Below are 112,688 nucleotides of genomic sequence, written 5' to 3' on the forward strand. Positions count from 1 at the left end.
GTGATCCGCTTCGTCACCGGCACCTACCCCGGCACGTGTGGCGACAACCGTGACGACTTCACCATCTCGTCGATCTCGCTGGCTCCCGCGACGGGTACGGCGACGGCGGTCGGCGTACAACCGAAGTACGACCTCGGCGACGGCAACTGCGGCTCGAGCACCAGGCCGCGCGAGGCCGTGCTGAAGTTCCAGATCGAGGGCGCCGCGGCACAGGGCGTCCGTGCCGACCTCGACACCACCACGGTCGACGACGGCACGCACACGGTGCGCGCGACCTCGAGCACGGGCGAGGCGGCCACCCGCACCCTGGTCACCGACAACACCGCCCCCGAGATCACCGGCAGCACCCCCGAGGCAGGGAAGAAGATCACCACCTCGGTGCCGCTGTCCCTCGAGCTGTCCGACGACTCCGGCGTGCTCGGCGACCCGGCGGTCACGCTCGACGGCAAGCCGGTCGCGGCCGGTGACCTGGTCGGCCCCGGCCTCTCCGCGGGCGAGCACACCATCGCGCTGACCGCGACGGACTCGCTGGGCAACAAGGCAGACCGCACGGTCGTGTTCACCTCGGCCGGCATCCCCGACGACGCGAAGGACCTCTCGCCCACCTCGGGCGACAACGACCTCGGCACGACGGTCGACCTCAAGGCCCGCGTCGCCGAGCCCGACGGCGGCGAGGTGAACGCGACGTTCTCCGCCGCCGAGATCCTCACGCCGCGCAGCGGTTGGCAGGGCGAGGCGCCGCAGGTGCCCACGACCCTGAAGGTGCCGGGCGAGAAGAACGTCGGCGACACCCGGGTGCTCGAGCCCGGCAACAACGGCGCGCTCGACTCGGTGGCCAGCGGCGACGTCTCCTACCAGCGCTTCGACGTGCAGGTGACCTCCACCCGTGAGGCACCGGTCCTGCGCTGGGAGGGCGTCACCGACCCGACCCGCGTCGTGACCCTGCGCGCCTGGAACCTGCTCACCCGCACGTGGGACCCGCTCGACTCCGTACGCGGCGCGGTCGACGGCAACACGCTGCTCAACGCCGGTGTCGGCCGTCAGTACGTCGACGGCAAGACCGTGCACGTGATGGTCACCGGCGAGGACCCGTTCGCCGACGACCTCGACGCCACGGACCGGACCGGCTTCGACGACCCGTCGACGTACGACTTCTCGATGGTCCACTACACCGACACGCAGTACCTCTCCGAGGGCGCCGTCGAGCAGGAGACTGCCGAGGAGCGCGCGGTCTGGTCGAAGGCGTACGGCGACGTCGCGCGCTGGATCCGTGACAACGCCGACGCCCGCAAGATCGCGTACGTCGCGCACACCGGCGACATCATCGAGAACAACATCCGCCCGCCGGCGACGGAGGAGATGGAGCAGCAGGTGGTCGGCGAGTTCGAGGTCTCCTCCGAGCACCAGAAGGTGCTCGATGACGCGGGAGTCGCGAACGGTGTCATCGCCGGCAACCACGACAACCAGTCCGGCCGCGAGGACGGGCCGGAGGCGATCTACAACCAGTACTACGGTCCCGACCGCTACGAGGAGTCCGCGACCCGCTGGAAGAACGGGTCGTACGGCGGCCCGTGGAAGGCCGGCGACAACCAGAACCACTTCGACCTGTTCTCCGCCGGTGGCCAGGACTTCGTGGTGGTCGGGCTGTCGTACGGCGTGACGCGCGAGGAGGCCGAGTGGGCCGACGGCGTCTTCAAGCGCTATGCGGACCGCAACGCGATCCTGCTCTCGCACGACTACCTGAAGCCGTCGACCAAGCCGGACGGTCGTGACGGCACGTTCTCCGCGCCCGACGGTTCGCTGCTCTACAACACGCTGGTGCTCGACAACCCCAACGTCTTCCTGATCCTCGCGGGCCACGAGCACGGTGTGGCCACCAACGTGAAGCCCGACGTCGGCGTGGTCGGCAACAACGTGGTCGAGCTGCTGGCCGACTACCAGTTCTACGAGACGCCGGCGTCGATGCTCGGCCTGGACGAGATCGGCGGCTACCAGCCCGACCAGGGCCTGCGGTTCGGGGCGAGCTACTTCCGGATGCTGCAGTTCGACGTCGACCGCGGCGAGATGTCGGTGGACACCTACTCGCCGCTGCTCGACGACTTCGGCGCCACCGAGTTCGATCCGCTCAAGCGCTACGACGGCCGCGAGGACACGATGGTGCTGCCGGTCGAGCTGGGCTCGCGCACGACCAGCTTCTCCACCGAGTCGCTGGGGCTCTACTCGCCGACCAAGGTGGTCGGTGAGGTCACGGTGCCCTCCGGCCAGGTCGCCTCGGTGACGTGGCAGGGCCTGCGCCCCGACACGGCGTACGCCTGGATCGTCACGTCGACCTCGTCCGGTGGCGGTGTGAACACCTCACGGCCGCAGGTGTTCGCCACGGCCGACGCCAAGGGTCGTCCGTCGAAGGCCCTTGCAGGGTTGGAGTTCCTGGCCGGATGAGGCGTCTCCTCCTGCTCCTGCTGCTGGCACCGCTGGCGGGGTGGCTCTTCACCTCGCCGGCGGTGGCGCACGACGCCACCTCCACGGCGTACGCCGACGTCACCGGCTCCGGCTCCGACGTGCGGGTGGTGCTCGATCTCGAGTACGACCTGCTGATGAAGTCGGCCTGGTTGTACGCCGACGCCTACCGCGCGACGGACCGGGCGGAGCAGGAACGCCAGCTGGGCAAGAACTTCGAGGCCGTCTCCACCTATGTGGTCGAGCGGTTCCAGGTCGCCAACGGTGACCAGCGGTGCGTAGGTCGCACCGACGGAACGGGCTCGATCACCTCGCGGAACGACCGCGCCTTCGTGCGGTTGTCGATCGACTACGCGTGCCCGACCTCCAGTGAGGCGCGGCATGCGTTCTACTCCTCGTTGTTTCCCGACGAGGAGAACTTCGTGCACAGCACGAAGACCGTGCTCACCTATGACGTCGACGGTCACACCGGCGCGGTCACGCTCGACCCGGGCAACCCGCAGCTCGACGTGACCGATGCGCCCGAAGGTTCGGTGACCCCGTCATCGTCAAGCAGGGCAGGGCATCTGTGGGAGTTCGGCAAGCTCGGTGCCGAGCACCTGCTGCTCGGACCGGACCACCTGCTTTTCCTCCTCGCGTTGCTGCTGGGGGTGCGCGGCTGGCGGGAGGTCCTGCTGGCCGCGACGGCGTTCACCGTCGCGCACAGCGTGACGTTCGCTCTCGGGTCGTTGGGCCTGGTGACCGTGTCGCCCGCGCTCGTCGAACCCGTCATCGCCCTGTCCATCGTCGTCGTGGCAGTGCTCGGTCTCGTGTCCTCTCGGTGGTCGAGCCAGCCGGGGCGCCAGGCCGAAGTGTCGAGACCACACAGCCGTTGGCAACTGCCTGTGGCGTTCGGCTTCGGCCTGCTCCACGGGCTCGGCTTCGCGTCGGCGCTGGGCATCGACGAGCCCGGCTCGTGGGAGCTGGTGTGGTCGCTGCTCGCCTTCAACGTCGGGATCGAAGTGGCCCAGGTGGGCCTGATCCTGCTTGCGTTCCCGGTGATCCTTGCGCTGCGGCGGACGAAACTCGAGCGGCCGGTGCTCACGGGCGTGGCCGTGGCGGTGATCCTGGTCGGCAGCGTCTGGGTGGTCCAGCGGCTCCCGGTGACGGGCGACCATGTCGCCGGCGCGCTGCCATGGCTCGGGGCATGACGAGCCTGTGGATCGAGTGTGGAGAACCTGGGTCTGGTGTGACGTGAGGGGGTGTTGGGAGTGGGTTCTCCACAGAACCCTGTGGGACGGCCATTGTGGGTCTGACCTGCGGAAATAGTTCTCCACAGATTGAGTTGCACCCCTGTCATTCGGTGGTGATCTCGGGAAGAATTGCTGCCATGACCACCACCTTCGACACCCCGTTCCCGGCCACCGCCGGTCACGGGTCGGGCGCGCTCTCGCAGGCGTTGCCCGGCGACGGAGGTGCGGGTGCGGTGCTGGCCGACGCGGTGCGGGCGCGAGGGCTGGCCGATGACGCGGAGCGGGTGCTGCTGCTCCGTGCGGTGCAGTGGGCCGACACGCACCCCACCGAGGTGGTGGCCGATGCGGCGTTCGGTGAGGAGGCGGCCGAGTGCCTGCCCCTGGTGCACTGGGCGGCGGTCGCGGAGTTCGCTGCGGCCCTCGGGTTGTCGACGTCGGCGGGTGAGCGGTTGATCCATGAGGCGTTGGAGTTGCGGCACCGGTGCGAGCGCACCTGGTCGCGGTTGTTGGCCGGGGAGGTGACCGCGTGGCGGGCCCGTCGGGTTGCTGCCACCACGATCGGGCAGCCCGACGATGTGGCTGTGTTCGTGGACGAGCACGTGCACCCGATCGTGCACAAGGTCGGGTTCATCAAGCTGGAGAAGCTGCTCGACGAGGCGCTGTTGAAGCTCTACCCGTTGGAGCGGGAGAAGCAGCGGGCCGCGGCCCTGGACCAGCGCCAGGTGCGGCTCCTGGAGGGTGTCTCCGCGGGTGGGGTCGCGTCGATCTTGATCTCGGCGGACCTCAAGGACGCCTACGACTTCAACGACACCGTCACCGCCCTCGCCCAAGCCCTCGCCGACGGCGGCTGCGAGGAGCCCCTGGACGTACGCCGCGCGCTGGCGGTCGGCATCCTCGCCGACCCGGCCCGGGCGTTGGCCCTGTTGGAGGGCGAGGAGGCACCGAAGCCGCGGCGCAAGCAGATGACCATCGTGATGCACCTCTCCGCCGATGCCGTGCATGGGATCGCCCCGGTCGGTCGGTTCGAGCGGGGTGACCAGCCGGTGGCGGCGGCGATGGTCGCCGAGTGGGCCGCCCGCGCCGACACCCGCGTGACGGTGCGTCCGGTCATCGACCTGGCTGATCACGAGATGGTGGGTTCCTACGAGGTGCCCGAGCGGCTCAAGGCGCAGGTTGCGGGGGTCAACGGGTGTTGTGTGTTTCCGTTCTGCACTCGCCCGGCCCGGGCGTGCGACTGCGACCACGTCGTGGCGCACGGGGCCGGTGGGCGCACCTGTTCCTGCAATCTGGCGCCGTTGTGTCGGCGTCACCATCGCCTCAAGACTCATACGGGGTGGGGCTATCACGCTGTCGAGGTCGGCACGTGGTTGTGGACCTCACCGCATGGGCACCGCTACCTCCGTGACGCGACCGGCACGAGTGAGGTGACTCGTCCCGGTGACGTCCGTGGTGACTTCGACGGATGCCTGCACACGCGGCCCCCGGACGACGTGGGGCAGCCGGATGATCCCGATCCGCTTGCCGGTCCCGGCGATCCGCCGAGACGGCGGTGGCGAGACCAGATCATGAACCAGATCGACCAACGGATCGCGGTGACCAGCCAGAACAGTGGTTGGCCCTGGCTCGATCCCGACTACGACCCCACCGACCTCGACCCGCGTGACTGGGCCGGAGTCCCCGACCCGCACGCGCCGGCGTGCTCGACGGAGCCTGAGTTCTGACTTCTCGCATTTCGCCACGCGCCGGGCTGATGCGTTCTAGCCTCCTGGAAACGAAGCACCGGGGGTGCGATGGCTGGGGAGTCTGCGCGCGACCAAGCACGCCGGCAGTTCGAGAAGGCCGCACGCCACAAACGCGCGGGAGAGCGCTACCAGCGCGGCGCGCAGGGCGAGCGGGCTACTGCGGAGGCGCTCGAGCCGCTGCATGCGCAGGGCTGGGTGGTGCGCCACGACGTCGCCTGGCCCGCCCGGCCGCGGGCCAACATCGACCATGTCGCGATCGGTCCGGGCGGCGTCCTGGTCATCGACAGCAAGAACTGGTCGGGAGAGGTCGTCGTACGCGACCGGGTGCTCCGGCAGAACGGCAGCTCCCGGGAGAGCGCGTTGGACGGTGTCGCGGAGGCGGCCCGCGCGGTCTCGGCCGCGCTCGGTGGAGTGCCGGTCACGGGCGTGCTCTGCTTCACCGGCGAGACCACGCTCGAGGGCTGGGTGGACGACGTCCTGGTCTGCTCCACCGACAACGTCGCAGAGCTGCTGGCCGCACGACCTCCGACGCTGCATCGCGAGGCAGTGGACCGCTTCGCCAGGAACGCGATCGTCGCGTTGCCGCCGGCGACCGGGCCCCGGGCCACGAAGCTGAAGGCTGCCAACGGTGTCGGCGTGCGTACGCCGAGGCGACGCGTCGCACTCCGCAGCCGGTCGAGGCGCCGGAGGCGCTCCGCCCTGGTCAGGTTCGCGGTCGCTCTCGGGTGCCTGGGGGTGCTGGCCGTCGCGGCGCCCGGGTTGGGCACGGCGGTGGTCGACCTGTTCACCAAGGGGTTGGCGCCCGACGTGACGAAGGTCGGCGAGGCTGTCGAGGTGCCAGGCGCCGGCGCACGACCGGAGTTGTCCGTGACGGTCAGGTCGGTCGACGAGATGGCCAGGACTGGTGGCGTGAAGCCGGCCAAGGGAAGCCGCCTGGTCGTCGTACGCGTGAGGTTCGAGAACACCGGATCGACGCCCTGGGTCGCGAAGCGTGTGCCGGACATCTCGATCGCGACGGTGGACGGCCGGATCTACGAAGCCGATCCCCGACTCTCGGTGACGGCCGGGGGAGCGGTGTTTCCCGGCAGACCACGGGTGAGACCGGGCAAGGCGCTGGCCGGCCGGGTCGTCGTCGCCGTACCCGAGGACGCGAAGGCGAAGTCAGTCACCGTCACGGTCGACGCGACGAGTGGGCAGCTTCGCTGGATGATGTGATCGTCGACGAGCGTGTCGGTCACTGCAGTGCTGTGTGCGTGGTCGCTCAGTGGATGACGGCGTACCAGCGCGAGGCGCAGCCCATGCACACGTCGTCGCCGAACCGGAGCTCCGGTGGTGTGGGTCGATGGCAGAACGTGCAGTACCTGATCGCCCGCTTGCGGCGCAGGCGCTGGGTGTAGACGACCGCCTCTGCCCTGCCGGTCGCGAAGTCCGCGCGGGGCAGGTAGACCTGATGGCTCGGCTGGTATTCGAGCCGGCTCACGGAGGACCAGGATCCGTGCGGCACCGCCAGGAAGACCCCGTGGTGGAACACCCGGATCATCAGCAGCGGCGGCTCGCCGGAGATGTGCCACGGCGTCACCTCCGCGTCGTACCCGCCGGACGGGTCGCTGTCGAAGTCGTGGGACACGGGCCCCGATGCCTGCGACCAGTCGGCGCCGAAGAGCTCTGCGAACTCGAGCTGCGTGAGCCCGACCGTCGGCGCGAGCTCTTCGATGCTGTCGTGCGGCATGGTGAAGTCGGTGTTGCACATGTGAAACCCCCCGGTTTGTCTGTCTGTACGTCGAGGACTCTGCACGGCGCCACCGACAACCGGGCCCACCTGTCTAGACCAGTTGCGGCACCGGGTTCGACGACGGAGGTCTAGACCGAGACCCCAATACCTGTGCGGAATTCGGCGTTCCGGCACACGACGAGGACAGCCGGTCCTAGCCTCGAAGAAGTCATTGGAGGTGGGGGATGACAGGGGAAAGAACGCGCGAGCGCGCGAAAAAGAAGGATGCACCCACGGCGGGAACCGTGATGCAGCCGCTGCTGTCGAAGGGATGGGTCGCACTGCACGACGTCGCGTGGCCGGGCCGCCCGAGGGCGAGCATCGATCACGTCGTCTTCGGTCCGGGCGGGGTCTTCGTGATCCGTCGCGTCGGGTGGTCGGGACGGGTCGACGTGCAGGACGGTCTGCTGCGCCAGAACGGGCGCACCCGCGACAAGGTCATCGGTGATGCTGCCGAGGCCGCGAGGGCGGTCGCCGAGGCGATGGGTGGGGTCGAGGCGACCGCTGTCGTCTGCGTCGAACGTGACGAACCGATCGAGGCCTGGGCCGACGACGTCCTGGTCTGCTCTCCGTCGAAGCTCGTCGCGCTGCTCGCGTCGCTCCCGGAGACCATGGACGAGGCAACGGTGGCGAGGCACGAGCATCGCTCGCCGACCACGCTTCCGCCGTCCGCGGTGCCCCGTTCGATGCGATCGGGTCGGTGGTGGAGCCGGTAGGTCGTGTCGGGTCTGCGCGGAGCGTCCCTACTGGCAGGGGACTCGGCCGATCAGGGCCAGCCCGCGCAGGTCGCCCGGTCCGAATCGGGTGACGCCGACGCTCTCGGCGTACATCAGCTCGGAGGGATCGTCGACGTGCGCCAGGCCGACGAGGTGCCCGAACTCGTGGTCGACGACGGCCTGCAACTGGTCGCGGTCGACGTCCTCGTCGCCGAACACCTCGGTGTCGAGGACGACGTGCCCGGTCACGTAGTAGAGCCGGCCGCCGACCGTCGTGCGTTGGCTCCCGGCAACGCCGGCGACGTCGTCGGCGAGCTCCTCGACCTCGTCCTCCGAGGCCCAGGCGACGAGCACCGGTTCCCGTCGCGGAACGCTGGGCTCGAAGGTCGGCCGGTCGTCGGTGGTACCGACGATGTCGAAGGCCAGACCGGTGGCTGAGGAGGTGTGGCGGGCGGCGTCCTCGATGAGCTCTTCGTATCCGTCGGGTGCGTCTTCGGGATTGATCTCGATCTCGATCTTCTTGCAGGGGTCGTAGCCGACCGGCGTCTTGCCGTCGCGCTGCGTCTCGACGAACTGGTACGACCCGCCGGTGTCCGGGACGTCGGGGGCGGCCAGGATCCGCTGGTCGCCGAAGCCGAGGACCCTGCGCAGCGCGCTGGCCTGAGGTCCGGGATGGAGCGCGACGACGATGCTGAGCACCAACAGCGTGATCGTGCCGGAGAGCAGCAACGTGGTCCGACGGGTGTGCGTCCGCCTGGGTCGAGCAGGCGGAGGCCAGGTGCCGAGGCCGCCCCTGCGGTCGGCCTCGTCGAGCTCCTTCATGAGCCGGGCGAGCTCGCGGGCGCGCGCTCTCCGAGCGCGGTCGTCCGGATCCCTCGTCACGTTGAGCATTCTCGGTCATCGACCCAAGCCTTCTCCACGGAATGCCAAGTCCGGTCCCTTGCTCGTCCACAGGTCAGCGACCTGGGACTTCCAACCGTTGTCCGATTTGCGTACGGTTCTGGGGTCGCGCTGAATCTCGGGAAGGTGAGCCGATGGTCGTACGTCGTTGGGTTGCGGCGGCGCTGTGCCTGCCGTTGTTGGCGTTGTCAGCGTGCTCGGACGACGAGCCGAACGCCAAGGACGAGCCGAGCCCGTCGGTGACGATGCCGTCGTCGAGCACCTCGCCCTCCGAGTCGACCACCCCTGTGCCGATCACTGCGCCGACGATGCCTGCTGCGGCAGAGGGCTCAGGCGACAAGGCTGCCCAGGCCTTCGCGCGCTACTGGGTCGCGATGGTCAACTACGCCCAGGAGACGGGCGACACCGAGCCCCTCAAGGCCCTGCACTCAGAAAAATGCACCCCTTGCTCCAGTGGCGTTGAGGCAGTGGATGAGGGGTACGCGAACGGTAAGTCCATGGTGGGCGGCCAGTACAAGATCACGTCCTTGAAGGCTGTGGATACGGATCAACCAAGCGTTCGGATGATTGGTCTCGTGGTCCACGCGACGCGCCAGAAGAAGCTTGACCGTCAGGGACGAGTTCTTTCCTCGACGCCACCGGGCTATCGAGGGTTTCGCCTGTATTTGCGCAAGTACTCGGGCGAATGGGCAGTGGGTTGGCTGGAGGTCAACGGAGGATGAGGTGGCTGGTGGCGTCGGTGATCGCGGCGGTGATGTCTATGTGCCAGTGCGCGCTCGCAGTCGCTGTTGATGCTCAAGGCTCACCCGCCGGGGATCCGTGCGACAAGAGCGCGATATCCGAGGTCGTTCACGCTGAGGCGACTCTCGATGCGTTCGCTCTTGGAGGGGAGACTTCTGATACTTCCAACTCCTGCCCCACGCGCGCGCCGACACCAGAAGAATTGATGAAGTGGGCCCTTCATGGTGCAGCGTGTGCATCCGTCTCGGTTGCCACGGATGGCGACACGGGCGACGTGTGCCAGGCGCCACCACAGCAGCAGATCACACAGGTGATGGTGCTGCGGGCACTGCAGCGGATCACTCTTCCGAAGCCGGCGATCGTCATCCAGCCGCCGGGCGGCAAGACCCTCGTGAACTTCGAGACGATCTTCCACACCGACGCGAAGCCATTCGTGCGCTCGGTTCGGCTCCTCGGAATCCGGGTCGACCTGGAGATCACGCCCATGTCGTACACCTGGACCCATGGCGACGGCACCACCCAGACGACGAGCGGACCGGGCGTCGCGTTCGACGCGAGCCTGCCGATGACCGCCTACGTCAGCCATGAGTACGTCGACGCGCACGTGACCGTGAAGCCTCAGGTGTCGACGGCGTACTCGGCGCGCTTCCGGGTGCGGGGAGGGCCGTGGCGAGACGTGTCCGGAACGGTCACCTCCGAGGGCTCGTCGGTGCCCTTGCGCGTCGTCGAAGGCAAGCCGACGCTGGTCGACGGTCCGTAGGGACGAGGTATCCATCTCCGTGACGCCCTACTGTTCAGCCATGGAGACCACCGCATGATCGTCCGCCGCAGCATCGCCAGGGCCGCGTTGAAGGTGACCCGCTGGCGCACGGTCGGCGTGGTGCCGCCCGGCGGGATCATGGTCGGAGCCCCCCACACGTCGAACTGGGACTGGGTGGCGATGCTCGTGCTGCTGTGGTCGCAGGAGGTGTCGCCGCGCGTCCTGGTCAAGCAGGAGCTGTTCAAGGGCCCCGTCGGCTGGATCCTGCGTTCGACCGGTGGCATCGCCATCGACCGCTCCAACGCGTCCGAGGTGGTCGCCGAGCTGGAGAAGGAGGCGGCGCAGGACGAGAAGTTCGTCATCGTCATCGCCGCCGAAGGCACCCGGGGCCACGCCGACCACTGGAAGTCGGGGTTCCACCGACTGGCCCGGCAGACCGGACTGCCGGTGTCGTTCGGCTTCATCGACGGACCCAGTCGCACCCTCGGCTTCGGTCCGACGTTGCACATGACCGATGACGTGGCCGGCGACATGGACAAGATCCGTGCGTTCTACGCCGACAAGCGTGGCCTCAACCCGGAGTCACGCGTCGAACCGCGGCTGCGCGACGAACCCGGGCCACCCGAGAGCTGACGTCTGGACTGGCCGTGGCGCGGGCCACTGAACTGTCCTTGCGGGGACTGGGATTTCTTGTCCACAGATGTCGAGAATCCCTTGCCAGGGTTGACGAAACTCGATAGACTCGAACACATGTTCGAAGGATCCGAAGTCACCCCGCCCCAGGAGCCCACCGCGGCCCCTGGAGTGGTGCTGGACGCCTCGACAGTGACCGCCTGGACAGAAGCCTTGCTGAACGTCTCCGANAAGTCACCCCGCCCCAGGAGCCCACCGCGGCCCCTGGAGTGGTGCTGGACGCCTCGACAGTGACCGCCTGGACAGAAGCCTTGCTGAACGTCTCCGAGTCGGTGAGCGACGACGACGCCCGCATCGACGTCATCGGCGCCCTCGAGACCCTCAAGTCAGCCATCGCCGCCGCCCAGGCCGAGCTCTCGGTCGACTTCGACCAGTCGATGCGCGCCAAGGCCGCCGCCTCCGGGGTCGGGAAGCGCCGCCAGGGCCGCGGCATCCCCGAACAACTCGCCCTCGCCCGCAGGGAGTCGCCCTACCGCGGGAAACGACACCTCGGCCTCGCCAAGCTCCTTCGGGCAGAGTTGCCGCACACCCGGGCCGCGTTCCGGGCCGGACAGATCACCGAATGGGCCGCCACCCTCCTCGCCAAGGAGACCGCCTGCCTCGAGGTCGACGACCGCGCGAAGGTCGACAAGGAGATCGCCGGCGACCTNACAGATCACCGAATGGGCCGCCACCCTCCTCGCCAAGGAGACCGCCTGCCTCGAGGTCGACGACCGCGCGAAGGTCGACAAGGAGATCGCCGGCGACCTCGAGAAGGTCGCGAAGCTGTCGGAGAAACAGGTCGGTGACCAGGCCCGCAAAATGGCCGCGAAGCTCGACCCCGCCTCGGTGGCCCACCGGCGGGCGAAGGCGGAGAAGGACCGCCGGGTCACCATCTCGACCCCGCCTCGGTGGCCCACCGGCGGGCGAAGGCGGAGAAGGACCGCCGGGTCACCATCCGTCCGGCACCGGACACGATGACCTACCTCACCGGCCACCTCCCGGTCGGGCAAGGCGTGCAGGTGTATGCGGCGTTGAAGAAGGCCGCCGACACCCTGATCGCCGGTGGTGACGAACGCACCCGGGCGCAGATCATGGCCGACACCCTCGTCGAACGTGTCACCGGCAAGACCCAGGCCCCGGCGGTGCCGGTGATGATCAACCTGGTGGTCTCCGACCAGACGCTCCTCGGCACCAGTCACGACCCCGCGCACCTCGACGGACACGGCACCATCCCCGCCGACCTGGCCCGCCANCCGGCGGTGCCGGTGATGATCAACCTGGTGGTCTCCGACCAGACGCTCCTCGGCACCAGTCACGACCCCGCGCACCTCGACGGACACGGCACCATCCCCGCCGACCTGGCCCGCCCTCTGGTCGCCACCGCACTTGAAGCCGGAGCCAAGACGGGGCTGCAGACCTGGTTGCGGAAGGTGTACGCCTCACCCCACGGCGGCCTCACGGCGATGGACTCGAGGTCCCGGATCGTCCCCCACGGACTGAGCCACCTCATCCGCACCAGAGATGGCGGCATCTGCCGCACCCTGTTCTGCGACGCACCCATCAGACACATCGACCACGCCACCGGCGTCATCAACGGCGGGCAGACGGTCGAGGAAGACCTCCAAGGACTGTGCGAGGGCTGCAACTACGCCAAACAAGCACCCGGCTGGACCGCCACCGGCCACCACCCACCCCACGGGCGACATCAAGTCACCACGACCACCCCGACGGGACACACCTACGTCTCCACCGCACCACCCCTGCCCGGCTGGGCCGACCCGCCACGCCACCTGGCCGTGCTCGAACCACAAGACCCGAGTGACCTCCTCGCCGAGTACGAGTTCATCGACGACGCCGCCTGAGCGCAGTCGCCAGGTCCATCCTCACTGCGTGATGCGGTAGGCGGTCACCCCACGGGCAGTGGCCACCAGCCAGGTGGCGCCCGGCGCCTTCTCCGCCGCGCCCGACGTGAGTGCGGAGACCGACGGAACCCCCGAGACCCGCTTGCCGCGCACGGTGCAGGTCGAGCGCAAGTAGTCCCCGGTGCGTCGGACGCCGGACGCGTCGTCGTCGAGGTGATAGGCGTAGGTCGTCACCTTGCCGGTGCACAGGAACACCTCGCCCGGCTCGGCCGCCCGGGTCCTGCCGTCGGTGAGGAAGACGATTCGCCAACCCTGCTTGAGATGCAGGTTCGTGATGCGTCCCGCGACTCGCCCCTTCTGGGCGTTGGCGTTCTCGGCAGCCTTGCCGCGGACCGACACCGACCAGGTGGTGCGGCCGGTCTTCACGTCGAAGCCCTCCATGCGCAGGCGCCGGACCTTCCCGCTGATCGACTGGCCGGGAACGTACTTCGTGAAGCGCACGAGGTGGAAGCAACGGACCGGCAGGTCGTCGTCCGCCTGGGTGCCGCAGTAGTTGTCGGCTGTCTTCCGACGCCACAGCACCTCTCCGGTGGCCGCGTCGAAGCCGACCACCCCCGTGTCGGAAGGGCTGAGCGGTCGCCGGTTGCGCCACAGGCTGTCGATGTCGTCGGAGGTGTACGTCCTGCCGACGCTGCCCCAGAAGACACCGGCCTTCTCGTCGTACGCCAGGCTCCAACCTTGGTCGCTGGTGTGGGCCGCACCGAAGGTCCCGGCCAGTCTGCGCACCCACTGCACCTTGCCTGCGTGTGCTCGTCCGAAGCTCTCGGGAGTGCCGCCGCTGGAGTAGAGCCCACCGTCGGCAAGCATGCGCGACCCGATCGTGACGCCGTCGTGGGCAGGCCGCAGACCGCCCCTGTCGAGACGGAACCGCACGCGTTCGGAGCCGCCGTCGCGCACGATCGCCACGCACATGTCCTTGCCGTCGAGGCACGTGTCGACCACGTCGGTGACGTCGACGGGCTCCGTCGAGTGGACCACTCTGCCCGAGCGCGGAGCCACCGCCACCAGGGGTTCGGCCCACTGGTCAGACCTCGCGACGTCGTCGGGTCGCTGGAAGACGACGAACCTGTGGCCGGACTTCGAGGTGCCCACGAAGGGCCGCGTGTAGTAGCCCGTGGCGATGTTGCTCGGCTGGAACGGATGCCGCCACAGGCGTCGTCCGTTGTCGGCGTCGAGCCCGACGATGGCCAGCCTGTGGCGGGGAGCCCTGGTGAGTACGACGGCAGTGCGGCCGACCACCACGGGTTGACCGATCGCCCGGAGCCTGGTGGTCCAGGCCCTCTCGACGTGCCCCTCGACGAACAGCCCGGTCACACCGGAGCCCTCAGTTGCGGGCGGTCCGTCGGAGCCATCGGAGCCGTCGTTCGAGCAGGCCGAGAGACAACAGAGAGCGAGCACGATCCCGAGAAGAATTCGCATGCCGGGAGGCTAGGTCGGATCGCTCGAACGGCGCGGAAGTTATCCACAGCCCCGGTCCGAAATGCCAATCCACCCACCGGTGCGTTGCGCCCGTGGCAAGGTGCGGGGCATGGTCCGCCTGATCCCCGAGAGCCCCGTCTTCACCACCACCTCCGAGCAGCAGGTGTGGGAGCTGCTGCGCGACACGCTCGGTGACGACGACGTCCTCGTGGCCAACCGGCGGTTGACCGACGAGACCAAGGACCACGAGATCGACCTGCTGGTGCTGATGCCCGACCTCGGCGCGCTGGTGCTCGAGATCAAGGGCGGCAGCGTCTGGCGCGAGGACGACAAGTGGTGGATCACCCGGCGCGGGCGCACCGCCGAGATTCACCCCGTCGACCAGGCCCGCGGCTCGAAGTACTCCCTGCGAACGTACGTCGAGCGCGACCCGCGTTGGGGAAGCCGGCAGCGGATCGCATGGGCCCATGGTGTGATCACGCCGTACACCGACATCGAGCTCGACGCCGAGGTGCCGGACCTGCCGCACTGGGCGCTGCACGGCAAGGCTGCGATGAAGACGCTCGTCGAGCGGCTGCGCACCAACGCGCGCGACATGCAGCACGGGCAGCGCCCGCCGACGTACGACGACATCGAGGCGATCGTCGACATCCTCAACGGGCGGCTGCCCACGTCGTACGACGTCAACGCGGACGCCGAGGACCGTGCGGCCACCGTCGACCGGCTGACGCAGGAGCAGGCCTCGATCCTCCAGGTGACCCGGCTGCTCAAGCGGGTCGAGGTGCGCGGCGGCGCCGGCAGCGGCAAGACCGTGCTGGCCCTGCAGCAGGCCAAGCAGCTGACCCGGGGACGCGGCGACCGCAAGGCACAACGGGTCGCCGTGCTCTGCTACTCCCTCGGCCTCGCCGAGCACCTCAAGCGCGAGGTGTCGACCTGGAACCGCAAGGAGCGGCCGGCATTCGTGGGCACCTTCCACGACTTCGGCAAGCAGTGGGGTGCCCCTGAAGGCGACCGCACCAACAGCGACTTCTGGGAGGTCGACCTCCCGCAGCTCATGGGCGACCTCGCCGAGGGCCTTGACGACGGTGCGAAGTTCGACGCGATCATCGTCGACGAGGCGCAGGACTTCGCCGACACGTGGTGGCGCCCGGTGCTCAAGGCGCTGCGCGACGAGGAGGAGGGCGGGCTCTACGTCTACTCCGACGAGAACCAGCGCATCTTCGCCAGGTTCGGCCGGCCGCCCGTGCAACTGGTGCCGCTGGTGCTCGACCACAACCTGCGCAACACCCGGCAGATCCACGACTCGTTCGGCCCGCTGGCTCCCTCACGCATGTACGCCAGCGGCGGAGACGGGCCCGACGTGCGCTTCGTGGCCGCCAGTGCCGACGACTCGATCGGCACTGCGGACGACGTGGTCGACCAGATGCTCGACGAGGGCTGGAAGCCGGCGAACATCATGCTGCTGACCACCGGCAAGCGACACCCGATCCAGGTCGAGCGCACCGACTTCCACGACCAGGACGGCTACTGGCGATCCTTCTGGGACCCCGACGAGGTCTTCTACGGCCACGTGCTGGGGTGCAAGGGCCTCGAGCGGAAGGCGGTCGTGCTCTGCGTCAACGAACCCGAGGTGCGCGAGCGCGCCCGCGAGCGGTTGTACGTCGGGATGTCGCGGGCCACCGACGCCCTGGTGGTCGTCGGGGACCCGGCGGTGATCCGCGAGGTCGGCGGTGACGCGGTGGCCCGCCGACTGGGTGTCCAGCTCGTCTAGTCGGCGCTCGGCAGCCGGTAGAAGCGGAACATGTCGTTCTCGATCGGCAGCACCTCGGCCCCCTTGAACCCGGCCTCACGCGCATAGCGCTCGAGTGTCGCCGGACGCATCACGGTGCCGGTCGCCACCGAGTCCGTGTGCGACATGCTGTCGGGCAGGCAGACGAACATCGAGAAGTTGTACATCAGGTGCTCGACCGGGTCGCCCGGCCCGTTGAACGCCTCGGGCACCCGCTCGTCCATGACCAGCACCGTCCCGCCGGGCGCCAGGATCTCGCGGGCCGCAGCCAGGACCGCGACCGGATCAGGCAGGTCGTGGATGCACTCGAACGCGGTCACCACGTCGTAGGTCATGCCCAGGGGCTGGGAGACCAGGTCCCTGTGGTGGAAGGTGACCCGGCCGTCGACGCCGTACGACCGTGCGTGCTCGGTGGCCGCGAGGACCGAGGCCTCGTCGACGTCATAGCCGTGGACGACGGCCTTCGGGTAGGCCAACGCCATCCCGATGGAGGACCACCCCTCGCCGCACCCGATGTCGGCCACGGCGCCACCGCGGCCGAGGGCGGCGTGGATCTCCGGTACGGCCGGCAGCCAGTCGCGGCCCAGCGAGTGGAGGTAGAGCGGCCGGTTTCCCTCGGCCTGCGCGGTGCGCATCTGGGCGCCGAACTCGGCCCACCCGACACCGCCTCCGGTCCGGTAGGCCTCGAGCAGGGCGGGCATCTGGGCCACGGCCGCCGCCGCCAGTCGGGCGAACGCGGTGAAGTAGGCCTCGCTGTCCGGGTCGGCGAAGACCGGCACGTGGCCGGGCGGCAGGCCGTAGCGGCGTACGGCGGGATCCGCGCCCGCATCGTCGACCGCGACGAAGCCGGCCACGCACTGCTGCTCCAGCCACTCCTGCGTGTAGCGGGGATGCATCCCGGACGCGGCCGCGAGCTCGTGGGAGGTCAGCGCGCCGGGCCGCAGCAGGCGGTAGAGCCCGAAGCGGTCGCCGACGTACACGCTCATGATGTCCAGGCAGCCCAGCAAGGACGCGAAGAGGCGGTCGCCCAGTTCTTCGGTGTTCACATGTTCTCCCAGCCGGACGCGCGTGCACCCTCTGTCCACCGGCGCCGGACACCACGACGCTATGTCGGCAGGGACCTGCCGGGAGACCCCAAATCCGGGGAAGTTGTCAATCGTCCTCTTCGGTGCTGGCGACGGCCTGCTCGGCCGTCATGCCGCTCATCACCTGTCCGCGGAACCGGCGGTAGCTGTAGATCAGCAGGCCGAAGGCCAGGATTCCGGAGAGCACCAGGGTGATGCCGGTGCCCAGGCCGCCGAAGAGCCACCAGCGGTCGGGGACCGGCCACCAGTCCGGTGCCGGCGGCGAGACGATCCAGTAGATGCCGATGCCGACGAGCCAGAGCGCGCCCAGTGTCGAGCCGATGATGCGAGGCCAGGTCCGGACGCCCTCGGCAGCAGCCTGCATGGCCCGGCGTTCGACTGGCTCGAGGCGGCGCTCGGCCCATTCGTACTGTTGCGAGAGCACGAGGAGTCCGCAGAACAGGAGGACCAGCCCGGGGCCGGGCAGGACCAGGGCCGCGATGCCGGCAAGCACCAGCGTCCAACCCACGATCTCGAGCAGGATTCGTTTCGTCGCGGCGGCTCCCCAGGTCACGAGGTGCAGCCTGTCAGATGGACCAAGCGGTGTCTGGCAGAACCCGGCGAACGGGTGGGTGGGCTCGGCGACATGCCTGCTGTTGTGACCCGAACGCGTCGCCGCCAAACCTGTCACCTGCACGTCACCCCACGGCCATTCCGTCGCGCTTGGCTGAGGCCATGACTCAACTGGGCAGGCACCTCGACCGTCGTACGCTCCTCCAGGTCGGCGCGGGAGGCGTCGTCGCGCTGGGCGCCGGCCCGGCCCTCGCGTCGCCCGCCCTGGTGCGTGGCCGCATCGATCTCACCTCCGGCGTCCAGACCGGCGACGTGACCACCCGGTCCGCGGTCACGTGGGCGCGGGCCTCCCGACCGGGCCGCCTCGTCGCGCGAGTCGGCAGTGGCCGGAGCACCCGCGTGGTGCGCGGGCCCTGGGCCACCGCGGAGACCGACTTCACCGCCAAGATCGCGCTGGACGGGCTGGCGCCGGGCCGGGAGTACGCCGTGGAGCTGGCCTTCGAGGACGGCGACGGCAACCTCGGGGAGCGACAGACAGCGAGGTTCTCGACCGCGGCAGTGCACCCGGCGCGCACGAGCTTCGTGTGGACCGGCGACACCTGCGGCCAGGGCTGGGGGATCAACGAGGAGCTCGGCGGGCTGCTCGGCTACCGCGCGATGCACGAGACCCGGCCCGACTTCTTCATCCACGCCGGCGACACCATCTACGCCGACGGCCCGATGGTCGCGGAGGTGGTCGAGCCCGATGGTCAGGTCTGGCGCAACCTGGTCACCGAGGAGGTCAGCAAGGTCGCCGAGACGCTCACCGAGTTCCGCGGCCGGCACAACTACAACCTGCTCGACCACAACGTGCGGGCGATGTACGCCGACGTGCCGGTGATCGCGCAGTGGGACGACCACGAGACGACCAACAACTGGTGGCCCGGCGAGGTTCTCGAGGACCCGCGCTACACGCAGGAACGCTCCGTCGACGTACTCGCTGCGCGGGCACGCCAGGCCTGGCAGGAGTACATGCCGATCGCGGATGCCCGGGCGCACCGACGCGACCACGGCTTCGCCCCGGCCCGCATCTACCGCAAGGTCGAACGCGGGCCGCAGCTCGACGTGTTCTGCCTCGACATGCGCACGTTCAAGGACGAGAACACCCCGGCCTCGAGAAGGAGCGCACCCGCATCCTCGGTGAGGAGCAGGTCGACTGGCTGATCAGGGAGGTACGCCGCTCGAAGGCGACCTGGAAGGTGATCTCCGCGGACCTGCCGCTGGGGATCGTCGTCCCCGACGGGCCGGTGAACCAGGAGAGCCTCTCGAACCGCGATCCCGGCGCACCACTCGGCAAGGAGCTCGAGATCGCGGAGGTGCTCTCCGCGTTCAAGCGGCACGGCATCAAGAACGTCGTCTGGATCACCGCCGACGTGCACTACTGCGCGGCCCACCACTACGACCCGTCGCGGGCCGCGTTCACCGACTTCGACCCGTTCTGGGAGTTCGTGGCAGGTCCGATCGCGGCCGGCACCTTCGGGCCCAACGAGATGGACGCGACCTTCGGACCCGAGGTGGTGTTCTCCGCCCACGCCGACACTCCCAACGAGTCGCCGCGGGCCGGTCACCAGTTCTTCGGCCACGCCGAGATCGACCGGGACGGACTCCTCACGATGAGCCTGCGCGACATCACCGGCGCGGTGCTGTGGAGCAAGGACCTCGAGCCGGCCTGAGCGCACCGGCCGCCCACGAGCGCTGAGGCACCGACCGTTCGTCCCGTCGGACCTACCGTCGGGCGCTCCACGGAAATGCGTGTGTGACACCCCACGTCCGATGTGAGTAACGTCGGTCACATGCCACTCGGATCGGATTCCGGGGAGACGCGCGTCGTCCCGCCCGCCAACAAGTTCATGCTCGTCGCCGCAGGAGTGCTCCTCCTCATCCCGGTCGTCGCCCTGATGTGGGTCGGCAGCTACGCGAAGATCGAGCCCCGCCTCTGGGGCATCCCGTTCTTCTTCTGGTACCAGTTCGTCTGGGTCTTCCTCTGCTCCGCGATGACCTACTCCGCGCACCGCCTGGTGCTCGCGGCACGCGGCCAGAGCGGGAAGGTGCTGAAGTGAGCGCGGACGTGACCGTGATGGCGGCCGACACCGGAGTCAACGGCGTCGCCCTCGCCGTGCTGATCATCCTGTTCCTCGTGGTGACCGTGCTCGGCTTCAGTGCCGCCCGGTTCCGCCGCGGTGACAACCTCGACTCGCTCGACGAGTGGGGCCTCGGTGGACGCCGGTTCGGCACCTGGGTCACCTGGTTCCTGCTCGGCGGCGACCTCTACACGGCGTACACGTTCGTGGCGGTGCCGGCGGCGATGTTCGCGACCGGCTCGGTGGCCGGCTTCTTCGCGGTGCCCTACACGATCGTGCTCTACCCGATCATCTTCGTCTTCATGGCCAGGCTGTGGTCGGTCAGCCACCGGCACGGCTACGTCACCAGCGCCGACTTCGTGCGTGGGCGCTACGGCTCACGCGAGCTGTCGCTGGCGATCGCGGTCACCGGCTTCCTGGCCACGATGCCCTACATCGCGCTGCAGCTCGTCGGCATCCAGGCCGTGCTCGAGGTGGCCGGTGTCGGTGGCGGCGACAACTGGCTGGCCGCCGACCTGCCGCTGCTGGTCGCGTTCGTGATCCTGGCCGCCTACACCTACACGTCGGGCCTGCGGGCGCCGGCGATGATCGCGTTCGTCAAGGACGCCCTGATCTACCTCGTGATCATCGTGGCGATCATCTACCTGCCCACGAAGTTCGGCGGTTGGGAGCACATCTTCGGTGCCGCCGAGGACAAGATGGCGGCCACCAGCGAGACCACCGGCAAGCCGACCGGCTCGTTCGTGCCCGGTGACGGCCAGATGTGGGCCTACGCGACGCTCGGGCTCGGGTCTGCGCTCGCCCTGTTCATGTACCCCCACTCGATCACCGCGTCGCTCTCGTCGAGCAGTCGCAACACGATCCGTCGCAACGCGGCCATCCTGCCGGCGTACAGCTTCGTGCTCGGGCTGCTCGCCCTGCTCGGCTGGGTGGCGATCGCGGCCGGCACCAAGCCGGTCGGCCTGGACGGCGAACCCAATGCGCAGCTGGTGATCCCGCAGCTGTTCGAGGACGCGTTCCCGGCCTGGTTCGCGGGGGTCGCGTTCGCGGCGATCGCGATCGGGGCGCTCGTGCCGGCGGCGATCATGTCGATCGCGGCGGCCAACACCTTCACCCGCAACATCTACAAGGAGTGGATCAACCCACGGGCGACCGACAAGCAGGAGGCCAAGGTCTCCAAGCTGATGTCGTTGCTGGTCAAGGCGTTCGCGCTGGTCTTCGTCTTCACGATGGACAAGCAGAACGCGATCAACTTCCAACTGCTGGGCGGCATCTGGATCCTGCAGACCTTCCCGGCGGTGGTGTTCAGCCTCTACACGCGCTGGTTCCACAAGTGGGCGCTGCTGCTCGGCTGGGCGGTCGGCATGGTCTACGGCACGGTCCAGGCCTACCAGGTGGTCAACCCGGCGACCGGCAAGCACTTCGGTGGATCGCTCGACGTGATGCCGGTGATCGGAGACCTGGGCTACATCGCGCTGACCGCGTTCGTGCTCAACCTCCTGGTCACGGTGGCCGCGACGGTCCTGCTGCGGGCCGGCAAGGTCGACAACGGCACCGACGAGACCACGGCGTACGACTACCACGCCGACGCCGACGACCCGCGGGTGCGCAAGGACCTGGCGGAGAACCCGAAGACGCTGGGTGCCGAGGAGCTCTGAGGACCGGTTCCCGCCTGTCTCTGACGGCGACACAGGAGCAGGAGTTCACTTCGACATACAGTTCGTCCCACGCGCGGGCCGCCCAGCGTGGGATCGGTCCCGGTATCGCTGAACTGCATGTCGAAGTGAACATTCCGCCAGCCGCGGTGCCGGCGTGACCCGAGGCCGGTTGACGCGTTGGTCGGGGGGACAGTCACCCCGACGAAAGGCAGTGATGGCTCCCGGTCGACGACAGCGCCGACAGCACCGACTCCGGGCAGGCGCGCTCGTGCTCGCCCTGTTCCTCGGGACCTCGGCCTGCGCGGAGGACCCGCCGCAGACCGGCGCGAAGGTCGACAGTCGGGTCGACGTACCCAAGCCCGGCGGACCGCCGCCCATCCCGAAGAACATGAGCATGACCGAGTCGGGTGCGAAGTACTTCGTCGGCTACTGGATCGACGCCTACAACTACGGCCTGCGGACGGGGAGGACGAAGATCGTCCGCGACCTGAGCACGCCGGACTGCGTTGCCTGCGCGACGCTGGCCGACGCCATGGAGGCCGCGCACGAGGGCAAGGCGAAGGTCACCTCGCTGGGCATCGAGAGTGTGCCGATGGAGGTGCGACTGCACAAGCGCGAGAAGACCGCGAAGGTGAAGTTCTTCGTGATCCGCTACCCGGTGAAGATCAAGCGGGGCAAGGGACAGGTCGAGAAGATCAAGCCGGGGGTGGCGCCGATCAGGTTCACCCTCGTGCGGCACAAGCGCACCTGGCGGGTGCAGTCGCTGGAGCTCGTGCCGGTGAAGGACAAGCGCGACGGCACGAAGGACAAGGTCAAGGAGAGGCGCAGGCGGCGCTGACCTCACACCAGGTGGTGCTCGAAGGCGTACGCCGCCGCGGCGGTGCGTGAACCCACGGCCACCTTGGTGAAGATGTTGCTGAGGTGCCGGGCCACCGTCTTCTCGCTGAGCACGAGCTCGGCGGCGATCTGGGCGTTGCTGCGACCGGCGGCGACCAGGCGCAGCACCTCGACCTCCCGGCCGGTGAGGCCGTCCGGCCGGCCGGCCGGCTCGAGCAGTCGTGCCGTCGTCTCCGCGGCGTCACGCGCACCGAGCTCGACGAACGTACGCCGGGCGTGGGTGAGTGCGCGCGTGGCGCTCTCGACGTCCCCGAGCTGACGCAGCGCGAGGCCGACCTGCACGTCGACCCGCGCCACCTCGTAGGGACAGTTGATCGCGCCCCACAGGGCGGCGGCCTTGCGCAGGTAGGGCAACGCGCCCGACGCGTCGCCGGCCGCCCGCTCGACCCGGCCGAGGCAGTGGGCCGCCATCGCCTGCAGGCCCTCGCACCCGAAGTCGGCGGCGACCTGCTCGAGCTCGACGGCGAGCCCGCGTGCTTCCTCCGGGTCGGTGCCCAGCAGGATCTCGACGGCGGCCTCGAGGAGCCGTGACCGGTGCACCGGGTCCGGCGTCTCGGCCAGCAGCCTGCGGATCGCCGCGGAGGCCGCTTCGTCCCGGCCGCGGGCCGACCACAGCAACGCCAACCCGGGCTGGGGTTCGAACCCGCGGTCGGCGGCGCGGTCATAGCTGGCCTCCGCTGCGTCGAGGTCGCCCATGATCCGCAGGACGTCGCCGCGTTCGGCCAGCGCAAGTCCGGCGGCCTCTGGGGTGTCCGCCGCCAGGTAGCGCTCGACCGCAGCGTCGTACTCCTCGATCGCGCGGGCGAAGTCGCCGTGCAGCCGCATGATCTGGCCACGGTGGACGGCGCACTGGCCGGTGAACGTGACGAGCCCCGGCTGCGCCGCGCACCAGCGGGTGAGGGCGGCGGTCCAGGCCGACGCGCGGCCGAGGTCCGAGATCTCCTGGCAGCCCTCGACCATCACGCAGTAGACGTTGCCGGCGAAGATCGGACCGACCTCGCCGGAGGCCACTCCGACCATCGCCTCGTCGAAGAGGGCCAGCCCCTCGGGAACCCGGCCGGAGTAGATCGACAGGCGGCCGAGGGAGGCGAGCCCGATCGCGGTGAGGTCCGGGTCGCCGTGCCGGCGTCCGTGCTCGACCACCGACTCCGCCAACAGGGCGGCGCCGGCCCAGTCGGCGGTGGCGATCCGTTGGTGCATCTGCAGGTACGCGACGTAGCCCCGCTCGACGGCCTCACCGTCGACCTGCTCGACGAGGCGTTGCGCGCGGGCCGCCCAACCGGCGGCCACCTGGTGCTCCCCACCGGTGTCGAAGGTCATGCAGAGCCGGAACGCCGTGAGCACCGCAGCGCGCGTGTCGTCGGCTGCGACCTGCAGTCCGAACGCCCGTTGCAGCGCTTGTACGGCGACCTCGCGCCGGCCCAGCAGGAACGCTGCCGTGGCGAACTCGGCGAGGTCCTCCGGTGCCAACGCGTCGGGCGCGACCGTGGTCCAGGCCTCGAACGCGGCCGCCCAGTCACCGCGCTCGAAGGTCTCCCGAGCGCGCACCAGATCGTCGACCACGCCCATCGCGCGAACCTCCTCGTGCGAGCATACGGCGGGATCGGGGCCGGGCGCGCCGGTTCGCTCAGGCTGCACGGGCCGGGCGCGGTGCCCTCTGCGGCTGTGCGGCGCGGCGCACGATCTGGCGGGCCAGGAACTCGGCGTCGCGGCCCACCCCGGGGAGCACCATCGAGCTGAACGCGAACTGGAAGGCCAGGCCGCAGAAGAACAGGCCGGGCGCCTTCTCGACGACGCCGCGCATCTCGGTGGGCCAGCCGTCGTCGCCGAGGATCGGCAGGTGGATCCACTCGAGGGTCTGCCGAAAGCCGGTCGCCCACACGACGTTCGCCACGTCCTTCACCTCGTCGCCGACCACCGGCAGTCCGTCGCGAACGCCGGTCACCCGGTCGGTGGCGCGCTCGACCCCGCGGGCGGCCAGGTCGGACCGCTTGACCCGGATCATCGGGCCGCCGTGGAACCGGACCTCGGGCATCAGCTTGCGCCCGATCGGCGTACGCCGGGTGAGCACGTGGCGCCACGCGAAGACGATCAGCGGGAACATCGCACGTCCGACGGGCTTCTCGATGCGGATCGGGATCTGGCCGCAGTCCCTCCCGGCCAGCATTGTGGGGTGGGTCTGCGCGACCTCGTAGGCGATGTCGGTGCCGGAGTGGGAGGCGCCCACGACCAGGACCGGGCCGTCGCGCAGCTGGCCCGGGCGGCGGTACTCACTCGAGTGCAACTGCAGGATCCCCGGGTCGAGCTGGTCGGCGAAGTCGGGAAGTCGCGGCGTACGGCCGAAGGTGCCGGTGGCGACGACGACGTCGTCACAGGTGAAGGTGTCACGTTCCGTGGTGACCGTGTAGCCCCCGCCGGGGTGCGGGTCGAGTCCCGTGACCCGGGTGTCGAAGCGGATCGGCAGGGAGAACTTCGCGGCGTAGGCCTCGAGGTAGTCGGCCACCGCGTCCTTGCCCGGGAACGACCACGGCCTGGCCGGGAAGGGCATTCCCGGCAGGCCGTCGTACTTCGCGGGGGAGTAGAGCCGCAGGGTGTCCCACTGCCGCCGCCACTGGTCCCCGACCCGGCTCGCGGCGTCGAGGATCACGAACTTCCGGCCGGCGCGTTGCAGGTGGTGGCCGGTGGCGAGTCCGGCTTGGCCGGCGCCGATGATGACGGTCTCGATGTGCGTGGTGTGCATGGCTCCTCCAGTGGTTCGGGAGCTCCACGCTAGGAACGAGCGACCTCTTTCCGCGTCGGGCGGATGACCCATCCGCGCAGCTGCCCGATGGGTGCATCCACCCATCGGGCAGCCGGGTCAGGCCAGCGGGTCGACCTCGTCGTAGTCGCCGACCCGGGAGGCCAGCGCGCGGACGTGGTGGTTGCCGTCGCCGAACATGTGGTCGAGCGCGGTGAGATGGCTGGTGTAGCTGCCCACGGAGTACTCCGCGGTCATGCCGATGCCACCGTGCAGCTGGATCGCCTCCTGGCCGACGTGCCGGCCCGCGCGACTGACCTGGAGCGACGCCCGGGCCGCGGCGTCGGTGACCTCCTCGGGTGTGCCCTCGGCCAGCACCATCGTCGCCCACGCCACGATGCTCTTGGTCAGCTCGAGCGAGACGTACATGTCGGCCGCCCGGAAGTTCAGCGCCTGGAACGTGTTCAGCGTGACGCCGAACTGCTTGCGGCTCTTGAGGTACGCCGTCGTGGTCTCGAGCGCCACCTCCATCGCGCCGACGGCCTGGTTGCCGGCCATCACGCGGGTGCCGTCGAGGACCAGTGCGATGACGGTGCTCTGGTCGCCTTCGCCCAGGGCGACTGCGGGCGTGGCGTCGAAGGTGACCCGCGCCGCCCGACCCCCGTCGTACGTCGCATAGCCGGTGCGGGTCGTCGCGGACCCGTCCACCAGGAACAGCCCGGTGCCGCCTTCAGGAAGCGCGGCACTGACCACGAGACGATCGGCGCGGGCGCCGTGCAGCACGGGCTCCTTGACACCGGTCAGGGACCAGCCGTCGCCAGACTCGGTGGCGGTGACCGCCCGCGTCTCGGTGCCGGTTAGCTCGTCGTGGGCGAAGGCGAGCACGATCTCGCCGGCCGACAGTGCGCCGAGCACCTCGGCCCGCTGCTCGTCGGAGCCGGCCATCGCGACCAGTCCGCCGGCCAGCACGACCGAGGACAGGAATGGCTCGGGTGCCAGGACCCGGCCGAGCTCCTGGGCCACGATCGAGGTCTCGACCGGGCCGGCGCCGGTGCCGCCGTCCTCCTCGTCGAACGGGAGCCCGAGGATGCCCATCTCGGCGAGCGCCTTCCAGAGGTCCTCGTCGAAGCCCGGGTCGTCGGCGACCGTACGGCGCCGGTTCTCGAAGTCGGCGTACTTCTTGCCGACCAGTCCGCGTACGGCGTCACGCAGGGCCTGCTGTTCGTCGTCGTAGGTGAAGTCCATGTCAGCTCCTCACAGTCCCAGGATCGTGCGCGAGATGATCTGCCGCTGGATCTCGTTGGATCCGCCGTAGATCGAGGCCTTGCGCAGGTTGAGGTAGGCCGGGGTCGACCGGCGGGTCCAGAAGTCGAGGTCGGTGGCGTCGTCGGCGGCGCCCGAGGCCAGGGACGCCGAGCCGGCCAGGTCGACGACGAGCTCGCTGACTGCCTGCTGCAGCTCGGTGCCCTTCAGCTTCAGCACCGAGGAGGCCGGGTGCGGCTTGCCGTCGGCGGAGTTGGCCGCGACCCGCAGGGCGGTCAGCTCCAGGGCGAGCAGCTCGTTCTCGAGCTCGACGATGCGGCTGGCCACCAGCGGGTCGGACAGCTGGTCGCCGGCCCACTTCTTGGCGTTGGCCAGCACCCGCTTGGTGGCGCCCACGGGGGCGACGCCGACGCGCTCGTTGCCGAGCAGGAACTTGGCGTAGTCCCAGCCGTGGTTGAGCTCGCCGACCAGGTTCTCTGCCGGCACCCGCACGTCCTCGAACCAGACCTCGTTGACCTCGTGGCCGCCGTCGATCAGCTCGATCGGCCGCACGGTCAGACCCGGCGTGGTCATGTCGATCAGCAGGAACGAGATGCCGGCCTGCTTCTTCGCGTCCGGGTCGGTGCGGACCAGGCAGAAGATCCAGTCGCCGTACTGGCCGAGCGTGGTCCACGTCTTCTGCCCGTTGACGATGAAGTCGTCGCCGTCGCGGACGGCCGTCGTACGCAGCGACGCCAGGTCGGAGCCCGCGTCGGGCTCGGAGAAGCCCTGCGACCACCAGATGTCGAGGTTCGCCGTCTTGGGGAGGAACTTCTCCTTCTGCTCCTGCGATCCGAACGCGGCGATCACCGGGCCGACCATCGAGGCGTTGAAGGCCAGCGGGATCGGGACGCAGGCGCGCTGCAGCTCCTCGTGCCAGATGTGGCGCTGCAGCTCGGTCCAGCCGCGGCCGCCCCACTCGACGGGCCAGTGCGGCACGGCGTACCCGCCGGCGTTGAGGATCCGCTGGGCCTCGACGATCTGCTCCTTGGTGAGCTCGTGCCGCGCGGCGACGGCGTCGCGGATCTCCTGGGGGATCTTGGTGGTGAAGTAGGTGCGCAGCTCCTCACGGAACGCGGCATCCTCCTCGGACAACTTCAGCTGCATCGGTCACCTCTCGCATGTGCGTCCCTGACGGGCTCCATCATGTCCGTTGGGTCAAGGGAGCGCGAGGGATTGGGTGACGTCGGCGCGGGGAAGGAAGCGGAGGTGAACCTCGACGAGCTCGACCTCAGCAACGTCCCCGACGCCGTGGTGCGCGACGCCCGGTCCGGCTGGGACGACGACGCCCGCGCGTGGGTGGTGACGATGGACGGACAGTCCGGACTGCTGGTCGCGACCGGCGGGGGAGCCGTGTGGCGCTTCGCGAGCAGCACCTGGACCATGCCGTGGGCGGCGCTCGACGACGCCGTGCCCCTGGGCGAGCGCGACCTCATGGTGCTGCGCTCCGGCGGCGAGGCCTACCGCTTCGGGTTCGCGGGGCAGGACGAACGCGCCGCCTTCCTCGTCGTACGCCGGGAGCGGTCGGTCGCACCACGCGGGCTGCCGTTGCCCGAGCGAGGTGGGGCCCAGTCGACGCTGACCTTCCTCTTCGTCGCCGGCATCTTCCTCGCACTGGTCGCCGCATTCGCACTCTCGTCGGCGGACTCCCTGGGGATCGTGCTCGTGCTCGTGGTCCCGGCGCAGGTGTGCCTCTGCGTCGCCGTCATCGGCTGGGGCGTCATGCTCGGGACACGCGCGGCCCACGAGCACTGAGGCTGGCAGGCTGACGGACCGTGCAACATGCAGTTCGGGTCTCAGTACGAGCCGTTACGCCTGGCTGTGTCCCGAATCAGGCGAACTGCATGTCGAACGGTCCGCCCATGGGCCTGTGGAGAACGGTTCGCGCCTGAGCCGGCTGGCGACGAGACTGGGCGGGTGGATCCGCTCTACGTCCTTCGTCAGCTCGGGGGCATCGCCAGCTCGGGTGAGTTGCGCAAGCACTGCACCAAGCGCAGCCTGGCGAAGGCGGTCTCCCGCGAGCGGATCGTGGCGGTCGGCAAGGGGCGGTACGCCGTCCCCGGCCTTGAGGCGGCGTGGCGCGAGGCCCACCGGCTCAGCGGTGTGGTCTCCGGTCGGAGCGCTGCCCAGTTCTGGGGACTCAATCTGCGGCTCGTGCCCGGTGAGGAGGTCACGCCGGTGGTCACCGTTGCCCGCAACAGGCGTGTCGAACCCGGACGTCGCGTCGGTGTCGACCTCAAGTGGCGCGACCTCTCGCAGGGCAGCGTGGTCGACGTTGCGTCGGTGACGCGGGGTGCCGCGGGCGGCCGGGTGACGTCGCTGGTGCAGACCGTGCTCGACTGCTGCCGCGACCTCCCGGAGGTGGACGCCCTGTGTGTGGTGGATGCCGCCCTGCGCCGTGGTGTCCTGCGGGACGACCTGTTGGCCCGCGCCGATGAGCTTCCGCGGTCCTGCCGTAGTCGGGTGCGCGGCGTCATCGAACTCGGCGACGGCCGGGCCGCGACCGCGTTCGAGACGTGCCTGCGGCACATCGCGCGCAGCGTTCCTGGCCTCACCGTGACGCCGCAGGTGGTGATCGGGCAACACCGGGTCGACCTGGCCGACACGGACCTGAGGATCGTGATCGAGGCGGAGTCCTACGCCTTCCACGGGAGCAAGGAGATGTTCCGGGCAGACACCCGCCTCTACACGTGGTTGGTCGTCGACAACTGGATGGTGGTCCGCTTCGTCTGGGAGGACGTCATGCTCAAGCCGGACTGGGTCCGGGACGAGCTGATTCGGGCGGTCGCCGTACGGGAGAGCCGCCTGGGCCATCGCAGCGCCGGGTAGGCGGCCCGTGCGACGTGCAGTTCGGCCCGGTGGCCCGGATGTTGAGCGTGAGACTGCGCCGAAGTCGGCGAACTGCATGTTGGATGGTCCGTTCGGGCTGGGGGACTCGGCCTCTCGGCCTCAGTCGCAGCCGATCGGGCATGCTGTGGGGGTGACCGTGCTGATCGACCCGCCGAGCGTGCCGTGGCGCGGACGCCTGTGGTCGCACCTGGCCTCGGACACCTCCTACGACGAGCTGCACGCGTTCGCCAGGGCGCTCGGTGTCCCGGAGCGTGGCTTCGACCGCGACCACTACGACGTACCCGCCGAGTACTACGACGACGCCGTCGCCGCGGGCGCCGTACCGGTGCGCAGCCGGGAGATCGCCACCCGGTTGCGGGCCGCCGGGCTGCGTCGGCCGAAGGCCGCCGAGCGACGCGACTAGCCCAGCGAGCGGTGGTGCAGCGCGCGCATCTGCTCCTCGAGCTCCGGGGCCGGACCCTGTACGACGACTCCGGGCGCGATGTCGCCGACCGGCAACGGCGTCACCGGCGAGTCAGGGGCACCCCAGCCCGACCGCCACTCGGTCAGCTGGGCCGTCGGCACGGCGTAGACGATGCGGCCCAGGCCGACCCAGCCATGGGCGGCGGCGCACATCGGACAGTGCTCGCCGGAGGTGTAGACCGTAGATCCGACGCGGTCCTCGGGGCTCAGGTGCGCAGCGGCCCAGCGGGCCAGCTCGAACTCCGGGTGCCGGGTCTGGTCACCACCGGAGGTGCGGTTGACGTCCTCCTGGAGGACCGCGCCGCCGGGGCCGACCAGCACCGAGCCGAACGGCTCCTCGCCTGCGTCGAGGGCCTGCTCGGCCAGCTCGACGCAACGGCGCAGGTGGGCCAGGTCGACTGCGCTCAGCTCGGCGGTCATGAGGCGGTGAACCTGATCGGGAACTTCAGCGGCCCGGTGTTGCCCGAGACCGGCATCCACTCGCCGGGACCGTCGGGCACCGCGTCGGGCATCCGGCCGGCCAGCAGCGGCAGCGCCACGGCCATGTCGGTGCGGGCCACGAAGTGCCCCAGGCAGTGGTGCACGCCGGACCCGAAGCCGAGGTGCGGCGTCCGCAGCTGGGTGATGTCGAAGCTCGGGTCGGGCACCGCCCGCGGGTCGGTCCCCGAGGCGTGCGACAGCATCTGCACGATGCCGCCCTTCGGGATGTGCAGGCCGCCGAAGTCGACGTCCTCGATCGCCTCGCGGGTGACCCACGTGACGGTCGGGTTGACCCGCATCACCTCCTCGACGGCCTGGCTGCCGAGGTCGGGGCGTTCGCCCAGGAGCCGCCACTGGTCGGGGTGCGCGAGCAGGGTCTGCAGGGCCAGGCCCAGCTGGTTGCGGGTGGTCTCCATACCGGCGAACGCGAGGAAGACCAGCGACACGCTCAGCTCGTGCCGGCTCAGCCTGCCGTCGGTCTCCTGGGCCTGCAGCAACGTGGTGACCAGGTCGTCGCGCGGGTTGGCCTGACGATCGGCGACCACCGCGTCGAGATGGTCACGGAGGCCGTCGAGTGCGGCCTCGATGCGGGGCACCTGGTTGGCCACGTCGATGCTGAAGCTGGCGCCGAGGTCGTCGGCCCAGTGCGCGACCTGGGCCCAGTCGTCCTCCGGGAGCCCGAGCAGCACGCAGATGATCCGGGCGGCGTACGGCTCGGCGAACTCGCTCACGAACTCGACCTCGCCGCGGGGCGCGAAGCCGTCGATCAGCTCGTTGGCGAGCGCCTGGAACCGGGGCCGCATCGCGGCGATGGTCTTGTTGCGGAAGGCGGGCATCAGCAGCCGGCGGAGGCGCGAGTGGTCCTCGCCCTCGAGGCTGAGCAGCGTCTCCTTCCACCAGTCGGAGAACATGCCGGAGTGGATGCCGTTCTGCGCCGGCCACTTCGCATTGCCCTGCTGGAACCGGCGGTCCTTCAGCAGGGCACTGGCCTCCTCGTGGCGCAGGACGGCCCAGCCGAGGTTGGTCTCGACGTACCAGTCCTCGTCGCGGGCGGCATGCACCGCGGGGGAGGTGACGTCGAAGGTCGGGTCGCTCAGGTCGAAGCTCACGGGGTCAGCGTAGGCCCGTGGTCAGGACTCGAGCGCGGAGATCTCGCGGGACAGGTTGGCGCGTGCCGCGGGCTCCCAGTGCGCGCGGGCGTACGCCGTGTGGAACAGCGTCGGCTTGGCCAGCAGGTCACGGAGTACGGCGGCCCGTCCGGCTCGGAAGTCCGGCTCGGGCACGGTCGCGTACTCCCGTCGTACGCCGGCCACGTAGTCGGCGTACCGATCGGCGGGAGCGGCGAGGATGGCCAGGTCTGCGTCGCAGAGCACCTCGCCGTCGTGGTCGCCGGCCTCCGGCCGGTGGCGTTCGGTGAGCCGGACCAGACGGGCCACCTCGGCGACGTCGACGCCGGAACCCGCCAGCTCGTGCTCGGCGAGCACGGCGGAGCGCTCCTCGTTGTCGCCGGAGTCGTCGTAGACCGCGTCGTGGAACCACGCCGCCAGCACGACCTCGACGTTGTCGCTCGCGCCGAGCTCGTCGAGGCGGTCCAGCACCTCGGTCAGGTGGAGGAGGTCGTGGTAGCCGCGGTCGGTCGACCAGGCGGCGAGCAGTCGGTCCCGGAGCGCGGTGCGGTCCGGGAGTGGCCAGTGCAGGTCGGAGGTCATTCTTCGGCTGCCGGCTTGACCAGGAACGTCAGCGAGAGGCCGAGCACCAGCATCACCGCGCCGAGCACGCCGAGCACGATGCGCTCGCCCACGTCGGGCAGCTGCCAGCCGGTGGCGGCCAGGGCGACCGCGCAGACGGCGAGGACGAGGAGGACAGCGCCGGTCACGCGGGTCCGACGACTGGTGGGCCGATGGCGCCGGTCGGTCTGCAGCTCGGCGTCGGTGAGCACGACGCCCGCGCCGGCCAGCAGGGCGGCCCAGCGCTGGCTGGTGACCTCGACCGGCACGTCGTGGGCCCGGGCGTGCTCGACCACGGAGCGGGCGAAGTCGAGGTCGGGGGTGCCGGGGGCGCGGGTCGCGGCCGGGGCGACCACGTGGGTGGAGAGGGGCAACCAGGTGGGCTGCACCGGACCACGCACCCGGATCAGCAGCGCGGGCGGCGAGAGCGGACCAGGCCGGAGATAGCGCCCGTAGCTGATCTCGCGGAACTCGATCGGGCTCCGCGGCGACCACGAGGCCTTGACCGGGATGCGCAGCCTCCAGCGCAGACCTTCGGGGCCGACCGAGGCGCCACCGGTCGCGCCGGCCAGGAGGAAGAGGAGGGCCACGACGCCCATCCCCAGGGAGGACAGCAAGGCCGGGTCGGTGACCGAGGGCCTCAGCGCGACGACGAGGACCGTCATCATGACGACCACGGTCAGCACCAGCACCTGCAGCAGGTCGGGACCGACGATCCGTGCCAGCACGGATCGTCGCAGCCCCGTGACCCGGTCAGTCCTCGTCACGGTTGTTGACGTGTGATCCACCGGCGATGATCGGCTTGGCGTACTGGTCGGCCTGCTCGGCCAGCTTGATGAGGCCCTGCGAGACGGCCCGGCCGGTGCGCGCACCGGCCTCGGCACTGGCCAGCAGGACGCCGATCCTGGCGTAGATCTCGGCCACCTTGACCGAGGCGGCGGCGACCTTCTCGCCCAGAATGCCGTAGGTGATGGACGTCGAGATCGTCATCCAGGCCAGGAAGGCCGCGATGCTCGAGCCGAAGCTGACCCAGGACGCGGCGAGGGCGGCCAGGGCCTCGATGATCAGGGGCTGCAGCCAGCTCGCGATCACCCAGTAGCAGACCTCGCGCAGGGCGGCGACGACGGCGCCGATGCCGGTGATCCAGTAGGACATCGTCTGGGTCTCGCCGGCGACGCCACGCAGGATCGTGTCGTAGTCGGTGGCGGCCTTGAAGAACGTCTGGGCGGCCGGGCCGGTCCAGTTCGACATGCCGCTGACCAGGTCGTTGAAGGCATCGGCCGAGGTGCCCAGCTGGGTCGAGATGTTGTCCCAGGTCAGGGCAACGGCCTGGATCGCACCCGGGTCGCCGGCCAGCCGGTCCCAGAGGTCGCTGATCCACGGCACGTGCTCGAGCAGCCAGCCGACGCCGGCCGAGATCGCGGCGCCGAACGGGTCGACAACGGTGATGAGCACGTCGAGTCCGGCCGAGACGCCGTCGATGGTGAAGTCCATTGCGTCGCTGTCGGAGGTGAAGTCGCCGTAGAGGTTCGACATCGAGCTCAGGATGCCGGCGCCCTCGGCCCAGCCCTTGGACTCCTCGCCGACGATCAGGTCCTCAGCAGCCATAGGGACCACCCGGGTTCGGAACGTTCTCGACCTCGCCGTTCATCTTGTCGATCGCCTCCTGGAGGGCCGTCTCGGCTGCCTGGTAGGAGTTCGCGTTCGACTGGAGTCCCTGGGCGATCGAGTCGCCGACGTCGGCTGCGGTGCCGATCAGCTCGGTGTAGTTGTTCTGGGCACTGTTGAGGATCGGCAGCGCGGTGGGGTCGAAGATGACGCCGTAGATCAGCCCGCCCACCCCCACGGTCTCGGAGGCGTCCTTGCAGTCGCGGACCTGGCCGGCAACCGCCTCCACCTGCTTCGACTTCGCGGCGAGGGCCGTGTGGTCGACGTAGAACCCGCCCGACATCAGCGGTCGCCCTCTTCGTCCGCGTCGGGGTCGGGCGGCAGTGCCTCGCGCATCTTCCGCATCGCCTGGGTGTCCCTGCCGAGCGCCTGGCCCATGATCTCCGACGCCTGCTCGGCGGCCTGACGTGCGGCCGACGCGTAGGCCTGCATCACTGCCTCGCAGATCTGCACCGCGGTCATGTTCGACGCGGCCGAGCCCGGGCGGACGCTCTTGAGGATGCCGCCGCTGCCGGCGGTGACCGTGACGGCCTTGTTGCGTGAGGTCACCGAGACCTCGAGGGCGGAGATCTCCTCGCCGGCCACCTTGGCACGTGCCGCGGCTTCGGAGGCCTGCTTCATCATCGCCTGGATCGCCTGATCCGGCGGCAGGCCGGGTGGAACGGTCATGCATGCCTCCACGTGTGGTGTGCCGAGTGACGATCGGCCGTGGGCTCCCCGAGCGGGCGCCGACCAACATCGTAGTGACCCATCACTTCCCCGGTCGTGAAGTCTGAAACGTGAGGGTCGATGCTGGCCGGCGCCGCGCTCACCCGGATCGTCGCGCCGTGACCAGCAGGTACTCCCACTTCATCGTCGCGTCGGGTCGGTGGTGCCTGCGGCCCAGGTCAGCCAGGGCCTCGTCGAGCGCGGCCACCTTCACCGGATCGTCGGCGATCGCCCTGTAGACCGCGATCGTCGGGCCGTAGCGCTCCTTGAAGAACTCGCGGTAGCCCTCCAGGGTGGCGAACGCGTCGACGACGAGGTCGCGCCGCTCCGCACGTACGTCGTACACACCGTCGCCGAGCAGTGACGCGACATGCTCCGGGTCGCCCCACCGCGGGGGCGGGGTGGCACCGGCCGGCGGCGGGGGAGCGTAGGGCCTCATCGCGGCGAACATCTGGCCGATGAAGCCCTCCGGCGTCCAGGCGATGAGCCCGATCCGGCCGTCGGGACGGGTCACCCGCAGCAGCTCGGCGGCGGCCTTCTCGTGGAACGGCGCGAACATGATGCCGACGCAGGAGATCACGGCGTCGAACCGGCCGTCCGCGTAGGGCAGGTCCTCGGCGTCGGCGACCTCCCAGGTGAGCTCGAGTCCCTGGTCGGCGGCCTCCACCCGTCCGGCCTCGAGCAGCTCGGGGGTCAGGTCGCTGGCAACCACGGTGGCGCCGGTGCGGGCCGCGGGGATGGACGCGTTTCCGGACCCGGCGGCGATGTCGAGCACCGTGTCGCGGGCGGTGATTCCGGTGGCGGCGACGAGGGTCTCGCCGAGGTCCGCGATCACGTCGGTGGCCACGGACGGGTAGTCGCCGAGCGCCCACATCGCCCGGTGCTTCGCCTTGAGGTCGGGGGTGACTGTCATGGTGTTCTCCTTGCTGGTCGGTGGTGCTTCCAGCGTCCGTGCGCGGTCGTCGTACGACCAGTCCCAGGTCTGAACCACCGCGGGTTCACGATCTGTACTGGTGCGGTGCCCGGAACGGCGGTGTACTGGTCGAGGGGGTTCGAGCACCGGGAGCCCAGATGACGTCGTACGGCCAGTTCTGTCCTGTCGCGAAGGCGATGGAGATCCTCGACGAGCGGTGGACGCTGCTCGTCGTCCGCGAGCTGCTGGCGGGCAGCACGCACTTCAACGAGCTGCGCCGGGGGAACCCGAAGATGTCGCCGGCGCTGCTCTCCAAGCGGCTGCGGACCCTCGAGCGGGTGGGCGTCGTACGGCGCACGGGTGACGCCGCGGGCCGCACCAGCTACCGGCTGACCGAGAGCGGTGAGGAGCTGCGCCCGATCGTGGAGGCGCTCGGTGCGTGGGGCGTGCGCTGGATCGGCGAGCTCGGCACCGAGGACCTCGACCCGCACCTGCTGATGTGGGACATCCGGCGCACCGTGCCGGTCGACGCGTGGCCGCGCGAGCGCACGGTGCTGGCCTTCGAGCTGGACGACGTCGCGCCGCGGGTGGCGCGATGGTGGCTGGTCGTGAGTGGCGCCGAGGCGGACGTCTGCGACTACGACCCGGGTTTCGACGTCGATGCCACGATCAGGGCCGGGCTGCGCACGTTGACCGAGATCTGGCGTGGCGACCGGGGGTGGGTCGACGCGCTGCGCTCCGGAGCCGCGTCGGTGACCGGTCCGACCTCCGTGGTGGGGCAGGTCCCGCGCTGGCTCGGCCATATGCAGCTGGCCGCCGTGCCCCGGCCGGCCTGACCCGGTCATCGCAGGGCAGGTCGTGGGCTGGGACTGTCCAGACGCGCCATCTTCTGGAATCCTTCTGGGCGGGAGGGTCGAGCGAAGGTGTGAGACCCATGAAGGCACAGATGTTCCGGCGGATCGGCCTCGGCGCCGCCGCCCTTGCGGTGGCGTTCCTGGGCACGCCGATGGCCAACGGTGGCGACCCAGCCGTGGCACGCACGAGTGTGCGCGCCGCCGTCGCGGCCGGGGCCTGTGGAGCCACGGTGCTCAAGCCGGACGGCCAGCCGTGGACCTGCACGTTCGTCGACACGTTCTCCACCAGTGCGTTGAACACCGACAAGTGGATCGTGCAGCGGACCGCGACCAGCAACTTCACCACGGGCGAGCCCGGCGGCGCCCGCGCGTGCTACCTCGACTCGCCGTCCACCGTGAGGGTGGCAGGCGGAAATCTGCGCCTGTCGGTGGTGCGGAAGGCGACCGCGTTCACCTGCAACGCGAGCAGTCCCTTCTCCACGAAGTACGCCGCCGGCATGGTCTCCACCCATGGTCGGTTCAGCCAGACCAACGGGCGCTTCGAGGTGCGGGCCCGCATTCCGGCGAGCCGAATCCAGGGCCTGCAGGAGACGCTGTGGCTGTGGCCGGTGAACCCCACGAAGTACGGCCCCCATCCGGACTCGGGGGAGATCGACTTCGCGGAGTTCTACAGCCTGCACCCCGACCACGTGATCCCGCGCATCCACTACAGCTATGACCCGGCGACGGTGAACCGGCTCACGAGCACCAACGTGGTGACGTCGTACAACTGCGTCATCGACCAGTCGGCGTACAACACCTACACGCTCGAGTGGGAGCCCGGCCGACTCACGATCCTGGTCAACGGCGACGTGTGCCTGGTCGACAACTACCAGGCCGACAACACGACAGTGCCGTACGCGCCGTTCGACTCGCCGTTCATGGTCGCCCTGACCCAGGCCCTCGGCCACGGCACCAATGCCCTGCCCGCGGACGCACCGCTGCCGGCCACGACGTACGTCGACTACGTGAAGGTGTGGCGCTGACACCGCACACGCAGCCGACGTACGAACTGGACGATCAGGATGCCGACAGTGCTCCTGTCCGGGCGCATACGACCTCGGCCGGGGCGCTGCGGGGGACGAGTAGGCAGGCGAGTCCGCCCGCGGCTGCGACGGCGCCGAAGAACCCGAACACCCACGCGTTTCCGAGTCCGCTGGTCAGCAGGATGCCGCCAACCGTCGGGCCGCACACCGCGCCGAGTCGGCCGATCCCTGTGGTCACGCCGAGAGCCGTACCGCGTACTTCGGCGTCGAAGTACGTCGCCACGTAGCCGAACACGATGATCTGCGTGCCGATCGAGCCGACCCCGGCGGCGAAGACTGCCACAGCGAGGACGCCTGTCGGCGGGGTGAAGGCCATGACGACGACCGAGGCCGTGGCGACCAGGAACATCACTGTCGCCACGCGGCGAGCGCCGAGCCGATCGGCAATCGTCGATCCAGTGATGCCGCCGACCACCGCGCCGACGTTGAGCAGCAACTGGAACGCGAGGGCCGATCCGAGACCGTAGTGGGCTGCCCGCATGAGCTGGGGAAGCCAGGTGTTGAGACCGAAGACCAGAAGGAAGCCCGCGAAGTTGGCGACCGAGAACGCGACAAGTGCGGCAACGGCGCGAACGTTGGTGAGCTGGCGGGTGCGCTGGACCGTCCTGCGATTGGGGGTCGCGGTGGAAGTCTCGGGGATGAAGACCCAGGCCAGCGGGAGCACGGTGACGAGAGCGAGACCGCCGAACGCCCAGAGTCCACGGAACCCGAAGTCGTCGAGGAGTGCCAGCGCGGAGAAGGCCGCGATCATGCCGCCCACGGGCATCCCGGCGAGCATGATCGCGTTCAGGCGCTGGCGCTCGTGAGGTCGCGCGACCTCGACGACGAGCGCGATCGCCACGGGGGCGATGCCTCCGAAACCGAGACCCGCGACGAACCGGAGCACGCTGAGGGTGGTCGGGTCGGGAGCGGCCGCGACCGCGAGCATGGTGACCGAGTAGAGGGTCAGGCAGCCGAGGAACAGCTTGCGCCGGCCGAAGAGGTCGGTGAGCGGGCCGGACGCGAGAGCCCCGAACAGCATGCCCAGGAGTGCGTAGCCCCCGATCGCTCCCACGTCTGCGGGGGAGAGCGACCACTCCTCGTAGGCGAGCAGGGAGGGAACGGTCGATCCGTAGATGATCAGGTCGTAGCCGTCGAAGATGATCGCGGCGAAGCAGATGAGCACCACCATCGGTCTGTTCGTCGTGGCGGGAGTTGTCTTTCCGGGAGCGTTCATGGCGAACTCCAAGGTCGGGTCAGGTGTGAGCAGCACCACCCTGCGCCTCGGGTTACACAACTGTCAATACTTTGACATAGACGTTGACATGTCGAGTGGGGTCGGTCTACCGTGATCGGCATGACAGCACTGGTGAACGAGTTGCCGACTCCGGAGACGGGCCTGGTTCCCTTCGACGCCCTTAGTCGTGAGACCTATCGCGAGAAGGGGTGGTGGACCGGGCGAACTCTGCCCGACGTACTCCTCCGAGCCGCCGAGTCGCATGCCGACCGGGTCGCCCTGGTCACGCCCGAGGTCACGTGGACCTACGCCGAGATGTTCGCCGAGGCGGCTCGCTTCGGAGCGGGGCTGAGTCGGCGGGTGGGCGTTCGACCGGGCGACGCGGTCATGTTCCAGATGGGCAATGTCGCCGAGACGATCGTGTCCTATCTCGGCTGCCTCCTTGCCGGAGCCCGCCCGGTGTGCACGCTTCCCCAGCACGGCGTTCGCGAGATCGGCCTTCTCGCCGAGCACGTCGGCGCACAGGTCCTCCTGACCCAGGGTGACTTCGGCGGAGGCAGGCTGGCAGCCCAGGCGCAACACCTGCAGGCCGAGGGGCGGATCCGCGACGTCGTCGTCGCCCGAGGAACAGCCTTCGCCGGTGCCACGTCGTACGGCGAGGTCATTGACGCGGGCGCGGACGCGGATCCGGCGGCGATGGTGGCGCTGCTGTCCGACCCCGACGGGATCGCGGTCTTCCAGCTCTCCGGCGGTACGACGGGCCTGCCCAAGGTGGCGCCCAGGCTGCACGAGGAGTACGCCTACAACTCCCTGGCCTGGGCACAGGCGATGGGCTACGGCCCCGAGAGTCGCCTGCTCTACCCGCTGCCGGTGATGCACAACGCCGGCATCTCGCTGGCGGTCCAGCCGGCGATCCTGGCCGGGGCGCAACTGGTTCTTGCTCCGTCAGCGGACATCGAGAGTCTTCTGGAGCTGATCACCCAGCACCGCATCGACGTGCTTCCGATGATGCCTCCGGCGCTCGCCATCCGGCTGCTGGAGTCCCCGGGGGCCAATGCTGCCGATCTCGGCGGCGTCCGCGAGTTCGTGGTCGGCGGGCAGAAGCTCCCGGTCGAGGTGGCCGAGAGGCTGCGCGACGAGCTCGGAATCAGGGTTCGGCAGATGTTCGGGATGGCCGAGGGCATGTTCCTGCTGACGCCGGAAGCGGCGGGGGAGGCCGTGAGCCACCACACGGTGGGTGCTCCCATCTCCCCGGGCGACGAGATCCGGATCCTCGACACGTTCGGGGAGCACGAGGTCGAGGACGGCCAGATCGGTGAGCTCGCCGCTCGAGGTCCCTACACGATCCGCGGCTACTACCGAGCCGAGGCCCACAATCGGACCTCGTTCACGGAGGACGGCTTCTATCGCACCGGTGACCTCGCCCGGCGCCACGTGACGCCCGATGGCGTCTTCTACTCCATCGAGGGAAGGATCAAGGACGTCATCAACCGTGGTGTCGAGAAGATCCATGCCGAGGAGGTCGAGGAGCTGATCGTCCAGCATCCATCAGTCACCACGGCTGCCCTGGTGGCCATGCCGGACCTGGTGCTCGGCGAGCGTGGGTGCGCCTACCTCGTGCTCGAGAACGACGCGGAGCCACTCGACGTCGCCTCCCTCGGAGCGCATCTGCTCGCACTCGGGCTGGCGAAGTACAAGCTCCCCGAGCGCGTGGAGATCGTCACCGCTCTGCCGCTGACGAATGTCGGGAAGGTCTCGAAGAAGGCCCTCCGTGAGGACATCCAGAGCCGGATGGCGGCTGAGCAGGGGGTCGTGCGATGAGCCGCAAGGTTGCAGTCGTGGGCGGTGGTCCGGCGGGTCTGTACTTCGCCAGGTTGCTGAAGCGCGCCGACCCCGCCCTCGAGGTCGTGGTGCACGAACGCATGGACGGCACCGCGGAGACCTTCGGGTTCGGTGTCGGTCTCACGGAGTCGACGATGCGCAACCTGCGATCCGCGGATCCGGAGACCGCCGAGCGGGTGAGGGAGGCCAGCCATGTCGGGCATGAGCTCAGGTTGCACGGCCACGACGGAATCGTCCCTCTCCACGGTGCTCGCAACCTGGCGATCGGGCGCGCTCGCCTGTTGGAGATCCTGACCGATGCGGCGATGGCCGTAGGCGTCGAGATCCGGCGTGGCGTGCGCGTTGACGCGACCTCGCTGGATGCTGACGTCGTGGTCGCGGCGGACGGCGTCACCAGTGCCACGCGAGACAAGTACGCCGCCGAGTTCGGCGTACGTTCGCGGCTCGGTCGGTCCCGCTTCGTGTGGTGTGGCGCCGACTTCGCCGTGGACTCGGCGTACTTCTCGGCCGCCCGGCGTGGCGACAGTCTCTTCGTCACCCACGCCTACCCGTATTCGCCCGACCGCAGCACGTTCCTCATCGAGGTCGATGACCTCACCTGGCGGGACTCGGGGCTCGAGGACTTCGACCGGCAGGTTCAACCCGGCGAGAGTGACCGGGCCAGTGTCGCCCTGCTCGAGGAGGTCTTCGCCTCGGATCTTCGCGGTCGTGGGCTGCTCACGAACCGCACCAGGTGGAGCCGGTTCACCAACCTGACCCTGGACACGTGGTCACACGAGAACGTGGTTCTCCTCGGGGACGCCGCCCACACTGCGCACTACACGCTCGGTTCGGGCACCAAGCTCGCGCTCGAGGATGCCATTGCGCTCGCTGAAGCGCTGGTCGGCGAGGCGTCCGTGGCTGACGCGTTCGCGGCGTACGAGGGTGCACGGCGACCTTCCGTGGAGCGGTTCAAGAAGCTCGCCCACCGCAGCCAGGCGTGGTGGGACAGCTACCGCCACCGCCACGAATGGTCTGCGGACCGGCTGGCGCTCTCGTACATGACGCGTTCCGGGAACCTGATGTTGAGCGACTACGCGGGGGAGCAGCTCCCGGCTGCTCGCAGGGCCCTTGCCTGGTTGGGGGAGAACGTCCCGGATCAGGCCGGCGAGCTCGAGGGCTGGGTGCTGGCACAGCCACTGGATCACCCCGGCATGGAACTGGCCGGACGCTCCGTGTCACGCGACGGACTGAAGGTTGCCGCCGCGGTACGCGAGATCGGGTGGAGCGAGCCGGACGTGTGGAGTGAGGCTGCGGATCGGCTGGTGTCCAGGATGCGTGGTTCGGACGACCTGCCGATCCTGCTCACCGGCCCGGACGCTCCCGATGCCGTGCCCGCGCGGGTCGATCTCGCCGAGCGGCTGCGCATGGAGCTGAGCCGGCCGATCGGCGTTCAGGTCCCCGTTGCGGCCACCTCCCTGGCGGCCACCGCCGTCGCGGCGGGCCGCGCCGACTTCGTGGTGACCCGGTGACGCGGGGCGGCGTCGTGACCCGGACGGCTCGCTACACTCCCCACATGGCGAAGGCATCGGCGGACAAGACGACGCGCAGTGGTCTGAGTCGCCAACTGGTCACCTCCGAACTTCTCGACAAGGCCACTGAGCTCTTTGCCGAGAAGGGCTACGAGTCCACGAGCCTGCTCGACATCGCCCAGGCGCTCGGCATCTCGCGCCCGGCGCTCTACCACTACGTGAGCAGCAAGGAAGAGCTGCTCTCGATCCTGGTCGAGCAGGTGAGCCTTGGCCTGGGAGAGGTCCTGGACAACCTCTCGGCGCGCGATGACCTGCTGCCCACCCAGAAGCTCGTGGACGTGGTCGGCCTGATGGTGCGCCAGCGTGCGGAACACCCCGCCCAGTTCCGGATCCTCGACCGTTCCGAGACAGTCCTCCCGGAGCCCGTCGGGACGCAGCACCGAGACGCGAAGCGCAGGGTCCTGCGCGGTGTCACGGCCGTGATCGAGGCCGGCATCGACGCCGGTGAGTTCCGCCCGGTCGATCCGCGTACGACGGCGCTCAGCCTCCTCGGCATGTGCAACTGGGTCGCGTGGTGGTTCGCCCGCGGGTCCGACGTCGAGGCTGTCGTGGCCACCGTGATTGATCTTGCGACCGCGATGCTGGTCGCCGACACCTCGGCACCTCGTCCCCACACCGCAGACACCGTCGACGAGATCCGCGTCCTGCTCGACCGGATCGCGCCCGCCCGCTGATCCCCACGGCAGTCCGGGGCGTTCTGCCCGGCTGCTGAGAACCGCCTCGCCCACCGGCGCCGGCGGTGTTCACGCACACCCATGTGGACACAAGTGTTGAAATATTGACACGACCGACTAGAGTGAACCCAGACGACCTAGGAGATGCCATGACCATCAACCGCGTGGGCCTGATCGTGCCCAGCACGAACGTCACCGTGGAGACCGAGATCCCGCTGCTGCTGAGCCGGGCGGGCGAGCACTTCTCGTTCCACTCGACGCGGATGCGGATGCACTCGGTGACGCCCGAGCAGCTGCGGGCGATGAACGCCCAGCGCGAGCGCTGCGTCCTGGAGATCGGGGACGCCGGGACGGACGTGGTGCTCTACGCCTGTCTCGTCGCGATCATGGCGATGGGCCCGGGCCACCATCGCGATGCGGAGTTCCGCATCGCCGAACAGCTCGGCTCCGGAGGCTCACCCACCAAGGTGCTCTCCAGTGCCGGCGCGCTCCTCCAGGCCCTCCAGGAGACCGGCGCCAAACGCGTCGCTCTCGTGATGCCGTACATGCTGCCGCTGGCCCGTCAGGTCGTCGACTACATCGAGGCCGAGGGCATTGAGGTCGTCGACTGGCGTGCGCTCGAGGTGGCGGACAACGCCGAGGTCGCCTGCATCCCCGGTGAGCGAGTCCTCGAGGCGGCGCGGGGTCTCGACCTGAGTGACGCGGACGCACTCGTCATCTCCTGCTGCGTGCAGATGCCGTCCCTCGACCTGGTGCAGGTGGCCGAGGACGAGCTCGGACTCCCTGTCCTGTCAGCCGCCACTGCGGGTGCGTACAGCATCCTGCGCAGCCTCGGCCTGCCCGTCGACATTCCCGGAGCCGGCTCCCTGCTCCGCGCCGACGCCGCCGTGCCTGTCTCCTGATCGAACACCTTGAGGAAGTGATCAGCATGTCCGAAACCACCGAGCCCGCGGCCCCCAAGGCCGTCCACCGCGTCCGCGGCGTCGACCACGCAGCGTTCCCGACGTTCGACCCGGTCGGCACCGTCCGGTTCTACCGTGACGTTCTCAAGTTCCCGGTCGTCCACTCGATCTGTGCCGCCGGTTGGGGCCCTGAGAAGCACCCCGACTTCATCCACTTCTTCTTCGACATCGGCAACGGTGATCGGCTGGCCTTCTTCTACTACTTCGGCTGGCAACCGGCCGGTGACCAGTCGGCCCCCGGCGACGCCTGGGCGCGGCTTCCCCATGAGACGCCCGAGTTCTTCAAGAACTCGCGGCACATCGCCCTCAACGTCTCCGACGAGGAAGACCTTCTGGAGTACCGCAGCCGGCTCGACGAGTCGGAGTGGCCCGTCGAGATGCAGGTGATGCACGAGACCATCGAGTCGATCTACACCCATGACCCCAACGGCTACATGCTCGAGATCACGCGACAGCTCCGGCCGGTCACCCTCCAGGAGGACCTGGACGCCGCGCTGACCATCGAGGCGCTCTGTGACGTGGCCGCCGGCGAGGACCCGTCCATGGACAAGCTGCTGACCCGCAAGGCCGAGCTCATTGTCGAGAAGGCAGGGGACTGGGAGAACGAGAACCCAGCCTGGCGCGAATCGGTGGAGGTGTGACCATGGCTCGCTTCTACGTCCTGGAGGTCCCCGAGAACGAAGGCGTCATCCGGGTCGCCGCCGACGACCCCACCTGCACGGTCGACCGGGTCGGCCCCTACTGCAGGTTGACCGCGAACGGCCCGATCGTCATCGACCGCAGGGCAACCGGAGTCCGGCACGCGGTCTGGTACAGCGCAGTCTCCGGCCTCGAGGCCTCCGTGGTCACCCAGCACGACAAGGACGCCCTGCGCGTGGAGTCCCGATGAGGCCGGCGCGTCTCGGTGACGGACGCTACATCGCCCCCGCCGATCTTCCCGAGCCCACCCGGGTCACCGCGCACGAGCTGCGCACCAGTGACGGCGCCACCGTGAGTGGTCTGCTGCGCACGGTGCCCGGGGCCACGACCGTCGCCTTCCTCATGCACCCCCGCCAGGACTTCTCCCACCACGTCCTGGTCCCTGAGCTGCTGCACCACGGCTTCGCCGTGTGGACCCAGGGCAGTCGTTCCGTCGGGAACGACCTCAGCCTGCTGCACGAGCAAGCTCTGCTCGACATGGCGGCCGGCCACGTCTTCCTGCGTGAATCGGGTTTCGAGAGCGTCCTCTCGGTCGGCCACTCCGGTGGTGCGGCCCTCGCTGCCTTCTATCTCCAACAGGCCGCGCTGGCGCCGGGGCAGCGTGTGCAGGCGACTCCCGGGGGCAAGTCCGTCCCGCTCGGCGAGGCCGAGATGCCACTGGCCGACGGGCTCGCGCTGATGGCTCCACATCCCGGGCAGGGTGCGCTCCTGCAGCGTGTCATCGACCCCTCGGTGACCGACGAGTCGGACCCGCTCTCGGTGGACCCGTCGCTCGACCCGTACAACCCTGACAACGGATTCGCTCCCGCGCCCCAACCCTCGTCCTACACGGTGGAGTTCATCGAGAGCTACCGGGCGGCCCAGCAGGCCCGGATCGCCCGGATCGACTCGATCGCGTTCGAGCGGGTCGAGTCGGCTCGAAATGCTCGCCGGCGCTACGCCCAGACCAAGGACCCCGCAGATCGGCGTACGTCGTTGGCGAGCGGCGTCATCGTCGTACACCGCACCGACGCCGACCTTCGCGCCGTCGATCCGAGGCTCGACCCCAATGACCGCCCCTATGGCTCGCTGTTCGGGCACCGCCCCGACCTCACGAACTACGGGATCGTCGGGTTCGGTCGACTGACCACGCCCGAGGCGTGGCTCTCGACCTGGTCGGCGAACACCAGCCGGGCAGACCTCGCCGCCTGCGCGCCCGGTGTCCCGGTGCCGACGCTCGTCGTCGAACTCACCGGTGACCAGGCCTGCTTCCCCGACGACGCCAAGCGATTCGCCAGCCTCTTCGGGCACGAGGACGTCAGCCTGGTCCGAACCCCGGGCCGGCATTTCGGGGCACCGCTCCACGAAGGGATGTCCTCCGGCGCCACCCTCGCCGGCCGCGAGATCTCCCGCTGGGCCGGCGAGAGATTCCCCAGCGAGGCCTTCCTGCCTGTCTGACGCGCACCCGTCCTGACGAAGAATGACCCGGTTCCAGATCTGGAGCCGGGTCATTCGTGTCTGCGTCCCCAGGGGTGCCGCAATCCACCCGAAACAGTCGTGTCGAAGTATTGACATGTCCGTAATGGGTGGTTCATTGTGGTACTCGCCACAAGGTCGGACGCCGCGGAACGGTGTACCGACCGGGCGGGCCCGAGACCGGCTTCCCGATGGAGCGGCACGGTGTCGTCGCGATTGACTCTCTGGGGGCGACGGCACGTGAGGGCAAACGTTCAAAGTGACAGGTGTCCAGACCATGACCGTGACCAATGACGGCGTCGCCCACCGGCGGAGGGCGCTGCTCGCCGGCTCCATCGGAGTGTTCGTCGAGTGGTTCGACTTCATCGTGTACGCATACTCCGCACCGGTGATCGCCACGTTGTTCTTCCCGCAGCAGGACCGCTCGGCCGCGCTGCTGGCGACCTTCGGGTTGTTCGGCGTCGCCTTCGTGGTGAGGCCGTTCGGCGGCTACTTCTTCGGCAACCTCGGCGACAAGATCGGCCGCCGCAACACCCTGTCCCTCGTCGTACTGCTCATGGGCGGCGCCACGATGTGCATCGGCGTCCTGCCGACCTACGCCTCGATCGGCCTGCTGGCGCCCGGGCTCCTCCTCCTGTGCCGACTGGTCCAGGGTTTCTCGGCGGGCGGTGAGAACGCGGGTGCCTTCGCCTTGATCGCCGAGTACGCCCCCGAAGGCCGCCGGGGTCTGTGGCTCAGCAGCACGGTCGTCATGAACATCCTGCCGGCGATGGCTGCCGCATTCACCGTGCTCCTGGTCACCAGCTCCATGTCTGCCGACTCGTACGCCGGCTGGGGCTGGCGCATGCCGTTCCTGATCGGCGGGGTCCTCGGCGTGATCGGCCTCTACCTGCGCCGTCGTCTGGAGGAGACTCCGGCTTTCCTGGCCGTTCAGGAACGGGACCAGGTCGAGCAGGCGCCCGCCGCTCGAGCGATCCGCAGCAACCTCCGGGGCATGGCGTTCGTGTTCGGGCTCTCGGCGCTGAACGGTCTTGCGTTCTACCTGCTCACCGCCTACCTCGTCACCTACCTGACCGAGACTGTCGGCCTGGCCCGGACGACCGCGCTGCTCGCCAACTTCGTCGTCCTCGGCGTGGTCATGGCCGTCGTGCCCTTGGCCGGACTGCTGAGTGATCGGGTCGGCCGTCGGCCCCTGATGGCGGCAGGTGCCGCCACCCTGGCCGTGCTGGTGGTCCCCGGCTTCCACCTGCTCACGGCTGGCGGGCTGACGAACGCCATCCTGGGCCAGCTTGTGATCGGGGTTGGCCTGGCTCTCTTCGCGGCGCCCTATGTCGCGGCCCAGGTCGAGCTGTTCCCGACCAGGACCAGGTACAGCGCCATCTCCATCAGCTACAACATCGCCTACGCCTTGTTTGCCGGCACCGGTCCGTTCGTGAGTGCCTTCCTCGTGAGTCGCACCGGACTCCAGGTGGCGCCGGGGATCTACCTCGCCGTGGTTGCGGGTCTGGTCTTCCTGTTGGTGCTGGCCCTGCCGGAGACGTACCGCCGCCCGCTCCTTCAGGGAGAGGAGTCCGGGGACACGGCCTCGACGTCGGGCGGTCGTTCCTCGAACAACTCCCTGGGGGTGCTGTGAACACCGGAATTCCTTCGTCGGTGGACGTCGATCGCGAGGTCATGCGCTACGACTCGACGATCCGCAAGCTCCGGCAGGCGATCCCGGCGCGCACCGAGGACGGTGTCTCGCTGGCACTCGTGTACCAGGCGCGCGAAAGCGCCCTCCTCGCGGTGCACGTCGCGCAGCGGATGATCGGTGCGCTGGACCGCGGAGATCTCGTGCGGGCCCGGGCTCACGCGACCATGGAGGGGCATCTCGCCAGGTTGTACGAGGCCAAGTGGAACCTCGGTCGCGTCGACGGGACGTACGTCGACTTCGCAGCCCCGGAGTCGAGTCCGGACCCGATCGAGCTGCTGCGGCGCTTCGAAGCCGTGACGTCGGGTGCGCTCGACGTCGCAGACGCGTGCCGTGGTGGGATCGTCCTGCCGGCACCTGCGCCCCTGTCGCTCCAGCGCCGGGGTTCGGAGGTGCTGCACACGGAGTCCGGCGTACCGCTGGTGCCGACCGTCTGCCCTGTTGTCGTCCTGACCGGATCGAACGAGGACATGGGCCGGCAGTACGCCCAGCAGGTCGTCGACATCTACGGGACCTGGATCTTCGACCGGCTCGCAGCCCGGGTGATCAGCGACGACACTCGCCTGGTGCTCGCCGAGTGGGAGTCGCAGTTGGCCCGACACGCGCCGGAGGTCCTCGACTTCGCGCGAGGATGGGCGGACGGTGCTGCGTCGCGGGGAATTGCCCTGGACCACGGGCACGCGCTCGCCGTCTGGACCGGCTACAACGAGCCGGCCCACAATCACGTGATGTTCGGCGAGGAGCTGAGCGGCGACTCCTCCTTGGGGGTGCACGCCTACTCGGGTGCGCACTTCTCTCCGAGTGGCGAGGTCACCGACATGTGCAGCGGCTTCTGTGCCTGGTCGAGCGCGACGGTGGACGGCGGCCTGGTCGGCGCCTCCACCACCGACCACGACTGCACCTACCAGGCGACCATCGTGGCCTTCCCCGACCGGGGCAACAGCTTCGTCCACACCCCCTTCTCGGCCAACGGCTCGATTCCCGGACTGGGCCGCTTCTTCATGGCCGGCCACCCCGGCTTCAACGACAAGGGAGTCGCCTACGTCCACCACGGAGGGCAGGGCATCGACGGGGCAAGCGGCGGAGGCGGCCCGAGGGAGCAATGGGGTTACGGGCTTCGTCGGGGTGCGTCGACCTTTCACGCGCTCCAGTTCGCCGACACTGCACAAGAGGCGCGCGACATGATGCTGTCCTTCCCTGTCGGTGACCCGGGTCCGATCCTCGGCACGGCCGGTGGGCTGTTCGCCGACGCCCACTACGGAGTCGCGATCGAGGAGCGCGCAGGCAGTCCCGAGGAGCCGCGGCCAATCCTGCGTGAGCACACCGAGGACGCCAACGGAGAGCTGGTGCCGGTGCTCTACGCGAACAACAACCCGTTGAGCGAAGAGCCGGGTAGCTGGGCGGGTCCCCGGGAGGGAAAGTACGTCTACTCCTCGGAGAGTGGTTGGTACATCCGACGCCCGGACGACGCCGGAACGTCCGACCCGGCACTCCTCGCAGCGCGGCTCTCGAGCAAGAACAGTGCGGCGCGCAACAGGTTCTTCCACCGCCAGATGTCGCAGGGGTTCGGCAGCATCGACGTCGACTTCGTGACCTCGATGTACCGGACGAGCGGATCCATGCCTGACGGTGACTACCCGGAGTCGGTCGAACGATGGAACGCGGGGGAGGAATGGGAGGCTTCCGCGGCCCACCGTGGCAACGCGTTCACGGCAGTGATCAAGCCGTCGAGCAGCGACCCCGGCGAGTACCACGCCTGCATCGGGCCCGCCGATCGTCACCTGCAGATCCGCGAGCCCAGCCACGGGCACTACTACTTCGACGAGACCGGAGAGTTCTGGAGGCTGCGGCTCATGGAGAGTTCCGAACTGTTGCTGAAGGACGCCGAGGACGAGGCGCGGCGGCGGGTCGATGCTGCATCGGCCCGCCTGGCAGCACTGCCTGACGATCATCCCGAGAGAGGACTGGCCGCGGGTTGGCTCACGGAGGCGATTGAGTGCCTGGCCTCCCTGGCGGATCCCACCGAGGGCGGTCTTCCGCCGGACGAACGAGCCGCTGTCATCGCGAAGCAGGTGCGGGCGGCATGTCGGGCCCAGGTTCGCGCGGCTCAGGTCATACGTCTCCCAACTGGTCTGACCACTTGACCACCTGCCGCCCGTCGGCCTAGCGTTGCCGGCATGCCACTGCAACCGGTCAACCGCAGGTCCGTGCCCGACGAGGTGTTCGACCAGCTGGTCGGCGAGCTCACCGGCGGCGAGCTCGGCCCGGGCCAGAGCCTGCCCAGCGAACGACGCCTGGCCGAGGTGCTGGGCGTCTCGAGGCCGGCGGTCCGGGAGGCGTTGCAGCGCCTGGCGCAGGCCGGGCTGGTCGACGTACGCCAGGGCGGCGCGACCACGGTCCGCGACTTCCGGCAGGTCGGCGGGCTGGAGCTGCTGCCCCGGTTGCTGTTCGCCGGCGGCAACCTCGACCTCTCCGTGGCGCGGAGCATCCTCGAGGCACGGCTGCACGTGGGCCCGCGGATCGCCGCGTTGGCGGCCGAGCGGGGCGGTGCCGATCTGGCCGACGCCCTCGACGCCGCCGTGGCGTCACTGGCCGCCGAGTCCGACCCGGTCGCCCGCCAACGCTGCGCGCTCGTGTTCTGGGACCTCCTGGTCGACGGCGCGGAGTCGATCACCTTCCGGCTGATGTTCAACAGCATGCGCGCGGCCTACGAGCCGGCCCTCGAGGCGCTGGCGGTGGTGCTGTCCTCCGAGGTCGACCGGGTCGAGGCCTATCGGGCCGTCGCGAAGGCTGTGGCCGGAGGCAATGCGAGGCTCGCGGAGCGCCGGGCCGCCGCCCTGCTGACGGTGGCGACCGATGCGGTCAACGCGGCCATCGACGACTTCGAGGGCGGCGTCGAATGAGCACGGACCGACCCGACGTGGGCGAGCAGCGCCTGGCGGCCGACGAGGCGCGGGTCTCCCGCCGGCCGAAGGTCTCCCTCGGCTCGAGCTTCCGCGCGTTCTGGGCCCACCCCTCGCCGTGGATGATCATGGCCGTGCTCGTGGCCGGGGTGACCGCGCGCGCTCTGGTCGGGGACTGGCGCTCGGGTGACCTGTGGGCACCGGTGGTGCTGGTCGCGCTCTTCCCGGTGCTCGAGTGGCTGATCCACGTCTTCGTCCTGCACTGGCGCCCCCGGCAGGTGGCCGGTGTCACGATCGACACCCTGCTGGCCCGCAAGCACCGTGAGCACCACGCCGACCCCCGTGATGTGCCGCTGGTCTTCATCCCGTGGCGCGCGCTGGTGTGGGTGATCGTCGGCTACCACGCGATTGCGCTGCTGGCGTTCCCGCGGCTGGGCCAAGCGCTCACCTTCACCGTCTCGGTCGCCGTCGTGGGGCTGGCCTACGAGTGGACCCACTACCTGATCCACAGCGACTACCGGCCGGTCTCGCGCGCCTACAAGGCGGTGTGGCGCAACCACCGGCTGCACCACTACCGCAACGAGCACTACTGGTTCACGGTCACCACCACGAACACCGCCGACCGCCTGTTCGGGACCTACCCGGACCCGGCGAGCGTGCCGGCGTCGGCGACCGCGAAGAACCTGCACGGCGGCTCGTGACTCCGAGCCGCCGCGCAGGTCCGGGTCAGCGGATCTTGACCAACGCTCCCGGACCGAAGACCGGGCCGACCGCGTAGATCGTCCCGTTCCTCGCCACGTCGGCGCCGCCGGGCATGATCAGCTTGTCCTTGGCGATCTCGGCGTGGTTGCCGCTCCGCCTGACCTTGAACAGGCCGCCGACCTCGGAGCCGGGAAGTCCGAGCTCCATGGCGAGCCAGCTCATCTTCGACAGGCTCACCGCGTAGACCGACCTGCTGTCGGCGGTGAGGTCCACGATCGACGTCAGGCCGTCGGCGTACCGCGTGCAGGTGCCCGTGTCGGGCGCCTCCGGGTCGCACACCGCGTCGAGCGAGCCCGGCTTGATCCGCCAGATCTGCGAGGTGCCGGGGTTGGCCGGGAAGCCGCGCAGCTCGCCGACGTACCAGTAACCGTCCGGTCCGACCGTGACCGACGTGGGCACGGCCTCCGAGTTGATCGGGGTGCCGGCCGGCGGCAGGCCGGTGGGGTTGCCCTCCATGTCGACGTCGGGGAGGCCTTCGGGCACCTCGACCATGCGCGGCCTGAACCGGGCCACGGTCTTGACGGTGCCGTCCGGCCAGACCCGGAGCAGGTCGTTGCCGCCGGCGTCGGCGACCAGGACCGTGCCGTCCTTGAGGGCGAGCACGCCGTACGGGTTGGTGTCCGTGGGCACGCCTTCCTGGTCGTCGGGGTCGGGGTCGGTGGCCTGGTGGCCCTTGATGTCCGCGAACGGCTGCAGCTCACCGTGACGCAGCTTGTAGAGCGTGGCCGCACCGGGCGGCAGCTCCTCGGCCGCCCCGCCGCCACCGGTGAGGAAGTAGAACCTGCCCCGCGACTGCGAGGCGTCCGACGCGAACCCTGCGGCCTCGTCGATCCCGCCGAGCCGGATCACCCGGGCCGGTCGGTTGCGGCGCTCGACGACGAGGCTGAAGCTGCCGTCGTCCTCGGTCACCAGGGTGATTCCCGGTCTGATCGACTCGACGCCACGAGGCCCCGAGAGGTCGACCACGGTGGAGATCCTGTCGTGCCGGTGTCCGGCTTGGGCCGGTGTCACGCCGGCAGCGACGAGTGCGACCACTCCCAGGCCCACCGCCGCGGTTCGTGCTTTCGAGTGAAGCATTGAGGCCTCCCAGCCTTGTCTTCCCGCCGCGCACCCAGACAAGCAGCAGGAGTCCGGGCTGTCATCGGCCAACTTGGGGAACTCGGCGTATCGCGGGACGTGGGTGTGGAACCCGGGCGCCGGGGCGGGTGAGACAATCAGTGCATGTCCGAGACCAAGCCCGTCAAGCGCGCCAAGCACCTGATGGACCCGAACAACCCGCGTCCGTCCGTTCGCAAGGACGCGATGCACGTCTCGCACGTGCAGAAGTGGGTCATGTCGGTGCTCGCGGTGACCACGATCCTGCACCTCGTGGTCGGACTTGTCCTCGCCGCCGCGATGGTCGAGGACGACCGCCTCGACGCCCAGATCGGCCTGCTGGTCATCGCCGGAATCTTCGGCGTCCTCTCGGTCGCCGTCGGCCGGGTCATCCACCAGCGCTCGATGCTCACGCCCTGGTTGCTGCTCGGTCCCGTCCCGGCCCTGATCGGCGCCTGGTTCGTCCTCTGACCCGTCGCCAGTTCCTGTCGACCCGTCGCCAGTTCTGGCGCATGGCGTGAACTCACGACGGGTCGATCGGAACTCACGACGGGTCGATTGGTATTGACGACGGGTCGATCGGAACTCACGACGGGTCGGCGAGGGCGGCAGCTGCTTCGTCGATGATCGCCTGCATGGCCGTGCGGGCGTCGTCCGCGTCACCGGTGCGGATCGCGTTCGCCACCCGCTCGTGCAGCGCGACGGCGTCAGCTCGCGGGGTGGCGGGCATGAGGTGGTGGTGGGTCCGGCCGGCCAGCACCTCGGCGACGACGTCCCCGAGGGCGCGCAGCATCTCGTTGCCCGAGGCCTCGAGCATCGTGCGGTGGAAGATCGTGTCGGCGACCAGGTAGGCCTCCAGGTCACCCGAGTGCCGGTGGGCCACCATGTCCATCACCGCGCCGGAGAGCGCCGAGCACTGCTGCGGCGTCGCACGTTCGGCGGCCAGGGCAGCGGCCACCGGCTCGAAGCCCGAGCGCAGCTCGCTCAGTGAGAGCAGCTGGTTCGTGCGATCGTCGCCGGCCAGGCGCCAGCGGATCACGCGCGGATCGAAGACGTGCCAGTTGTCGCGGGGGCAGACGGTCACGCCGACGCGGCGGCGAGAGGTGACCAGCCCCATCGACTGGAGCACCCGCACCGCCTCGCGGGAGACCGAGCGCGACACGGCGTACTCGGTGTCGACGGAGTCGAGGGTCAGCACCTGCCCGGGGGTGAGGTCGCCGGAGACGATGCGCAGGCCGAGGGCCTCCAGCACCGTGGAGTGCAGGCCGCCCGGGTCGTCCATGGTCATCCCCAAAGATCAGATTTAATGCCACAAGGTCTTGATAAGAGCAGATCAATCGTTGCATGCTGTGACGCGGGGCACAACACGTCCCCACGAATTCGGACCCGCGGGAGGAACCGCAGATGAGCACAGACCGGAAACCACTGCTGGTGGTGATGGGCATCTCCGGGTCGGGGAAGTCCGTGGTGGGCGCGGCCCTGGCGCAACGAATCCGGGTCCCGTTCGTCGACGCCGACGACCTGCACCCGGCGGCGAACATCGCCAAGATGTCCGCGGGTCACCCCCTCGACGACCGTGACAGGCACCCGTGGCTGGAGACGATCGGCGCGTGGCTGGCCGAGCATGAGTCGGGCGGTGGCGTGGTGGCCTGCTCGGCCCTGAAGCGCAAGTACCGCGACCAGCTGCGCCACCACAGTCACCGGGTCGGCTTCGTGCACCTCGACGGCAAGCGCGACGTCATCGCCGCCCGGCAGGCCAGTCGCCCGGGCCACTTCATGCCGGCCTCGCTGCTCACCTCGCAGCTGCAGACCCTCGAACGCCTCAGCCCCGACGAGGGCGGCCTCGTCATCGACATCGACCAGAGCATCGACGCCATCGTCCAGGAGTACGTCGACCAGACCGGGAGCACCCGATGAACCTGATCCTTCCCCTCGCCACCGACGACATCATCGAGCCGGTCGCCTCCTCGGGCCAGCTGATGGCCGCCACCGGCCTCGGCATCGCGGTGATCGTCGTGCTGATCACCTGGGCCAAGCTGCACCCCTTCCTGTCCCTGACCTTCGGCGGGCTCACCGTCGGCATCGTGGCCGGCGTACCCCTCGCCGACGGCATCGCGAGCTTCACCAAGGGCTTCGGCGAGACAACTGCCGGCGTCGGCACGCTGATCGCGCTGGGCGCGATCTTCGGCAAGCTGCTCGCCGACTCGGGTGGTGCCGACCAGATCGTCGACACGATCATCGGCCGGGCCTCGACGCGGGCCCTGCCGTGGGCGATGGCCGGAGTCGGCGCGATCATCGGGCTGCCGATGTTCTTCGAGATCGGCCTCGTGCTGCTGATGCCGGTGATCTACCTCGTGGCGCGGCGGGCGCAGCTGTCCCTGATCGCGGTCGGAATCCCTGCCCTGGCTGGGCTCTCGGCCATGCACGGCCTCGTGCCCCCGCACCCCGGGCCGCTGACCGCCATCAACTACCTCGACGCCGACCTGGGCATCACCCTGGCCTTCGGAGTCGCGATCGCCATCCCGACCGTGGTCCTGGCCGGACCTGTCTTCGCGAAGGTGGCCGACCGCTGGGTGGGCGACGTGTTCGTGCCCGAGGGCCGCTTCGGTGACAGTGACGACGCGGACGCCGGCGCCGGCATCGCCGACCACCGTCCGAGCTTCGCGCTGACGCTCTTCTCGGTGCTGCTCCCGGTCGTGCTGATGATGGCCCGCGCCCTGGCCGAGATCATCATCAACGACGAGTCGAACGCCGTGCAGAAGGTGCTCGACGCGCTCGGCACGCCGATCGTGGCCCTCCTGATCGCCGTCATCGTCGGCATGTTCACCCTGGGGCGTGCGTCGGGGATGAGCCGCGACCAGATTTCGAAGTCGGTCGAGAGCTCGCTTCCCGGTATCGCCGGCATCGTGCTGATCGTGGCCGCCGGCGGCGGCTTCAAGACCTCGCTCGTCGACACCGGCGTCGGCACCCTGGTCGCCCGGTGGGTGGCCGACAGCGGTGTCTCGGTGCTGCTGCTGGCCTGGTTCGTCGCCGTACTCATCCGCCTGGCCACCGGCTCGGCGACCGTCGCGACGGTGACCGCGGCCGGCCTGCTGACCCCGCTGACGGCCGGGCTGTCCCAGCCCGAGATCTCCCTGATGGTGCTGGCGATCGGCTCCGGGTCGGTGTTCTTCTCCCACGTCAACGACGCCGGGTTCTGGCTGGTGAAGGAGTACTTCGGGATGTCCGTCACGCAGACCCTCAAGTCGTGGTCCCTCATGGAGACGCTGCTCTCGGTGACCGGCCTGGTCTTCGTGCTTGCCCTCGGCCTGGTCGTCTGAGCGGTGCTCCTGGTGAGGGAACCGTTCCGGAGCCCCTATCGTCGGATCACCATGATGCGTTCACTTGTTGCTCGACGGACCAGCCTCCTGCTCGCCGTGCCGACCACCCTGCTCGCGCTCACCCTCGGCGCCTGCGGCTCGGAGTCGGACGGCGACGATGACACCCGCGCGGAGGACACGACACAGACGACTCCCTCCACCGACCCGGGCAGTACGTCGCCCAGTACTTCAACGGGTGGGGGAGGCGTCGACTTCGACGAGGTGGCGATCCTGCACGCCACCGCTGCCGGGGGTGAGACGAGCGCGGCGCCCGTCGTACTCGACTCGGACGCCGCGGTGGCCGACTTCGTGGCCCCGTTCACCAGGGGCGACCTCGGCCAGCAGGTGCAGACGACGTACGTCGCGACGAAGGTGCCCGACGGCAGGACGATGGTCGGCAGCGTCGTCTCGATCGGCTGCGACGTGCCCCCCGGGGTGACCGTCAGCGCCGCCGACAGCCTCACGATCACCCCGAAGAAGGTGGCCTCACCGCTGCCCGAGTGCCTCGCCCCGGTGACCACCGTGGCGCTGGTGCTGGTCGACTCCGACGCGGTCACCTGAGACCGACGATCGGGCGCCCAGCGCGCGATGCGGCAGAATGAGTGCCGATGACCCCTGACTACGCACTGCCCGAAGACAACCGTTTCGAGAGCGATCCCGAGGAGGTTCTTCCCGATGACCCCGGTCTGCCGGTGGGTTGGGAGGCGGGAATCCCCGACCCGGACAACTCCGAGGACGTGCTCCGGCTCACCGAGTTGCTGCGCGCCCACGAGGACTCCGGCCGCGGCTGGGCCGGTGCCTCCGAGGACGACGTCCTGGTCGAGGTCTCCGAGCACGGGCTGCGCATGCGCGAGAACCTCGTCATCCGTGACAAGTCCGGCACGATCCGCGCCTGGGCCAGCGTGCACGACCGTTCGCTCAACCGCATGCTCTACGTCCACATCCTCGACCGGTCGCTCTCGCCCGGCGCGGCAGAGCGCTGCTCCGACGTGCTCTTCACCTGGGCCGAGGGCCAGGCGCGCGAGGTCGGCGCGGCCCGTGGGCTCGACGTGCAACAGATCGACACGGGAGCCTTCGCCGACGACGAGCGCCAGCACAAGATGCTCGAGGAGGCGAACTTCAACCGGGTCCGCACCTGGTGGCAGATGAGCCGCCCGGTCACCGCCGACGAGGCCGGCCTGGTGCCCGATCCCGAGCACTGGGAGCGCAAGGGCGTGGTCTTCCGGCAGGTGCGTCGCGAGGGCGGCGGCATGCCCGACGTCAACGATCTGAGGGCCGTGCACGAGATTCTCGAGAGCGCCTTCACCGACCACTTCAACTCCTCCGAGGAGACCTTCGCGGAGTTCGTGCACCGGGTGCGTGAGGACCCGGGCCACCGCTGGGACCACTGGTGGCTGGCCGAGATCGTCGACGGCGAGGGAGAGCCCGAACCGGCCGGTGCGCTGGTCGGCACGGTGTCGGAGAGCTCGACCGGACCCGACGGCTCCTACGTGTCCTACCTCGGCGTGCTCGAGTCCGCCCGCGGCCGCGGAGTGGCCAAGGGGCTGCTCAAGACGATCATCGCCGACGCCGCGGCGAGGGGTCGCGACCGTGTCGGCCTCGAGGTCGACGCCGACTCCTCGACCGGCGCCGACCAGCTGTACGTCGGCATGGGCTGGAAGACGAAATACGTCACCGAGTCGTGGCACAAGGACATCCCTGTCACGTCATGAGCGGGTGCTAGCGTCCCCGGCATGCCTGCACCTGCGTTCGACCAGCTCCGCGCCCGGGCCCGTGCCCGGCTCGGTCCCCGACTACGCACCCTGACCGCCCGCGGTGACTCGCCGACGTGCCTGGTCTGCGGCTCGAAGAAGTACGTCGAGCGCACGGTGGCCTACACGCGTGAGCCGGCCAAGACGTGCGACGTACGCGTCTGCCAGCACTGCGGGTTCGTGCACATGCCGGGCCACATCGAAAGCCGCTACGCAGCCAAGACCGACATCGAGCAGCTGCCGGCCGGTCACGGGCGCCTCGGCGACCTCGAGGTGCCCGGGCGCGAGTTCCACATGGTCAAGATGGGCGTCGACATCCTCGGCGGCACCGGCCACGAGGCGCTGATCTTCGGCGCCGGGCGCAGCATGGACAACCACCACGTGGCCAAGCTTCCCGAGGTCGAGCGCGTGGCGATCAGCGACATCATGAAGGTGCGCGACGACGCCGAGTTCATCGACGCCAACGACCCGCCGAAGCGGAAGTTCTCCGTGGTCGTGGCCAGTGAGGTGATCGAGCACTTCCGCGACCCGCACGAGGACTTCGCCCGGCTGCTCGGGCTCGTGCGGCGTGACGGGCTGCTGATCTGCGGCACCAACATCCACGACGGCGGCAAGCTCGCGGCCGACCGCTACATCTTCTATCCCGACCACACCTCGTACTACTCCCCGCAGGCGCTGCGGCTGGTGGCCGACCGGGCCGGCGTGCACCTCGACTTCCGCGCGCCGCTCGTGGGCCAGGCGATGCGCAAGCGCTACGTGATCATGAGCCGTTCGTCGCGCGCGATGACCAGGGTGGCCGACTACTTCGGCCGCGAGGTCTACGCGCCGTCCGAGCTGGCCCGCCCACCGCAGCCGGTGCCGCAGCGCAGCCACCAGGCCTGGCGCTAGGACCTCACTCCCAGCTGCCACCGACCATGACACGAACCGGCTTGGGCATGGGCGCGGCGGCGTCGGCGACCTGGGACAGGTCACCGTCGAGGACGACCAGGTCGGCACGCATCCCGGGTGCGAGGGTGCCGACGTACTGCTCCTCGTGCACCAGGTAGGCGCTGTCGACTGTCATTGCCTGAACCGCACGGTGCACGTCGATGCGCTCGGCCGCGCCGAGCACCGAGCCGCCGCTGGTGAGGCGGTTGACGGCGGTGCGCAGGGTCGCGAGCGGATCCATCGGCGTGATGGGGCAGTCGGAGTGCAGCCCGAACCGCAGGCCCGCAGCAGCCGCCGAGGCGAGCGGGTCGAGGAAGTCGCTGCGCACGTCACCCAGGAACCTCTCGCGGTGCCGGTCACCCCAGAAGTAGACGTGGTTGACGAAGAAGCTCACCCCCACACCCGCCTCCTTCAACGCGTCGAGGTCGGCCGTGCTCGTCACCTGGCAGTGCTCGATGCGGTGCCGCGGGTCGTGCGTGCCCTGCCCGGCGCGGTTGATCGCGGTCAGCGCAGCGCCGACCGCGGCGTCGCCGTTCGCATGCACGGCCAGCTGCCCTCCGGCGGCGGCGACGGGTGCCACCATCGCGTCCAGCACCTCCTGGGGCTGCAGGAGCTCGCCGTGGTGCCCCGGGTCGCAGAGGTACGGCGCGCGCAGGGCCGCGGACAGCCCCTGGATCGAACCGTCGGCCCAGAACTTGGCGCCGGCGAGGCGGAAGCGGCCGACGGACTGTCCCGCCGCTTCGAAGACCGTGTCGCCGTCGAGGGGCAGGTCTCCCCGCAGGAAGCCCACGACGCGGACCGGCAGCCGGCCCTCGGCGTCCAGCCGACGGTAGGCGTCCAGCTCCTCGGGGCCGCCGATCAGGCCGACACCGAGGTCGTGCACGGTGGTGATGCCGCGTTCACGAGCCCGGGACAGTGCGCGGAGCAGGGCGTCCTCCAGGTCCGTGTCCGAGAGTGCCGGCACCGCCGCGAGCACCCGGCTCACCGCGTCGATCTCCCAAGCCATGCCGGTCAGTCGCCCCGATGCGTCCCGCGGGAACCGAGGGTCGTCGATCGCGACGGTCTCCTCATCGACCCGCGCCAACGCCAGAGCGACCGTGTTGGCGACCAGGAAGTGACCGGAGATGTGCGAGACGATCACCGGGTCGGTGCTGCTGACGGCGTCCAGGTCGTCGCGGGTCGGGTGGCGTCCCTCGGCCAGCAGGGTGTCGTCGTACCCCCACCCGCGGATCCAGGCCCCGCTCTCGACGGGCAGGGCGGCCAGCGCCGCCTGCAGGTCGGGGATGGTGCCGACACCGGGCGAGCGACAGTCGGCCCACAGGTCGGTCAGTCCGGTGTACGCCGGGTGCACGTGGGACTCGATGAGGCCCGGCAGCACGGTGGCGCCCTCGAGGTCGAGGCGTTCGACGTGCGCGGAGGCCAGAGTGGCCACCTCCGACTCCGTGCCGACGGCCACCACGACCCCGTCCCGGACCAGGATCGCCTCGACCCCCGGCCGATCGGGATCCATGGTCACGACGTCGGCGCCGACGAGTAGCAGGTCGCTCATCGAGCCTCCACCACCTTCGCCGTGGGGCGGGGCGAACGCGTCGAGTGCGAGCGAGGGCGAAGGGCACGCAGGCCGGGCACGGGATTCTCGGCCGGCCACACGATGCGGCTGACGATCACCACGGTCGCGTTGACCAGCAGGGCCAGGAACCCGATGTTGAGACCGTGCTCGGCCCACCAGGGCGGAGTGTCCGCGCCCTCCTGGACCATGAACATGGCCAGGACGAGGACGTCGCCGACGATCACGCCGAGCGCCAGCGCGGCGGGGCGGACCTTCCAGCCGAAGATCATGGCGAGGAAGACGATGAGCGCCTGGGTGACGCCGTAGTACGAGGTGTTGACCAGCGTGAGCAGCAGCGACGGCAGCTCCAGGGTCAGCACCAGCGAGACGATCAGGTAGGCGAAGATCACGACTCGCACCCAACTGCGCTGCTTCTCGGCGGGGATGCCGCGGATGATGTTGCGGGACACCAGTGAGCCGATGCCGAGGGCCGAGCCGCACAGGACGACGATCGCGCAGAGCGCTGCGCCACCGGCGACCAGGCCGGTCAGCCAGTCCGGCAGCACCTGGCGTGAGAGCTGCAGCAGCGCCTGGTTGGAGGCCGGACCCTCCAGCCGGTGCGGCAGGAGTACGACGGCGGCGAACGCTGCCGCGACCAGGAACGGGTACATCAGCATGTAGAGCGGGTTGAATCGCGCCGCACGCTTGAGAGTGCCCTCGGACTTGGCGGCGAAGATGGCCTGGGCGATGAACGGGAAGACGAAGAACCCCATCGCCTGGAAGACCACGGTCGTCATCGTGAACGTCAGCGACGAGCCCGTGAGCGTGTAGTGGGTCGACGGTACGGCGCCGGCATCGGCCGCCTTGTCGAACAGCGCGGTCGTGCCGTCCGACTTGGCGACGGCGGCCAGGCCCACGAGGATCGCGCCGAGGAGCAGGGCGCCGTCCTTGACGAACGAGACGAACGCGGGCGCGCGGACCCCCGAGAGCAGCAGGAAGACCATGGTGAGTCCCGCGCCGGCGAGAACCGCGGCGGTCGGGTCGATCCGGATGCCGAGCGCGCTCATCGCCACCTGGAGGCCGGTCAGCTGCAACTGGCCCCACGGGATCAGGAAGATGACCGACGAGATCGCGATGGTGAGCTCGAGCGGACGCGAGCGGAAGTGGGAGCCGGCGGCGTCGGGCAGCGTCATCGCGCCGTAGCGCTTGCCGGCCTGCCACAGGTAGGGCGCCAGCCAGTAGCCGATCGGGTAGGCCAGCAGGATGTAGGCGATGAACCACACGCCGTAGTTGGCCCCGAAGGCGTAGACGCCGCCGGGGAAGCCGAGCAGCGTGCCGATGCTGTAGGCCTCACCGGCACCGAGCACGAAGATCAGGATCGGGCCGAACGACCGGCCGCCGACCAGGTAGTCGTCGATGTCGGCACTGCTGGCGCGCCGGGACATGATGCCGGCGGCGAGCGCCAGGCCGAGGACGAGGCTGAACGTCAGGAGGATCATGCGAGCTCCTCCGCGTCCTGCAGCTCGCGCTCGACGTACTCGGCCTCGTCGTAGCACTTCCACGCGACGTGGATGCACAGGGCGGTCAACGGCATCCAGAGGAAGAGCCAGGCGAAGAGGACCGGGAAGCCCGCAACCTGGGCTGTCGAGTCGGCGAACATGAGAATTCCACCGAGGACGCCCACGGAGGGCACCCCGATGGAGAGCAGGACGCTCTTGAGCTCGTTGGACATGGTGTGCTCCAGGTGAGTGGGGGAAACTGATTTCAGTGTGTCCCCGGTCACGCCGGACGGGCCACTGCGAATGCACGATCCTGTGCGTCGGATTTCGTGAAATTCACCAAGGAGGAACCGTGGCCGCGGACGACACCCTCGCCCGGGCATGCGCCCGGGTCGCCGAGGACCTCGACGGGCTCGTCGGACGCGTCGTCTCCCGAATACGTTCCGTGGTTCCGGCGTACTCGGTCGTGGCCTACCAGGAGCAGTTCGACTACATCCGCAGCGAGTTCGCCACCATGCTGGACTGCCTGGCCCGGGGCGCGGCGCTCCCTGCTGACCTGGTCGAGAAGACCCGCGAGGTCGGGAAGCGACGCGCGCAGCAGGGCATGACCCTGCAGGACGTCGTCCAGAGCTACCACCTCGGGCTCAAGGAGATCTGGTCGTCCCTGGTGGAGCAGGGCGGGGACGCCGGCCCGGCGCTGCTCGACGCGTCCAGCTACCTCTGGGACAACGTGCACGTGCTGACCTCGGCCGTCGCGGTGGGTCATGGTGAGGCCACGCGCAGTGCCCAAGCCGTCAGGGTCGGACTGCGCTACCGCCTCCTCGAGGCACTCGCCCAAGGGTCGGGGTCGGTGGGCGCGGACCTGGAGGGGCTGGCGAACCGCCTCGGCTTTGACGTGAGTGGCCCCTTCGCGGCGATCGTCACGTCCGCCGCGGAATGGAGTGAGGTGGACGTCGAGTCCGTCCAGGCGGTCCTGGAGCGAACGCATCGCGGCACTGACGGCCACCGAGGTCTCGTCCAGTGCAGCCGGGTGGGTGATCTCGTCATCACCCTCACGCAGCACAGCGCGTCCGGGAGGCTGGTCGAGTCCCTGCGTGGGCATCGCGGCGCGGTCTCCGTGGGGGTCGGGATGCCGCGCTCGGGCCTGGCCGGCGCCGCCGCCAGCATCGAGGACGCCCGGCTCGCGGCACGCGCCGCCCCGGCCGGGTCCGTCGCGTACTTCGAGGATGACTGGATCGCCGCGCTGCTGGCGGCCCACCCGGCGCAGTGCCGCCCACTCCTGGCTGCGGGGGACGCTGCGGCACGCGAGCAGACCCACCTGGCCGACGCTGTGACGGCGTACGCCGAGAACGGCTTCTCGGTGAGTGCGGCCGCGCGGGCGTTGCACCTGCATGCCAACTCGGTGACCTACCGCCTCGAGCGTTGGGCGCAGCTGACCGGGTGGGACCCGCGCACGTTCGACGGTCTCCTCAGGTCTGTGGCGTGTCTGCGCACGCGGAGCCTTCCCGGCTCCGAGTGAGCTTCACTCGAGCGAGCTCGGGTCGGCGGGTACGTCGACCGAGTGCTCCTCGAGCAGCTCGCGGGGGATCGCCTCGAGGGCGCGCTCGTTCGTGGCCGCGAGTACGACGGGTGCTGCGGCGCCGGCCTCGTAGGACTGGAGCCACCGTGGCGCGACGACGCACCAGCGATCGCCCGGCACCAGGCCTGGGAAGTGCCACTCGGGACGTGGCGTGGTGAGGTCGTTGCCGACCGACTTCTGGTGCTCGAGGAACTCCGTGGTCATCACCGCACAGACCGCGTGCAGTCCGACGTCTTCGGGCCCGCAGGAGCACAGTCCGTCGCGGTAGAAACCGGTCACCGGATCATCGCCGCACGGCTCGAGCTCGCCGCCGTTCACGTTGCGCTCGGAGGACATGCCCGGATCCTCCCACGAGTGGCCTGTGGAGAACCGGATGACCGGTCGGGAGATCGCGCCAGACTTGGTTCCCTTCATCGACGGGGAGGATGTTCAATGTCGAACGACGCCGGATTCGGCGTACGACCACCGGCGCTGCGTGACGCGGCAGGGGCGATTGCGGGCGCCGCCGAGCAGCTGGGCGCCCTCGCGCCCGCCTCGGCTCTGAGCCGGATCGAGCGGGGGCTGCCGGGCTCCGCGAGCGCTGCGGCGGCCCGCGACCTGGCCCGGGTCTGGCGCAGGGGGTACGCGGAGTGGGAGGCGGCCGCACGGCGCCACGGCGTCGCGTTGCGGGCCGGGGCCGACGACTACGAGGCCGTCGACGCACGGGCCGCTGCTCGTCTCGAGTCGAGGGGGAGCCGTGACCCTCTCGACCGGTGACCTGCTGGCGTGGCTGCCCCACAACCTGGCGGCCGCGGCCGATGCCCTGGCCGGCACCGGCGCCTCCCTGCGCGCCCTCCAGGACGAGCTCGACGACGCCTCGGTCATCGGCCTCTGGACCGGGTCCGCCGGTGCCTCCGCAGAGGCCGATCGGCTTCGGCTCGTGCACGCCATGAACGACCTCGTGGCCTCGATGGCGTGTGTCGTGCGGGGCCTCGACGTGGCGGCCGAGGGGGCGGCCCATGCGCGACGGGTGCTCGTGGAGGCGATGGAGTGGGCCCGCGCCGAGGGTTTCGCGGTCGACCTGGCGGGAGCCGTGCTCGACGTACGCCCGCCGTCGCCGGACCCGCACGCGGTGGCCGACCGGCTGCGTCGGCACCACGAGATCAGCGACCACGTCGAGCAGGCGCTGGTCGCGGCCCGGCACACCGACGAGGAGCTCGCCGGTCTGCTGGGCGTGGTGGCCCTGGGTTTGGTCGACGGTGGCTCCGGGCGCTTGTCGGGCGCCGCGACCCTGGGCACCCGGGAGGGCGAGCGCACCCTGCTCACGCCTCCGGTCGGCGGTCGCGTCGGCGACTGGAACGCGTGGTGGTGGGGGCTCACCGACGGTGAGCAGCGCCGCATCATCGCCCTGCACCCGGAGTGGATCGGCAACACCGACGGCATCCCGGCCCGGGCCCGACACCTGGCCAACCTGCGCCTTCTTGCCCGGTGGGGTACGCCGACCGCCGGCCTGCGCGCCCTGCAACGGCTGCTGGCCGCCCACCCGGACGAGCGGCAGCTGCTGGCCCTTGACACCACGGGTCGGGACCTGCGGGTGGTGCTCGGCGTCGGAGACCTCGACCGGGCCCGCCACGTGCTGGTGGTGACGCCCGGCTTCGGCACCACCGTCGCCGGCGATCTCGATGCCTGGGACGACCGGTTGGTCGACCTGCTGGCCAGGTCCCGGGCGCTCGACGGCGGGCCGGCCTCCGACCACGCGGCGGTGCTGTGGCTCGGCCACGCACCGCCGCAGCTCGACGACACGCTGGTGCCCGGCCGCACCGTGCTGCGCGACGACGCGGCCCGCTCGGCGGCGGACGACCTGGCCGGTTTCCTCGACGGGGTCGACGGATCACGCGCCGATGACCCGCACCTGGGGGTGGCCGGCCACTCCTACGGATCGCTGGTCACGGGTCTCGCCCTGCGGCACTCGACCGGTGTCGACGAGGGCGCCTTCCTGGGGTCTCCCGGCACGGGCACCGACGACCTCGGGGACCTCGACCTGCCGCGCGGCCATGCGTTCCACCTCGAGGCCAGTGGTGACCTGATCGGCGACGCCGGGCTGTTCGGCCGGGACCCGTCGTTCCTCGAGGACATGCGCCATCTCTCGACGGAGGCGAGTGCCGAGTGGGGCACGTCGGGCGGGCGCGGACACTCGTCGTACTTCGACGACGGGTCGACCAGCCAGCACAACCTGGCCGCGATCGCCTCGGGGCACCCGGAGGCCCTGGTCGACGACACCGGCCCGCCGTCGTTGCCCGACCTGACCCGCGAGGGCCTGTGGCGGCTGGGAGAGCTCGATGCCCGGCTGGAGGACCTGCTGGCCCGGCACGTGCCGGCGTGGCCGTGAAGGACGCGCGCGACACGCTGGTTTTGGGTTTAAGTTGATAAAATCAGTAGACTAACTCTCAGTTGGGTCGAAGTGGCCCGATCGCGGGTGTCGCAGACCCCGCCCACCCGGGTGCATCCAGAGGGGTAGACATGCGTGTCTCCGTGATCGGGACCGGATATCTCGGTGCAGTCCACGCGGCCGGAATGGCCGAGCTGGGCTTCGACGTCGTCGGTGTCGACGTCGACGAGAGCAGGGTCGCCACGCTCCAGGAGGGCCGCGCGCCGTTCTACGAGCCCGACCTCGAGCCGCTGCTGCGCAAGCACGTGGGCTCCAGCGGCCGGCTCCGCTTCTCGACCGACTTCGCCGCCGTGCGCGACGCCGACGTGCACTTCCTGTGCATCGGCACGCCCCAGCGCAGCGGTTCGACCGCCGCCGACCTCAGCTACCTCGAGGCCGCCGTCGAGACCCTCGGCACGCTGCTGGCCGGGCGCACCGCGGTGGTCGTCGGCAAGTCGACCGTGCCGGTCGGCACCGCTGACGTGCTGCAGGCCAGGCTCACCGAGCTCGCCGGGCCGGGCGTCGAGCTCGCCTGGAACCCCGAGTTCCTGCGCGAGGGCTACGCCGTGGAAGACACGCTGCGCCCCGACCGCCTCGTCTTCGGAGTCCGTTCGCCGGACGCGGAGGCCACCCTGCGGCGCGTGTACGCCGAGACGATCGAGTCGGGCACCCCGGTCATCGTCACCGGCTACGCCACCGCCGAGCTGGTCAAGACCAGCGCCAATGCGTTCCTGGCCACCAAGATCTCGTTCATCAACGCCGTCTCGGACCTGTGCGACGTCACCGGCGCCGACGTCACCACCCTGGCCGACGCGATCGGGCTCGACTCCCGCATCGGACGCCGCTTTCTCAACGCCGGCCTCGGGTTCGGGGGCGGCTGCCTGCCCAAGGACGTGCGGGCGTTCCGCACCCGCGCCGAAGAGCTCGGCGCGGGAGCCTCCTTCCGGTTCCTCGACGAGGTCGACCAGATCAACCTGCGCCGGCGCGACAAGGTCGTCGGGCTCGCCCACGAGCTGGTCGGCGGCGACGTCCGCGGACGCCGGATCGCCGTGCTCGGCGCGTCGTTCAAGCCGCACTCGGACGACGTCCGCGACTCGCCGGCGCTCGACGTGGCCACCCAGCTCGCCCTGGTCGGTGCCGACGTGCACGTCTACGACCCGGTCGCCAACGGCGTGGCCGCGGCCGCCGCGCCGCAGCTGTCGTTCGACCGCAGCGCCTTCGAGGCCTGCCGCGGTGCGGACGTCGTGCTGCACCTGACCGAGTGGCCGGAGTTCCGCGCCGTCGACCCGGCTGCCCTGGCCGAGGTGGTCCGCGAGCTCAACGTCATCGACGCCCGCAACTGCCTCGACCGGGACCGCTGGCGCGGCGCCGGCTGGACCTACCGCGGACTCGGTGTCGCATGACGGACGTCGTGACCAGCCCGCTGGCCGGACCGTCGATCGGCCCGCAGGCGCCGACGCTGACCCGGGTCCGCACGGCAGTCTCCGTGGTGATGCCGGTGCTCAACGAGGAGCGCTACCTCGAGGAGTCCGTACGCCGGGTGCTCGACCAGCACTACGACGGCGAGGTCGAGCTCGTGCTCGCGGTCGGGCCCAGCAAGGACCGCACCATGGAGATCGCGCGCACGCTGGCCGAGACCCACCCGCGCGTCGCCGTGGTCGAGAACCCGACGGGCTTCACGCCGCACGCCCTGAATGCGGCGATCGCGGCGACCAGCCATCCGTTCGTCGTCCGCGTCGATGCACACGGCTTCCTGCCCGACGGCTACCTCGAGGACGTCGTCGACCTCCTCGAGTCCACCGGTGCGGCCAACGTCGGCGGCATGATGCGGGTCGAGGGCGACACGTCGTTCGGCCACGCGGTCGCGGCGGCGATGTCCTCGCCGCTGGGCATCGGCGGGTCGAAGTTCCACGTCGGTGGTGAGCCCGGTCCGGCCCGCACCGTCTACCTCGGCTCGTTCCGGCGCGACGCGCTGGTCAAGGTCGGCGGCTTCGACGAGCACTTCCTGCGCGCCCAGGACTGGGAGCTCAACTACCGGCTGCGGCAGGCCGGCGAGACCATCTGGTTCACCCCCGACCTGGCCGTGGTCTACCGTCCGCGGCGCGACTTCAACGCCCTGCGCCGGCAGTTCTTCGGGTCCGGGCAGTGGCGCCGCCAGATCGTCGACGAGCACCCCGACACGGCCTCGTTCCGCTACCTGGCCGCGCCCGTCGTCACCGGCCTGGTCGCCCTCGGCTCCCTCCTGGGACTGGTCGGTCTCGTGCTCGCACTGGTCCCGGGGCTGCACGTCCCCGGCTCCGCCTGGCTCACCCTCGGGTTCCTCGCGCCGTTCGGCTACGCGTTCGGAGTGCTGGGTGCGACGTACGAGATGGGGCGCCGGCGTCGGCTGCCCTGGCGGGCGCGGGTGCTGCTGCCGTTCGTGGTGGCCACCATGCACCTCTCGTGGGGCAGTGGATTCCTCCGCTCCATCCCCCGTTCCTCCCGCCGCTGATCCCGATACTCCCTGACGTTTCGGTCCTGATCTCGGGATACTCCCTGACGTTTCGGCCCTTCTCCACCGTGATGGGGGGACCGAAACGTCAGGGAGTATCCAGTTCTGGGGGCCGAAACGTCAGGGACTATCGATCCGGGGCGTTGGCGATGGCGCCGAGCCGGCTGACGAACTCGCCGGAACGGCGGGCCCAGTCGAGGTGGTCGGCGGCGTGCCGGTGGCCGAGGGTGCCCATCCGCAGGCGGGTGGCGGGTTCCGCGTGCAACGCCAGTACGGCGTCCGCGACGGCCGAGGCCACCTGCGACGCTGCGGCGGAAGCCGCCGTCACGGATGACCCGGCGGACGGCTTGCCGAACGGTACGACGACGCCCGACCCGACCGACGTGACCAGGTGCTCGGCCCGGGGGAGCGGAGTCGTGATGACCGGGACGCCGTGCGCCATGTACTCGACGACCTTGGTCGGCTGGGAGTGCCGGTAGTTCGGCTCGTCGTGCAGCAGGGAGAGCCCGGCCTGGGCGCCGTCGACGTGCTTCATCGCCTCGTCGTGCGGCAGGAAGCCGAGCCAGTCGACCCGTGAGGACGCGTCGGTCAGCGCCGCGGTGGCCTCCTGGTCGGCATGGCCGATGGCCTGCACCATGATGCCGGTCGGCGCCAGCAAGCGCGCCAGCTCGACGAGCTCGTGCACGCCACGGGCCCGCGAGAGATGGCCGACGTAGACCACTCGCGGGTCATCGGGCGGAGCCGGGTCCTGCGGCACGCGCGTGGTGTTGGGCACGACGGGATGCCGCTTGCGGAAGCGGAGCTGGTAGGCCTCCTCGGCGAGCAGGAGATGGTGGCGGCGCTCGGCACGGCGCTCGATCCGGCGGACCGCCCAGGCCGCGGGCCGACCGAGCCCGGCGGGCAGCCACGGCTTCAGCGAGATCGCGGCGGCGGTGTCCTCGTGCACGTCCCACACGACATGCGGGTGGTGGAAGCTGCCGACCGCGAGGAGCAGCTCGGGATCGTGCAGCAGCACGATGTCGTGGTCGTCACCGAGTCGGTCGAGGAGCGCCCTGGCCGCGCGCATCGAGGCGAGCCGTGACGTGCCCAGGGCGCGCGGCACGTCGACCGTGGTCAGCTGCGCAGTCGGAGGCGGCACCGGAAGTCCGTAGCCGGAGAAGGGCGCCGCATAGGTCACCTGCCAACCGGCCTCGAGCAGCGAGGCGATCTGGCGGTGCCGGATGCGAGCGTCCTCCGGGTGGTGGACGACCGTGACCACCAGGGCGCGTGCGGGCAGCGTCATCCCGCCACCGCCCGGGACCGGGCAGGAGTACGGCGGGCAACGGGTCGGCCGGTCGCCTCGGCATAGGCCTCGAGCACCTCGTCGACCTGGCCGTCGAGACGAAGTCGTCCACCGTCGACCCACAGCACCCGGTCGCACATGGAGCGGATCGTCGACATTGAGTGGCTGACCAGCAGCACCGTGCCGGCCTCCGAGCGGATCTGGTCCACGCGTTCGCGGCTGCGCCGGCGGAACTCCGCGTCGCCCGTCGAGAGCGCCTCGTCGATCATCACGATGTCGGGGCGGGCCGCCGACGAGATCGCGAACCGCAGTCGCGATCCCATGCCGGACGAGTAGGCCCGCATCGGCAGCTGCAGGAAGTCGCCGATGCCGGCGAAGTCGACGACCTCGTCGAAGCGTTCCTCAACCTGGGTTGGCGTCTGGCCGAGGGCGAGGCCGCCGAGCACGATGTTGCGCTCACCGGTCAGGTCGCGCATCAGGGCCGCGTTGACTCCGAGCAGGGAGGCCGTGCCGTCGGCGTACACGGCGCCGGACTCGGTCGGCAGGACGCCGGCGATGGCGCGCAGCAGCGTGCTCTTGCCGGAGCCGTTGTGGCCGATCACACCGATCGACTCGCCGTGGTCGGCCACGAACGAGATGCCACGGACTGCGCGGACCTTGTCGACCGCACCGACGTGGCGGCCGATCGTGTGCCAGGTCTTCTGCTGTCGCGCGGTCAGTCGGCGTCCGCCGTACGTGCGATAGGTGACGTGCACGTCGTCGACGATGAGGGAGGGGCGATCAGCCACGGCCGTACCTCTCCTCGGCGTGCCAGAAGAAGACGAAGCCCAGCACGAGGGTGACCAGGGCCCACCCGGCAGCCCAGGCCCACAGGGCAGGGGTGAGAGGGACCTCGGAGAGCAACGTGCCGCGCACCAGTTCGAGGTAGACCGCGACCGGCTGGTGCGAGAGCACGGCGGCCGCGGTGCCGCTGCCGACGTAGTGGTCGATGGAGAAGAAGACCCCGGAGACGTACATCAGCGCGCGCAGCACGAACGGGATCAGCTGCTTCACGTCGCGCCACTGCGAGACGAGCCGCGCGCAGACCAGGGCGACCCCGGTGCCGAAGACCCACTGCAGGCCCACCGCGAGGGGGAGCAGCAGCCAGGTCCAGGCGAATGGCTCGCCGGTCAGCGGCACCAGGACCAGCAGCACGACGAGCGCGGGGACCAGAGTGACCAGCTCGGCCAGCACCGACGCGATCGGCAGGAGTGCCCGCGGGAACTGGAGGGAGGTGATCAGGCCCTGGTTGCCTACGATCGCGTTCGAGCCGGTGGTGATGCTGGCCGAGCTGAAGTGGAACATGAAGACGCCGACCACCAGGAAGCCGATGAAGTTCTCCACGCCGCGGCTGGTGTCGAGCAGCACGCCGAAGACCAGCAGGTAGACCAGCGCCCACAGCACCGGGTTGAGCAGCGCCCAGACCTGGCCGAGGTAATTGCCCTGGTTGCGCGCGTAGGCCTTCGACCCGGCAAGGGACACCGCGAAGTGCCGCCGCTGCCACATCGTGGCCAGGTAGCGACGCAGGGGCGGGCGTACGCCGACCCGCTGGAGGCCGTGCTCGGCGGCCAGCGCGGCCAGCGGGCTGGGCGCCGTGCTCACAACCTGTTCACCTCGGGCCCGGTGGTCACGCCACGGGTGTCGAAGAACAGGCGCGCGTCGGCGGCCAGCGACGGGACGTCGTACTCGTCGTGGGCCTGCACGAGGATGACCAGGTCGGCGAACGCGATCGCGGTGGCCAGGTCATCGGCGCGGGTGACCGGCACGCCGGCGTCCCACTCCTCGACGCGCGGGTCGTGGTAGACCACGCGGGCTCCGAGGGTGTCGAGCGCCTTGGCCAGCGGCACCGCCGGGGACTCCCGCTGGTCGGCGATGTTGGGCTTGTAGGTCACGCCTAGCAGCAGCACGGTGGAGCCGTGGATCGCCTTGGCGTGGTCGTTGAGCAGGTTCTGCGCGCGGTGTGCGACGTACGACGGCATGGTGGCGTTGATCTCCTCGGCCAGCTCCACGAACCGGAACGGGTAGCCGAGCTTGGCGCGCACGTTGTGGGAGAGGTAGTTCGGGTCGATCGGGATGCAGTGCCCGCCGACGCCGGGCCCGGGGTGGAAGGCCTGGAAGCCGAACGGCTTCGTGGACGCGGCGCGGATGACGTCCCACAGGTCGATCTTGAGCTCGTGGCAGAAGCGGGCCATCTCGTTGACCAGCGCGATGTTGATGTGCCGGTAGGTGTTCTCCAGCAGCTTGGCGGTCTCGGCCTCGCGGGTGCCGGCGGTCTCGACGATCGTGTGCACGAACTTACCGTAGAACGCCGCGGCCCGCGCGGTGCACGACGCCGTGTGGCCGCCGACGACCTTGGGCGTGTTGACCAGGCCGTACGTCGGGTTGCCCGGGTCGATCCGCTCGGGGGAGAAGGCCAGCGCGAAGTCCTCGCCGGCGACCAGTCCGGAGGCCTCCTCGAGGATCGGGCGGACCAGCTCGTCGGTGGTGCCGGGGTAGGTGGTCGACTCCAGCACCACGAGCCGGCCGGGCAGTAGGTGCTCGGCGATGGCCCGGACGGCGGAGGTGACCGCGCCGAGGTCCGGGCCGCCGTCGGGGCTGAGCGGGGTGGGCACGCAGATGACGGTGACGTCGGCGTCGGCGAGGACGGCCGGGTCGTCGGTGGCCCGGAACCCGGTGGACACCATGGCAGCGACGTCGTCGTCGCTCAGGTCGTCGACGTGGGAGACGCCGGCGTTGAGGCCGTCGACGGCGGCGCGGTTCAGGTCGAGGCCGGCGACGCGCAGGCCCGCGGCGGTGGCGGCCTGGGCCAGCGGCAGCCCGACGTAGCCGAGGCCGACGACCACGAGGTCGAGGTCAGTGGTCCGGGTCATGAGGTGACTCCTTCGATCAGGCAGGTGCCGGTGCGGATCTCGTCGTAGAGGCGGGCGCAGGTCTGTGCGGCCCGTTCCCAGGTGCGGTGGGCGAGCACGTCGGCCCGGCCGTTGGCACCGAGCCGTCGTCGTACATCGGGGGCGGCGGCCAGCTCGGCGAGCACGTCGGCCAGGGCGTGCGCGTCTCCGGCGCGGACCAGCCGGCCGTTGTGTCCGTCGCGGACCAGCTCGCGCAGCGGCGGCAGGTCGCTGGCCACCACCGGACGACCCAGCGCCAGTGCCTCGACCGGCTTGATCGGCGGCACCAGCCGGGTCACCGGCAGGTCGAGGCGGGGCGTGGCGTAGATGTCGATGCGCTGGTGCTGCGCGACGACCCGGTCGGGGCTGACCCGCCCGGTGAACTCGGCGTCGATGCCTGCGGCACGTGCCCGGGCCTGGAGCGCGGTTCTGGCCGGCCCGTCGCCGACCAGGAGCAGGCGCGCGGTGCCCGGGGGCAGCAGGGCCACCGCGTCGATGAGGACGCCGAGGCCCTCGTAGTCGTTGAGGGTGCCGACCGCGCCGACGGTGACCGGTCTCGATACACCGCCTCGTGCCTCGGCGGCACTCGACCACCGAGCCTCCTGCTTTTCGGTGGTCGAGTAGCGAGCGCCAGCGAGCGTATCGAGACCCGGCGCCACGAACTGGTCGCCGACGGAGTTGGGGACCACGTGCACCTTGGCGGCCGGGATGCCGCGGGCCACGATCGCCTCGCGCATCACCTCGCTGATCGTGAGGACGGCGTCGGCCTCGCGCATGCAGTGCGTCTCGACCGCCCGGCTCAGCCGCTGCCGTTCGTTGGGCAACGCGTCGGGCCCGCGGCGGGAGCGCTCGGTCTCCTCCAGGAAGCCACGCACCTCGTAGACCACGGGCAGGTCGAACCGCTCGCGCAGGGCCAGGGCGACCCGGGCGTTGAGGTGGTTGCTGTGCGCGTGCAGCACGGCGGGCCGCATCCGCTCCACGAGGCGGGCGGTGCGCTCGACGTCCTTGGCCAGCGCCCGGTCGGCGCGCAACGGCACGGTGGTGAGGATGCGGTGGTAGGGGACGTCGTCGACGTACTCCACCGCCGGGACGGCGAGGTGGCCGCGGGTCACCGGGTAGCCGATGCGGGTGGCCGCACGCGCGTCGGTGCCCGCGGCGCGCTGGGCAGCCAGCAGGCCCTGGGTGCGGGTCGTGTAGCCGGCGACGGAGTGGGGGAGCGAGTTCGTCACCAGGTGCAGGACGGAGGGAGTCGGCTCCGGAGTGCCCGGGTGCAGGGGGCGCTCCGGAGCCGACGTCTGGGGGGCGGTGCTCAGCACCGACAGCTCGCCGGCGAGGTGCTCGCGCAGGCGGTCGCCGGAGCGACCGGCGCGGATGGCGTGTTCATGGGCCCGGCTCAGCTCGCCCGCGGCGTACGCCGTCTGTGCCTCGGCGTACGCCGGCCCGCGCCCGGAGGTGGTGACCAGGCGGGTGAGCGGGCCGGCGACGCCGGGCAGGACACGTGCGCCGATCGAGGCGGTGTGTCCGCGCCCGCGGGCCAGATGCCTCCGGACCACCGAGGCGGCGATCGGGAGGTTGCGGGCGGCGAGGAGCAGTCGGGCCGTCGTGCGTGACGCGGTCATGGCTGCTCCTCTCGTGTGGTGACGGGCGCGCCGTGGCGTCCCTCGATTACTAAGTACAGTAACTTACTAGATATAGTAACGAAGCGGCGAATCGAGTCGTGTCGTCGTCCAGGTCCCACGTCGTAGATCCACCAGGAGAGGCCCCCATGACCACGAAGCTCACCCATGTGGCCGGAGCCCGCCCCAACTTCCCGAAGGCGGCTCCGGTGATCGCGGCCGCCGCCGAGCTCGGCCTCGAGCAGACGCTGGTGCACACCGGCCAGCACTACGACGAGGCGATGTCGGAGGTGTTCTTCCGCCAGCTCGGCCTGCCCACCCCGGACGTCGACCTCGGCGTCGGCTCGGGCAGCCATGCCACCCAGACCGCCCGCATCATGACCGGCCTCGAGGAGCTGTTCCTGGCCCAGCGGCCCGACATCGTGGTCGTCTACGGCGACGTGAACTCGACCGTCGCCGCCGCCCTGGTCGCCGCGAAGCTGCAGATCCCGATCGCCCACGTCGAGGCCGGCCTGCGCTCCTTCGACCGCACCATGCCCGAGGAGGTCAACCGCCTGGTCACCGACCGGCTCTCCGACCTGCTCTTCGCGACCAGCCCCGACGCGGTCGCCCACCTCGGCAACGAGGGTGTGCCTGCCGACCGGATCCATCTGGTCGGCAACCCGATGATCGACACACTGCTGGCCAACCTCGACCGGTTCGACGTCGCCGCCGCCCGCGCACGCCACGGCCTCGAGGGTGACTACGCCGTCGCCACCCTGCACCGTCCGGCGAACGTCGACGACCCGGCCGACGCCTCGGCACTGGTCAAGGCGCTGCACGCGGTGGCCGACCAGGTCGACCTGGTGCTGCCCCTGCACCCGCGCGGGCGGGCGGCCTTCGAGGCAGTCGGCCTCTTCGACCACCCGCGCGTGGTCGTGCTCGACCCCCAGGGGTACGTCGAGTTCCTCGGCCTGGTCCGCGGCGCCCGGGCGGTCGTCACCGACTCAGGCGGCGTCCAGGAGGAGACCACGATCCTCGGCATCCCCTGCCTGACGTTGCGGCCCAACACCGAGCGACCGGTGACGATCACCCACGGCACCAACCAGCTGGTCACCCGCGAGGACGTCCCGTTCGTCCTCGCCGACGTGCTCGCTGCGCCTGTTGCGACGACCCACCGGGTGCCGCCGCTGTGGGACGGCCAGGCCGGTGCCCGCATCGCCGCCGTGCTCCAGGAGTTCCTGTGAGCCGGTTGCTGCGCCGGGTACGCCGACCCCGCCTGCCGGCGTTCGAGCTGCCCGAGGTGCACCCGGCCCGGACGACGAAGGCGGCGGTGATCCTCGACCCGTTCTCCGAGCTGGCCTTCGGCTACGAGTGGCACCAGGTGAAGGTGACGCCGACCGACTGGCGGGCGGTCCTCACGGAGCAGCGCCCCGACCTGCTCTTCGTCGAGTCGGCGTGGAACGGCAACGACGGTGCCTGGCGGCTGCACATGACCCGCGACCACCAGCCATCGCCGGAGCTGCGCGCCCTGGTGGCGTGGTGCCGCGACGAGGGCATCCCGACCGTGTTCTGGAACAAGGAGGACCCGCCCAACTACGACGTCTTCCTCGAGACCGCCCGGCTCTTCGACCAGGTCTTCACCGTCGACGCCGACCGGATCCCGGTCTACCAGCGCGACCTCGGCCACGAGCGCATCGACCTGCTGCCCTTCTCCGCCCAGCCGCGGCTGCACAACCCGGTACGCCGCGGCAAGGGCCGGGTGCTGCCGATCGCGTTCGCCGGCACCTGGTTCGCCGAGAAGCACCCGGAGCGCCGCGAGCAGATGGAGCAGCTGCTGCGCCCGGCGCTCGACCGCGGACTGCACATCTGGTCGCGCATGCAGCGTGGCGACAAGCGTTACCGGTTCCCGGCGCCCTACCGCAGCCACGTCGTCGGGTCGTTGCCCTATCCGAAGATGCTCGCGGCCTACTCGGCGTACAAGGTCTTCCTGAACGTGAACTCGGTGACCGGCTCCAAGACGATGTGCAGCCGCCGGCTCTTCGAGCTCTCCGCCGCGCAGACCGCGGTGATCACCACGCCGGCGGCCAGCATCGAGCCGTTCTTCGGCTCCGACCTCGAGGTGGTCCGCGACGCCGACGAGGCGCGCGCCGCGATCGACGTGCTGCTCGGCCAGGACGAGTACCGCGACCGCCAGGCGCTCAAGGCGCACCGTCGGGTGTTCGACGAGCACCTCTGCACGCACCGCGTGGACACGGTGCTGCGCTCCCTAGGTCTCGATCTTCCGTTGGTCGAGGAGCGAGCGTCAGCGAGCGTCTCGAGACCCGGTGAGGTGATCTCCACTGGTTCGACCACCACGCAGGTCAGTGCGGTCGTCCCGACCATGCGGCCCGAGCAGCTCGACCACGTGCTCGCCATGCTCGGCAGCCAGAGCCACCGCGACCTCCAGCTGGTGCTGGTCACCCACGGCTTCGAGGCACCGGCGGACCTGGCCGTGCGCGCGGCACGCGCCGGGCTCGACAACGTGGTCACCAGGTATGCCGACGCGTCGCTCACCCTCGGCGCCTGCATGAACCTCGGCGTCGACGCGGCCGACGGCGAGCTCGTCGCCAAGGTCGACGACGACAACTTCTACGGCCGGCACTACCTGACCGACCTGGTGCGGGCGCTGGACTACTCCGGCGCCGACGTGGCCGGCAAGTGGGCGCACCTGGTGCACCTCGAGTCCAGTGGCGCCACGCTGCTGCGCTTCGAGCACGCCGAGCACCGGTTCACCGACCTGGTGCAGGGCGGCACTCTGCTGACCCGTCGCGAGCTGGCCCGCGACGTGCGTTTCGAGGACCTGCCGCGCCGGGTCGACACCACGTTCCTCGAGAAGGTCAAGGCGCGCGGCCTGACCACCTATTCCGCGGATCGCTTCAACTTTGTGTCCGTGCGCCGGGTCGACCCCGGCAGCCACACCTGGCCGATCACCGAGAAGCAGTTGATGGCGCGCTCGTCGCGGCTCCTGTTCTACGGCAACCCCTACCCGCATGCGGAGGCATGATGACGCTCATCGCTGACGGTCTGAAGGTAGACCCGAACGACAGCCCTGACCGCGCCGACGGCCCCAAGCGCCGAGCCGGCAGGAACGACACGACCAAGGCGGCCAAGGGCAACAGCCGGATCCGCCGCGACATCGAGGGCCTGCGCGCCGTCGCCACCTTCCTCGTCCTGCCCTACCACGCAGGGCTGATGCTCTTCCCCGGCGGCTTCGTCGGCGTCGACGTCTTCTTCGTCATCTCCGGGTTCGTGATCACCGGTCAGCTGATGAAGGAGGTCGACCGCACCGGACGCGTCGGACTCCTCGGCTTCTACGCGCGCCGGGCCAAGCGCCTGCTGCCGGCCGCCTCAGTGGTGCTCGGCGCGACCGCCGTGATGACCTGGCTGTGGGTGCCGAAGATCAGGTGGGAGACCACCGGCGGCGACATCGTCGCGTCCGCGCTCTACTTCGTGAACTGGCGCCTGGCCGACCGCTCGGTCGACTACCTCGCCGAGGACATCACCCCGTCGGCCGTGCAGCACTACTGGTCGTTGTCGGTCGAGGAGCAGTTCTACTTCGTGTGGCCGATCCTGCTGCTCGGCGCCGTGGTGCTCGCCGCGCGACTCGGCGTACGACGCAAGCCGGCGCTGCTGGTCGGTCTCGCCCTGGTCGCCCTGCCGTCCTTCGCCTGGGCGGTGCACCAGTCGTTCTTCGCCAGCGAGCGGGCCTACTTCATCACCACCACACGCATGTGGGAGTTCACGATCGGGGCCTTCGTGGCGATCCTGGCCACCCGCCTCGACCGGATCCCGAAGGGCCTGGCCATCGTGCTGGCCTGGGCCGGCCTCGGCATGATCCTGCTGGCCGGGCGCATCTACACCTCCGAGATCACCTGGCCCGGCTACTACGCCGTGCTGCCGACCGTGGGCGCGGGCCTGATGATCGCGGCCGGTGTCGCGGCCGGTCCGAAGGGACCGGTGGCGATCCTGGGCAACCGGTTCATGCTGTTCATCGGCTACCTCACCTATTCGCTCTACCTGTGGCACTGGCCGCTGCTGATCGTGGCCCGCGAGCACTTCGGCGGCATCTCGGTGCTGACCGGACTGGTCATCGTCACGGCGTCGGTGATCCCGGCCTGGCTGACCTTCCACCTCGTCGAGAACCCGCTTCGGAACTCGAAGTTCGTCGGCAACACCAAGGTGTCCCTGTCCCTCGGGGTCAACTGCACCCTCATCGCGGTCGTCGCCGGGCTGATGCTGGTGGCGCTCTTCGGCAAGGCCGCCGGGCCCACCATCGACCCGGCGAACGTCAAGGGCTCGATGGCGCTCTCGGCCAGCTCACCGAAGGACGACCCGGCCGGCGAACCGGTCGACTCGGTGCAGGGCGGCATCACGCCGAACCCGCTCGAGGCACCCAAGGACGTGCCCGACCTGTACGCCGAGGGCTGCCAGGTCGACTCCGACGTGGCCGAGGTCGCCACCTGCGAGTACGGCGCGGCCGACGCGAAGACCACCATCGCGGTCGTCGGTGACTCGAAGGCCGCCCAGTGGGTGCCGGCCTTCCAGGTGCTCGCGAAGACCCACGACTGGCGGATCGTGACCTACACGAAGTCGGCCTGCCAGTTCTCGACGGCCACCTCCGTGCTGGACGGCGAGCCCTACGACACCTGCCGTGAATGGGGTGGCGACGTCCTCGACCGGCTCACCGGCGACGAGAAGCCGGACGTCGTGGTGACCGCGGGCCAGCGCGACTCCGCGTTGACCGGCGACGGCGACGACATGAGCGAGGACACCATGCAGGCCGGGTTGGAGGATGCCTGGACCCAGCTGCGTGACGCCGGCATCGAGGTCGTCGTACTCGCCGACACCCCGCAGACCGGCAGCGACGTCTACGCCTGCGTCTCCGAGCACCAGGACGACCTCACCCAGTGCACCTACGACCGCGACCACGGCGTCGAGGCCAGTGGGGTCGGGGTGCAGAAGGCGGCCGCCGACGAGCTCGGCGCGGTCGACATCTCTCCGGGCGCCGCGTCCGACAGCGGTGCCGGCGACACGGGTCTCTACTTCCTCGACCTGGTCGACGCGATCTGCCCGACCGACGAGTGCGCGCCGGTGATCGGCAACGTGCTGGTCTACCGCCAGGGCTCGCACATCACCAAGACCTACATCGAGACGCTCGCCCCACGGGTCGAAGAGGCGCTGGCGAAGGCAGGTGTGCGATGAGCCGCCTCGCCCGCCTTCGGCAGGTGGCCTCGGGCCTCCGGCCTCGCCCCGCTGATTCCGCGACCACCGAGGCGTGGGCGCTGCCGCCGGAGCGAGGGCCGCTGCGGCCCGACGTGCGCGCGGTGGTGCTGGCGGGTCGTCGCCTGACTGACGGGCTGGCCGCCCAGTGGCGCCAGAGCGTGCTACCTGATCTGGTCGGCGCCGTGGGTGGGCAGGAGCTCACGGACGCCGACCTCCTCCTCGTCGAGTACGTCGACGGTGCGGTGCCCGGGCACGAGGACCTCGTGGTCTCGGCGGCCCTGCGTTCGGCGACCCGGGCCGGCGTACCCGTCGTGGCCTGGGCGACCGCCGGTGGACCACCGGCAGGCGTGACCGCGCTGGTCGAGGCCGGTGCCCGCGTCTTCGTGGCCGACCCGGCGCACCTCGACGCGTGGAAGTCGGTGTCCGACGAGGTGACCGAGCTGCCGGTCGGTGTCGACGTACGCCGTACCGCGGCGGGTGTCGACCGCAGTGGTGCGGTCCTCGTCGTCGACGGACCCGTCGACCCGCGTGTCGCCGGGGCAGTGGCGGCCGACGTGGTCAAGGCGGTCCGGCCCCTCGACGGTGTCTCGGTGCACCTGCGCGACCCGGACGCCCCGGTGAGCAGGGTGCTGCGCGGCCGGGCGTCGCACCCGGTGCCGCTCGACGAGGCGGCCCTGCTCGTCGACGCACCACGTCACCGCGTCGAGGACGTCTCGACGCTGCTCGACGCAGGCGCCCTCCGCACGCCGGTGGTCACCCTCGACCGGCTGCCCGTGCCTGCCGACCTCGAGGCAAAGGTCGTCCGCGCCCGTGACGCCCGTGCCCTGCGCAGCGAGATCATCGCCCGCGTCGAGCAGCCGGAGCTTCGCGACCGTGAAGGGCTGGCGCTGCACCGTGCGGTGCAGACCGGCCATCGCCTCGACGACCGCGTCGACCTGCTGCTGGACGGCATCGCGCCACCACGGCTGACCGACCGCTCCGTCTCGGCCATCGTGCCGACCAACCGGCCCCACGAGATCGACAACGTGCTGGCCAACGTCGGTCGCCAGTCCCACCGCGACGTCGAGCTCGTGCTCGTCCTCCACGGCATCGACCTCGACCGGGCCGACCTCGTGGTGCGCGCGGAGGCGGCCGGCGTACCCCACCTGACCGTGGTCGACGCTCCGCGCACCGCCACGCTGGGCACCTGCATGAACCTCGGACTCGGGGCCTCGAGCGGGGCGTTCGTGGCGAAGATGGACGACGACAACCACTACGGCACGCACTACCTCACCGACCTGCTGGACGCCGGGGTGAGCAGTGGTGCCGGCATCGTCGGCAAGTGGGCGCACTACGTGTGGCTGCGGTCGACCGGGGCCGTGGTCCTGCGCTACCCGGAGACCGAGCACAGCTACGTACGCCGCATCCAGGGCGGCTCGATGCTCTTCGACGGCGACGTGGTGCGCGGCCTGCGGTTCTCCGACATCCCACGCGCGGTCGACAGCGACATCCTCGACCGGGCCATCTCCGACGGCGTGAAGATCTGGTCGGCGGACCGGTTCAACTTCGTCTCCGTGCGCGGCCTCGACCGGCACGCGCACACCTGGACCGTCGACGACGCGTCCTTCATGACCGCCCACGGGCGGCTCGAGTTCTACGGCGATCCCCGCCAGCACGTGGAGGTCTGACATGTCCGTGACTCCGTTCGTCCAGATGAGGGGCCGCGCCAGACGTGCCCTCCGCACCCGGGGCGCCACTGCCCTCGGCAAGCTGCCGGTCGCTCCGGGCCGCGCCGGCCAGCTCGTGGGCCGGGCCCGCGTCGCCGAGGCCCGTCGGGTGCTCAAGGCCGGTGGTGACGCCGAGGCTGTGGTCGCACCGCTCCTCGACGCCGACACCGACTCGAGGGTCCGTGGCCGGGCCTGGGCGCTGGTCGCCGAGGCCAGGTCCGCCGCCGGACAGCACGGCTCCGCCCTGGAGGCGGCCCGTACGGCGGCCGCGCTGGACGACGACGTCGAGACCTCGTTGATCCATCGACGCCTGGCGCAGTCCGCCTCTCCGGACGAGGCGGCGACGGCCCTGGCCCGCGCGTTGGGCCAACGGCCGCGGAACCGCGCGCAGATCGCCCTGGTGGTGGAGGCGCTCCGCTCCGCAGATCGTGAGTCGGTCGAGGCCTGGCGCACCCACCTGGCGCGCTGGGGCATCGACGGTCTCGACGAGCGGCTGGCCGAGGTGGAGGCCGAGATCGCGCTGGTCGCGGCCGACCCGCTCGACCCGGTGCTCGCCCACTGGTGGGAGCAGTTGCGCCGGCCCACGCCCGCCGTGGCACGCGCCCTCGACCGGCGGCGCGACTGGGACCGCCTGGCCGCCCAGGTGAGCGCGCACCCGCCGGCCGCGGACGACGTACCGGCGTTGGTGAAGGAGGCCGCCCTCGAGCTGCGCAAGGCCGCCGCGCGGGCGCTGACCGCCGGCTACACCTCCGCCGCCGAGACGCTGGTCAACCACTCGCTCGCGCTGCGTCCCGACGACCTCTGGGCGCGCGACACCTGGTCCAGCGCCACCGACCAGCTGCGGGTCGTGCGTGAGGGCTGGACGCCGACGCCGCGCGGGGACCTGCGCCTCGACACCGCGCCGCGGCACGTGCTGTCGGTGCTGGCCCAGTCGTTGCCGCACCTCTCCGGCGGCTACGCGACCCGCACCCACGGCATCCTCACCGGTCTGGTCGCCGACGGGTGGTCGGTCGAGGCGGTGACCAGACCGGGCTTCCCCTACGACCGTTGGTCCAAGCACGACACCCGCGTCGTGCCGCCGGTCGACGAGATCGACGGCATCCGCTACCACCGGGTGCTCACCGACGCCCGCGTCTACCGGCAGTACCCGCTGGCGTCGTACGTCGACAAGTACGCCGCCGCGATCGAAGCCCATGCGCGGCGTCATCGTGCTTCGTTGATCCACGCGTCGTCGTTCCACGTCAACGGGCTGGCCGCGCAACAGGCGGCCGCGCGGCTCGGGCTGCCGTTCGTCTACGAGATGCGCGGGCTCGAGGAGCTGATGAAGGTCTCGCGCGACCCGGCCTTCGAGTCCTCGGACCGCCACCGGTTCACCGCCGACCTCGAGACCACGATCTGCCACGCCGCCGACCGGGTCTTCGTGATCACCGAAGCCCTGCGTGCGTTGATGATCGAGCGTGGGGTCGACGCGGAGAAGCTGGTCGTGCTGCCCAACGGCGTGCACACCGACCAGTTCACGCCCCGGCCACGCGACGCCGACCTGGCCGCCTCGTTGGGGCTGACCGGCAAGACCGTCATCGGCTACGCCGGCGGGCTGGTCGACTACGAGGGGCTCGACCTGCTGCTCGAGGCGGTGGCGCTGCTCAAGGAGCGCGCGGGCTCATCGGGTCCGGACTTCCACGTGGTCGTCGTCGGCGACGGTCATTTCGAGTCGCAGCTGCACGCGCTCTCGACCTCGCTCGGTCTCGACGACGTGGTCACCTTCACCGGACGCGTGCCCCACGACCAGGTGGCGTCGTACCTCTCGCTCTTCGACATCACGCCGTTCCCGCGGCTGCCGCTGCCGGTGTGTGAGGCGATCTCGCCGATCAAGCCGTTCGAGTCGATGGCGATGGGCAATGCCGTGGTGACCTCGTCGGTGGCCGCGCTGACCGAGATCGTCGACGACGGCCGCACCGGACTGGTCTTCGACAAGGGGTGCGCGCGTTCCCTGGCCGACACGCTCGAACGGCTCCTCGAGTCGCCGGCGCTGCGGGACCGCCTCGGTGGTGCGGCTCGTGAATGGGTGCTGGAGAACCGCGACTGGCGCCACGTCACGTCCATCGTCGACGCCACCTACCGCACCCTCCTCGCCTGAACCTTCCCGATACTCCCTGACGTTCGGGCCCTCAAGTCTCGATAGTCCCTGACGTTCGGGCCCTTGAAACTTCCGTCCCGGGGGGCCCAAACGTCAGGGAGTATCCCCACGGAAGGGCCGAAACGTCAGGGAGTATCCCGACAGAGGGGCCGAAACGTCAGGGAGTATCCCCACGGAAGGGCCGAAACGTCAGGGAGTATCCCCACGGAAGGGCCGAAACGTCAGGGAGTATCGGTGGGTCAGTCGCCCCAGCCCATGGGGAAGACCTCGAAGGGGGCGGCGAAGGTGACGCCCATGCGGGTGCCGGTGGCCCGGCCGAAGCCCTCGAGCATCTCAGCCGGGTCGAAGTTCTCCCAGCCCAGGCCGTCGATGTAGGCGCCGTGTGCGCGCAGCGAGTCGACGCCCGCCTCGAACGTGTCGGTGGTGTCGACGCCGTGCTCGGCCAGCGGTGAGCCCGCCGCCCAGACCTCGCGTACGCCGCCCCACGGTTCGAGTCCGTCGGTCAGCTGCTCGGCGAAGATCCACCGGTTGCCCGCGTCGCGTACGGCGTCCAGCACGGCACGTCCGACGGCGATGTGGTCGGCCTGGTTGAGGTTCCGGCCGCCGAACGTGTCGTGGAAGTTGCCGGTGACCACGATCTCCGGACGATGCCGCCGCACCACCTCGGCGAGCACCCGCCGCAACGCGACGCCGTACTCGATGACGCCGTCCTGGAGGCCGAGGAACTCCACCTCGTCGACGCCGACGATGCGCGCCGACTCGACCTGCTCGGCCTCACGGACGCTGCGGCACTCGTCGGGGTGCAGGCCGTCGATGCCGGCCTCGCCGCTGGTCACCATGCAGTAGACGACCTGCTTCCCCTGGCCGGTCCATCGGGCCACCGCCGCGGCCGCACCGAACTCCATGTCGTCGGGGTGCGCCACGATGCACAGCGCACGCTCCCAGGTCTCGTCCAGGGGGCTCAGGGAAGGGGGTGCGTCACTCATGTCCCCAGACTGGCACGCGGACGCCCGCCGCGGGAGACCCCGTTAGGGTTGCCCCAGTCGAGCAGAGGGGATTCCGATGGGCAAGAAGGCCAAGACCGCTGTCGTCGTGATCGGCGCCGGCGTGAAGGTCGCCGTCAAGTACGGCCCGCAGGCCAAGATCGCCTGGGACAACGGCGGCAGGAAGGCCGCGGCCTCGGCCACGAAACGCGCCCGCAGCCTCACCGCACGACGCAAGGCGCTGGCCCATGCCGCCACGGTGGTCGACGGCTCGATCCTCAAGGTGGCGCCGTCGGGCACCACGTCGTACGTCGTGTTCACCGGCGACCAGCCGATCGCGACGTACCCGCCGTCGGAGCTGCCGTTCGAGGTGCTGCTGGCGCACACCGACCTCGCCAAGCGGATCCACCCGGAGCCGAAGCCGGCCCGTCGGGTGCTGCCGCGAGGACGGCGTTGACCAACGTCTTCGTCGAGGGCGACAACCTCGACGTGCTGCCCACTCTCGAGCCGGGCAGCATCGACGTGGTCTACATCGATCCGCCGTACAACACCGGCAACGACTTCGCCTACAACGACCGCCACGGCACCGGCCGCGACCGGCACCGTGCCTGGACCGACATGATGCGGCCGCGCCTCGAGGCCGCGCGCGACCTGCTCTCCGACGGCGGCGCGATCTTCGTCTCCATCGACGACAACGAGGTCGCCCACCTGCGCCTGCTCATGGACGAGGTGTACGACGAACGCAACTTCATCGCCCAGATCGTGGTGAACCTCAACCCCAAGGGCAGGCAGCTCGGCAACTTCTTCGCCACCTCCCACGAATACCTGCTGGTCTACGCCCGCGACGTCGACGCGTGTGTGCTCGACGCGACCTCGACGCACCACGTCGACCCGGCCGACTTCCCGCAGGAGGCCGTCGACGGCCGCCGGTTCCGGCACCTCCCGTTGCGCAACACCAACAAGAAGTTCAACCCGGCGACCGCGCGCACGCTGCACTTCCCGTTGTGGGGCTCGCCGGTGACCGGCGAGGTGGCGACCGCGCCGTTCGAGGGAGCCGTCGAGGTGCTGCCGGTGTTCGGCGACGGCACCCCGGCGGTCTGGCGCTGGTCGGTGCCGCGCATCGAGGCCCGCCCCGACGACCTGGTGTGTCGCGAGATCCGCGGCCGGCTGGGGGAGCGGGTCGACATCTTCCAGCGCGACTGGCTGCACGACGGTCGGCGCAAGAAGCTGAAGACGATCTGGCTGGCCGAGGAGGTCGGCTCGACCGACACCGCGGTGGCCGAGCTGAAGGCGATCGTGGGCCACGTCTTCGAGTCGCCGAAGCCGACCGGCCTGGTCCGCCGGATCCTGGAGTGCTTCCCCGACGACGCGGTCGTGCTCGACTTCTTCGCCGGCAGCGGTACGACGGGGCACGCCACGGCGCTGGCCAACGCCGACGACGGCGGCAGCCGCACGTGCATCTCGATCAACTCGCCCGAGCCCACTCGGCCCGGGTCCAACGCGCAGCTGGCCGGACTCGAGACGGTCAGCGCGATCACCGAGGCGAGGCTGCGGGCCGTCGCCGAGACGCTCGGCGGCGGACTCGACGTACGCCGACCCTTGTCGTAGTGACCGCCGTCACACTAGGTTCGGCGACGGCTCACTCACTCATCTCGGAGGTCCCATGCGTCGGATCGCTCTTGCCGTCATCGCCACCCTCGCCCTGTTCCTGACAGTGCTCGGACCGACCGCCTCGCAGGCGGCGCCACGCTCGACGGCAACGGCGGCCGGGCACGACCCCGTCATCTTCGTCCACGGCTGGAGCGGCGCCTCGTGGAACTGGGACTACTACGTCGGCCGCTTCGAGGCCGACGGCTGGTCGGCCGACGAGCTCTACGCCTGGGACTACGACTTCACGCAGTCCAACGTGACCACGGCTGGCCAGCTGCGCGCGTACGTCGACGAGGTGTTGGCCCGCACCGGCGCGTCGAAGGTCGACATCGTCACCCACTCGATGGGCGGGCTGTCCTCGCGCTACTACCTGAAGAACCTCGGCGGCACCGCCAAGGTCGACGACTGGGTGAGCATCGGCGGCCCCAACCACGGCACGAACTTCGCGTGGGGTTGCTGGACCACGTCCTGCGGAGACATGCGACCGGGATCGACGTTCCTCACCGCGCTCAACTCCGGGGACGAGACGCCCGGCTCGATGAACTACCGGACCTTCTGGTCGCCGTGCGACGAGATCATCAACCCCGACACGTCGGTGATCCTCAGCGGCGCGACCAACACCCAGACCGGCTGCGTGGGTCACCTGGGCCTGTTGGCCGACGGATCGACGTACACCGGGGTGGCGAACGCCGTCCGCTGACCGGCCTACTGGACGCCGGCGGCCTTCTCTAGCGCGGACAGCTCGTTGTCGAGGTGCGTCAGCAGCCGCTGCAGGTGCGGCACGGTCCGGCGGCACCCGGTGAGCCCGAAGCCCATCTGGCCGTCGTACGACGTGCAGGTGATGTTGAGCGCCATGCCGTGGATCGGGATGGACAGCGGGTACATGCCGACGAGCTTGGCGCCGTTGAAGTACTGCGTCGTCCGCGGGCCGGGCACGTTGGAGATGATCAGGTTGAACGGCGGCCGGATCACGCCCTGCATGCGCAGCATCGGGGTGAGCATCGCCGGGGCCATTCCGATCGCGGACATCGCCAGGATCTGCATCGGGCTCATCGACGACAGCGCGCGCTTGCCCTCGAGCATCGACTTGTGGATGCTGCGGAGGCGGTCGGCGGGATCGGCCAGGTCGGTGCCGAGCTTGACCATCACGGTGCCGATCGCGTTGCCGCCCTCGGCCGAGGCGACCTGTGCCTGCTTGGCGTTCAGGCCCACCGGCACCATCGAGACCAGCGTGGTGTCGGGCAGCGCGTCGAGCTCGACGAGATAGGCGCGCACCGCCCCGCTGCACATGGCGAGGACGACGTCGTTGATCGTGGTGCCGGTCGCCTTGCCGATCGCCCGCATGCGCTCGATCGGCCAGTCCTGGGCGGCGAAACGGCGTGACCCGGTGATGGTCTGGTTGAAGATCGTGCGCGGGGCGTAGAGAGACACCGCCGACGTCTCGTTGCGCACGCCGCTGTTGAGGGTGCGCAGCAGGGCTCTCGGGAGGCCCGCTGCCTCGGCGCTCATCCCGAGCGCGCTACGCAGTGCCTTCATGGGTACGACGGCGAGGTTGCGCTCCGCCTCGGCAGCCGTCTGCACGGCCTTGGGCGGGCGGGGCCGTTGGGCCCACGGGGCCGGCATGTCGCGCTTGTCGGGGTCGCCGGACAGCACGCTCTGCGTCAGGCGCATTGCCGAGACGCCGTCGACCAGCGAGTGGTGGATCTTGGTGTAGAGACCGACGCGCCCGTCCTTGAGGCCCTCGATGACGTGGGCCTCCCATAGCGGGCGCTCGTGGGCCAGGCGGGTGCTGTGCAGGCGCGAGCAGAGGTCGAGGAGCTCACGCACGCGCCCGGGCTGGGGGAGCGCGCTGTGGCGCACGTGGTGCTCGATGTCGAAGAGCTCGTCCTCCGCCCAGACGTACTGGCCGGCCGTGGCCAGGGACCTGCGGGGGTGCTTGAGGAACAGGGGTGCGATCGCCTCCGGGGAGCGCATCTGCTCGTAGAGGTCCTTGATGTAGTCGGGGCCGGCGCCCTCCGGCTTCTCGAACAGCTGCAGCCCGCCGACGTGCATGGGCATGTTGCGGTTCTCCGCCACGAGGAAGGCGGTCGAAGTCGGGTCAATCGGCGTGGCCACTTCTGTGTACCTCTGCTTTCTCCCGGACTGCACCGGAAGTTCGATCCTTGCGTGAGCGGAACTGCTTGTCGAGGGCATCGACAACGTGCCAACGCAGCGGCGGGGCCGCGGGTTACGTGTGACGTCCCGCTCGCCCCGGTCTCGGGGCCGAGAGCAGCCCCTCGACGTCGGGCAGCTGGGTGAACCCGGTGAACGTTCCGTCGTCCTTGATCTCCTGCGCGGCGTCCAGGAATCCTCGCCACGCGGCGCGGGCCAGGGTGCCGCCGACACTGATCCGGCGTACGCCGAGTGCGGCTGCCTCGGTGACGCTCAGGAACGGCGCGTTGATCAGCAGGTTCACCGGCTTGGGGGACACCGCCGCGAGCACCGCCGCCACCTCGGCGACGGTGGTGATGCGGGGTGCGTAGAGGCAGTCGGCACCGGCCGCGGAGTAGGCCTCGAGCCGGCGGACCGTCTCGTCGATGTCGGGGCGGCCGACCACGAACCCCTCGGACCGCGCGGTGAGCAGCACGCCGGTGCCGCTGTCGTCGATGGCGGCTCGTGCGGCCCGCACCCGCTCCACCGAGAGGTCGAACTCGTGCAGCGGGTCTGACTGGTCCCCGGTCGAGTCCTCGATCGAGAGGCCGGCGATGCCGGTGGCAGCGGCGAGCAGCACATGGTCGTGGACGCCTTGCGGGTCCACCGCGAACCCGCCCTGGAAGTCGGCGTTGACGGGCACGTCCACGGAGTCCGCGATCATGCGCAGGTGTTCGAGGGACGCCTCGAGCCCGACCTGGTTGTCGCCCACGCCCGTGGTCCAGGCGAAGCCGGCGCTGGTCGTGGCGAGTGCCTCGAAGCCCATCTCCTCGAGGACCCGGGCACTGCCGGCGTCCCACGGGTTCGGCATCACGAAACAGCCCGAGGCGTGCAGGCGATGGAACCTCTTCACTCGCTCGTGGGGCATCCGCGGGACTCCTCGCTGACGGGGAATTTCCAGCGTACGCCGGTCGCGTCCCGCCGCGCCCGGCCCTGCGTTCCGGGCGGCGGAAAATACCTTGGACGCCCCCGGGGCCGGGTCTATCGTCGCGTCGAGGAGGGTCAGATGGTGAGCACGGCGAACGGGCGGGTACTGATCTCGGGGGCCATCATCGCCGGCCCGGCGCTGGCCCACTGGTTGCACCGGTCCGGGTACGACGTCACGGTCGTCGAGCTCGCCCCCGACGTACGACCGGGTGGTCAGGCCGTCGACCTGCGCGGCGCCGGCCGGACCGTGATCGAGCGGATGGGCCTGCTCGACCGGGCTCGCGAGCTCTCGCTCGACCAGCGCGGCATCGAATGGGTCGACGCCGAGGGCAAGGTCACCGTCAGGATGCCGGCCGACGCCTTCGGTGGGGAGGGCCTCATCTCCGAGGTCGAGATCCTCCGGGGCGACCTCGTCCACCTGCTCTTCGAGGCCACCTCGCCCCACGTGGACTACCGGTTCGGCGACTCGATCGAGGCGATGGACGATCGCGACGACGCCGTCCACGTCCGGTTCCGGTCCGGCACCGAGGAGTCGTTCGGGCTGGTCGTCGGAGCCGACGGACTGCACTCGAGGGTGCGCCGACTGGCCTTCGGCGACGACTCGGGCACCGTCGTGCCGCTGGGTTGCTACACGGCCTGGTTCACCGCGCCGGGCATCCCCGAGCTCGACGGGTGGTACCAGATGCACAACGCACCCGGTGGCCGCGTCGCGTCGGTCCGGCCGGGCCGCGATGCCGTCGAGTCGAAGGCGTCGCTGAGCTTCCGGTCGGCCCCGTTGCCGTGGCAGCGGCTCGACCTCGCCGACCAGCGTCGCGAGCTGGGGGACCGTTTCGGTGACCTCGAGGGTCGGGTGCGCCTACTGGTCGAGGCGTCGCAGGAGGCTCCCGACCTCGCCTTCAGCCCACTCGGCCAGGTGCGGATGCCGCACTGGACGCGCGGACGGACCGCCTTGGTCGGGGATGCCGGCTACTGCCCCACACCCCTGACCGGCCTCGGCACCAGCCTGGCCCTGGTCGGCGGCTACCTGCTGGCCGCAGAGCTGGCCGCGGCCGGCGGCGACCATGCCCGCGCGTTCCGTCAGTACGAGTCGCGGCTGCGCCCCTATGCGGACGCCTGCCAGCAGCTGCCTCCCGGGGGAGTCCGCAGCTTCGCGCCGATGACCCGCACCGGAATCCGTCTCCAGGCCGCCTCGATGCGGTCGATGCTGCGTTGGCCGATGCGCGGGATCATGGAACGCCAGGCCGGCAAGGCAGCGGACATCGACCTTCCCGACTTCGAGCAGCAGCAACCGTGACGAGGCAGCTGCCCGGTCCGGGCCGAGGTCCGGGGGCAGGGGGTTCCGGCGCGGACCGATTCGGTGTTGTCTGGAGGTCGACCACGCATCTCACTCGGGAGACGTCCTCATGCTGCCTCGCCTTGCCACCGTCCTCACCTTCACCGCACTGCTGATCGGCCTGCCGGTCACGGCGTACGCCGACGACTACTCGGCACCACTACAGACCGCCGTCTCGGACCTGCCCGTCGCCACCGAGGTCCGCACCGGCTACGACCGGTCGAAGTTCAACCACTGGATCGACGCCGACGGCGACGGCTGCAACACCCGCAACGAGGTGCTCCTCGCGGAGGCCGACGACCCGCCCACCCGCACCGGCACGTGCACGCTGAGCGGTGGGCGTTGGTACAGCTACTACGACCGGGTCTCCTGGTACGCCCCGTCCGACATCGACATCGACCACATGGTGCCGTTGGCCGAGGCCTGGGACTCCGGCGCCCGCACGTGGAGTGCGGCCGAGCGCGAGGGCTATGCCAACGACCTCGGCGACTCGCGGTCGTTGGTCGGTGTCACCGACAACGTCAACCAGGCCAAGGGCGACCAGGACGTGCGGGAGTGGCTGCCGACGTACGACAAGTGCCGCTACCTGCGGGAGTTCGTGGCGGTCAAGCACCGGTGGCGGCTGAGCGTCGACAGCGGCGAGAAGTCGGCGATGACCACGCTCGCCGGCACCTGCACCAACACCACGATCACGGTGACGCTGGCTCGCTGATCCGGGCCGCTGATCGTGCACAGGTGAGTTCGCGTACCGGTTCTCCACAGGTCGGCCCGCGCCCGGCTCCGGGTGGCGCTGGTCGTCCCTAGCGTCTCGTGGTGAAGGGCCGGAGCAGCCGGCCCGTGACCCACGGAGACCTGCATGACACGAACCTTCCACCTGCTCGCCCTGACGCTCGGCATCGGGTGCGGCCTGCTGATGGGCCTGACCGTCGGCGCCGGACACGCCGAGACCCGGGCGCCCGCCGCCTGGGAGCCCCCGGCGCACACCATCGTGGCCGTCGAGGGCGACAAGGCCAACGGCTTCGGCATCCACTACTACGACGGCAGCTCGATCTACCCGCCGACCGACTCCGAGGCCCTCGCCGAGTGCGGTGAGTACGACACCCGCGTGGCCCGCGTGCGATGCCGCACCGAGGTGCGCATCTGGTACCGCGACCTCGGCCAGCTCAAGCTCGCCCTGCGGTATGCCCACCACCCCTAGGGGCGGCATCTGACACGATCAGCGCATGGAGGTCCACCCGCTCGATCGCGCCTGGCAACGCGGTCGCACGTCGGCCCGGACCCGCCTGCGCCGGTTGCGGACCAAGTCGTTCGCGATCGCGCAGTGCTCGATCGCGGCCGGCGTCGCCTGGTTCCTGGCCAGCGACGTGTTCGGGCACCCCACGCCGTTCTTCGCACCGATCGCTGCCCTGGTCTGCCTGGGCACGTCGTTCGGGCAGCGCCTGCGGCGCGTGGTCGAGGTGTGCATCGGTGTCGCTGTCGGGGTGCTGATCGCCGACCTGCTGGTCTATGCCGTGGGCACCGGCTGGTGGCAGCTCACCTTCATCGTCGCGCTGGCCATGTCGAGCGCCTTCCTGCTCGACGGTGGACCGTTGCTGGTCACCCAGGCGGGCGTGCAGTCGATCGTGGTGGCGACCCTGGTCCCGTCCTCGGGGCAGGCGCTCACCCGTTGGACCGACGCCCTGATCGGTGGTGCGGTGGCGCTGGTGGCGGCCACGGCGGTGCCGGCCGCGCCCTTGCGGCGGCCACGCGAGCAGGCTGCGGAGGTCGTGCACAAGATCGCGACACTGCTCCGCGCCGCCGCCGACGTGATGGTCGACGGCGAGGTGGAGCCGGCGCTCGACCTGCTCGCCGACGCCCGCGCCACCGACTACCTGATCCGTGAGCTCCAGGCGGCCGCCGACGAAGGGCTCTCGGTGGTGGCCAGCTCGCCGTTCCGGGTGCGGCACAAGGGCTCCGTCCGACGGATGGCCGACCTCGTCGAGCCCCTCGACCGGGCCCTGCGCAGCACCCGTGTGCTGGTCCGGCGTACGGCGGTGGCGGCGTACCGACGACGCCCCGTGCCCGCGTCGTACCCACTGCTGTGCCGCGACCTGGCCGATGCGTGCAAGGTCGTGGCTGGTGAGCTCTCCGCCAACCGGATGGCCGCCGACGCACAGGGCGCCCTGCTCGCCGTCGGCAAGGCGACCGGCACCGTCGAGCGCACCGACGACCTGTCCGTCGAGGTGGTGCTGGCCCAGATCCGGTCGGTGATCGCCGACCTGCTGGTGCTGACCGGCATGGGCACCCTGGAGTCGACCGACGCGCTGCCGCCGACGAAGCGCTGATCATGCGCTGGGTGCTGCACGTCGACATGGACCAGTTCCTGGCCGCCGTGGAGATCCTGCGCAACCCCGAGCTGGCCGACAAGCCGGTCGTCGTCGGCGGCCGGGGCGACCCGACCGAGCGCGCGGTGGTGTCGACGGCGTCCTACGAGGCGCGGGCGTACGGCGTCCGTTCCGGTATGCCGTTGCGGGTGGCGCGGCGCAAGATCCCCGACGCGGTGTTCCTGCCGGTCGACTTCCCGGTCTACGAGGCTGCCTCCGAGCGGGTGATGCAGGCGCTGCGCGAGACGCCCGGCGCCGTGGTGCAGGTGCTCGGCTGGGACGAGGCCTTCGTCGGCATCGAGACCGAGGATGTCCTGGCCACCGCCCACGACCTCCAGGCCCGCGTGCTGGCGGCCACCGAGCTGCACTGCTCCGTGGGCATGGGCGACACGCTGATCAGGGCGAAGAACGCCACCGACTTCGGCAAGCCACGGGGCACCTTCCGGCTGACCCGCGACAACTGGCTCGAGGTGCTCGGCGACCATCCGACCAAGGACCTCTGGGGCGTCGGACCACGCACCTCCGCACGGCTGGCCGACCTGGGCATCACCACGGTGCGTGAGCTCGCCGCGGCACCGGTCGACGTGCTGACCGCGGAGTTCGGGCCCAACACCGGCGTGCACGTGCACCGGCTCGGCACCGGCGCCGGGAGCGCCGTGGTCGACGACACCCCGTGGGTGCCGCGGGCCCACGGCCGCGAGACCACGTACCAGCAGGACCTCACCACCCCCGACGAGATCGCCGCGGCGGTCCACGCGCTGGCCGTCCAGGTCGTCGCCGACATCCGTCGTGAGGGCCGACCCTGCCAACGCGTGCACCTGAAGGTGCGGTTCGTGCCGTTCTTCACGTTCACCAAGGTGCGCAAGCTCGCCGAGCCGACGTACGACGTGGACGTCATCGCCCGCACCGCCCTCGACCTGCTCGCCGCACTGGAGGACGACCGGGCGATCCGGTTGCTCGGCGTACGCGCCGAGATGGTCCCTCCCGAAGGCGGCTACTGACGCGAACCGTGGATTGTTGATGCGCGAGCCGTGGGTTCTTGCGCCGCGAGCCGTGGATTCTTGCGGTGGTGCGCGCTCAGGGATGCAGTGAGGCCCGGAGCTCGCCGACCACCGAGTCGACCACCGCGACCAGGTCGCCCCCGGTGTCGGCGGCGACCGCGCGCTGGCGCTGGTACGACGCACCGCGCCGCGGGATCTCCGCGACGGACCGCAGCTCGTCCTCGCAGCCGAGGCGCTTGGACACCGGTGTGAGGCGATCGAGCAGGTCGTCGAGGTCGTCGGTGATCAGGCGTTCGTTGGACGCCGCGTCGAGGATGATGATCGCGTCGAGGCCGTACCGGGCGGCCCGCCACTTGTTCTCCTGCACGTGCCACGGCGGCATCACCGGAAGCCTCTCCCCGGCGGCCAACCGGGTGTCGAGGTCGACGACGAGGCAGTGCATCAGGGCGACCAGTGCGGCCATCTCGTCGATCGTCGAGACGCCGTCGCAGACCCGGTTCTCGAGCGTGCCGAGCCGTGGCACCGGCCGGACGTCCCACCGGATCTCGGACAGCTCGTCGATCACCCCGGTGGTCAGTTGGTCCTGGGCGAAGACCTCGAACTCCGGCCACGTCTCGAACTGGAAGGGCAGTCCGGCGGTCGGCAGCTGCTGGAACATCAGCGCCCGGTTGGACGCGTAGCCGGTGTCGGTGCCCGCCCAGACGGGGGAGGAGGCCGAGAGCGCCTGCAGGTGGGGGTACTGGTTGAGCAGCGCCGACATCACCGGCAGCACCCTGTCGCGTTCGGGCAGACCGACGTGCACGTGCACGCCCCAGATGAGCATCTGCCGGCCCCACCACTGGGTGCGGTTGATCAGCTCCTCGTAGCGGTGCCCCTCGGTCAGCTGCTGGGCCGACCAGTTCGCGAACGGGTGCGTGCCGGCGCCGAACAGGTCGACGCCCAGCTCGTCGGCCACCGGCAGTACGACGTCCAAGGTGCTGCGCAGGTCGGCCATCGCCTCGTCGACCGTCGTGCAGATGCCGGTGACGACCTCGACCGTGTTGCGCAGCAGCTCCTTGTGCAACTTGCGCGCGTCGGCGAGCTCGGGACCCACCGCGGTGAAGAGGTCCGCGGCGGAGTTGACGAGATCGCGGGAGGTCTTGTCGACGAGCGCGAACTCCCACTCGACGCCGAGTGTGGGCCGGGGTGAGCCGTGGAAGTCGATGTGCACGACTCAAGCGAACCACAGTCCGACCCCCGTGAAAGCATGTCGACCATGGCGGAGCCACGCGAGATCGCTCTCACTGTCGACCTGAGCCTGCGCATCGGCGAGATGTTGCTCTCCAACGGCGCGGGTGCGGCCGACGTCACCGCCACCATGCAGTCAGTGGCCTACCACCTGGGCCTGCGCAACCCGATCGTCGACGTGACCTTCACCAGCCTGTCGATGAGCTACCAGCCCGAGCCCGGCGACGTACCCCTGGTGATGATGCGGCAGGTCAAGCAACGCGACATCGACTACGAGGACCTCACCCGCATCGACCACCTGGTGCGTGACCTGCTGGCCGACCGCATCGACCTGGTCGAGGCCCGAGCGACGGTTGCCCGGATCAGCTCGTCGGGCCACGCACGGCATCGTTGGGCGGTGACCGCGGGCACCGGTGTGATGTCGGCCGGCGTCGGCATGATGCTCGGCGGCAACACACTGGTGGTGCTGATCGCCTTCATCGCCGCGGTCCTCATCGACCGCACCCAGATGCTCCTGTCGCGCCAGCGGCTGCCGACGTTCTACCTCCAGGTGGCCGGTGGGGCCGTCGCGACCCTGCTCGCGCTGGCGGCAGCCGCCGCGGAGCTCGACGTCGACCCGTCGGTCGTGGTGACCGCCAACATCATCATGCTGCTCTCCGGCATCGGCTTCATGGGCGGACTCCAGGACGCACTCTCCGGCTTCTACGTCACGAGCAACGCCCGGATGACCGAGGCGTTGCTCTCCACCGCCGGCATCATCGCGGGGGTCAGTGGCGGCCTGGCGCTGGGTGACGTGGTCGGCGTCGACATCGGACGCCTCGAGCCCGGTCGCGGCGGCCTCACCACTCTCGCGACGATGTCCGTCGGGGCAGCCGTCGCAGCTGCGGCCTTCGCGTTCAGTGCCTATTCGCCCAAGCGCATCCTCGCCCCGATCGGCCTCATCGCCGGCGTCGCGCTCGCGATCACCTATGGCATCGAGGGTGCCGGCTTCGGGCGCACGTGGTCGGTGGCGGCGGCCGCCCTGTTCATCGGTCTCGTCAGCTACTCGGTCTCGGGTCGGGTCAAGGTGCCACCGCTGGTCGTGGTGGTCTCGGCGATCGTGCCGCTGCTGCCCGGCCTCTCGATCTACCGCGGACTCTCACTGATGGCCGAGGGCGGCGAGACCTCGCGGGGACTGGTGGCGATCATCACCGCGGCCTCGGTGGCGATCGCCCTGGCCTCCGGCGTGATCCTGGGCGAATACATCGCCCAGCCGCTCAAGCGTGAGGCCCGCAAGCTCGAGGGTCGTCTCTCCGGCCCGCGCCTGGTCGGTCCCTTCCGCGCCCGCAGCAAGCGCTGACCTGTCGCCAGTTCGTGCCGACCTGTCGTGAGTTCTTGCTGACCCGTCGTCAGTTCGGTGGCCAACCAGAATTCACGACGGGTCGATCCGAACTCACGACAGGCCGTCCAACATGGCCCGCCAGGCTGCGGCGGTCGGGCCGTCGTACGGCGCCACCTGCCCGAGCACTGCGGCGTGTACGGCGGCACAGTTGGCCAGCGCCAGCTCGATGACCTCGTCGGGATAGCCCAGGGCCACCCGGTGCTCGGCGAACTCGTCCTCGTCGTCGATCCACGTGCGACCGCTGAACGCCCGCACCACGTCGAGGTCGAGGTCGACCGAGCGGACCGTCGTACCGTCCCAGACCGGCTGGGTGGCGATGTCGACGTACACCTCGACCGGGAAGGCGGGCTCGAACCCGGCGCCGGTGCCGTCGGCGCGACGTGCGTGGAACGTCGCGAACCAACCGCTCTGCGAGAGATCGCCGGTGGTCGGGGCGAGGCAGACCTGGTCGACGGCCGACAGCATCTCGACGCCCGGCCGGGCCATGCGGGTGCCGGCCGGGACGCCCAGCCAGTCACCGTGCTCGTCGCGACCGAGGTAGTGCGCTCGGTAGGCCCAGTGCGGACGGTCGCGCCACTTGGTCATCGCGACATCGATCGGGTCCCCGAACTCCATCCGCCATTCCTAGCACGCACGACGTCCTGCGTTCCGGCTGTCGGAGCAACCGGAACGCAGGACGTCGTGAAGATCGAGCGTTACTTCTTGGCGGGGATCACGCGCTTCGACGTCAGCGCCACGATGTCCTGGTAGCGCGACCCGGTGACCTTGGCGAAGTGGTGCAGGAGGTGCGCGTCGATGCCGACGAGCTGGCGCGCCTTCCCCTTCATGCCCGCGGCGAGGATGATCGCGGCGGCCTTGTCGGCCGGCATCCGGGCCAGCTTCTCCTCGAAGAGCCGGTCGATCGTGCTGCCGTCCTGGCCGGCGGTCTTGCGACCGTTGCGCGAGATGCCGGTCTTGATCCCTCCGGGGTGGATGCAGGTCACCGTGACCGGGTGCTTGTTGACCAGCATCTCCTCGCGCAGTGCCTCGGTGAAGCCGCGGACGGCGTACTTGGTCGCGTTGTACGCCGACTGGCCGGGCATCGAGATCAGGCCGAACAGGCTGGAGATGTTGATCAGTGCGCCGTCGCGCGAGGCGATCAGGTGGGGGAGGAACTCCTTGGTGCCGTTGACGACGCCGTTGAAGTTGACCCCGACGATCCAGTCGAACTCCTCGTAGGTCATGTCCTCGAAGTCGCCGGTCATCGTGACGCCGGCGTTGTTGACCACGACGTTCACGACGCCGAACTGCTCGACGACGGCCGCGGCCCAGGTGGCCATCGCGGCGCGGTCGGACACGTCGACCACGTCGGAGCGCAGGTCGGTGGCGCCCTGCTCCTTCAGCAGCTGGACCGTGCCCTCGAGGCCGTCGGGGTTCCAGTCGGAGACGGCGACCCTGGCGCCCTTGCCGGCAGCCAGCAGCGCGAGCTCGCGGCCCATGCCGGACCCGGCCCCACTGATCACGACGACCTTGTTCTCGAGCGACTTCATGCGGACACCTTCTTCTTGGAGGGGGTGGGCGAGGAGGCGGTCACGTCGTACGACGCTACGTCGAACCGCGCGAGCAGTCGACGGAAGGTGAACGTGGTGCGTGGCCAGAGGGTGGTGTTGCGGCCTTCGTCGTCGAGGTACCAGCTGGCGCAGCCGCCGGTGTTCCACACCGTCTTCTTCAGGCGCCGCTGGAGGTCGTCGTTCCACGCATCCTGTACGTCGGGGCGGGGCTCGACGCTGGCGTAGCCCTCGCGCTCCATCGTGCGGATCGCATCGCGGATGTAGGCGATCTGCGACTCGATGACGAACACCATGCTCGAGTGGCCGAGGCCGGTGTTGGGTCCGACGATCTGGAACAGGTTGGGGAAGCCGTGCACGGTGGTGCCCTTGTAGGCGACCATGCCGGTGTCGCGCCAGGTCTCGGCGAGCGTCGCGCCGGTGCGACCGGTGATGGCCTCGGCGATCGGCTGCTCGGTGGTGAAGAACCCGGTGGCCACGACGAGTACGTCGATGGGGCGCTCGACGCCGTCCGAGGTGACGACGGCGTCGCCGGTGATCTTGGAGATGCCGTCGGTGACCACCTCGACGTTGTCGGAGGCCAGTGCGGGGTAGTAGGTGTTGGAGATCAGGATGCGCTTGCAGCCGATCTCGTAGTCGGGCGTCACCTTGGCGCGCAGCTCGGGGTCCTTGATCCCGCGGGCGAGGTTGGTGAGGGCCATCTGCTTCGCGGGCCAGGCCAGCTTGGGCTCGAGGGTGAAGCCGGGCACGTAGAGCTCGCGACCCCAGTAGATCGCCGTGCGGTAGGCCTTCTGCACGAGCGGCAGATGACGGAAGGCGAGCTTCTCGAAGCCGGTGTAGCGCCGGTCGTTGCGCGGGATGACGTACGGCGCGGTGCGCTGGTAGACGTCGAGGTGGCCCACGACCTTCTGCAGCTCGGGGACGATCTGGATCGCCGAGGCGCCGGTGCCGATGACCGCGACGCGCTTGCCGGTCAGGTCGATGTCGTGGTTCCACCGGGCCGAGTGGAAGACCTCGCCCTGGAAGCCCTCGATGCCGTCGATGTCGGGGAGCCGGGGTTCGGAGAGGCCGCCGGCGCCGGAGATCAGGTTGGTCGCCGTGACCTCGCTGCCGTCGGAGAGCCTGACCTGCCACTGCTGCGCGTCGTCGTCCCACACGGCCTTCTCGAGGGCGACCTCGAAGCGGAAGCGGTCGAGCACGCCGGACTCGTCGGCCACCCGCCGGATGTAGGCCTGGATCTCGGGCTGCGGCGAGAAGGACATCGACCAGTCGGGGTTGGGCGTGAACGAGTAGCTGTAGAGCTGGCTCGGTACGTCGCACGCGGCGCCGGGGTAGTCGTTGGCACGCCAGGTGCCGCCGACGTCGGAGCCCTTCTCGACGACGAGGAAGTCGGATTCGTTGTCCTCGTCGAGCTTGACGGCCATGCCGAGGCCGGCGAAGCCGGCGCCGACGACGAGGTGCTTGACGGTGGTCGTGGTCATGCCAAGTGACGGTACGCGGCTTACTGAACAACCGTCAATAGCCCTGTTGAAAAGAATTCAGTAGGGTGGGGCGCATGACCAGCACCCCGCGGATCCGGCTCAACCGGGAGACCCGCCGCGAGCAGCTGCTCGACCTCGGGGTCACCCTGCTCGCGACACGTTCGCTCGATGAGCTCTCGATCGAGATCCTCGCCGAGGAGGCCGGCATCTCGCGCGGGCTGCTCTACCACTACTTCGGCAACAAGCACGACTTCCACGAGGCCGTCGTACGCCGTGCCGCCGACGAGCTGATCGCCCAGACCGCGCCGCCGGGTGAGGGGGAGCCGCTCGAACGGCTGTTGGCCTCGATGGCGGCCTACCTCGACTATGTCGTGGCCAACTACGAGGGCTACCTCTCGCTGGTCAAGGGTGCGGCCGCCGGCACCGCGTCGATCCGCGCGATCTACGACGAGGCGCGCAGGGCGCTGACCGACCGGCTCTTCGACGAGGACGCCGAGGGCATGATCCTGCCCGACACTCCCGCGACGCGTCTGATGGTGCACGCCTGGTCGGCCTTCGCCGAAGACGTGGCACTCACCTGGGCGGAGAACCCCGACGGGGTCAGCCGCGACGAGGTGCTCGAACTGCTCGCCGGGTCACTGCCGGCCCTGGTCGAGGTCGTCCAGCCGTCCTGAGTCGCGGCGCGAACATCCACAGCCGCATCGCCAGGAAGCGCATCACGGTCACCACGAGGTTCGCGATCGTGAGTACGACGACCTCGGCGCGATGCGACGCGGTCGGCTCCACCGCCTCGAGCAGCCACAGCGACCCACTGGTCATCGCCAGCCCGACGCCGAACACCGCGAGCCCCTGGGCATGGTGCCGCAGGTGTCCGCCGCCGCTGACCGCGAACGTGAAGCGACGGTTGGCCGCCGTGTTGCCGATCGCGGTGACCAACAACGCCAGCGCGTTGGCCCACAAGCCGGGCATCCACTGGCGAAACCCCAGATAGAGAACGGCATAGGCCAACGTGCTCAGCACACCGACGGCAGCGAACAACGCCACCTGAGTACCCGGTCGACCCTGGGCGCGAGCCGTGCCGAGCTGGGCGCGCACCGCCTCCATCGGCAGCCGGCCGGTCGCCAGCGACCACGCCAACCGCCGGATGCCGCGCAGGTCGTCGAGCGCCGTGCGTACGACGTCCACGCGCGAGTCCGGGTCGTCGACCCAGTCGACCGGCACCTCGTGGATGCGCAGCCCCGAGCGCTCAGCCAGCACCAGCAGCTCGGTGTCGAAGAACCACGTGTCGTCCTCCACCAACGGCAGCAGCACCTCGGCGACGTCGCGCCGCAGCGCCTTGAAGCCGCACTGTGCGTCGCGGAACCGGGCCCGCAGCGTGGAGCGAAGGATCACGTTGTAGGAGCGGGAGACCAGCTCCCGCCGCGGACCCCTTGTGACCCGTGCCCCGCGGGAGAGACGGGAGCCGATCGCGACGTCGGAGTGCCCGCTGATCAAGGGGGCCACCAGCGGCAGCACGGCGTTGAGGTCGGTCGAGAGGTCGACGTCCATGTAGGCGAGCACGTCGGCCTGCGACTCGCGCCAGACCTGCTTGAGCGCACGGCCCCGGCCCTTCTCGGCGAGCGTCACGACCCGCACGCCGTCGTACTCATGGGCGAGTCGGCGGGCCACCAGGGGAGTGGCGTCGGTGGAGGCGTTGTCGGCGATGGTGACCTGCCACGTCCACGGCAGCTCGGCCAGGTGGCGGGTCAGCATGGCGACGGCCCGGGGGAGGGCGACCTCCTCGTTGTGGACCGGGATCACCACCTCGAGCACGGGTGCCGGCTCGAGGGCTTCGACGGCACTCACGCGACGCCTTCGGAGAGGTCGTAGAGCGTGACCCCGTCGACGGTCTGTGCGGTGAAGTTCTCCTGCACCCACTGCGAGATCTCGGACGACGCGCCGGAGCCGCCCATGCCTCCCCCGGCGATGTACCAGTGGACCTCGCCGTCGGCGACGTACTCCTGGAACTGCGCCAGCGTCGGGCTCGGGTCGCTGCCGTTGAAGCCGCCGATCGCCATCACCGGTTCCTCCGTGGCCAGCTGGTAGCCGGAGGCCGCGTTGGATCCGGACGCCGCGGCCACCCAGGTGAAGGCGTCGGAGTTCTGCAGCAGCAGCTCGGTCAGCGCGGTCGAGGGGTCGCTGCCGTTGAGCAGGCTGCCGGTGCCGGTGCCGCCCGGGCCACCCGCCCCGCCCGGGCGTGCGCCACCCATGCCGCCCATGCCAGCCATACCGCCCGTGCCGCTCGGCCCGGCGCTCGGGATCGAGCCGGTGTGCGGCGTCGCCGCGGTGGCGAGGGAGAACGCGAACGGCCCGGCGAGGACGGCGACCAGTGCGCCGGCCGCGACCACGACGGCCACCCTTTGCGGGAGGATGCGTACGACGCCCAGCATCAGCGCGCAGGCCAGGCCGACGGTGACCACGACGTACTTCAACCAGGGGTGCCAGTCGCCGGCCCGGTCGAGCAGCACGAACGCCCAGGCGCTGGTGAGGGCGGTGACGAAGGCGAGGACCCCCGAGACGACGAGCGACTCGCGCTTCTGCCACAGCCCGTGCAGGGCGATGGCGACGACTGCCGCGACCGCCGGGGCCAGGGCGACCGTGTAGTAGGCGTGGAAGATGCCGGCCATGTAGCTGAACGTCAGCCAGGTGACCACGAGCCAGCCCATCCAGAGGGTGAGACCGGCCCGGGCCCGGCGTCCGGCGACTCCGTTCTTCCGGGAGAACCAGAGCCCGGCGATGCCGAGGACGAGCGCGGCCGGCAGCAGCCAGGAGGCCTGGCCGCCGATCTCGGAGTTGAACATCCGCCAGAAGCCGGTCTCTCCCCAGCCGTTGCCGCCGCCGACCGAACCGGTCTCGTCGCCGGTCAGCCGGCCGAAGCCGTTGTAGCCCAGGGTCAGCTCGAGGATCGAGTTGTCCTGCGAGCCGCCGATGTAGGGCCGCGACGACGCCGGCCAGAGCTCGACGACCGCGATCCACCAGCCGGCGGCGAGGATCATCGACCCGAGGGCGACCAGCAGGTGGCCGATGCGACGGCGCCACGGCACCACGGCGAAGAGCGCGTACGCCGCCGCAAGTGCCGGCAGCACCAGGAAGGCCTGCAGCATCTTGGTGAGGAAGGCGAGCCCGACCAGTGCCCCGCCGAGGGCCAACCACCGCATGGCGCGCGGTGATTCGAGGGCTCGGACGGTTGCGTGGATCGAGCCGATCAGCAGGAGCACGAGCATCGCGTCGGGGTTGTCGAAGCGGAACATCAGCACCGCCACCGGGGTCAACGCCAGGATCGCCCCGGCCAGCAGTCCGGCCCCCACCGATCCCGTCGTACGGCGCACGGTGGCGTGCAGCAGGGCCACGGAGCCGACGCCGATCAGCGCCTGGGGAACCAGCAGGCTCCACGACGACAGCCCGAAGATGCGGATGGAGAGTGCCATCGGCCACAGGGACAGGGGCGTCTTGTCGACGGTGATCGAGTTGGCGGCGTCGGAGGAGCCGAAGAGGAACGCCTTCCACGACTCCGAGCCGGCCTGCGCCGCGGCGGCGTAGAACGAGTTCGCCCACCCGGACTCCGACAGGCCCCACAGGTAGAGCACGGCCGTGCCGAGCAGCAACCCGGCCAGGGCCGCCCGCTCCCACACGGGTCGGGGGACGGCGCGGGGAGCGGGCGGTCCTGGCCGGGCTGGTGTCCCCGGGTCAGGTGGTCGTACGACGGGCAGCAGGGTCTGGGTGTCCATGCCGCAACATTCGGCGGCTCGGCTGGGTCAGCCGTGGGTGGAACCTGTCCCTCACCTGTGAGTCGGGAACCTCAACGTGAACCGGGTCTCGCCGGGCCGGCTGGACAGCTCGACCGTGCCGCCGTGGGCCTCCATGATCGCCTTGACCAGCGAGAGGCCGAGGCCCACGCCGCCCGCGCGGTTGCGGGCCTCGTCGCCGCGGACGAAACGCTCGAACGCGGTGTCGGCCAGCTCCGGCGCGAACCCCGGGCCGTCGTCCATGATCGTGATCTCACCGGGCCGGGCGCGGGCCGTGACCGTCGTGTCGGCGGGGGTGTACTTGCGGGCGTTGGTGAGCAGGTTGGTCACCACCTGGTGCAGCCGCTGCTCGTCGCCCAGCACGGTGACGCTCTCGGCGGGAAGGTCGAGCCGCCACTGATGGGTGGGGGAGAGCACGCGGGCATCGGCCACCGCCTCGAGCAGCAGGCGGGTCAGGTCGACCGGGGCGGAGTCGAGCGGGCGTCCCGAGTCGAGTCGGGCCAGCAGCAGGAGGTCCTCGACCAGCGTGGTCATCCGGCCGGACTCGGCCTCCACCTTGTCGAGCGCGGCGAGCACGCCCGCCGCGTCGTCCGGTCGGCGCCGGGCCAGCTCGGCGTACCCCTTGATGGTGGCCAGTGGCGTGCGCAGCTCGTGCGAGGCGTCGCCGACGAACTGGCGGACCTGCTGCTCGCTGCGGTGCCGGGCATCGAGGCTCGACTCCACGTGGGCGAGCAGCGTGTTCAGGGCTGCTCCCACGCGGCCGACCTCGGTGCGCTCGTCGGTCAGATGCTCGGGCACCCGGTCGGTGAGGTCGATCTCGCCGGATGCCAGCGGCTGCTCGGCCACCCGGTGGGCGGTGTCGGCGACGTCGTTGAGCGGCTGCAGCTGCCGGCGTACGACGAAGCTGCCGGCTGTCGCCGCGAGGAGTACGCCGAGCACGGTGGCCAGCATCTCCCACTGCACCAGGTCGCTCAGGGTGCCGTCCACCTCCTCCGTCGTCATCCCGACCAGCACGCGCTCGCCGTCCCTGGTGGTCTTCGCGAGTACGCGGTAGCGGGGCAGGTCGGGCACGTTCAGGGTTTCGGGGGAGTCGTCGGTGACATCGGCGAACGCGGCGAGCTGCTCGTCGGACAGGGTGACGGCCGCACCGAAGGTTGCGCCGTTCACCTCGACGACCACGGTTCCGCGCGTCCACCCCGCCCCGGTGCCCTGCAGGGTGATCGTGCCGAGCGGGGGACCGATTCGTTCCCCGTCGGGGAGGGGGCCCGCAGTCTGGCCGGCCGGGACTCGGGGCGCGTCGGACACGCGGTCCAACGTGGTCCGGATCTCCTTGTCCAGTTGGGCGTTGAGGTTTGCCCGCATCGCCAGCGTCGTCGCCGTGGCGATCAGGATGCTGGTCACCGCGACCAGCAGCACCGCGATGCCGACCAGTCGCCAGGTCAGGCTGCGCCAGCGCATCATGCCGGCTTCAGGACGTAGCCGGCGCCGCGCATCGTGTGGATCATCGGCTCCCGGCCGGCGTCGATCTTCTTGCGCAGGTAGGAGATGTAGAGCTCGACCACGTTGGCCTGGCCGCCGAAGTCGTAGTTCCACACCCGGTCCAGGATCTGCGCCTTGCTCAGCACCCTGCGTGGGTTGCGCATCAGGAAGCGCAGCAGCTCGAACTCCGTCGCGGTCAACGAGACCTCGTCCTTGCCGCGGCGTACCTCGTGGCTGTCCTCGTCGAGGGTGAGGTCGCCGACGGTGAGCACGTTGTCCTGCTGCGCGTTCAATGCCCCGGCCCGCCGCATCAGGGCACGCAGCCGGGCCACCACCTCCTCGAGGGAGAACGGCTTGGTGACGTAGTCGTCGCCGCCCGCGGTCAGGCCGGCGATGCGGTCCTCGACGGCGTCGCGCGCGGTCAGGAACAGCACCGGTACGTCGGGATCGGTGCCGCGCATCCGTTTGAGCACCTCGAGGCCGTCGAAGTCGGGGAGCATCATGTCGAGCACCACCGCGTCGGGGCGGAAGGCCTTCGACTCGGCCACCGCCTTGCTGCCGGTGTGGGCCTGGCGTACGTCGAGTCCCTCGTAGCGCAGCGCCATCGCGAGCAGCTCGGCGATGTTGACCTCGTCGTCGACGACGAGCACGCGCAAGGGGGATCCGTCAGGTCTGGTGAGCTCCATGGTGACCAACCTCTCGCGCGCCGATGGGCAGAGTCTGTCAGGTTCCTGTGGGCTCCCTGTGAGCGCTACGACAACCTGCCGGCCTGTCGCTGGTTGAGGAGGTTGCGCAGCAACCGTCTCGAAACCACCGACACAGGTTGGCTTCATCGCCCACACAGCCTCCGCACAGGTGCCCGGCGCACGCTCGGAGACATGACTGACGAGAACCAGAACCCCGATGTGTCCGGGTCGGCCGCCGTACCCGCCGAGCGGAGGCCGTGGAACGACCGCGTGCTCGGCTACCGGGGCGTGGCGGCGGTGGCCCTGGCCAGCGTGATCCTCGGTGGCGCGGGCGGTGCGGCGCTCGGTGCGATCAGCAACGGATCCGACGACGGACGCGGAGGGATGCGCGGTCCGGGCGGCAATGGCCCCGGCACCTTCCAGCAGATGCCCGGCAAGAACGGCCAGGGCAGCCAGAACGGCCAGGGCAGCCAGAACGGCCAGAACCAACGGAACCAGCAGGGCACCGGGCAGGATGACGGGTCCGACCGGCTGGCACCGCCCGATCAGACCCAGGACTCCGGCGGCCAGGACAGCACCGACTCCTGAGCGGCACATCCGGCACCGATTCCGACGCCGATTCCGACGCCGAACCGTGCCGGATGTGCCTCTCGGCGGGCCCGGGCCGAGTCGTTGCCAGCCCCCACACCTGAAAAGAGGCAGGATCTCTCGCGATCCACCCAACCGATGTGGCCTGCGCTCGGTCATAGGGGTGACAACGTTCGACGGGGAGGACGGGGATGACCTCGAGCAAGGCGCGGCGCGACGCGGAGTTCAGCGACTTCGTGGCCAGCCGACGTGACCGCCTGCGCCGGTTGGCGTACCTGCTGTGCGGTGATGACAGTCGGGCCGAGGACATCGTGCAGGCCGCGCTCACCAAGGTCTACGTCGCGTGGTCGCGGGTGCGCAGGGCCGACTCGGTCGACGCCTACGTACGGCGGGCCGTGGTCAACGCCCACCTGACCGAAGTGACCCGCCCCTGGCAGCGGGAGCGCCCGGGGCTCGAGCCCGAGACCGAGGCCGGGTCGCGCTCGGAGTCCAGGACCGGGGTCGGCGCCGAGCGTGAGTCCGACGACGACCTCTGGACGGCGCTGGGTGCGCTACCACCAGGACAACGTCGCGTCGTGGTGCTGCGTCACTACTGGGGAATGTCGGTCGACGAGACCGCGGCCGACCTGGGCATCAGCGCCGGCACGGTCAAGAGCCAGACCTCTGACGCCCTGGCCCGATTGCGGGTCACCCTGACGCCGGAGCGTTCCGATGAGCGAGAGGCAGAGCTGCCATGAACATCGACGAGCTCGAGGGCCGGCTCGACCGCCTCTCCGACCCGGTCGGCCAGATCGGGGTCGCCCCCGCAGACGACGTACGACGCGGGCACAAGGCACTGCGTCGGCACCGGACGGCGCAGGTCGGGGCCGTGGCCGTTGCCGTCGCGATCGTGGGCACCGGCACGGCACTTCTCGTCGGTCGCGACGACCCGCAGCCGGCGGGCACCGCGTCGGTGCTCGAACCGCTCACCTGGGACTCACTTCAACCGGGCTACGTCAATTTGGTGTTTCCCGGCGATCGCCCGTTGCAGGTTGAGCTCGACGCAAACTCGGTGCCGCTGCTGCACGAGGTGATCAACGACCTTGATCCACACGGCGAGCACGTCCGACCGCCCGGCTCGTCGACGGAGTCCACGGTCAAGGCTGGTGTGCCTGTTCATGTGGTGCCGGCGTTCGGCTGGGACGGCGCCACCGACGACGTCTGGTTCCGGCTCAGTGCCTCGAAGGCCGCAGCCAGGAAAGAGATTCCTTGGTTCTGCGCAGATGGCGGTTGCCAGGAGAAGACCGTCGCCGGACAGCGGGTGACGATCAGCGACGACGCAGCGCCCATCTGGGGGTTCCGGCAAGAAGACGGCGAATACGTCATGTTCGAACCGGGTTTCCTGCCCGACGCGATCAGCCCCGCGAGGTTCGTCGAGGCGCTTGCTGATCTCGACCTTCCCGACCAGGATCTGACGCCGCAGAAGCCCTTGACCTCCGCGGAGTCGCGGGCCCTGAAGATCACCAGAGATCATCTCGAAGTCGACGGTGCCGCTCTGAGGGGCCTTGAGGTCGACGACGGTGAACTGGTCGGCCGCCTGGTCCGCGGCGACGTCTCCACCACGGTCGGTGTCGGATTCGTCGCGCGGCGGTCGATCTCTTCCGAGGACGACTCCTCGTGCAACCCCGAGGACTACACGACCTGCGGCGACCGCACGGTGGGCGGCCACAAGGTGCACCTCATGTGGGAGTACGCCGCCGAGGGCGCCAACGTCGTGGTGCAGTTCAACGGCACGAAACAACGGGTCTGGGTCCGGGTTCCCTATTCGGGCAGGCCCGGCACCGGCGCACCCGTGATCAAGATGGAGGCCCTGGCAGGCCTGCTCACCGATCACCGCTGGCAGCGGTGAGACCCGAAGCACTCAGTTCATGCCCGAACCGGATCTCGAGCAAGGCGCCGGGAAACCCGGTGGCGTCGACCGGGATAATGGTCGACGTTGTGCAGCCAGACCTGAAGATCACCTACCCCGACCTCCCCGTCAGCGACCGTCGCGAGGACATCGCTGCGGCCATTCGCGACCACCAGGTGGTGATCGTGGCCGGCGAGACCGGCTCCGGGAAGACCACCCAGCTGCCCAAGATCTGCCTCGAGCTGGGCCGTGGTCTGGGCGGCCGCGAGGGCAAGCTGATCGGGCACACCCAGCCCCGGCGGATCGCCGCGCGTTCGGTGGCCGAGCGCATCGCCGAAGAGCTCGGCACCGAGCTCGGTGACGTGATCGGCTACCAGGTCAGGTTCACCGACCGCACCAGCCGGGACAGCCGGGTGAAGCTGATGACCGACGGCATCCTGCTCGCCGAGCTCCAGCGCGACAGGAAGCTGTTGAAGTACGACACCCTCATCATCGACGAGGCCCACGAGCGCAGCCTCAACATCGACTTCATCCTCGGCTACCTCAAGCGCCTGCTGCCCAAGCGCCCCGACCTCAAGCTGATCATCACCTCGGCGACGATCGACCCCGAGCGCTTCGCGAAGCACTTCGGACTCGATTCCGGTGGTCGAGTAGCGAGCGCCAGCGAGCGTATCGAGACCCCCGCGCCGATCATCGAGGTCTCCGGCCGTACCTACCCCGTCGAGGTGCGCTACCGGCCGCTGATCCAGGCGGGCACGACCGACGAGGACGGCGTCGACGACGAGGGCGAGGTCGTCGTACGCGACCAGACCGAGGCGATCGTCGAGGCGGTCAAGGAGCTCTCCGCCGAGGGCCCCGGCGACATCCTGGTCTTCCTGCCGGGCGAGCGCGAGATCCGCGACACCGCCGACGTGCTGGGAGACCTCAACCTGCGCGACAGGCTCGAGGTCGTGCCGCTCTACTCGCGGCTCTCCTCCGCCGAGCAGCACCGGGTCTTCGAGGCGCCCAGGTCGGGCCGCGGGCGCCGCGTCGTACTCGCCACCAACGTCGCCGAGACCTCGCTGACCGTGCCCGGCATCCGCTACGTCGTCGACTCCGGCGTCGCCCGCATCTCCAGGTTCTCGGTGCGCACGAAGGTTCAGCGGCTGCCGATCGAGGCGATCAGCCAGGCCTCAGCCAACCAGCGCTCAGGCCGCTGCGGTCGTGTCGCGGCGGGTGTGGCGATCCGGCTCTACTCCGAGGAGGACTTCGAGGCGCGTCCCGAGTTCACCGAGCCCGAGATCCTGCGCACCAACCTGGCCTCGGTGATCCTCCAGATGACCTCGCTCGGCCTGGGTGAGGTCGGCCGCTTCCCGTTCGTCGAGCCGCCCGACAAGCGCAACGTGCAGGCCGGCACCCAGCTTCTCGAAGAACTCGGCGCCGTGACCGGCCCCAAGCTGACCAGGCTGGGCGGACGCCTGGCCAGACTGCCGATCGATCCGCGCCTGGGTCGGATGATCCTCGAGGCCGAAAGACTCGGCTGCGTGCGCGAGGTGGTCGTCATCGCGGCCGCACTGTCGTTGCAGGACCCGCGCGAGCGTCCGGCCGACCTCCAGGCCCAGGCCGACCAGCAGCACGCCCGCTTCAAGGATCCTGAGTCCGACTTCATGTCGTGGCTCAACCTCTGGCGCTATCTCAAGAAGCAGCAGAAGGACCTGTCGTCCAGCGCGTTCCGCCGCATGTGCAAGAAGGAGTTCCTCAACTACCTGCGCGTGCGCGAATGGCAGGACTTCGAGTCCCAGCTGCGCCAGGTCTGCAAGGAAATGCGCGTCGAGGCCGGCCAGCCTGCCGATGAGCCCGACTCCGACGGCATCCACCAGGCCCTGCTCTCCGGGCTGCTCTCGCACATCGGTGCGTTGGAAGAACGCGACACGAAGTCGAGTGCCGGACGTCGTCCGATGCGCGAGTACCTCGGTGCCCGCGGTGCCCGCTTCGCGATCTTCCCCGGCTCCGGCCTGGCCCGGAAGAACCCGCAGTTCCTGATGGCCGCCGAGCTCGTCGAGACCAGCCGGTTGTGGGCCCGGCAGAACGCCGCGATCAACCCTGAGTGGGCCGAACGCCTTGGCGCCCACCTGGTCAAGCGCAACTACTCCGAGCCGCACTGGTCGGCCAAGCGGGCCGCCGTGATGGCCCGCGAGCGGGTCCTGTTGTACGGCGTACCGCTCGTCGCTGATCGACTGATCAACTATGGCAACGTCGACCGCGAGCTGGCCCGCGAGCTCTTCATCCGGCACGCCTTGGTCTATGGCGAGTGGTCGACGCACCACAAGTTCTACGCGAAGAACCTGGCCCTGCTGAAGGAGGCCGAGGAGCTCGAGCACCGCGCCCGTCGCCGCGACATCGTGGTCGACGAGCACACGCTGTTCGACTTCTACGACGCGCGGATCGGCGCCGACGTGGTCAGCGGCGCGCACTTCGACACCTGGTGGAAGAAGGAGCGGCAGCGCAACGGGAACCTGCTCACCTTCGACCCGCGCATGCTCACCCACGACACGGCCGACGAGGTGCAGGCCGACGACTACCCAGAGCTGTGGCACGCCGAGGGCCTGACGTTCGACATCGGCTACCACTTCGAGCCCGGCTCGGTCGACGACGGTCTGACCATCGATGTCCCGGTGGCCACCCTCAACCGGGTCGAGGCCGACCAGTTCAGCTGGAACGTGCCCGGCCTGCGCGAAGAGCTGGTCACCGCGCTGATCCGCAGCCTGCCGAAGAACCTGCGGGTCAACTTCGTCCCCGCACCCAACAAGGCCCGCGAGTTCCTGGCCGCCGTACCCGCCGGTGACGAACCGCTGCTCGAGGCGCTCGAACGCTGGTTCCGCGCCACCACGGGCGTGGTCGTGCCCCGCGACGCGTGGGACTGGGACAAGGTCCCCGAGCACCTGCGGCCGACGTTCCGCGTGGTCGACGAGTCGGGTCGCGAGCAGGCCCGTGGCAAGGACCTCGAGGCGCTCAAGGAACCGTTGCGCCCGAAGTTCGCGGCCGCGATGGCCGAGGTCGCCGCCGACTCGGGGATCACCGTCACCGGCCAGACCTCCTGGACCTTCGGCGTCATCGAGTCGTCGTTCACCCAGGTGCGCGCCGGCCACGAGGTGCGCGGCTACCCGGCGCTGGTCGACGAGGGTTCGACCGTGGGCCTGCAGGTCTTCGGCTCCGCTGACGAGCAGGAGGCCCGGCACCGCCTCGCCGTACGCCGCCTGTTGCTGCTCGGCACCCCGTCGCCGGTCAAGGAGATCCTCGATTCGCTGGGCAATGCCGAGAAGCTGGCACTGGCCGGGTCGCCGTACCCGAACGTCACCGAGCTGCTCGAGGACTGCCGCGCGGCCGTGCTGCAGCAGGCCATCGACGCCCGACCCCCGGTTCGCACACCGGAGGAGTACGCCGCCCTCGCCGCGGTCGTGGCGACGGACCTGCCCGCCCACGTGCGTGGCGTCATGCACGACGTGTTCCGGGTGCTGGAGGCGTGGCGGCGCACCGACAAGACGCTCAGCGGCCGGGCCGACATGTCCACGCTCTCCGCGATCACGGACATGCGGGCCCAGCTCGACCGGCTGGTGCACCGGGGCTTCGTCGCCGACGCCGGGCTGCCGCAGCTGCGTGAGCTGCCGCGCTACCTCGCCGCGATCGACGTACGACGGGAGCGGCTCGACTCGCAGGTCGCCAAGGACCGGCAGGTGATGGACCAGATGAGCGAGCTGCAGAACGCGTGGCTGCACCGCGTGGAGGCGTTGCCCCAGGGGCGCCCGCCGGGTGCTGCGCTGCGCAAGGTGCGCTGGATGCTGGAGGAGTACCGCGTCTCGCTGTGGGCGCAGCACCTCGGCACCGCGCAGACCGTCAGCGACGCCCGGATCCGCAAGGCCCTCGGCTGAACCCCGCCCTGCCCCAAGTAACGCGGGGTTATGGTCGCTCCACACGCGTTGTGACGCGGCGGAAGCGACCACAGCACCGCACAAGTGCCGGCCCGCCGGCTTCGCGGCCCGTGGGTAATGTGGTCGGGTGACTGAACGCCCGCACCATCGCCCGACCATGCAGACCTCCGACTTCTTCGACGGCATGGTCGGCGGCACTGATCCGGCGCTGGTCTCCGAGGCGGCCGACCGCGCCGCGTTCCTGCTCGTGCGAGGTGCCCGGGACAGCGACGACCGCGAGGTGGCGCAGCGCCTGTTGCGGCTGGCCGAGACCGAAGGACTCGAGACGCTGGCCGACCTGTGGGCCGGTGCGCCGTCCGACTCGCTGGCGGGGTGCCTCTGGCGTCTCTACGTCTTGCGGGCCTGGGTGCACGCCTCGCCGCAGCTGGCGTCGTCCCAGTTCGAGGCCGGACGCGCCGCCGCCCAGGTCGCCCGCGTCGTGGCCGGGGTCGCCGACCCGCCCGGGCCCGACCAGGTCCGCACGATGATCGACACCGTGCTGACCGGCATCTCCGAGAGCGCTTTCGCCGACGTGCTCCTGCGGGCCTCGGCCTTCGCCCGCGTGGTGGCGGTCGGTCGCGCCCACCTGCACAGTCCCGATGCGCGGCAGATGCTGGTGCTCTCCGAACAGCTCGAGACGGCCGCCCATCAGGAGCTGGCCGTCGGCCTGGCCTGATCGCGGCATTCCGGACAACGCGGAAGATCCCGGTCATCAGGTGACTGGGATCTTCCGCGCTGTTCACCAACGCGGTCTGAGTACGCCGGACCGGGAGCGCCTCACGGCGCGTGGCCGCTCTAAGCGGCTAATTTTGGGACCCGGGGCTGCCGCGGTCCGGCGTACTTCGGCAATTGTAATCGCCGCACCAACCATCCGCGGCAACTTCGCCGGTTACCGGGAAGTTAGGGTCGCTCGCATGGACGCGACGTACGCACCGATCGAGAACGGCGAGCCGGATCCGGGCGAAGTGGTGTGGGCCTGGGTTCCCTACGAGGAGGACGCCAGCCAGGGCAAGGACCGTCCGGTCGTGCTGCTCGGCAAGGACGGCGACACGTGGCTGGCCCTGCAGCTCACCTCGAAGGACCACGACCGCGACGAGGTCCAGGAGGCCGAGGAGGGTCGGTTCTGGATGGACGTCGGCACCGGCGGCTGGGACCGCGAGGGCCGGCCGAGCGAGGTGCGCCTCAACCGTCTCCTGCGGCTTCCCGACAGCGGCCTCCGTCGCGAGGGTGCCGCCCTCGACCGCGAGGTCTTCGAGCGGGTCGTCGAAGGCGCACGGGCCCACGGCACACTCGACGGGTAGCGTCTGGAGGCATGCAGACACGACAGCTGGGTGACCGCTCCGTCAGTGCCATCGGACTGGGCGGGATGCCGCTGTCCCGCGTCCGCTTCGCCACCGGTGAGCTGCCGCCGCGCGACGAGGCGATCGCGACCGTGCACGCGGCGCTCGAGGTCGGCGTGACGTTCATCGACACCGCCGACTGCTACGCGCCCGACGGCCCCGGGCTGGGCCACAACGAGGAGCTGATCGCCGAGGCGTTGCGCGCCGCCGGCTCACCCGACGTACTCATCGCCACCAAGGGCGGCATCCGTCGCGACGGTGCCGACTGGCCGGTCGACGGGCGTCCCGAATGGATCCGCGAGGCCGTGCAGGGCTCGCTCAAGCGGC

103 protein-coding genes and 1 pseudogene (2 of these 104 running past the window's edge) are annotated in these 112,688 nt (G+C 70.1%); 64 read left to right on the forward strand and 40 right to left on the reverse strand.

The window, feature by feature from the left end:
* The 4 genes from ASD30_RS19130 to ASD30_RS19145 form a co-directional block, all read left to right on the forward strand.
* On the forward strand, positions 1–2,439 hold the 3' portion of the coding sequence (locus ASD30_RS19130; RefSeq protein WP_056685562.1) for a metallophosphoesterase. 1,098 nt of this gene lie to the left of the window's left edge; the window shows 2,439 of its 3,537 coding nt (coding positions 1,099–3,537); its start codon lies beyond the left edge, outside the window; it ends in the stop codon at positions 2,437–2,439.
* A complete protein-coding gene (locus ASD30_RS19135; protein ID WP_056685566.1) occupies positions 2,436–3,647 on the forward strand; it encodes a HupE/UreJ family protein in 1,212 nt (403 codons plus the stop codon). The genes ASD30_RS19130 and ASD30_RS19135 overlap by 4 nt, the downstream gene beginning before the upstream one ends.
* A gap of 179 nt (positions 3,648–3,826) precedes the next feature.
* Positions 3,827–5,410, forward strand: coding sequence for an HNH endonuclease signature motif containing protein (locus ASD30_RS19140; protein WP_056685571.1), 1,584 nt, complete (start codon positions 3,827–3,829; stop codon positions 5,408–5,410).
* Between the two features lie 69 nt (positions 5,411–5,479).
* On the forward strand, positions 5,480–6,646 hold the full coding sequence (locus tag ASD30_RS19145; RefSeq protein ID WP_056685575.1) for an NERD domain-containing protein: 1,167 nt from the start codon (positions 5,480–5,482) through the stop codon (positions 6,644–6,646).
* Positions 6,647–6,692: 46 nt separating this feature from the next.
* Here ASD30_RS19145 and ASD30_RS19150 read toward each other — a convergent pair whose 3' ends face one another.
* Entirely contained in the window at positions 6,693–7,181 is a 489-nt protein-coding gene (locus tag ASD30_RS19150; protein ID WP_056685578.1) for a hypothetical protein, read from the reverse strand.
* Between the two features lie 269 nt (positions 7,182–7,450).
* Between ASD30_RS19150 and ASD30_RS19155 the strand changes: the two genes are divergently transcribed.
* On the forward strand, positions 7,451–7,918 hold the full coding sequence (locus tag ASD30_RS19155; RefSeq protein WP_056685581.1) for a nuclease-related domain-containing protein: 468 nt from the start codon (positions 7,451–7,453) through the stop codon (positions 7,916–7,918).
* A gap of 27 nt (positions 7,919–7,945) precedes the next feature.
* On the opposite strand, the gene ASD30_RS19160 is transcribed toward ASD30_RS19155, so the two are convergent.
* Complete coding sequence (locus ASD30_RS19160) at positions 7,946–8,800, reverse strand: matrixin family metalloprotease (RefSeq protein WP_162251016.1); 855 nt, start codon at positions 8,798–8,800, stop codon at positions 7,946–7,948.
* 152 nt (positions 8,801–8,952) lie between these two features.
* Between ASD30_RS19160 and ASD30_RS19165 the strand changes: the two genes are divergently transcribed.
* The 5 genes from ASD30_RS19165 (at position 8,953) to ASD30_RS28010 (ending at position 12,856) form a co-directional block, all read left to right on the forward strand.
* Positions 8,953–9,540: a DUF6318 family protein gene (locus ASD30_RS19165; RefSeq protein ID WP_056685586.1), complete on the forward strand. Its 588-nt coding sequence runs from the start codon at positions 8,953–8,955 to the stop codon at positions 9,538–9,540.
* Positions 9,541–9,548: 8 nt separating this feature from the next.
* Entirely contained in the window at positions 9,549–10,319 is a 771-nt protein-coding gene (locus ASD30_RS26715; RefSeq protein ID WP_156393714.1) for a hypothetical protein, read from the forward strand.
* Positions 10,320–10,373: 54 nt separating this feature from the next.
* A complete protein-coding gene (locus ASD30_RS19175) occupies positions 10,374–10,952 on the forward strand; it encodes a 1-acyl-sn-glycerol-3-phosphate acyltransferase (protein ID WP_056685591.1) in 579 nt (192 codons plus the stop codon).
* 950 nt (positions 10,953–11,902) lie between these two features.
* A partial coding sequence (locus ASD30_RS28005; RefSeq protein ID WP_442938252.1) for a DUF222 domain-containing protein occupies positions 11,903–12,246 on the forward strand: 344 nt, incomplete at its 3' end.
* A gap of 7 nt (positions 12,247–12,253) precedes the next feature.
* On the forward strand, positions 12,254–12,856 hold the full coding sequence (locus ASD30_RS28010) for an HNH endonuclease (RefSeq protein WP_442938256.1): 603 nt from the start codon (positions 12,254–12,256) through the stop codon (positions 12,854–12,856).
* 21 nt (positions 12,857–12,877) lie between these two features.
* Here ASD30_RS28010 and ASD30_RS19190 read toward each other — a convergent pair whose 3' ends face one another.
* A complete protein-coding gene (locus ASD30_RS19190; RefSeq protein WP_156393716.1) occupies positions 12,878–14,335 on the reverse strand; it encodes a hypothetical protein in 1,458 nt (485 codons plus the stop codon).
* Between the two features lie 109 nt (positions 14,336–14,444).
* Here ASD30_RS19190 and ASD30_RS19195 point away from each other — a divergent pair, with 109 nt between their 5' ends.
* Positions 14,445–16,106, forward strand: a complete 1,662-nt coding sequence (locus ASD30_RS19195; protein ID WP_056685604.1) for a nuclease-related domain-containing DEAD/DEAH box helicase — start codon at positions 14,445–14,447, stop codon at positions 16,104–16,106.
* Here ASD30_RS19195 and ASD30_RS19200 read toward each other — a convergent pair.
* Both ASD30_RS19200 and ASD30_RS19205 read right to left on the reverse strand, forming a co-directional pair.
* Positions 16,103–17,170, reverse strand: coding sequence for a class I SAM-dependent methyltransferase (locus ASD30_RS19200; protein ID WP_235532633.1), 1,068 nt, complete (start codon positions 17,168–17,170; stop codon positions 16,103–16,105). The two genes, ASD30_RS19195 and ASD30_RS19200, sit on opposite strands and share 4 nt — an antisense overlap.
* 106 nt (positions 17,171–17,276) lie before the next feature.
* Positions 17,277–17,762 (reverse strand): PGPGW domain-containing protein, encoded by a 486-nt coding sequence (locus tag ASD30_RS19205; protein ID WP_056685607.1) that lies wholly within the window; start codon positions 17,760–17,762, stop codon positions 17,277–17,279.
* Positions 17,763–17,923: 161 nt separating this feature from the next.
* Between ASD30_RS19205 and ASD30_RS19210 the strand changes: the two are divergent.
* From ASD30_RS19210 to ASD30_RS19225, 4 genes and pseudogenes are all read left to right on the forward strand, one after another.
* Positions 17,924–19,473 (forward strand): annotated as a pseudogene (locus ASD30_RS19210) (alkaline phosphatase D family protein).
* Between the two features lie 120 nt (positions 19,474–19,593).
* Positions 19,594–19,860 (forward strand): DUF3311 domain-containing protein, encoded by a 267-nt coding sequence (locus ASD30_RS19215; RefSeq protein ID WP_235532634.1) that lies wholly within the window; start codon positions 19,594–19,596, stop codon positions 19,858–19,860.
* Complete coding sequence (mctP, locus tag ASD30_RS19220; protein WP_235532635.1) at positions 19,857–21,539, forward strand: monocarboxylate uptake permease MctP; 1,683 nt, start codon at positions 19,857–19,859, stop codon at positions 21,537–21,539. Before ASD30_RS19215 ends, mctP begins: the two co-directional genes overlap by 4 nt.
* Positions 21,540–21,807: 268 nt before the next feature.
* Positions 21,808–22,377, forward strand: a complete 570-nt coding sequence (locus ASD30_RS19225) for a DUF6318 family protein (RefSeq protein ID WP_056685610.1) — start codon at positions 21,808–21,810, stop codon at positions 22,375–22,377.
* A 2-nt stretch (positions 22,378–22,379) separates the two neighbouring features.
* Here the strand turns inward: ASD30_RS19225 and ASD30_RS19230 are convergent, their stop codons facing one another.
* The 4 genes from ASD30_RS19230 to ASD30_RS19245 form a co-directional block, all read right to left on the reverse strand.
* On the reverse strand, positions 22,380–24,005 hold the full coding sequence (locus tag ASD30_RS19230; protein WP_056685613.1) for a LuxR family transcriptional regulator: 1,626 nt from the start codon (positions 24,003–24,005) through the stop codon (positions 22,380–22,382).
* A 58-nt stretch (positions 24,006–24,063) separates the two neighbouring features.
* The gene (locus ASD30_RS19235) at positions 24,064–25,176 is read right to left on the reverse strand and encodes a flavin-containing monooxygenase (protein WP_056685616.1); all 1,113 of its coding nucleotides are present in this window, start codon (positions 25,174–25,176) and stop codon (positions 24,064–24,066) included.
* 117 nt (positions 25,177–25,293) lie between these two features.
* Entirely contained in the window at positions 25,294–26,418 is a 1,125-nt protein-coding gene (locus ASD30_RS19240) for an acyl-CoA dehydrogenase family protein (RefSeq protein WP_056685619.1), read from the reverse strand.
* A 9-nt stretch (positions 26,419–26,427) separates the two neighbouring features.
* Positions 26,428–27,582, reverse strand: a complete 1,155-nt coding sequence (locus ASD30_RS19245; RefSeq protein WP_056685622.1) for an acyl-CoA dehydrogenase family protein — start codon at positions 27,580–27,582, stop codon at positions 26,428–26,430.
* Between the two features lie 102 nt (positions 27,583–27,684).
* On the opposite strand from ASD30_RS19245, the gene ASD30_RS19250 reads away from it, so the two are divergent.
* The 3 genes from ASD30_RS19250 to ASD30_RS19260 all read left to right on the forward strand — a co-directional run bounded on the left by ASD30_RS19250 (position 27,685) and on the right by ASD30_RS19260 (position 29,728).
* Positions 27,685–28,230 carry a hypothetical protein gene (locus ASD30_RS19250; RefSeq protein ID WP_056685625.1) on the forward strand — a complete coding sequence of 182 codons (546 nt, stop codon included), beginning with the start codon at positions 27,685–27,687 and terminating at the stop codon, positions 28,228–28,230.
* Positions 28,231–28,392: 162 nt separating this feature from the next.
* On the forward strand, positions 28,393–29,304 hold the full coding sequence (locus ASD30_RS19255; RefSeq protein WP_056685628.1) for a DUF559 domain-containing protein: 912 nt from the start codon (positions 28,393–28,395) through the stop codon (positions 29,302–29,304).
* A gap of 151 nt (positions 29,305–29,455) precedes the next feature.
* Entirely contained in the window at positions 29,456–29,728 is a 273-nt protein-coding gene (locus ASD30_RS19260) for a DUF4031 domain-containing protein (protein ID WP_056685631.1), read from the forward strand.
* Here the strand turns inward: ASD30_RS19260 and ASD30_RS19265 are convergent.
* The 8 genes from ASD30_RS19265 to ASD30_RS19300 form a co-directional block, all read right to left on the reverse strand.
* The gene (locus ASD30_RS19265; protein WP_056685634.1) at positions 29,725–30,207 is read right to left on the reverse strand and encodes a nucleoside deaminase; all 483 of its coding nucleotides are present in this window, start codon (positions 30,205–30,207) and stop codon (positions 29,725–29,727) included. The two genes, ASD30_RS19260 and ASD30_RS19265, sit on opposite strands and share 4 nt — an antisense overlap.
* On the reverse strand, positions 30,204–31,376 hold the full coding sequence (locus ASD30_RS19270; RefSeq protein ID WP_056685637.1) for a cytochrome P450: 1,173 nt from the start codon (positions 31,374–31,376) through the stop codon (positions 30,204–30,206). Before ASD30_RS19270 ends, ASD30_RS19265 begins: the two co-directional genes overlap by 4 nt.
* A gap of 21 nt (positions 31,377–31,397) precedes the next feature.
* Complete coding sequence (locus ASD30_RS19275; protein ID WP_056685640.1) at positions 31,398–31,976, reverse strand: HD domain-containing protein; 579 nt, start codon at positions 31,974–31,976, stop codon at positions 31,398–31,400.
* Positions 31,973–32,761, reverse strand: a complete 789-nt coding sequence (locus tag ASD30_RS26720; RefSeq protein ID WP_156393718.1) for a hypothetical protein — start codon at positions 32,759–32,761, stop codon at positions 31,973–31,975. The genes ASD30_RS19275 and ASD30_RS26720 overlap by 4 nt, the downstream gene beginning before the upstream one ends.
* A complete protein-coding gene (locus ASD30_RS19285; protein WP_056685645.1) occupies positions 32,748–33,602 on the reverse strand; it encodes a PPE domain-containing protein in 855 nt (284 codons plus the stop codon). The genes ASD30_RS26720 and ASD30_RS19285 overlap by 14 nt, the downstream gene beginning before the upstream one ends.
* Positions 33,592–33,945 (reverse strand): type VII secretion target, encoded by a 354-nt coding sequence (locus ASD30_RS19290; RefSeq protein WP_056685648.1) that lies wholly within the window; start codon positions 33,943–33,945, stop codon positions 33,592–33,594. The genes ASD30_RS19285 and ASD30_RS19290 overlap by 11 nt, the downstream gene beginning before the upstream one ends.
* Positions 33,945–34,331: a YbaB/EbfC family nucleoid-associated protein gene (locus tag ASD30_RS19295; protein ID WP_056685651.1), complete on the reverse strand. Its 387-nt coding sequence runs from the start codon at positions 34,329–34,331 to the stop codon at positions 33,945–33,947. The genes ASD30_RS19290 and ASD30_RS19295 overlap by 1 nt, the downstream gene beginning before the upstream one ends.
* A gap of 139 nt (positions 34,332–34,470) precedes the next feature.
* Positions 34,471–35,283: a class I SAM-dependent methyltransferase gene (locus tag ASD30_RS19300; protein WP_056686069.1), complete on the reverse strand. Its 813-nt coding sequence runs from the start codon at positions 35,281–35,283 to the stop codon at positions 34,471–34,473.
* A gap of 158 nt (positions 35,284–35,441) precedes the next feature.
* Between ASD30_RS19300 and ASD30_RS19305 the strand changes: the two genes are divergently transcribed.
* Together ASD30_RS19305 and ASD30_RS19310 are read left to right on the forward strand one after the other, a co-directional pair.
* Positions 35,442–36,119, forward strand: a complete 678-nt coding sequence (locus ASD30_RS19305; RefSeq protein WP_056685654.1) for a winged helix-turn-helix transcriptional regulator — start codon at positions 35,442–35,444, stop codon at positions 36,117–36,119.
* Positions 36,120–36,217: 98 nt separating this feature from the next.
* The gene (locus ASD30_RS19310; protein WP_056685657.1) at positions 36,218–37,162 is read left to right on the forward strand and encodes a glycoside hydrolase family 16 protein; all 945 of its coding nucleotides are present in this window, start codon (positions 36,218–36,220) and stop codon (positions 37,160–37,162) included.
* Between the two features lie 34 nt (positions 37,163–37,196).
* On the opposite strand, the gene ASD30_RS19315 is transcribed toward ASD30_RS19310, so the two are convergent.
* On the reverse strand, positions 37,197–38,438 hold the full coding sequence (locus tag ASD30_RS19315) for an MFS transporter (protein WP_156393719.1): 1,242 nt from the start codon (positions 38,436–38,438) through the stop codon (positions 37,197–37,199).
* A 120-nt stretch (positions 38,439–38,558) separates the two neighbouring features.
* Here ASD30_RS19315 and ASD30_RS19320 point away from each other — a divergent pair, with 120 nt between their 5' ends.
* The 11 genes from ASD30_RS19320 (at position 38,559) to ASD30_RS19370 (ending at position 50,935) form a co-directional block, all read left to right on the forward strand.
* A complete protein-coding gene (locus ASD30_RS19320) occupies positions 38,559–40,259 on the forward strand; it encodes an AMP-binding protein (RefSeq protein ID WP_082564027.1) in 1,701 nt (566 codons plus the stop codon).
* Positions 40,256–41,791, forward strand: coding sequence for an FAD-dependent monooxygenase (locus ASD30_RS19325; RefSeq protein WP_056685663.1), 1,536 nt, complete (start codon positions 40,256–40,258; stop codon positions 41,789–41,791). The genes ASD30_RS19320 and ASD30_RS19325 overlap by 4 nt, the downstream gene beginning before the upstream one ends.
* A 44-nt stretch (positions 41,792–41,835) precedes the next feature.
* On the forward strand, positions 41,836–42,525 hold the full coding sequence (locus ASD30_RS19330; protein ID WP_056685666.1) for a TetR/AcrR family transcriptional regulator: 690 nt from the start codon (positions 41,836–41,838) through the stop codon (positions 42,523–42,525).
* Between the two features lie 149 nt (positions 42,526–42,674).
* Positions 42,675–43,427, forward strand: a complete 753-nt coding sequence (locus ASD30_RS19335) for a maleate cis-trans isomerase family protein (protein ID WP_056685670.1) — start codon at positions 42,675–42,677, stop codon at positions 43,425–43,427.
* 26 nt (positions 43,428–43,453) lie between these two features.
* Positions 43,454–44,128: a VOC family protein gene (locus tag ASD30_RS19340; protein ID WP_056686075.1), complete on the forward strand. Its 675-nt coding sequence runs from the start codon at positions 43,454–43,456 to the stop codon at positions 44,126–44,128.
* A 2-nt stretch (positions 44,129–44,130) separates the two neighbouring features.
* Positions 44,131–44,376 carry a hypothetical protein gene (locus ASD30_RS19345; protein WP_056685674.1) on the forward strand — a complete coding sequence of 82 codons (246 nt, stop codon included), beginning with the start codon at positions 44,131–44,133 and terminating at the stop codon, positions 44,374–44,376.
* Positions 44,373–45,623: an alpha/beta hydrolase gene (locus tag ASD30_RS19350; protein WP_056685677.1), complete on the forward strand. Its 1,251-nt coding sequence runs from the start codon at positions 44,373–44,375 to the stop codon at positions 45,621–45,623. Before ASD30_RS19345 ends, ASD30_RS19350 begins: the two co-directional genes overlap by 4 nt.
* A 295-nt stretch (positions 45,624–45,918) precedes the next feature.
* On the forward strand, positions 45,919–47,274 hold the full coding sequence (locus tag ASD30_RS19355; protein WP_056685680.1) for an MFS transporter: 1,356 nt from the start codon (positions 45,919–45,921) through the stop codon (positions 47,272–47,274).
* A 20-nt stretch (positions 47,275–47,294) separates the two neighbouring features.
* On the forward strand, positions 47,295–49,475 hold the full coding sequence (locus ASD30_RS19360) for a hypothetical protein (protein ID WP_056685683.1): 2,181 nt from the start codon (positions 47,295–47,297) through the stop codon (positions 49,473–49,475).
* A 33-nt stretch (positions 49,476–49,508) separates the two neighbouring features.
* Entirely contained in the window at positions 49,509–50,234 is a 726-nt protein-coding gene (locus ASD30_RS19365; protein WP_056685686.1) for a FadR/GntR family transcriptional regulator, read from the forward strand.
* Positions 50,231–50,935 carry a sterol desaturase family protein gene (locus tag ASD30_RS19370; protein WP_082564005.1) on the forward strand — a complete coding sequence of 235 codons (705 nt, stop codon included), beginning with the start codon at positions 50,231–50,233 and terminating at the stop codon, positions 50,933–50,935. Before ASD30_RS19365 ends, ASD30_RS19370 begins: the two co-directional genes overlap by 4 nt.
* 25 nt (positions 50,936–50,960) lie before the next feature.
* Here ASD30_RS19370 and ASD30_RS19375 read toward each other — a convergent pair whose 3' ends face one another.
* Positions 50,961–52,073: a ScyD/ScyE family protein gene (locus ASD30_RS19375; protein WP_156393720.1), complete on the reverse strand. Its 1,113-nt coding sequence runs from the start codon at positions 52,071–52,073 to the stop codon at positions 50,961–50,963.
* A gap of 144 nt (positions 52,074–52,217) precedes the next feature.
* Between ASD30_RS19375 and ASD30_RS19380 the strand changes: the two genes are divergently transcribed.
* A complete protein-coding gene (locus tag ASD30_RS19380; RefSeq protein WP_056685692.1) occupies positions 52,218–52,562 on the forward strand; it encodes a hypothetical protein in 345 nt (114 codons plus the stop codon).
* 115 nt (positions 52,563–52,677) lie between these two features.
* On the opposite strand, the gene ASD30_RS19385 is transcribed toward ASD30_RS19380, so the two are convergent.
* Positions 52,678–53,373: a FadR/GntR family transcriptional regulator gene (locus ASD30_RS19385; protein WP_235532636.1), complete on the reverse strand. Its 696-nt coding sequence runs from the start codon at positions 53,371–53,373 to the stop codon at positions 52,678–52,680.
* A 122-nt stretch (positions 53,374–53,495) separates the two neighbouring features.
* On the opposite strand from ASD30_RS19385, the gene ASD30_RS19390 reads away from it, so the two are divergent.
* The 5 genes from ASD30_RS19390 to ASD30_RS19410 are packed head-to-tail and all read left to right on the forward strand — an operon-like array spanning position 53,496 to position 58,089.
* A complete protein-coding gene (locus ASD30_RS19390) occupies positions 53,496–54,008 on the forward strand; it encodes a gluconokinase (RefSeq protein WP_056685697.1) in 513 nt (170 codons plus the stop codon).
* Positions 54,005–55,411: a GntP family permease gene (locus tag ASD30_RS19395; RefSeq protein ID WP_056685700.1), complete on the forward strand. Its 1,407-nt coding sequence runs from the start codon at positions 54,005–54,007 to the stop codon at positions 55,409–55,411. Before ASD30_RS19390 ends, ASD30_RS19395 begins: the two co-directional genes overlap by 4 nt.
* Positions 55,412–55,462: 51 nt before the next feature.
* Positions 55,463–56,011, forward strand: a complete 549-nt coding sequence (locus ASD30_RS19400; protein WP_156393721.1) for a hypothetical protein — start codon at positions 55,463–55,465, stop codon at positions 56,009–56,011.
* A 47-nt stretch (positions 56,012–56,058) separates the two neighbouring features.
* Positions 56,059–57,162 carry a GNAT family N-acetyltransferase gene (locus ASD30_RS19405; protein ID WP_082564006.1) on the forward strand — a complete coding sequence of 368 codons (1,104 nt, stop codon included), beginning with the start codon at positions 56,059–56,061 and terminating at the stop codon, positions 57,160–57,162.
* 21 nt (positions 57,163–57,183) lie between these two features.
* Positions 57,184–58,089 (forward strand): methyltransferase domain-containing protein, encoded by a 906-nt coding sequence (locus ASD30_RS19410; protein ID WP_056685706.1) that lies wholly within the window; start codon positions 57,184–57,186, stop codon positions 58,087–58,089.
* A gap of 4 nt (positions 58,090–58,093) precedes the next feature.
* Here the strand turns inward: ASD30_RS19410 and ASD30_RS19415 are convergent, their stop codons facing one another.
* Genes ASD30_RS19415 through ASD30_RS19425 form a run of 3 tightly spaced genes read right to left on the reverse strand, consistent with a single transcriptional unit; the run spans position 58,094 to position 61,409 of the window.
* Entirely contained in the window at positions 58,094–59,677 is a 1,584-nt protein-coding gene (locus tag ASD30_RS19415; RefSeq protein WP_056685710.1) for an amidohydrolase, read from the reverse strand.
* Positions 59,674–61,176, reverse strand: a complete 1,503-nt coding sequence (locus ASD30_RS19420) for a sodium:solute symporter family protein (RefSeq protein ID WP_056685713.1) — start codon at positions 61,174–61,176, stop codon at positions 59,674–59,676. The genes ASD30_RS19415 and ASD30_RS19420 overlap by 4 nt, the downstream gene beginning before the upstream one ends.
* Positions 61,173–61,409 (reverse strand): DUF3311 domain-containing protein, encoded by a 237-nt coding sequence (locus ASD30_RS19425; protein WP_056685716.1) that lies wholly within the window; start codon positions 61,407–61,409, stop codon positions 61,173–61,175. The genes ASD30_RS19420 and ASD30_RS19425 overlap by 4 nt, the downstream gene beginning before the upstream one ends.
* 119 nt (positions 61,410–61,528) lie before the next feature.
* Between ASD30_RS19425 and ASD30_RS19430 the strand changes: the two genes are divergently transcribed.
* Entirely contained in the window at positions 61,529–62,695 is a 1,167-nt protein-coding gene (locus tag ASD30_RS19430) for a PucR family transcriptional regulator (protein ID WP_056685719.1), read from the forward strand.
* A gap of 3 nt (positions 62,696–62,698) precedes the next feature.
* Here the strand turns inward: ASD30_RS19430 and ASD30_RS19435 are convergent, their stop codons facing one another.
* Positions 62,699–63,091, reverse strand: coding sequence for a DUF2237 family protein (locus ASD30_RS19435; protein WP_056686084.1), 393 nt, complete (start codon positions 63,089–63,091; stop codon positions 62,699–62,701).
* 96 nt (positions 63,092–63,187) lie between these two features.
* On the opposite strand from ASD30_RS19435, the gene ASD30_RS19440 reads away from it, so the two are divergent.
* From ASD30_RS19440 to ASD30_RS19455, 4 genes are all read left to right on the forward strand, one after another.
* Positions 63,188–63,511, forward strand: a complete 324-nt coding sequence (locus tag ASD30_RS19440; RefSeq protein ID WP_056685722.1) for a hypothetical protein — start codon at positions 63,188–63,190, stop codon at positions 63,509–63,511.
* Entirely contained in the window at positions 63,492–65,123 is a 1,632-nt protein-coding gene (locus ASD30_RS19445) for an alpha/beta hydrolase (RefSeq protein ID WP_056685725.1), read from the forward strand. The genes ASD30_RS19440 and ASD30_RS19445 overlap by 20 nt, the downstream gene beginning before the upstream one ends.
* 131 nt (positions 65,124–65,254) lie before the next feature.
* Positions 65,255–66,565 (forward strand): UDP-glucose dehydrogenase family protein, encoded by a 1,311-nt coding sequence (locus ASD30_RS19450; RefSeq protein WP_056685728.1) that lies wholly within the window; start codon positions 65,255–65,257, stop codon positions 66,563–66,565.
* An 89-nt stretch (positions 66,566–66,654) separates the two neighbouring features.
* Positions 66,655–67,653: a glycosyltransferase family 2 protein gene (locus ASD30_RS19455; protein WP_056686087.1), complete on the forward strand. Its 999-nt coding sequence runs from the start codon at positions 66,655–66,657 to the stop codon at positions 67,651–67,653.
* A 127-nt stretch (positions 67,654–67,780) separates the two neighbouring features.
* Here the strand turns inward: ASD30_RS19455 and ASD30_RS19460 are convergent, their stop codons facing one another.
* From ASD30_RS19460 to ASD30_RS19480, 5 genes are read right to left on the reverse strand one after another with little or no spacing between them, the layout of a single operon-like run.
* Positions 67,781–68,935: a glycosyltransferase gene (locus ASD30_RS19460; protein WP_056685731.1), complete on the reverse strand. Its 1,155-nt coding sequence runs from the start codon at positions 68,933–68,935 to the stop codon at positions 67,781–67,783.
* Positions 68,932–69,723, reverse strand: coding sequence for an ABC transporter ATP-binding protein (locus ASD30_RS19465; RefSeq protein ID WP_056685734.1), 792 nt, complete (start codon positions 69,721–69,723; stop codon positions 68,932–68,934). The genes ASD30_RS19460 and ASD30_RS19465 overlap by 4 nt, the downstream gene beginning before the upstream one ends.
* A complete protein-coding gene (locus ASD30_RS19470) occupies positions 69,716–70,576 on the reverse strand; it encodes an ABC transporter permease (protein WP_056685737.1) in 861 nt (286 codons plus the stop codon). Before ASD30_RS19470 ends, ASD30_RS19465 begins: the two co-directional genes overlap by 8 nt.
* Complete coding sequence (locus ASD30_RS19475; protein ID WP_056685740.1) at positions 70,573–71,844, reverse strand: nucleotide sugar dehydrogenase; 1,272 nt, start codon at positions 71,842–71,844, stop codon at positions 70,573–70,575. Before ASD30_RS19475 ends, ASD30_RS19470 begins: the two co-directional genes overlap by 4 nt.
* Positions 71,841–73,481 (reverse strand): glycosyltransferase family 4 protein, encoded by a 1,641-nt coding sequence (locus ASD30_RS19480; protein WP_056685744.1) that lies wholly within the window; start codon positions 73,479–73,481, stop codon positions 71,841–71,843. Before ASD30_RS19480 ends, ASD30_RS19475 begins: the two co-directional genes overlap by 4 nt.
* A 146-nt stretch (positions 73,482–73,627) precedes the next feature.
* Between ASD30_RS19480 and wecB the strand changes: the two genes are divergently transcribed.
* The 5 genes from wecB to ASD30_RS19505 are packed head-to-tail and all read left to right on the forward strand — an operon-like array spanning position 73,628 to position 82,565.
* On the forward strand, positions 73,628–74,704 hold the full coding sequence (gene wecB, locus ASD30_RS19485; RefSeq protein WP_056685747.1) for a non-hydrolyzing UDP-N-acetylglucosamine 2-epimerase: 1,077 nt from the start codon (positions 73,628–73,630) through the stop codon (positions 74,702–74,704).
* Complete coding sequence (locus tag ASD30_RS19490) at positions 74,701–76,503, forward strand: glycosyltransferase family protein (protein ID WP_200951198.1); 1,803 nt, start codon at positions 74,701–74,703, stop codon at positions 76,501–76,503. The genes wecB and ASD30_RS19490 overlap by 4 nt, the downstream gene beginning before the upstream one ends.
* Positions 76,503–78,701 (forward strand): acyltransferase family protein, encoded by a 2,199-nt coding sequence (locus ASD30_RS19495; protein ID WP_162251018.1) that lies wholly within the window; start codon positions 76,503–76,505, stop codon positions 78,699–78,701. The genes ASD30_RS19490 and ASD30_RS19495 overlap by 1 nt, the downstream gene beginning before the upstream one ends.
* Positions 78,698–80,389 carry a glycosyltransferase family 2 protein gene (locus tag ASD30_RS19500; protein ID WP_056685750.1) on the forward strand — a complete coding sequence of 564 codons (1,692 nt, stop codon included), beginning with the start codon at positions 78,698–78,700 and terminating at the stop codon, positions 80,387–80,389. The genes ASD30_RS19495 and ASD30_RS19500 overlap by 4 nt, the downstream gene beginning before the upstream one ends.
* Before the next feature lies 1 nt (position 80,390).
* Complete coding sequence (locus tag ASD30_RS19505; RefSeq protein ID WP_056685753.1) at positions 80,391–82,565, forward strand: glycosyltransferase family 4 protein; 2,175 nt, start codon at positions 80,391–80,393, stop codon at positions 82,563–82,565.
* A 239-nt stretch (positions 82,566–82,804) separates the two neighbouring features.
* On the opposite strand, the gene ASD30_RS19510 is transcribed toward ASD30_RS19505, so the two are convergent.
* The gene (locus ASD30_RS19510; RefSeq protein ID WP_056685756.1) at positions 82,805–83,551 is read right to left on the reverse strand and encodes a PIG-L deacetylase family protein; all 747 of its coding nucleotides are present in this window, start codon (positions 83,549–83,551) and stop codon (positions 82,805–82,807) included.
* A 76-nt stretch (positions 83,552–83,627) separates the two neighbouring features.
* On the opposite strand from ASD30_RS19510, the gene ASD30_RS27635 reads away from it, so the two are divergent.
* The 3 genes from ASD30_RS27635 to ASD30_RS27645 are packed head-to-tail and all read left to right on the forward strand — an operon-like array spanning position 83,628 to position 85,898.
* Entirely contained in the window at positions 83,628–84,005 is a 378-nt protein-coding gene (locus ASD30_RS27635; protein ID WP_056685759.1) for a hypothetical protein, read from the forward strand.
* Positions 84,002–85,156: a site-specific DNA-methyltransferase gene (locus tag ASD30_RS27640; protein WP_056685762.1), complete on the forward strand. Its 1,155-nt coding sequence runs from the start codon at positions 84,002–84,004 to the stop codon at positions 85,154–85,156. The genes ASD30_RS27635 and ASD30_RS27640 overlap by 4 nt, the downstream gene beginning before the upstream one ends.
* 55 nt (positions 85,157–85,211) lie before the next feature.
* Positions 85,212–85,898: an esterase/lipase family protein gene (locus ASD30_RS27645; protein WP_056685765.1), complete on the forward strand. Its 687-nt coding sequence runs from the start codon at positions 85,212–85,214 to the stop codon at positions 85,896–85,898.
* A 5-nt stretch (positions 85,899–85,903) separates the two neighbouring features.
* On the opposite strand, the gene ASD30_RS19530 is transcribed toward ASD30_RS27645, so the two are convergent.
* Both ASD30_RS19530 and ASD30_RS19535 read right to left on the reverse strand, forming a co-directional pair.
* Positions 85,904–87,313, reverse strand: coding sequence for a WS/DGAT/MGAT family O-acyltransferase (locus ASD30_RS19530; protein ID WP_082564010.1), 1,410 nt, complete (start codon positions 87,311–87,313; stop codon positions 85,904–85,906).
* Positions 87,314–87,425: 112 nt separating this feature from the next.
* Positions 87,426–88,256, reverse strand: a complete 831-nt coding sequence (locus ASD30_RS19535) for an isocitrate lyase/PEP mutase family protein (protein WP_056685768.1) — start codon at positions 88,254–88,256, stop codon at positions 87,426–87,428.
* A 138-nt stretch (positions 88,257–88,394) separates the two neighbouring features.
* On the opposite strand from ASD30_RS19535, the gene ASD30_RS19540 reads away from it, so the two are divergent.
* The 5 genes from ASD30_RS19540 to ASD30_RS19560 all read left to right on the forward strand — a co-directional run bounded on the left by ASD30_RS19540 (position 88,395) and on the right by ASD30_RS19560 (position 93,012).
* The gene (locus tag ASD30_RS19540; RefSeq protein ID WP_056685771.1) at positions 88,395–89,609 is read left to right on the forward strand and encodes an FAD-dependent monooxygenase; all 1,215 of its coding nucleotides are present in this window, start codon (positions 88,395–88,397) and stop codon (positions 89,607–89,609) included.
* A 109-nt stretch (positions 89,610–89,718) separates the two neighbouring features.
* Complete coding sequence (locus ASD30_RS19545; RefSeq protein WP_056685775.1) at positions 89,719–90,360, forward strand: HNH endonuclease family protein; 642 nt, start codon at positions 89,719–89,721, stop codon at positions 90,358–90,360.
* Between the two features lie 144 nt (positions 90,361–90,504).
* Positions 90,505–90,846 (forward strand): hypothetical protein, encoded by a 342-nt coding sequence (locus ASD30_RS19550; RefSeq protein ID WP_200950134.1) that lies wholly within the window; start codon positions 90,505–90,507, stop codon positions 90,844–90,846.
* Between the two features lie 25 nt (positions 90,847–90,871).
* Positions 90,872–91,972 carry an FUSC family protein gene (locus tag ASD30_RS19555; RefSeq protein ID WP_056685778.1) on the forward strand — a complete coding sequence of 367 codons (1,101 nt, stop codon included), beginning with the start codon at positions 90,872–90,874 and terminating at the stop codon, positions 91,970–91,972.
* Between the two features lie 2 nt (positions 91,973–91,974).
* Positions 91,975–93,012, forward strand: a complete 1,038-nt coding sequence (locus ASD30_RS19560; protein ID WP_056685781.1) for a DNA polymerase IV — start codon at positions 91,975–91,977, stop codon at positions 93,010–93,012.
* Between the two features lie 76 nt (positions 93,013–93,088).
* On the opposite strand, the gene ASD30_RS19565 is transcribed toward ASD30_RS19560, so the two are convergent.
* Entirely contained in the window at positions 93,089–94,222 is a 1,134-nt protein-coding gene (locus ASD30_RS19565) for a glutamate--cysteine ligase (protein WP_056685784.1), read from the reverse strand.
* Between the two features lie 45 nt (positions 94,223–94,267).
* Between ASD30_RS19565 and ASD30_RS19570 the strand changes: the two genes are divergently transcribed.
* The gene (locus tag ASD30_RS19570; RefSeq protein ID WP_056686099.1) at positions 94,268–95,578 is read left to right on the forward strand and encodes a threonine/serine ThrE exporter family protein; all 1,311 of its coding nucleotides are present in this window, start codon (positions 94,268–94,270) and stop codon (positions 95,576–95,578) included.
* A gap of 93 nt (positions 95,579–95,671) precedes the next feature.
* Here ASD30_RS19570 and ASD30_RS19575 read toward each other — a convergent pair whose 3' ends face one another.
* From ASD30_RS19575 to ASD30_RS19585, 3 genes are all read right to left on the reverse strand, one after another.
* A complete protein-coding gene (locus ASD30_RS19575; protein ID WP_056685787.1) occupies positions 95,672–96,235 on the reverse strand; it encodes a DUF402 domain-containing protein in 564 nt (187 codons plus the stop codon).
* An 80-nt stretch (positions 96,236–96,315) separates the two neighbouring features.
* Positions 96,316–97,149 (reverse strand): SDR family NAD(P)-dependent oxidoreductase, encoded by an 834-nt coding sequence (locus ASD30_RS19580; RefSeq protein ID WP_056685790.1) that lies wholly within the window; start codon positions 97,147–97,149, stop codon positions 96,316–96,318.
* The gene (locus ASD30_RS19585) at positions 97,146–98,648 is read right to left on the reverse strand and encodes a flavin-containing monooxygenase (protein WP_056685793.1); all 1,503 of its coding nucleotides are present in this window, start codon (positions 98,646–98,648) and stop codon (positions 97,146–97,148) included. Before ASD30_RS19585 ends, ASD30_RS19580 begins: the two co-directional genes overlap by 4 nt.
* A 74-nt stretch (positions 98,649–98,722) precedes the next feature.
* Between ASD30_RS19585 and ASD30_RS19590 the strand changes: the two genes are divergently transcribed.
* The gene (locus ASD30_RS19590; RefSeq protein ID WP_056685796.1) at positions 98,723–99,322 is read left to right on the forward strand and encodes a TetR/AcrR family transcriptional regulator; all 600 of its coding nucleotides are present in this window, start codon (positions 98,723–98,725) and stop codon (positions 99,320–99,322) included.
* On the opposite strand, the gene ASD30_RS19595 is transcribed toward ASD30_RS19590, so the two are convergent.
* From ASD30_RS19595 to ASD30_RS19610, 4 genes are read right to left on the reverse strand one after another with little or no spacing between them, the layout of a single operon-like run.
* On the reverse strand, positions 99,249–100,493 hold the full coding sequence (locus tag ASD30_RS19595; RefSeq protein ID WP_056685799.1) for a bifunctional glycosyltransferase family 2/GtrA family protein: 1,245 nt from the start codon (positions 100,491–100,493) through the stop codon (positions 99,249–99,251). The genes ASD30_RS19590 and ASD30_RS19595 overlap by 74 nt on opposite strands.
* Complete coding sequence (locus ASD30_RS19600) at positions 100,490–102,415, reverse strand: ArnT family glycosyltransferase (RefSeq protein WP_082564011.1); 1,926 nt, start codon at positions 102,413–102,415, stop codon at positions 100,490–100,492. Before ASD30_RS19600 ends, ASD30_RS19595 begins: the two co-directional genes overlap by 4 nt.
* A gap of 51 nt (positions 102,416–102,466) precedes the next feature.
* The gene (locus tag ASD30_RS19605) at positions 102,467–103,894 is read right to left on the reverse strand and encodes a sensor histidine kinase (RefSeq protein ID WP_056685805.1); all 1,428 of its coding nucleotides are present in this window, start codon (positions 103,892–103,894) and stop codon (positions 102,467–102,469) included.
* Positions 103,891–104,598 carry a response regulator transcription factor gene (locus tag ASD30_RS19610; protein WP_056685808.1) on the reverse strand — a complete coding sequence of 236 codons (708 nt, stop codon included), beginning with the start codon at positions 104,596–104,598 and terminating at the stop codon, positions 103,891–103,893. Before ASD30_RS19610 ends, ASD30_RS19605 begins: the two co-directional genes overlap by 4 nt.
* A gap of 192 nt (positions 104,599–104,790) precedes the next feature.
* Between ASD30_RS19610 and ASD30_RS26725 the strand changes: the two genes are divergently transcribed.
* The 7 genes from ASD30_RS26725 to ASD30_RS19645 all read left to right on the forward strand — a co-directional run.
* Positions 104,791–105,186 carry a hypothetical protein gene (locus tag ASD30_RS26725; RefSeq protein WP_056685811.1) on the forward strand — a complete coding sequence of 132 codons (396 nt, stop codon included), beginning with the start codon at positions 104,791–104,793 and terminating at the stop codon, positions 105,184–105,186.
* Between the two features lie 191 nt (positions 105,187–105,377).
* The gene (locus ASD30_RS19620; protein ID WP_056685814.1) at positions 105,378–105,923 is read left to right on the forward strand and encodes a SigE family RNA polymerase sigma factor; all 546 of its coding nucleotides are present in this window, start codon (positions 105,378–105,380) and stop codon (positions 105,921–105,923) included.
* Positions 105,920–107,074 carry a hypothetical protein gene (locus ASD30_RS19625; RefSeq protein WP_056685816.1) on the forward strand — a complete coding sequence of 385 codons (1,155 nt, stop codon included), beginning with the start codon at positions 105,920–105,922 and terminating at the stop codon, positions 107,072–107,074. Before ASD30_RS19620 ends, ASD30_RS19625 begins: the two co-directional genes overlap by 4 nt.
* Positions 107,075–107,151: 77 nt before the next feature.
* Positions 107,152–110,982, forward strand: a complete 3,831-nt coding sequence (hrpA, locus tag ASD30_RS19630; protein ID WP_056685820.1) for an ATP-dependent RNA helicase HrpA — start codon at positions 107,152–107,154, stop codon at positions 110,980–110,982.
* Positions 110,983–111,109: 127 nt separating this feature from the next.
* Positions 111,110–111,697, forward strand: a complete 588-nt coding sequence (locus ASD30_RS19635) for a hypothetical protein (protein ID WP_235532637.1) — start codon at positions 111,110–111,112, stop codon at positions 111,695–111,697.
* Positions 111,698–111,935: 238 nt separating this feature from the next.
* On the forward strand, positions 111,936–112,322 hold the full coding sequence (locus tag ASD30_RS27275) for a type II toxin-antitoxin system PemK/MazF family toxin (protein WP_056685824.1): 387 nt from the start codon (positions 111,936–111,938) through the stop codon (positions 112,320–112,322).
* Between the two features lie 11 nt (positions 112,323–112,333).
* A protein-coding gene (locus tag ASD30_RS19645) for an aldo/keto reductase (protein WP_056685826.1) crosses the window boundary here: on the forward strand, positions 112,334–112,688 show its 5' portion. 509 nt of this gene lie beyond the right edge of the window; 355 of the gene's 864 nt are visible here — the first part of the coding sequence; the start codon lies at positions 112,334–112,336; its stop codon lies off the right edge, out of view.

This window comes from Nocardioides sp. Root140 (assembly GCF_001426745.1).
GTDB lineage: Bacteria > Actinomycetota > Actinomycetes > Propionibacteriales > Nocardioidaceae > Nocardioides.

What these genes read in the sequence shown, in the direction of transcription:
- ASD30_RS19560 (WP_056685781.1), top strand. Translation starts at nt 91,975, where the DNA reads ATGCGCTGGGTGCTGCACGTCGACATGGACCAGTTCCTGGCCGCCGTG.
- ASD30_RS19495 (WP_162251018.1), top strand. Translation starts at nt 76,503, where the DNA reads ATGACGCTCATCGCTGACGGTCTGAAGGTAGACCCGAACGACAGCCCT.
- hrpA (WP_056685820.1), top strand. Translation starts at nt 107,152, where the DNA reads ATGGTCGACGTTGTGCAGCCAGACCTGAAGATCACCTACCCCGACCTC.
- ASD30_RS19385 (WP_235532636.1), bottom strand. Translation starts at nt 53,373, where the DNA reads ATGGACGACCCGGGCGGCCTGCACTCCACGGTGCTGGAGGCCCTCGGC.
- ASD30_RS19610 (WP_056685808.1), bottom strand. Translation starts at nt 104,598, where the DNA reads ATGGAGCTCACCAGACCTGACGGATCCCCCTTGCGCGTGCTCGTCGTC.
- ASD30_RS19365 (WP_056685686.1), top strand. Translation starts at nt 49,509, where the DNA reads ATGCCACTGCAACCGGTCAACCGCAGGTCCGTGCCCGACGAGGTGTTC.
- ASD30_RS19420 (WP_056685713.1), bottom strand. Translation starts at nt 61,176, where the DNA reads ATGATCCTCCTGACGTTCAGCCTCGTCCTCGGCCTGGCGCTCGCCGCC.
- ASD30_RS19605 (WP_056685805.1), bottom strand. Translation starts at nt 103,894, where the DNA reads ATGATGCGCTGGCGCAGCCTGACCTGGCGACTGGTCGGCATCGCGGTG.
- ASD30_RS19440 (WP_056685722.1), top strand. Translation starts at nt 63,188, where the DNA reads ATGTCGAACGACGCCGGATTCGGCGTACGACCACCGGCGCTGCGTGAC.
- ASD30_RS19600 (WP_082564011.1), bottom strand. Translation starts at nt 102,415, where the DNA reads ATGGACACCCAGACCCTGCTGCCCGTCGTACGACCACCTGACCCGGGG.
- ASD30_RS19245 (WP_056685622.1), bottom strand. Translation starts at nt 27,582, where the DNA reads ATGCAGCTGAAGTTGTCCGAGGAGGATGCCGCGTTCCGTGAGGAGCTG.
- ASD30_RS19505 (WP_056685753.1), top strand. Translation starts at nt 80,391, where the DNA reads ATGTCCGTGACTCCGTTCGTCCAGATGAGGGGCCGCGCCAGACGTGCC.
- ASD30_RS19215 (WP_235532634.1), top strand. Translation starts at nt 19,594, where the DNA reads ATGCCACTCGGATCGGATTCCGGGGAGACGCGCGTCGTCCCGCCCGCC.
- ASD30_RS19580 (WP_056685790.1), bottom strand. Translation starts at nt 97,149, where the DNA reads ATGAAGTCGCTCGAGAACAAGGTCGTCGTGATCAGTGGGGCCGGGTCC.
- ASD30_RS19195 (WP_056685604.1), top strand. Translation starts at nt 14,445, where the DNA reads ATGGTCCGCCTGATCCCCGAGAGCCCCGTCTTCACCACCACCTCCGAG.
- ASD30_RS19555 (WP_056685778.1), top strand. Translation starts at nt 90,872, where the DNA reads ATGGAGGTCCACCCGCTCGATCGCGCCTGGCAACGCGGTCGCACGTCG.
- ASD30_RS19455 (WP_056686087.1), top strand. Translation starts at nt 66,655, where the DNA reads ATGCCGGTGCTCAACGAGGAGCGCTACCTCGAGGAGTCCGTACGCCGG.
- ASD30_RS19165 (WP_056685586.1), top strand. Translation starts at nt 8,953, where the DNA reads ATGGTCGTACGTCGTTGGGTTGCGGCGGCGCTGTGCCTGCCGTTGTTG.
- ASD30_RS19550 (WP_200950134.1), top strand. Translation starts at nt 90,505, where the DNA reads ATGACACGAACCTTCCACCTGCTCGCCCTGACGCTCGGCATCGGGTGC.
- ASD30_RS19450 (WP_056685728.1), top strand. Translation starts at nt 65,255, where the DNA reads ATGCGTGTCTCCGTGATCGGGACCGGATATCTCGGTGCAGTCCACGCG.
- ASD30_RS19340 (WP_056686075.1), top strand. Translation starts at nt 43,454, where the DNA reads ATGTCCGAAACCACCGAGCCCGCGGCCCCCAAGGCCGTCCACCGCGTC.
- ASD30_RS19290 (WP_056685648.1), bottom strand. Translation starts at nt 33,945, where the DNA reads ATGTCGGGCGGGTTCTACGTCGACCACACGGCCCTCGCCGCGAAGTCG.
- ASD30_RS19380 (WP_056685692.1), top strand. Translation starts at nt 52,218, where the DNA reads ATGTCCGAGACCAAGCCCGTCAAGCGCGCCAAGCACCTGATGGACCCG.
- ASD30_RS19190 (WP_156393716.1), bottom strand. Translation starts at nt 14,335, where the DNA reads ATGCGAATTCTTCTCGGGATCGTGCTCGCTCTCTGTTGTCTCTCGGCC.
- ASD30_RS19410 (WP_056685706.1), top strand. Translation starts at nt 57,184, where the DNA reads ATGCCTGCACCTGCGTTCGACCAGCTCCGCGCCCGGGCCCGTGCCCGG.
- ASD30_RS19425 (WP_056685716.1), bottom strand. Translation starts at nt 61,409, where the DNA reads ATGTCCAACGAGCTCAAGAGCGTCCTGCTCTCCATCGGGGTGCCCTCC.
- ASD30_RS19415 (WP_056685710.1), bottom strand. Translation starts at nt 59,677, where the DNA reads ATGAGCGACCTGCTACTCGTCGGCGCCGACGTCGTGACCATGGATCCC.
- ASD30_RS19285 (WP_056685645.1), bottom strand. Translation starts at nt 33,602, where the DNA reads ATGGCTGCTGAGGACCTGATCGTCGGCGAGGAGTCCAAGGGCTGGGCC.
- ASD30_RS19460 (WP_056685731.1), bottom strand. Translation starts at nt 68,935, where the DNA reads ATGACGCTGCCCGCACGCGCCCTGGTGGTCACGGTCGTCCACCACCCG.
- ASD30_RS19545 (WP_056685775.1), top strand. Translation starts at nt 89,719, where the DNA reads ATGCTGCCTCGCCTTGCCACCGTCCTCACCTTCACCGCACTGCTGATC.
- ASD30_RS19395 (WP_056685700.1), top strand. Translation starts at nt 54,005, where the DNA reads ATGAACCTGATCCTTCCCCTCGCCACCGACGACATCATCGAGCCGGTC.
- ASD30_RS19335 (WP_056685670.1), top strand. Translation starts at nt 42,675, where the DNA reads ATGACCATCAACCGCGTGGGCCTGATCGTGCCCAGCACGAACGTCACC.
- ASD30_RS19265 (WP_056685634.1), bottom strand. Translation starts at nt 30,207, where the DNA reads ATGACCGCCGAGCTGAGCGCAGTCGACCTGGCCCACCTGCGCCGTTGC.
- ASD30_RS19540 (WP_056685771.1), top strand. Translation starts at nt 88,395, where the DNA reads ATGGTGAGCACGGCGAACGGGCGGGTACTGATCTCGGGGGCCATCATC.
- ASD30_RS19135 (WP_056685566.1), top strand. Translation starts at nt 2,436, where the DNA reads ATGAGGCGTCTCCTCCTGCTCCTGCTGCTGGCACCGCTGGCGGGGTGG.
- ASD30_RS19320 (WP_082564027.1), top strand. Translation starts at nt 38,559, where the DNA reads ATGACAGCACTGGTGAACGAGTTGCCGACTCCGGAGACGGGCCTGGTT.
- ASD30_RS19375 (WP_156393720.1), bottom strand. Translation starts at nt 52,073, where the DNA reads ATGCTTCACTCGAAAGCACGAACCGCGGCGGTGGGCCTGGGAGTGGTC.
- ASD30_RS19400 (WP_156393721.1), top strand. Translation starts at nt 55,463, where the DNA reads ATGATGCGTTCACTTGTTGCTCGACGGACCAGCCTCCTGCTCGCCGTG.
- ASD30_RS19480 (WP_056685744.1), bottom strand. Translation starts at nt 73,481, where the DNA reads ATGACCGCGTCACGCACGACGGCCCGACTGCTCCTCGCCGCCCGCAAC.
- ASD30_RS19435 (WP_056686084.1), bottom strand. Translation starts at nt 63,091, where the DNA reads ATGTCCTCCGAGCGCAACGTGAACGGCGGCGAGCTCGAGCCGTGCGGC.
- ASD30_RS19475 (WP_056685740.1), bottom strand. Translation starts at nt 71,844, where the DNA reads ATGACCCGGACCACTGACCTCGACCTCGTGGTCGTCGGCCTCGGCTAC.
- ASD30_RS19350 (WP_056685677.1), top strand. Translation starts at nt 44,373, where the DNA reads ATGAGGCCGGCGCGTCTCGGTGACGGACGCTACATCGCCCCCGCCGAT.
- ASD30_RS19355 (WP_056685680.1), top strand. Translation starts at nt 45,919, where the DNA reads ATGACCGTGACCAATGACGGCGTCGCCCACCGGCGGAGGGCGCTGCTC.
- ASD30_RS19230 (WP_056685613.1), bottom strand. Translation starts at nt 24,005, where the DNA reads ATGGGCGTGGTCGACGATCTGGTGCGCGCTCGGGAGACCTTCGAGCGC.
- ASD30_RS27635 (WP_056685759.1), top strand. Translation starts at nt 83,628, where the DNA reads ATGGGCAAGAAGGCCAAGACCGCTGTCGTCGTGATCGGCGCCGGCGTG.
- ASD30_RS19345 (WP_056685674.1), top strand. Translation starts at nt 44,131, where the DNA reads ATGGCTCGCTTCTACGTCCTGGAGGTCCCCGAGAACGAAGGCGTCATC.
- ASD30_RS19310 (WP_056685657.1), top strand. Translation starts at nt 36,218, where the DNA reads ATGAAGGCACAGATGTTCCGGCGGATCGGCCTCGGCGCCGCCGCCCTT.
- ASD30_RS19325 (WP_056685663.1), top strand. Translation starts at nt 40,256, where the DNA reads ATGAGCCGCAAGGTTGCAGTCGTGGGCGGTGGTCCGGCGGGTCTGTAC.
- ASD30_RS19315 (WP_156393719.1), bottom strand. Translation starts at nt 38,438, where the DNA reads ATGAACGCTCCCGGAAAGACAACTCCCGCCACGACGAACAGACCGATG.
- ASD30_RS19150 (WP_056685578.1), bottom strand. Translation starts at nt 7,181, where the DNA reads ATGTGCAACACCGACTTCACCATGCCGCACGACAGCATCGAAGAGCTC.
- ASD30_RS19535 (WP_056685768.1), bottom strand. Translation starts at nt 88,256, where the DNA reads ATGCCCCACGAGCGAGTGAAGAGGTTCCATCGCCTGCACGCCTCGGGC.
- ASD30_RS19370 (WP_082564005.1), top strand. Translation starts at nt 50,231, where the DNA reads ATGAGCACGGACCGACCCGACGTGGGCGAGCAGCGCCTGGCGGCCGAC.
- ASD30_RS19585 (WP_056685793.1), bottom strand. Translation starts at nt 98,648, where the DNA reads ATGACCACGACCACCGTCAAGCACCTCGTCGTCGGCGCCGGCTTCGCC.
- ASD30_RS19140 (WP_056685571.1), top strand. Translation starts at nt 3,827, where the DNA reads ATGACCACCACCTTCGACACCCCGTTCCCGGCCACCGCCGGTCACGGG.
- ASD30_RS19275 (WP_056685640.1), bottom strand. Translation starts at nt 31,976, where the DNA reads ATGACCTCCGACCTGCACTGGCCACTCCCGGACCGCACCGCGCTCCGG.
- ASD30_RS19620 (WP_056685814.1), top strand. Translation starts at nt 105,378, where the DNA reads ATGACCTCGAGCAAGGCGCGGCGCGACGCGGAGTTCAGCGACTTCGTG.
- ASD30_RS19390 (WP_056685697.1), top strand. Translation starts at nt 53,496, where the DNA reads ATGAGCACAGACCGGAAACCACTGCTGGTGGTGATGGGCATCTCCGGG.
- ASD30_RS26725 (WP_056685811.1), top strand. Translation starts at nt 104,791, where the DNA reads ATGACTGACGAGAACCAGAACCCCGATGTGTCCGGGTCGGCCGCCGTA.
- ASD30_RS19500 (WP_056685750.1), top strand. Translation starts at nt 78,698, where the DNA reads ATGAGCCGCCTCGCCCGCCTTCGGCAGGTGGCCTCGGGCCTCCGGCCT.
- ASD30_RS19145 (WP_056685575.1), top strand. Translation starts at nt 5,480, where the DNA reads ATGGCTGGGGAGTCTGCGCGCGACCAAGCACGCCGGCAGTTCGAGAAG.
- ASD30_RS19305 (WP_056685654.1), top strand. Translation starts at nt 35,442, where the DNA reads ATGACGTCGTACGGCCAGTTCTGTCCTGTCGCGAAGGCGATGGAGATC.
- ASD30_RS19240 (WP_056685619.1), bottom strand. Translation starts at nt 26,418, where the DNA reads ATGGACTTCACCTACGACGACGAACAGCAGGCCCTGCGTGACGCCGTA.
- ASD30_RS27645 (WP_056685765.1), top strand. Translation starts at nt 85,212, where the DNA reads ATGCGTCGGATCGCTCTTGCCGTCATCGCCACCCTCGCCCTGTTCCTG.
- ASD30_RS19570 (WP_056686099.1), top strand. Translation starts at nt 94,268, where the DNA reads ATGGCGGAGCCACGCGAGATCGCTCTCACTGTCGACCTGAGCCTGCGC.
- ASD30_RS19575 (WP_056685787.1), bottom strand. Translation starts at nt 96,235, where the DNA reads ATGGAGTTCGGGGACCCGATCGATGTCGCGATGACCAAGTGGCGCGAC.
- ASD30_RS19155 (WP_056685581.1), top strand. Translation starts at nt 7,451, where the DNA reads ATGCAGCCGCTGCTGTCGAAGGGATGGGTCGCACTGCACGACGTCGCG.
- ASD30_RS19405 (WP_082564006.1), top strand. Translation starts at nt 56,059, where the DNA reads ATGACCCCTGACTACGCACTGCCCGAAGACAACCGTTTCGAGAGCGAT.
- wecB (WP_056685747.1), top strand. Translation starts at nt 73,628, where the DNA reads ATGACCACGAAGCTCACCCATGTGGCCGGAGCCCGCCCCAACTTCCCG.
- ASD30_RS19590 (WP_056685796.1), top strand. Translation starts at nt 98,723, where the DNA reads ATGACCAGCACCCCGCGGATCCGGCTCAACCGGGAGACCCGCCGCGAG.
- ASD30_RS19330 (WP_056685666.1), top strand. Translation starts at nt 41,836, where the DNA reads ATGGCGAAGGCATCGGCGGACAAGACGACGCGCAGTGGTCTGAGTCGC.
- ASD30_RS27275 (WP_056685824.1), top strand. Translation starts at nt 111,936, where the DNA reads ATGGACGCGACGTACGCACCGATCGAGAACGGCGAGCCGGATCCGGGC.
- ASD30_RS19175 (WP_056685591.1), top strand. Translation starts at nt 10,374, where the DNA reads ATGATCGTCCGCCGCAGCATCGCCAGGGCCGCGTTGAAGGTGACCCGC.
- ASD30_RS19235 (WP_056685616.1), bottom strand. Translation starts at nt 25,176, where the DNA reads ATGCACACCACGCACATCGAGACCGTCATCATCGGCGCCGGCCAAGCC.
- ASD30_RS19510 (WP_056685756.1), bottom strand. Translation starts at nt 83,551, where the DNA reads ATGAGTGACGCACCCCCTTCCCTGAGCCCCCTGGACGAGACCTGGGAG.
- ASD30_RS19625 (WP_056685816.1), top strand. Translation starts at nt 105,920, where the DNA reads ATGAACATCGACGAGCTCGAGGGCCGGCTCGACCGCCTCTCCGACCCG.
- ASD30_RS19300 (WP_056686069.1), bottom strand. Translation starts at nt 35,283, where the DNA reads ATGACAGTCACCCCCGACCTCAAGGCGAAGCACCGGGCGATGTGGGCG.
- ASD30_RS19295 (WP_056685651.1), bottom strand. Translation starts at nt 34,331, where the DNA reads ATGACCGTTCCACCCGGCCTGCCGCCGGATCAGGCGATCCAGGCGATG.